Genomic DNA, 113787 nt, shown 5'->3' with positions numbered 1-113787 from the left:
ACCGTTTCGGCGAGTGCAACGGCAACATCATTGGCCGAGCCGACAAGAACGGCATGAAGCGCGTCCCACAAGGTCATTGCCTGACCGGCCTTCAGCCCGGAATTCGCAAAACTCTGGCTTGTTGCCCGTCGTGACAGGATCACCGGCGTATCGAGATCGACCTCGCCGGCCTGCAAGGCCTTGTAGGTCACGAGCGCCGTCATCAGCTTGGTCGTGGAGGCGGGAAACCAGGGGCGTCCGGCTTCCTCTAGGTAGAGAACGTCCTGACTGTCGAGATCAACGACAAGTGCCGGCGTTGCGTTGGCGGGTGACAGGCCGTTGCCGAAAAGCGGAATAGCGAAAACCGCGGTCACCAAGGTGAGCGCACGCACAAGGCGGGGCAGGGACAGATGAATGCAGGGCATCATGGCTCAAACCTTCCGGCAGTCGCTGGGACAGCCTCGTCCGCGTGGCTTGTTCGGACCTTGCGGCTAATTGGCCGAGGCTTGCCTTCAGACTTTGGCCATCCTGTGACAGAACCGTTAGTTCCAAGTTTACAAGCGGGGAAGCCGGGCAAGGGGCAGTCGCAGGAAGGCAGCAACAATGGTCAGACCAGGAAAGGGTAACCGCCTTCCAGTTTCAGGAGGGCGATCTTGGTTTCCGTGCCGCCATCTCCGGAATATCCGCCCAGGCCGTTGGCGGACAGGATCCGGTGGCAGGGGATGACAATCGGGATCGGATTGGCACCGCAGGCCTGGCCGATCGGCTGCCCATAGGTGTTGAGTTCCTTCGCAAGATCACCGTAGGTGCGGGTGCCGCCATAGGGAATTGCCAGCATGGCCTTGAACACGGCCTGGTGAAGCTCTCCGCCCTTTGGGGCAAGGGGAAGATCAAACTGCTTCAGGTCACCTGCCAGATATGCCGTCACCTGTTTTGCCGCTTCTTACAGCAAAGGTGTTTTGTCTTGGCTTGCCGGACCGTTCCATTGTATCTGGGTGATCGCGCCTTCCTGTTCCGTGATGGACAGGCGCCCCAGCCAGGTATCAATTTCCGCAACTGGCATGTCGGTCCCCGCGTGCCTTTTTCTCTGGTGCGGACTGGCCGGTTGCGACTCAACCGGACATTCCCGTGGAATGATCCCTTTTTCGTATTTCATCTGAGGATGATCAACCGGTAAAGGCCGACCGCCATGACGTCCGACACTCAGCACCGCCCCAGCGCAGGGGGCTCCGGCGGCGCTGCGCCGATCGCGGGCATCGGACTTATCGTTCTGGCCTGTCTGAGCTTTTCCGTCCTGGATGCCACCGCAAAATACCTTTCAGCAAGTCTTCCGACCTTGCAGATCGTTTGGGTGCGATTTGTCAGCCACGTGTTTCTGGCGCTTGTGCTGTTCCAGGTCTGGAAAAAGCCGGCTCTGCTGACGACAAAACGGCCCTTGCTGCAGATTGTGCGGGCCTTCTGCCTGCTCGGCACGACGGTGTTCAACTTCCTGGCCGTTCGCTACCTGCAACTGGCAGAGACGATGGCGATCATGTTTGCGGCCCCTTTCGTGATTACCGCGCTTGCCGGTCCGATGCTGGGCGAATGGGCCGGTGCGCGGCGCTGGGCAGCCATTGTGGTCGGATTTGTCGGTGTTCTGGTGGTGACGCAGCCAGGTCTCGGCGGCATGCACTGGGCCGCGATCTATTCCGTGGCGGCGATGACCTTCTATGCCATCTATGCACTGTTGACCCGTCAGTTGACGGCGACGGACAGTTCCGCCGGCATGCTGATCCTTTCCGGAATCGTTGCGGCCGTGGCGATGGCGCCCGTCGGCTTGTCCGTCTGGGTCATGCCCCAGGATATCTGGACCTGGGCGCTGCTTCTTGCCACCGGAGCCTTTGGCGCCGGCGGGCATTTTCTGTTCATCATTGCCCACCGCATTGCGCCGGCTCCGGTACTGGCGCCGTTCATCTATATCCAGATTGTCTGGATGATCGCGCTCGGCTTTCTGGTTTTTGGCGACGTGCCGACCGGCACCACAATGGCCGGTGCCGCGATCGTGGTCGCGTCGGGCCTTTACATTCTTTACCGCGAGCGGGTGAAGGGCATCTGAAAGGGACGGCCAGGGATCTCGCCCAAAAGTACCAGACTATTGCCACCCGGCTGACTGTTGACGTGCCTGACGAGTTCCCGTCTTAATACCGTTCGGCGATTTGTCCGCCGCGCAATTGGGAAAGTCACCAGCCTGTTAAGGAGGAATGGGATGGAACTGAACCGTCGACTATTCTTGGGAGGTCTTGCCGCTACCGCCGGAACCCTCGCCATGCCGCATGTGGCGCGAGCGAATGCCGCCGCCAATGCCTATTTCAACGGCTATCAGCCGGACAATGGGTTCCAGTACCGCCGGACCAATTTCAAACGCATTGATCCGGTCTGGCATCGCCAGATGGTAAAGTATTTCAGCGACGAACCGCCCGGCACAGTGGTCGTGGATACCAACAACCACTTCCTTTACTGGGTCTGGGAAAACAACACCGCGCTTCGTTATGGCGTGGGTGTCGGCCGCGAAGGCTTCCAGTGGTTCGGACGCGCACGCATTGACAGGAAGGCCCTGTGGCCGCGCTGGGTGCCGCCGCCCGAAATGCTGAAACGCCAGCCGGAACTGCCGCGCAAGGTCGAAGGCGGGGCGCCGAACAATCCGCTCGGGCCGCGCGCGCTCTATCTCTACAGGGACGGCCGCGATCTCGGCTACAGGCTGCATTCCACACTGGAGCCCTGGAGCATCGGGCATGATGTGTCGAGCGGCTGTATCCGCATGTTCCCGGAAGACGTCATCGATTTGTATCAGCGCTGTCCGAAAGGGACTGGTGTGCTCGTTCTGGAGCATCTCGGGGCAAATGCCGGCTAAGGCTGGCGCCGCCGGCCGGCGGCGCCTAACAACGTAAAAAGAATGGGGGCATTCTTGGGTAACAGGTTCGGCCGGTTCGGCCAGGGCGCGGCAATCGCGCTGATTTGCGGATTTGCGCTTGCCGGCTGCAACAGCGCCGGCGGTTTGTCGTCGCCGGATGTGACCAACGCGCCGGCAGCCGGGTTCGGCAACATTTCGCCCGGATCCGAGGAGGAATTCATCATCAATGTCGGCCGTCGGGTCTATTTCGAGAAGGGGTCGGCCGTTGTCACCGATGAAGCCCGTATCACGATCGAGAACCAGGCGCGCTGGCTGAAAAACAACAAGAAGTGGCTGGTCAAGGTGCAGGGCCACGCCGATGACCCGGGCAGCGAGGCGGCCCAGAAGACGCTGTCGACGCAGCGGGCGAATGCGGTCATGGCCGAACTTGTCAAACTGGGCGTCGATCAGAAACGCATGTGGGTCAAGGGCTATGGTGTCGAACGTCCGGTTACGGATTGCGATGCGGTCACCTGCCAGTCCCAGAACCGGCGTGTGGTGGTCAACCTGAGGGAAGAATTCGACGAATCCGCTCCGCAGGCACGCCGCTAGGGCGTTCACGGCAGAAAATCAGAAAAACCTGTTTACCGCGGCGGCCGGGAGCTATAACGGTCTCTCCCATCGCCGCTGCGGTCACCGAGAAACATGAATGTCTGAAGACAACGGATCCAAGTCCCCCTCACCGGACCTGCCACCCAAGCCCGGAAAAAGGCTCACGCTTGGACATATTGCCGACCAGCTCGGCATTTCGACGGCCACCGTGTCGCTCGCGCTCCGGGACAGTCCGCTTGTGGCTGAGGAAACGCGGGAAAAGGTCAAGCAGACAGCCCAGGAAATCGGCTATATCTACAACCGCTCGGCCGCCTCGCTGCGCACGGCGCGCAGCCAGATCGTCGGTGTTGCGGTTCATGACATCCTGAACCCGTTCTTTGCCGAAGTGTTCACAGCGCTGGAAGACGTGCTGGAAGAACAGGGGCAGATGATCTTCATCAGCAACCACCGGGATGACGTCAAGCGCCAGCGGGCCTTCGTCAACACGCTGCTGCAGCACCGGGCGGATGGCCTGATCCTGTGTCCGTCGGTCGGTACGACGGCAGAGGAGATCAATCGTCTCGTGGATCAGGGCATCCCAGTGACACTGGTCGGGCGCGAGGTGCCCGGTGTCTGGGCGCCGTGTGTCCGCGGTGATGACCTGAACGGCATCTACGAAGTCACCAGACACCTGATCAAACAGGGCCACACGGATATTGCGATGGCCGGTGGCCGGCGGGAGAGCTCGACGGGGCGTTACCGCAACGAAGGCTGGCGCAAGGCGCTGGCGGAAGCCAGGATCGACCCCGATACGCAGCTGGATCTGCCGGAGCTGATGACCCAGGCCGACGGCCGGGCGGCAGTGCCGACAATCCTCGAAGCTGAAAACCGGCCGACAGCCATCGTTGCCTTCAACGACCTGGTCGCGCTCGGTTTGATGACCACGCTGCGCCGCGCCGGTGTCGAGCCGGGGCCCGATATTGCCATTACCGGCTATGACGATATTGATGGCGCCGACGCGCGTACACCGGCGCTCACCACGGTCTCTGCCCAGCCGGACAAGATCGGCCGTCTGGCTGCGCTGACCCTGCTGCGCCAGATTGCCGGCGACCGGGTGCCCAACACACCGATTGTCATCGAACCGGAATTACGGATTCGGGAGAGCTCTCCGCCGCCGGGCGTGCGGCTTGCGCCGAAGCTGGCAGAATAGCAAAACGGGCGGCCAGAAGCCGCCCGTTTCGTCTTTGCAGGATGTCTCGGTTATCTGGGTTCGTCCATAAGCCCTTTTATGATGGCGTAGCAGGACAGAAGCAAGACGATGGTGAACGGGAAGCCCGTTGAAACGGCCATCGCCTGCAACGCGCCCAATCCGCCGCCGAGCAGCAGCGCAATCGCGACAAGTCCCTCGAAGGTGCACCAGAAAACGCGTTGTGACACCGGCGCATTGACCTTGCCGCCCGCGGTGATCGTGTCGATCACCAGGGAACCGGAGTCCGACGACGTCACGAAGAACACGATCACGAGGATGATGGCGATGAACGACGTGATGGAGGCCAGCGGCAGGTCGGCCAGCATGCCGAACAGCGACAGTTCCGGGCTGTAGGAGGCAATCACGTAGGCATGAACCTGGCTGTCCGCGGTTTTGGTCAGGACCTGTTCGATTGCAGTGCCGCCAAAGGCCGTCATCCAGAGCACCGAGACGATGGTCGGAATGATCAGCACGCAGATGACGAATTCACGTACGGTCCGGCCGCGGCTGACCCGGGCGATGAACATGCCGACAAACGGTGACCAGGAAATCCACCAGGCCCAGTAGAAGGAGGTCCAGCCCTGGCGGAAACCGTCATCCTCCCGCCCGAAAGGCATCGAAAGCGGGATGATTTCCTGAGCATAGGCACTGAGGTTGGAGACAAAGTCGGAAGCCAGCTGTGCGGTCGGGCCGGCGAAGATCACGAAGACCAGCAGCAGCGCCGCGATCAGCATGTTGATCTCCGACAGCACCTTGACGCCGCCATCGAGGCCGCGCAGCACCGAAACAAGCGCGACGATCGTGATGCCGATGATCAAAACAATCTGGGCGGTGTTGCTGACGGGAATACCGAAGACGAAATCCAGGCCGGCATTGGCCTGCTGCGCGCCGAAGCCGAGCGATGTCGCCAGTCCGAACAGCGTCGCGAACACAGCCAGGATATCAACGATATGGCCTGGCCAGCCCCAGGTGCGTTCGCCGAAGATCGGATAGAACACGGACCGCATGGTCAGCGGCAGCCCCTTGTTGAAGGAGAACAGTGCCAGCGCAAGGGCAACAACAGCATAGATCGCCCAGGGATGCAGGCCCCAGTGGAAGATCGTTGCAGCCATGCCCATGGCCTTTGCCGCCGCGACATTTTCCGGGATCAGGTTGCCGTCGGCATCAAATGGCTTTGGAACGCCGATCGGTTCGGAAAAGGCCATGTGATAGACCGGTTCCAGAACGCCGAAGAACATCAGTCCGATGCCCATGCCGGCGGCGAACAGCATCGCGAACCAGCCGAAATAGCTGTAGTCTGGGTCGGCATCCTTGCCGCCAATGCGCACGCTGCCAAGCGGGGTGACGATCAGGAGCAGGCAGACCAGCACGAAGATGTTGCCGGAAATGATGAAGAACCAGTCGAGGTTGGATGTCAGCCATTTGCGCATGGCGTCGAAGATGGGGCCGACTTCCGTCTGGAAGGCGAGGGTGAGGAAAACGAAGGCAACAATGGTCAGGCCGGAGACCAGAAAGACCGGATTGTGAATGTCGAGATCAAAGGGGCCGACGCTGGTTTCGATATTGTCCTGACCGATCTCGTAGTCGGTGTCGATGACGTTGGCATCCCCTTCGGGACCCGGGATGCCCTGGTTGCTATTGCTGTCGCTCATGGGAGCGTTCCTTGTATTCGGGGAGCCGGACTATCGGACGAGGAAAACGGACACATCCGCATGGCTGGCCACCCGGCCACCATTGGACGGCCAGAAATGATCCGCTAGATTCGGGATATGCGTGGCCATCACCACAAGGTCCGCGCCGGTTTCGTGAACGGCTTTCAGGATGCCGCTTTCCAGGTCGACTGCGGGGTCATGGGTGAAGACAGCGTGACCGCTGGCATGAATGCCGTGTCTGTTGCCGCTGTCGGCGGCAAAGGCATCGAGCTTTTCCCTGAATTCTTCCGGATTATGCGCAATGGGTCCCGGTGCGGTGGTGGTTATGGCGGCAAAGACAACGGGAATGTTGTCCTGTCTGGCCAGATAGGCGCCCGTCGAAACGGCCTTTTCGAGTTTGTCCGCATGACTTAAGTCTATGGGAATGAGTATTTTTTTGAACAAGTGTCCCTCCCAGGTCTGTTCCGGCAAGAAGTGACAAGTCAAGCCGAGAAGGTGATCCTGCGGAGGGTTCGCAGTATTGTTTGGGTTTTGTGCTGTTATCTAAATCCACTCCGCCCGACTAACGCTACTGTTGCATGGCGGGCGGGTTGCGTCAAAGAACGGCACTCCCGCGCTGACAGGCGACACGCCGCCGGCCGGCAGGCAGAAGTGATCACGCTATTGGAGACAAGCGCGGCCCTAGAGAACCGCGGCTTTTTCAGGCTCCCCCACATAGGCGACGCATTTGTTGCGGCCGGTGGACTTGGCCTCATAAAGGGCCGTGTCCGCCTTTTGCATCAGCGTTGAGAACTCGACGTCCTCGCGTGCGGCAGCTGCCAGGCCCATGCTGCAGGTCACGGTCTGATCGACAGATTCCAGCTGGCATTCTTCGATGATCTTCTGGCGCAGGCGCTCGCAGACCAGCATGGCGTCGTCCATGTTCGTGTTGTGCAGGATCATGCAGAATTCTTCGCCGCCGACCCGTCCGAAGACATCGACCGCGCGCAAGGCTCCGCCGATCACGTCGGAAAACAGCTTCAGGACTTCGTCCCCTGTCGCGTGCCCATGCACGTCGTTGATCTGCTTGAACTTGTCGATGTCGATCATGACGGCCGTGAAGGGGCGCTTGGTCCGGCGGAAACGCTGGACTTCCGTGTTGGCGCGTTCCAGGAAGGCGCGACGGTTGAGCACCTGGGTCAGATCGTCGACGCTGGCAATGCGTTCCAGGTTGACCTTGGCATCCATGAGCGCCTGATGGTCGCGCTGGCGGGCGATCTCGTGTCCCACCCAGTCCGCGAACTGGCGTACGATCTGGATATCTGCCGGTGTGAACGGTCGTTTGCGAACCTCGGCTGAGGTGAAGTTGATCGTGCCGTGGATCTCGCCGTCAACCAGCAACGGTGCGCCGATATAGGTTTCCAGTGCAAAGAGCTCGTGGCACGGATGCTTGGCAAACTCAGAGTTTGCCGCATTCGCTGTTGCGAGCGGGCCGTTGGCGTCCAGCGTCAGCGTGCAGTAGGTGTTTTCCAGGGGAAAGGACGTGCCGGGCACAAGCTCGCCCCCCGGGCTGTGCGCGTGGGTGATGGTGTAGTGGTCGTCGATCACATGGCTGATGATGCCGAAGGGGAGATCGAAGTGTTCCGTGCCAAGTCGCAGGATTTCGGCGATCTTGTCTTCATGGCTCAACTCGCGCGTGGAGGTGATGGCATAGAGTTCGGCCAGGGTCCGCTCGGTTTTTTTCCGATCGGTATTGTCGGAAATCAGCACGACGATGCCCTCCACCGTGCCGTCTTCGGCAAGACGCGGGTTACAGCTCATCAGGCATTCGCGGTGAATGCCGTCCGGAAAATGGAAGCTGACCTCCGTGGAGACCTTCTCACCCTTTTGTGCCTGCTCGAAAAGGGAGCGAACGGTCTCGCGTTCCTTCCAGGGCAAGGTGTCGCGCAACCGCGTGCCTATGAGGTTCTGAGGCTCATCGTTGAACCACTCACAGCCGGTCTTGTTGATGAAGACGCAACGGCCGTCCGTGTCGACTTCCGTGACACTTGCCGTGATGTTGTCCGCCATCAGCGACAGGTTGCGATAGGCTGCTTCCGCCTGGGCGCGGGCGTGTTTCAGTTCGGTGATATCGGCCCGGATCCCGGCAACGCCACCACTGCTGGTTCTTGTCTCCGATACGCGCAGCCAGCGGCCATCTCCAAGATTTTGCTCCAGGACCTTGCCATCTGCGGCCTGGTGCCAGTCCAGCCGTTCCTGGAGCCACTCATCATCGCTCAGGCCGCCGGTGTCATACTGTTTCCTGTTGAGACCGAAACGCAGAATGTCCTCGAAGCGATTGCCCGGGAAAATGGCCTGGGCCGAATGAGCATAGATTTCGCGGTACTGATCGTTGCAGATGATCAGGCGATCTTCCGCATCGAAAATGGCAAAGCCCTCGGTGATTGCGTCAAGAGCTTCTTCCAAGGTCAAGGCAATGTCGCTCAGCTTGGATTCAAGTGCCTTGCGCTCGGCGGTGTCGCGGGCAATGAACAGCAGCCCCGATAGGGTCTGGTCAACGTCAAAGAGCGGTGCGCTGACGACCTCGGCAGAAATCGAGCTGCCGTCGTCGGCCTTGAGCTCGAGGGCATGGGCACGGCGGTGCCGCTGGTCGGCAGGGGACTGATAGAGTTCCGCCATCGTCTCGAATTGTGCGGGATCGGCAAAGAACCGTTCCGTCGTCGCGCCGACCAGCGCATCGGCATCGGTCTTGAGAAGCGTTTCCATGGCCTTGTTGACGAACACGATCTTGCGATCGGCATCCGTGACAAGCACGCATTCGTTCAAATCGCCAAACGACTGTTTCAGATCCAGTGTGATGCTTTCAGCCATATCCGTCCCCGCAGTCTCGCTTTGTTCGAGCTTCACTCACATTCAAGACAATAAAAGTTTAATAAAAGGGATACGTAGAGGAAGAGAATAACAAGAAAGCATGGTTACTTTGATGGTAAGTTGCAGGAGGATTGGTAATATTGCCTAGATCTATTCGGTCTTGAGTGCTTCACAGGAACTTTCTCATCCGGTCCAGTGCTCTTTCGATGTTTTCTGTTGAATTGGCATAAGACAGCCTGATGTAACCTTCTCCCAGCGTGCCGAAGTCCGGTCCGCCGATCAGGGCAACACCTGTTTCCTCCAGAAGTGCGGACGCGAGGTCCTTGGACTTCCAACCGGTGTTGCTGATGTTGGGGAAGGCATAAAACGCCCCCAGGGGTGTGCGGCATGTCACGCCGTCAAGAGCGTTCAGCCCATTGACAGTAACACGCCGCCGGGCATCGAATTCGCGCAGCATTTCATGCACGGCATCTTGCGGTCCTGTCAGGGCCGCCAGCGCTCCGAACTGGGCAGGCGCGTTGACGCAGGACCAGGCATTGACGCCGAGTTTCCGGGCCTTGTCGATCAAACTGTCCGGCCAGAGCGCAAAACCCATGCGCCAGCCGGTCATGGCATAGGTCTTCGACCAGCCGTCCAGAAGGATCAGTCGATCCCGGATGGCCTCGAAGGACAGCAGGGAGACATGCTCCATGCCGTCATAGGTCATCTGGGAGTAGATCTCGTCAGACAGAATGGCGACATTCGGGTGATGCTGCAGACCGGCGACCAGTTTTTCGATTTCAGCGCGCGGGGTCACACCGCCCGTCGGGTTGGCCGGAGAATTCAGGATCAGCAAGCGCGTCTTGTCCGTGATCAGTTCAAGGGTTTCTTCCGCGGAAAAGGCGAAGTCGTTTTCCTCGCGGATCGGCACCGGAACCGGACGCGCTCCGGTGAATTCGATCATGGACCGGTAGATCGGAAAACCCGGATCCGGATATAGAATGTCCACGCCGGGTTCGCCGAACATCAGGATGGCTATGAACATGGTGACCTTGCCCCCCGGGACAATCAGCACGTTCGCCGGATCGGTTTCGACGCCATGCCGTTTCAAGAGATCCGCACTGACGGCTTCCCGCAACGGAGCGATGCCGGTTGCCGGAGTGTATCCGTGATGGCCGTCGCGGAGCGCCTTGATCGCCGCCTCGACAATATGGTCAGGGGTTTTGAAGTCCGGTTGGCCAATGCCGAGATTGATAATGTCGCGGCCCTCTTCGGCGAGCGCTGTTGCGCGCGCCAGAACGGCAAATGCGTTTTCCTCACCGATCCGGTCAAAACCGGCAATTGTCTGCAGCATTCCTGCCTCCCGACTACGACGTTTCAAAGTTTGACGTTAAAGCTTGTGCGAAACAGTTGGAAAGTCTGTCGGAGGCACAAAAGGTACGCTCCTCTCCGAAGCCGGGAAATTTTCTCACGCCTCTCCCATTGGCCGGGAGTTGTGCTTATATTCGCGCCCAAGGCGCCCGCCCTGTTGCGGGCCGAAGACCACCCTCATGCCAGGATGCTGCGCAATGACTGCGACCCAGGACGCTCCGGCCCAGATCCCCGTCACCGTGCTGACGGGATATCTCGGCGCCGGCAAAACCACTCTTCTCAACCGGATTCTCACCGAAAACCATGGTCAGAAATATGCCGTCATCGTCAATGAATTCGGCGAGGTCGGCATCGACAACGATCTGCTTGTGGAATCCGACGAAGAAATCTTTGAAATGAACAACGGCTGCATCTGCTGCACCGTACGCGGTGACCTGATCCGCACCGTTCAGAACCTGATGAAACGCCGAGGCGCCTTCGACGCCATCATCGTCGAAACCACGGGCGTTGCCGACCCGGCGCCGGTCGCGCAGACCTTCTTCATGGATGACGATGTGCGGGCCAAGGCGAAACTGGATGCCGTGGTCGCCGTCGTTGACGCGCGCCACGTGTTGCAGCGACTGGAAGACACCGAAGAGGCCGAAGATCAGGTGGCGTTTGCGGATGTCATCCTGATCAACAAGACCGATCTGGTCTCCGCCGAGGAGCTTGCCGCCGTCGAAGCGCGGATCCGGGCGATCAATCCCTATGCCGTGTTGCATCACAGCGAGCGTTGCGGCGTCGACATTGCCAAGGTGCTCGATCGTGGCGCGTTTGACCTGGACCGGATCCTGTCGCTCGATCCGCATTTCCTGGAGCATGGCCATCATGCTCACGAGTGCGGTCCGGACTGCGATCATGACCACCATCACCACGATCATGATCACGACCATCACCACGGGCATGTTCATGGGCATCACCATCATCACCATGACGAGGACCCGCATTCGGTGAAGAGCATTTCGCTGACCGCCGGCGATCTCAATCCGGACATGTTCTTTCCCTGGATCAACCAGGTCACCCAGGTCCAAGGGCCCAACATTCTGCGCATGAAGGGCATTCTGGCTTTCAAGGACGATCCGCAGCGCTACGTCATTCAAGGCGTGCACATGATCGTGGAGGGGGATCACCAGCGCGACTGGAAGGCGGATGAACCGCGCGAGAGCCGTCTCGTCTTCATCGGCCGTGATCTCAACTGGGATGTGCTCAAAGAGAGTTTCCAGGCCTGTGCCGCACAATAGGGATCGTCAGCCTTGCCAACAGTAGCCCCCCTTGATGTGGACGGCTTTGTCGTCCGCGCGGGTTTTCTCAATGATCTTGCCTATTTCGCAACCGGAGAAGGGGACATCCTGTTTTCCGGAAGTGGTGAAACAAAGGCGAGGCCACACAAGGCAGGTCTCCTGGCGGCAGAACCGCTGCGTGATGGCAGCGGCCTTGTCACCTCCGGCGACGATGGCTGTATCTACCTGACGGCCGCAGACGGAACCAGCTCCCTGGTTGCCGAGCGTCCACGCAAGTGGATCGACCTGATTGCCACCGGGCCGTCTGGTGCCATTGCCTTTGCCAGCGGGCGGACGGCCTGGGTCCGGCTTGGCGACGGCCGCGAAAAGGAATTTGCCCATGACCGGGCGGTTGGTGGTCTTGCCTTCGCGCCCAAGGGCGTTCGTCTTGCCGTTTCCCGCTATGACGGGGCAACGCTGTGGTGGGCCGGGACGGACGGGGCTCCGGTCGAGTTCAGCTGGAGCGGGGCTCATCTGGGCATCAGTTTTTCCCCCGACGGCAAGTATCTTGTCACGGCCATGCAGGAAAACGCCCTGCATGGATGGCGGCTCTCCGACAGCCAGGACATGCGCATGACGGGCTATCCGGCCAAGGTCAAATCCTTCAGCTGGTCGCTCAAGGGCAAGTACCTTGCGACATCGGGTGCAAATGCTGCGATCCTCTGGCCGTTCTTTGGCAAGACCGGGCCGATGGGGCAGAACCCGCTGCAACTGGGCACGAGGAGCGACACTCTGGTGTCAGCCGTCGCCTGTCACCCGAAAGAAGAGGTCGTTGCGGTTGGCTATCAGGACGGCATGATCCTGATGTGCCGGTTTGCCGACAACGCGGAAGTGCTGCTCAGGCGGCCCGGCAACGGTCCGGTGACGACGCTGGAGTGGGATGCAGCCGGCGACCGTCTAGTGTTCGGAACCGAGGCCGCCGAAGCAGGCCTTGTCAGCATCAAGGACTGATTGACGCGACACGGAGGAGGGGCAGATGGCGCGGGTGCTGATGTTGATCGTCTTGTTGATGGGGGGAACTGCTACCTCTCAGCTTCCCGAGTTCTCGCAGCAATACCGGCAGCGGCTCGGAGGTGCGATCGACGCCCTGGAAGAGATCCTCGCGGATTTCAATCGGGACGCCGCGCAGCACGGGATGTCTTCCGCCGAAGCGATCGCGCGTCAGAAGGCTTCTGAAGACCCCTTCATCCGGGCGCGGGGCGACAGCATGCTCAATGCGGAGATCCGTTTGAGCCGACTGAAGCAGCAGCAGAGCGAATACGAAAGCGCTGGACCGTTCGAACGGCTGATGATTTTTGCGCGCGGGTTCGATTCTCAGCTGGCACAGGCGACCGCCGAAGATTATGAGCCGGCCGTGCCGGTGACCGTGGCAGGGTTTGCCAGTGCCGGCATCGGCGCGCTGGCCGGTCTCATTGTGATGCGGGTTCTGGTCGGCATAGCCAGGTTGGGCCGCCGCCGCCAGCGGCAAAACGGCTGACAGGCCGGCGCCAGCGCGTCTTCCGCCGCGCCGAACATCTTTTGGCGTTTGCGCGGAAAATACTGTAATCAACTTTCACGAGATGCGCCCAGGGAAGGATGCCGGATGGATGCGATCACGCGGATGCGATGCTTCATTCAAGTTGTCGATTCAAACGGATTTTCCGCAGCAGCCCGGGAAATGGGCCGCTCCAAGGCCCTGGTTTCCAAATATGTCGGTGAACTGGAGGATGAACTCGGTGTCAGGCTTCTGAACCGGACCACACGGCAGGTCTCGATGACCGAGGTCGGTGAGGCCTACTACAAGGAAGCGGTAGAGATCCTGCAGCGGATCGACGATCTGCAGGCCTCGGTCCAGTCCTCGCATCAGGAAGTGCGCGGTCGCTTGCGCGTGTCGGCTCCCCGCTCGATGGGCGACGACATGCTCAACAGGGCGATGATGCAGTTTCTCGTGCAATATCCGGAGATCAATCTGGATCTGCGGCTGGAAGACCGTTTCGTCGATCTTGTCGAGGAAGGTTTTGACCTGGCGGTCCGGGTCACGCAACTGGAGGATTCAAGCCTGATTGCCCGCAAGATCGCGCCCTTCCGGACGGTGGTCTGCGCCAGTCAGAAAACCATCGAAACCTTTGGTGCGCCGCGCGTTCCCGCCGACCTGGCAAGTCGTCCCTGCATCATCGACACCAATTACCGCTACAAGCAGAACTGGGCGTTTCAGGACAGTGGCGAGCGGCTGTCTGTGGCGGTCAAGGGGCCGCTTGAGGTCAACAGCGCTGCGGCAGCCCGGGAAGCGGCACTTTGCAGTCTGGGTTTCCTGAGGACGCCCTTGTTTTTCGTGAAAGAGGACATCGACAGCGGTCGGCTTGTCACGCTTCTGGAAGATTACGAAGAACCCATGCGGGGCATACATGCCGTTTATCCGCACAGACGGCATCTGAGCGCGAAGGTGCGGGCTTTTGTCGATTTCCTGGTCGAGTGGTATTCGGACAAGAAAGCCTGCGCCTGACACCTGCCGCATCTTTGTAGAAGTGCGCCCGGCGCTGCGCTGCGGACAGCTGGTTCTTTGGCCTGACTGTCCGTTAACGCCTTTCCGATCGCAATCGTTCGCTGGAGTTCCAGGCGCAGATATCGAATTTCGGTCGTTATCGGCGCGGTGTTCCATTCCTCAATGACCGTGAGCTGGTGACCGCTGCGCAGCACCTTTTGCGACATCAGTCCCTTTCGGCTCTTTCGTGCGGCGATTGTCCGGATGGAGGACGGGCTTGCAGCGTGACACCAAGGCGATTGCGCATGGCCGGCCGATAACCCCGGGTTGATACGGACTTAGCGGATGTACTTAGGTGGCTTGGAATATTTGTTGCAGGTGAAGGTAAAGCTTGAAAAATTGTTCCACAAGACCCACAGTCTTTCCATGAATGACGCTCAGGAACATATCGCCGCCCGTCTGGAGCAGGTGTTCTGGAACCGGGGGTTTGCGGAGCCAAGCGTACCGGAACTCAGGGCCGGCGTGGGCGTCAGCATGCGAACGCTTTACCGCCATTTCCCGTCCCGTGAGGCTATGGTGCTGGGTGCACTGGAGTACCGGCATCAGCGCTATCTCAAATACGTGCGCGAGGGTGTGAACGAACCGGGGCTGGCTGCCGCCGAACAATTGTTCGACAAGCTTGGCGGCTGGATGCGCATGACCGAAGGCAAGGAATGCATGTTCCGCCAGGCGCTTGCGGCCAATCCGGACAGCAGCGACATCGAAGCCATGGTCAAGCGTCACAAGGGCGAGCTGCTTCAGTTCTTCGGGGAATTGTCCGGTCAGGACCGCTTCGCGTCCAAACTCTACCTGCTGCACGAAGGCGTCACGTCCTGCTATGCCGAAATGGGCGAAACAGCGGTCGAAGATGCCAAGGAGATGGTGCGGCAGATGTTCAAGGCCGCGAACGAACGGCAGTTTTCATAACAGGACCGGACAGGTGAAAAACGGCGGTCAGACCGCCGTTTCTTTTGCCATGTTCGCAGCGTGTCGGGATCAGGAGGCGTTTGCCAGCCGTTCCTCGGCCATGGTGTCGGCGATCTGCTCGGGTGTGGTCTCTTCCCTCGCGGCCCGCTCGAAGATGGTGGTGAGCGTATCGCCGATGGCGAAGGTCTTTTCACGCACGAGGTTGTCACCGCTATTTGGCGTTGCCAATGCGATGGAGATCACGCCGCCGGCGTTGATTGCATAGTCGGGTGCATAGAGAATTCCGCGTTCACGAAGGGCCACGCCGTCCGCCGGGGTCTCGAGCTGATTGTTCGCGGCTCCGGCGACGATCTGCGCCTGGATATGCGGAATGGTTCTGGCGTTGAGGCCGGCACCGAGCGCGCAGGGCACAAAGATGTCGGCGGCGACCATATGGGCTTCGCCGGGGTCTACTGCCGTGGCGCCGAAAGCCTCGATGGCCCGAATGACGGCCGGGGCGTGAATGTCCGAAACGATCAGCTTGGCGCCTGCGGCGTGCAGCTGGCGGGCAACGTCATAACCGACATGACCGAGGCCCTGGACCGAAACGGTCCGGCCGCTGAGGTCGTTGCTGCCAAAGACATGTTTTGCCGAAGCCTTGATGCCTTCAAAAACGCCAAGGGCGGTATAGGGCGAGGGGTCGCCAAGCCCGGTTGCGCTGGTGCCGCGCACATGATCGGTGTGGCGGGCCACCGCCTCCATGTCGTCCGGTGAAACACCGACATCTTCCGCCGTGATATACGTGCCTGACAGGCGCTCGACATGTTTGCCGAAGGCTTCCATCAGCGCAGGCGTCTTGTCCTTGCGCGGATCAGCTATGATCACTGCCTTGCCGCCACCGAGGTCGAGCCCGGCCAGGGCGTTCTTGTAGGTCATGCCGCGGGACAGGCGCAGCGCGTCGGTGAGGGCATCCGCCGGCTTTTCATACGGCCAGACCCTGCAGCCGCCGAGGGCCGGGCCGAGCGTTGTGTCGTGCACCGCGATGATGGCACGCAGTCCCGTGTCGTTGTCCTGGACAAAAACCACATTCTCGTGGCCACCCGTTTCCGGATGATCGAAAACGGCGCTGTGATAAACAGATGTGTGCAAGGCGTTCATAGCTGGCTCGGTAAGCTGGTTATTGTTGTGAATATTTTACGCCGAATGAGGGAAATAATGTCTCTTTTCTCCTCGCATCCGGCCGGTGATGGGTTCAAATGTTTCCGAACTGGCTATTTTGCACGAAAATCGTTCCATTGAGGTTTTGCGCTGCAAAGCCGTCGACGCCATCTTGCTGCCGTCTTCTCTGGTCAAGGCTGCGCGGACATGCCATGTAAACATATTACATCCTGGATCTGGTGAGAAATGAACGTACGGTTTCCGATTGCCTCTTCGTGCAGACATACGCTGAAGCTTGGGTACCGGTTGCTTCTCGGGCTGGCTCTTTTGCTTGCCGGCCTGACCGGCCTTGCTGCGCATCCTCATGTCTTTGTGGAAGCGCGATCCAAGCTGGTTTTCGACGACGAGGGCAATGCTGTCGCCGTACAGCATATCTTCCGCTTTGATGACGCCTTTACGGCCTTCGCCATTCAGGGGTTCGACACGAACGGCGATGGGATCTACTCCCGTGAGGAATTGAGCGAGCTTGCTCAGGTCAATATCGAGAGCATGGCCGATTTCGGTTATTTCACCTTCGGCGACAATACCCGCATCGAACTCGATTTCGAAACACCGACAGACTACTGGCTCGAAGTGGCCACTGTGCCGATCCAGGACTACTGGGTGATGAAGCCTGAAGACTTCGAGGCCATGCGGGAAGACGTGCAGATGAACGGCGGCTCCATGATCGAGGATGTCGATCTGCTGGAACTGCATTTCACGCTGCCGATGAAGGACGCAAGCGACGCCGAGAACGCCATCACGCTCGATGTCTACGATCCGACCTATTACGTCGATTTCCGCTTCGGCCAGGAGGACGGTGCCCTCGGAACGGTAAATGCACCGGCAGCCTGCCAGATTTCGCGGCGCGAACCACCGCCGCTCGACGATGCCACGGCCTATGCACTTGCCCAGATCGGACCGGATCAGCGCGACTTGCCGCCGGAACTGCAGTCGGCCGCAGCGTCGCAGATCAACCAGATGATTGTCACATGCGCAGGCGCGGCCACAGCTGCCACTGCAGGCGATGGCGCTGCTGAGACAGAGGCTTCCACCGGCGTTGCCGCCATTGAAAACGCCCTTCAGTCTCCTGCGGACACTGGGACGGGAACATCAGACACCCGGGCGGAGGACGTTGTCGCAGGTGCACAGCAAGATGTCCTGGTGATTGACGGTCAGGGCCAGCCAGGGATCCAGGTCGGGGTTCTGGACAGTATCTTTGGAACGATTGCCGTCAAGCAGAAGGAATTCTATCAGTCGCTGGTAGGCAGTCTGCGGTCCTTCCGGAATGATCCGAATGCGTTCTGGCTGTTGGTCGGGCTGTCTTTTGCCTATGGCATCTTTCACGCGGCAGGGCCCGGGCACGGCAAGGCCATCATCACGTCCTATGTCGTGGCCAACAACGAGACCTTGAAAAAGGGGATCGTGCTGTCATTTGCCTCGGCCTTTGCACAGGCGCTGACCGCGATCGTTCTGGTTGGCGGCCTGGCGATCGTGCTCAAGCAGACCAGCATTGTCGTGAAAAATTCGGCGCAGTGGCTTGAAGTCGGTTCCTATGTCCTGATCACAGCGTTGGGAGCCTGGTTGCTGTGGCTGAAAGCGTTCAAACCGCTTACCATGGCTTCGATTGCAAGGTTTTCTTCAGACAAACTGGCTCTTGCCGGCGCCGGCCACGGCCATGCCCACCACGATCATGATCATGGGCATCACCATCACCATCACGGGCACGGGCACGGGCATCATCATCACGAGATCGGTCCGGATGGGGTTTGCTCCACCTGCGGTCATGCGCATGCGCCGACGCCGGATATGTTGCAAGGCAAGATCACCGCTGGTCGGGCAGTCGCCATCGTCCTGGCTGTTGGCTTGCGTCCCTGTACCGGTGCCTTGGTGGTGCTGGTGTTTGCCCTGTCGCAGGGCATGGTTGTCGCCGGCATAGCTTCGACGCTTGTCATGGCGGTCGGGACGGGGATTACGGTGTCGTTGCTCGCCGGACTGGCAGTGGGCGCCAAGGACCTGGCTGTCCGCTTGTTCGGTGAAGGCAGTCCGATGGCAAACCGTGTCCACCGGACCATCGAGATCGTCGCCGCGCTGGTGGTTTTCCTGCTTGGCCTGATCCTGCTGATCGCCGCGGTCGGGTGGCGCTAGAGACCTACAGCCCCAACCGTTTCTGCCGGTAATCGCGCACGGCGTCGCCGAAGGCGGAAAAGAGCTTCTTCGACGGGCCGTCGGTGGTCACCCAGTATTCCGGATGCCACTGTGTGGCGAGCACATAGCCCGGGCTGTCCTTGACCGAAACGGCCTCGATCGTGCCGTCTTCGGCCTGGGCTTCGATGACAAGGCCGTTGCCAAGCGCGCCGACGGCCTGCCGATGCAGGGAATTGACCTCGAACGGCTCTGCGCCCAGCACCTGTTCCAGGCAACCGCCGGGGGCGATTTCGACCGGATGGGCAATGCGGAACCGTTCGTCCTGATGATCGGATTGCGGTGCGCGGTGATCCTGGCGTCCGGTCATGGCCTGGATCTCTGTGTGAAGCGTGCCGCCAAGGGCGACATTCAGCTCCTGCATGCCCCGGCAGATGGCAAAGATCGGAATGCCGCGTTCCAGCGCCCGCTTCAGAAGCGGCAGCGTGGTGGCATCGCGGTCCGGGTCGTAAGGCCCGTTTTCTTCCGTGGGAACATCGCCATAAAGCTGCGGGTTGACATTGGACCGGGCGCCGGTCGCGAGCACACCGTCGACCTGGTCGAGGGCCGCATCGAGGTCGAGATCCGGGCCGAGCGAGGGCAGGATCATCGGAATGGCATCCGACCCCTTCAGGACGGCCTGGAGATAGGTGGAGATCACGGCGTGCCAGTTGAAGCCGTCAATAGCTTTCACGTCGGCGGTCACCAGGACGAGCGGTTTGGTCATGTCTGAGCCTGTGGAATCGCGAGGCGATTGCCTCTCACCAAAAATGTGATCACAAAATAGACGTGAAAGTCTAATCCAGCAATCCCAGATCCTGGGCGACCTTGTAGAGCTGGGCAGCGTTCTTGGTGCCGACTTTTTCGCGCAGGTTCAGCCGGTGGGATTCAACGGTGCGCACGCTGATGCCGAGTTCCTTGGCAACTGCCTTGTTTGGCTGGCCCTTTGCAATCGCCGTCAGGACCTGCCGTTCCCTGTCCGTGAGGCCATAGGGATCCTCGACCGGGGCGGAGGTGTTGGCGCCAACCAGTGTCGGACCGACGGCGGAGGAAAAATAATAGCCGCCATTGGCAACGCTTGTGATGGCCGTGATCATCTCGGCAGCCGAGATATCCTTCAGGATGTAGCCGCGCGCACCGGCCTGGACGACCCCGCGCACATATTCCGGATTGTCGTAGACCGACAGGATCAGCACCGCGATTCGCGGCAAGGTCTGCCGGATCTGGGTTGCGGCCTCCAGCCCGTTCATCACCGGCATGGACACATCCATGAGCAGGACATCCGGCTGCAGCTCGCGGGCAAGGCTGAGGGCGTCCCGGCCATTGGTTGCCTCGCCCACCACTTCCAGTTCCGGCACTTTCTGCAGTCTGGCGCGAATGCCGTCGCGAACCAGTTCATGGTCGTCTGCAAGCAGCACGCGGATGGGTCTGGACAGGGTTTTTGGCGTGGCGGAAGTCATTGTCATCGCTGCATCATGCCGCTTTTGCGGCTGCGTTGTCGAGCGGCATCTGAACCTTGATCCTGGTGCCGCCCGATGAGCGGCGGCTGAGGGTCAGTTTGCCGCCATAGGTCTCGATACGTTCGCGCATGTTGCGGAAACCGAGGCCGCCGGATTTCGGCAGCGGGCGTGGCAGGCCGACACCATTGTCCTCCACGAACAGAATGAGGGTCTGCAGGCCGACTTTCAGGCTGATATTGACTTCGTTGGCCTGGGCATGACGGGCGACATTGGTCATGCATTCCTGCACCACGCGGTAGAGCGCCGTCTTGGCGCCTTCCGACAGGCGGCTGTGGCACTGCTCGGCGGTGACATTGACGGTGATGCCGGACTGGTTCTGGAACTCCTTCCCGAGACTGCCAAGGGCTGCAGCCAGGCCCATGTCATCCAGCACACTGGGTCTGAGATCGCGCGAAATCCGCCTGACCTCCGCAATGGTGCCGTCGAGCGTTTTCAGACACTTGGCCGCCTGGGCCTGCAGGTCCGGCTCGCGATTGGCCTCGCTGTGGATCAGTTCGACACCGTACCGGACCGAAACCAGCAGCTGCGAGATGCTGTCATGCAGTTCGGTCGACACGCGCTTGCGTTCCTGTTCCTGGACCTGGAAGATCCGGTTGGTCAGCTCTTTCAGCTTGCTGTCGGCAAACCGCTGTTCGGAAAAACGCACTCCGGCAATCAGCGAGCCGGCGATGATGATCGCCGCCAGCGTGATCATGAAGATCACGAACAGGGTCTGGCGGATGGACCGGGCGAAATCCACGCGGATGGCACTGACTTCCCGTGTGATGTCGTCCGTATAGAGACCGGTGCCGAGCATCCAGTCCCATTTGTCGAGCAGGATCGCATAGCCGAGCTTTTCTTCCACCGAACCGGTTGACGGCTTGTGCCAGACATACTGGTGGAAGCCGCCGCCATCCTTGGCCGCGGCGATCAGGTTGCGGATGACGTAGTCGCCCTTGTCGTCCTGCAGGTCCCACCAGTTGCCGCCAACCAGATGCGGCAGTTTCGGATGCACCACATTGGTGCCGTCCAGCTGGTAGACGAAGAAATAGCCGTCATAGTCGAAGGTCAGGTTCTGGAGGATCTCCTTGACCTCCTGCTGGGCGGCCGCACGGCCGTTCGGTTCCTCCCGGTAGATCTGCTCGATCGAAGTCAGGGCAAGGCTGACATAGTTCCGGATCTCCTGGCGCTTGGAGGCCAGGATGCGCTCCTCCACGGACCTGGTTTCGGCGGCGATCAGTTCCCGGGACTGATAGTATGTGACGCCACCGATCAGCATCGATACCGCGATCAGCGGCAGAATGGTGATGAGCAGCAATTTGGTCTTGAACGTCACCTATTTCGCCCTCTTGTTGCGCAAATGCCCGTTTCGCCGGTGTTCTGTTGCTTCAATCTCAGTAGTACTACCGAGAAGATGCGCAGAACCACGAATAGCATCCGCACCGGTCCGTCAACTAGACATACGCGGAGATCGGTGCAAGTGTGTACCCGGTCCGAAATCGGGTCCGATTAGGGAGGAAACTAATGGATCGTCGTTCGTTTATCAAAAAGGCCGGCCTTGGCGCTGGTGGTATTGCTGCAGGCTCCGCTCTGGCCGCTCCGGCTATTGCACAGGGCACCACCGACATGGTGATCGTGTCCACCTGGCCGCGGGACTTCCCGGGTCTGGGTATTCCGGCACAGCGTCTTGCCGCCCGTATCGCCGAGCTGACCGAAGGCCGTATCAACGTTCAGTATTTCGCCGCCGGCGAGCGCGTTGGTGCCTTTGACTCCTTCGACGAAGTTGCTTCTGGTAACGCGCAGGCCTACATCGCCGCCGACTACTACTGGAAGGGCAAGCACCCGGGCTGGGCAGCATTCACCGCCGTGCCGTTCGGTCTGACCGTCACGGAAATGGATGCCTGGATCAAGTTCGGTGGCGGCCAGGAGCTGTGGGACGAACTCGCAGGCGGCTTTGGCCTTAAGAACTTTGCCTGTGGCAACACCGGCGTCCAGATGGGCGGCTGGTTCAACAAGGAAATCGAAACCGCCGATGACCTCAAAGGTCTGAAGATGCGTATTCCGGGTCAGGGCGGCGACGTTCTGGCGAAACTGGGCGCGTCTCCGGTCTCCCTGCCGGGTGGCCAGATCTATGAAAACCTCGTCTCCGGCGCGATCGACGCAACCGAGTGGGTTGGTCCGTTCAACGACTACTTCATGAAGTTCTACGAAGCGGCCAAGTACTACTACTACCCGGGCATGCACGAGCCGGGCGCCATGCTGGCCATGGGCTGCAACAAGGCATGGTTCGACGGTCTGTCCAAGACCGACCAGGCCATCATCGCAGCGGCCTGTGCGGAAGAAAACGCCAACACCATGGCGGAAACCAACGCCAACAACGGTGTCTACCTGAAGCGTCTGATCGACGAGCACGGCGTTGAGCTGAAAGAGTTCAACGACGAAATCTACGACGCTTTCGGTGAAGCAGCTCAGGAAGTTCTCGAAGAGGCCATGGACCATTCTCCGGAAGCCAAGAAGATCTTCGAAAGCTTCGTCAATGCGCGCCAGGAAATCGGCAGCTGGATGGCAATCTCCGACGTTGCCTATTCCAACAAGCGGAACCGCGTTCTGGGCATTCCGTCCTAAGCACGGCTTGGGGGATAAAGGGACGGGAGCAATCCCGTCCCTCTTTGCATTGACAAGATAAAAGGCATAGCCACGATGACGGCCTTGGACCCTGTTCAAGACGGCTCGCCTGCCATGAATTCCGGTGACGCTCATGCTCCCGGTAGCGCCCGCATCTTCCGCCTCTTCGGCTGGACCGTGCTCGCGATCATGACGGCGTTTCTGATCAACAACTACCTGACATATTGGCAGAACCTGCCCGGCGTGCAGCCCATCTACGGCGGCGTGGCGAACGGGTCGATGTCAATCATCTGGTCCTGGTTTCAGCTGGCCATCTATGCAGGCCTGATCCTGTGGGGCTTCGCTTATGTGATGCGGTCCGACAGAACCCTCCGCGAGGACAGCGCCCGCATCAGCAACATCAATGCCTTTCTGATACGCGCTGCCTTCTTCGCGGTCCTGATCGTCGGACTGGTGGATGCCGCGATCTCCTTTCTGCGGGTCGAGGGCTTCCTGGCGAATGTCGTCGGCGAGCAACTGGCCGAGGATCTCGGCAAGTCCAGGTTCCGCGGGGCCTACGTGCACATGCCGCTGATCGGCCTGTCTGTCGTTATCGCCGCCTTCACGCGCACGCTCGGCTTTACCTGGCTGGCGCTGCTGGTCGTGATCGCCGAGCTGATGATCGTGATCGGCCGTTTCGTCTTTTCCTATGAACAGGCCTTCCTGGCGGATCTCGTCCGCTTCTGGTACGCGGCCCTGTTCCTGTTCGCCAGTGCCTACACCTTGCTGGAAGAAGGCCATGTGCGCGTCGACGTCTTTTACGCCGGCATGTCGACCAAGACCAAGGGCTACGTGAATGCCTTCGGCTCGGTCGTGCTCGGCATGACGCTCTGCACGGTCATTCTCTTCATCGGTATGGGCGGCAAGCAGAACATCATCAACAGCCCGATCCTGACCTATGAGGTCACGCAGGCCGGCTTCGGTCTTTACGTGAAGTATCTCATGGCCGGGTTCCTGGGCGTGTTCGCCGTGACCATGCTGATCCAGTTCGTGTCCTATTTCATGGATGCCATCGCCGACATTCGCGGCGAACCGGGCGGCCGGGACCATAGCAGCAGCGCAGCACACTAGAGCCGGGCGAGACCAACAGACATGGAACTTTTCTTCCTTCTTCTACTTGTGGTGCTGATGGCCTTTGCGCTTGGCTCCGGTTTTCCGGTCGCCTTTGCTCTGCCGGGCTCTGCAATCCTCACCATCGGCATCGCCGCGGGCACCGGCTATCTCTTCGCCGGAGACACGGATGCCTTCTTCTCCCACGGCGGGCCCGGGCAGTGGCTGAGCGCCGGCGTTACCAACTTCCGAGGGATCTACTGGGAGGCGGAGCGAGATACGCTGATCGCCATTCCGCTCTTCGTCTTCATGGGCATCATGCTGCAGCGGTCCAAGATCGCCGAGGATCTGCTGGTGACCATGGCACGCCTGTTCGGTCCGGTGCCGGGTGGTCTGGGTATCTCTGTCGTGTTCGTGGGCGCGCTTCTGGCAGCGACCACCGGCATTGTCGGCGCGACCGTTGTGGCCATGGGCCTGATCTCGCTGCCGGCCATGCTGCGCAACAATTACTCCGTGCCGCTGGCAACGGGAACGATCGCAGCGTCGGGCACGCTCGGCCAGATCATCCCGCCGTCCATCGTCCTGATCATTCTGGCTGACCAGCTGGCCAGCGCGGTCGACCAGGCCGGTTCTCTCAGGACAACGCTCTACAAGGCCAATACCGGCGAATTGTCGATGCCGTCCGATTTTGCCGTCGTCTCGACAAGCGCCGGCGAAATGTTCCTGGGCGCCTTCCTGCCGGGTCTTGTCCTGGTTGGCCTCTACATGCTGTTCATTCTCGGCTTTGCGCTCTTGAACCCGAAAGCGGCCCCGGCCGTTCATGAAGAAGGCACATTCACCCGCCAGTTTGCCGTCAAGGTGTTCATCACCCTGGTGCCGCCGCTGGCGCTGATCTTCCTGGTGCTCGGCTCGATCATCGCCGGTGTTGCCACCGTCAACCAGGCCGGCGCCATCGGTGCCGTTGGTGCCATGGTGATGGCCGGTTACCGTTTGAGGGAAGGCAAGCGGGGCGCCTATTCCCCCGCGATCATCGCCATTCTGGCATTGCTGGGTCTTGCCGTCGTCATCAGTTTCTTTGGCGCGGTCAACATCAAGCTGATCCAGACAAGCGATGACCTGGTCGCGCTGATCCTGGCGCTGATTGCCGTATCGCTCCTGCTGATCGCAATCTTCTGGTCCGGGTGGCGCACACTGCAACTGGAAAACACCCTGCGCGGGGTCATGGTGGAAACCGCCAAGACAACCGCCCTGGTGTTCATCATCCTGCTTGGCGCGGCCATGCTGACATCGGCCTTCCGTGCGTTTGGCGGCGAAGAGCTGGTCAAGAACTTCCTTCAGGGCCTGCCGGGCGGGTTCTGGGCCCAGTTCCTGATCGTCATGCTGGTGATCTTCATTCTCGGCTTCTTCCTCGACTTCATCGAGATCGCGGTGGTTGTCGTGCCGATCGTGGCGCCGATCCTGCTGGCCGACCCGTCGGCCAACGTCACGGCCGTCTGGCTCGGCGTGATGATCGGCCTGAACATCCAGACCTCGTTCCTGACACCGCCCTTCGGTTTCGCGCTGTTCTATCTGCGCGGGGTTGCGCCGGCCGTGGTCAAGACGCTGGACATGTACAAGGGTGTGATTGCGTTCATCTGCCTGCAGCTTGTGGCACTCGGCATTGTGGGGCTTTATCCGCAATTGGTGAACTACCTGCCGAACCGCTCGTCGCTTCTGTCGGAAACGGCACCGCCGCCGAAGAACCCGCGCCTGCAATACTGCATGGAACGCCTCATCTACGAGGACTTCCAGGCCAATGGCGACAGCATTCTGGCCGCGATCCAGAAGGCCGAGGCCATCGACATGAGCTATCTGCCGGAAGACCTGCAGAAGGACATGGCCGAAGGCTTTGAAAAGGCGCGCGATGCCATCCCGCAGATGCAGGCGATTGCCGAAGCGGAAGCAGCCGTGGAAGCCGCCTCCGGGGACTACCGTCCTGAACACGTGACGGTCCGTGCGCTGGAACGCGATGCGCGCCGCGTGGATGAGCGCATCGCCGAGTATCAGGTCATCGTGGATCGCTCCGGTCCGAATGCCGTCTACACGCCGGAACAGGGTGAGCGAGCCAAGGAGCGGATTGCTGCGCTTGAGGCAGACCGCGACGCAATCCTGGGCGAAATCCCGGCGACCTGGGAAGACACCTACAACGCCTTCTCGAAGATCCAGAAGGCGGAGACCAAGGCGCGTCAAACCTACCGCCGGACAGTCGATCAGGCCTACGAGCCGGTCCTCGAACTGAAGGCGATCCTTGGGGATGCGGACACGGTTGCCGCCTTCAAGCCGGAGCTCGAAGCCTTGAAGGCGGAAGTGGCCCAGCTTGAACCGGAAGCCGCTGTCGAAGCCATTGCCGCGATGCGCTCGAAAGTGGGCGCGGCGGAAGGAACGAGCGACATTCGCAAGGGTCTGACGGAAGCGCGCAAGATCATGCGCAGCCGTGAGCCCAATGCGGAGGCCGCCATTGCCGAGATCGACAAGTCGATCGCCGCACTGGATGCCGATCTCGCCTGGCGTCAGAAGGGCGCCAAAGAGATCCTGCCGCAACTGGCTGCCTATGACGCCGCGGTGATCAACAATATCGGCATCCGCGCTCAGGAGCGTCTGCCGAACGACATGGCTCTGGACGTTGCTGCCTGTCTGTCGGATCACCGGGATATTTCCCTGAGCTTCTAAGGCAAACCAAACAAGTCAAAGAGAGGCGGGAGGCATGTTCCTCCCGCCTTTTTGTTTGGGCTGTTGTCTTTCAGGGCGATGGTGTCCGGTAGGGGGCGGGAAACACTTGCGCGGTGCTTCCCGCGCCTCGTTGGTATCGTGGTCGGGACCTGAAGCACCCTCCACAGCATATCGGAGACGATCTGCCGGAACTGGCAGCCAGGCTGTTTCCGGGGATGGCGAGGGGGCGGCAAATCCGGTATGACGCCCGCAAACCGGACGCAGGCGCCCGTCAGGTGCTGTCTCGGTCGTGGGAGGAAACATGCGCATTCTACTGGTTCATACCGGCGGCACCATCGGCATGGCGCAAACCGGGGCCGGCTTTGCGCCGCGCCGCGGCGTTGTCGAAGACGCTGTCGTGGCATTGCAAGCCGAGGGCAAGCTGCCCGAGGAGATCGCACTTGAGGTTCTGGAACCGCTGATCGACAGCGCGAATGCCACGCCGGAGGACTGGAACCGTATCGCCCGTGTTATTCATGCGCACCAGCACGCCTTCGAGGGTGTCGTGGTGACCCACGGTACGGACACGCTTGCCTATACGTCCGCGGCGCTCTGCTTTGCATTGGAGGGTCTTCGCATTCCGGTGGTCCTGACCGGGGCCATGCTGCCGCTGACCGTGGATGGCAACGACGGGGTGCGCAATCTCATCGAGGCCTTCCAGCTGGTGCAGGCGACGGCAGCGGGTGTCTGGGTGCAGTTTGCCGGCAAGAAGCTGCATGGTGGCCGTGTCCGCAAATCCCATTCGCGCGCATTTGACGGGTTCAGCGCCGATCCCAGCGACATTCCACCTCTTCAGCGCGCCGGGGAACCGAACCTTCATTGTGTCGGCACGCCTGCCATCGGCATCATCGCGATGGCGCCCGGCATGCCGGCGTCGCTGCTCCAGCATGCGGCCGAAACCTGCGACGGCCTGGTGCTGCGCTGCTTCGGCTCGGGCACAGCACCGGACACGCAGGGACTGAGGGTTGCTCTTGAAATTGCCCAATCGCGTCGGATTCCGGTTGTCGGCGTCAGCCAGTGTCCCGAGGGCGGCATGGCGCTCGGGACCTATGCGGCGGCGCAAATATTGCTGGACCATGATGTTGTCGACGGCCGCGACATGACGGTCGAAGCGGCCTATGCCAAGCTTGCCTATACGCTTGCCTTCGCATCTGATCCGGCGGGTCGCAGGCAACGGCTGGAAGCCTGCCTCTGCGGCGAATTCACACCCTGAAACGGCGCTGATCCAGCCCTCTTGTGTTGGCGACCGAGGGGTCCCGGAAATGTTCGGTTAGAAGCTTAGGCGGGGCAGCATCAAGACGACCAGTCGACGTCCGTGGCAAACATGTAACCGGATCCGTAAATGGTGCGGATGACTTCTGCCTCGCCCTTGCGGGTCAGTTTCTTGCGCAGGCGTGACACGCGCACATCGATGGATCGGTCGAGGCTTTCGTCCCGGCCGCCATGTTCGAGCAGATAGTCGCGCGTGAGCACGCGTTTCGGAGCGCGGAGCAACGCCTCCAGCAGGGTAGCTTCGCCGGTCGAAAGAAAGGTCTCTTCACCCTCGGGCGATGTCAGACCGTGAGAGGTCGGCTGATAGGTCCACCCCTCGAAACGGGCCACTTCCAGTTTCGCTGTGGCCGGTGCCTGTTCCGCGGAACGGCGCAGAATGGACCGGATCCGGGCAACGACCTCTCTCGGGTCGAAGGGCTTGACCACATAGTCGTCGGCGCCAAGTTCGAGACCCATGACCCGGTCGGTCGCGTGGCCACGTGCGGAAAGCACGATGATCGGCACCGACGAGCGCCGGCGGATCTCGTTGATCAATGCCATGCCTTCCATGTCCGGCAGACCCAGGTCGATGATACAGGCATCGGGCGTCTCGAGGTCGAGGGCAGACAGGACCTCCCGCGCCGTTGAGAAATTCCGGCCATCCATCTCGAATTGCTGCATGGCCTCGGTCAGCAGGTTGCCGATTTCCGGCTCGTCGTCGACGATGAAAACCTGGCGCCTGCCGGCCGATGCGGAGCGTGTCTGCAAGGCTGTTTCCTATCCCTTGGAATTCAATGAGAGAATCTGCTGAACGGCGTCTGCGAGTTGAGCATCTGCGAAGGGTTTCGCCAAGACCGGAAATTCACACGTCTGGCCCTGCCCGGCAAGGCTTGACCAGTCGGCATATCCGGACATCAGCGCGATGCCGAGATCCGAACGCTCGCGCCGGATCTCCCTGGCAAGAGCGAGGCCGTTGACCTGGCCCGGCATGATGATGTCGCTCAACACGCCCTTCAGTTCCGGAAGGTCCAGGGCCAGTGTCCGGGCATCATCCGCGCTCTCCGCAAGCAGCACACTGTAGCCGAGGTTTTGAAGTTGATCGGTCACGGCCGCGGCAACATCCGGATCATCCTCCACCAGGAGCAGAAGCTCTCCCTGGCCGCGCTTGAGCGATCGGGCCTTGCTCTTGTCGCGGGCCTGGTCCTCTGGGTCCTGCAGGCGAACGAGCGGCAGATAGAGCGTCATGAAGGTTCCGACACCGAGCGCGCTGCTGATCTGAATGGCGCCGCCCGACTGGCGGATGAAACCATAGACCATGGACAGGCCAAGGCCGCTCCCTGTGCCAAAGCTCTTGGTCGTGAAAAACGGTTCAAAGACCTTGAGCTGGGTATCTGCATCCATGCCGCCGCCCGTATCTTCAACGGCAATCCGCGCATAGGGGCCGGCTGCGATGCCGAGATCTTTTGCTTCTTGCGTCTCCAGCACGGTCTCGTCCAGCGAGATCGTGAGCTGGCCGCCGTCGGGCATGGCATCGCGCGCATTGAACGCAAGGTTGATCAGGGCCGTTTCCATCTGGGTCGGATCGATGCAGGCTGCGACCTGCCGGTCGTCCGCATGGATGTTCAAGGTGATCGAGGAGGGCAGCGACCCTTCAAGAAGGCGGCTGGTGCCGGCAATGACATCCGCGAGCGGGACGGTTTGCGGATCAATCGCCTTGCCCCGGCTGAACGCCAGAAGGCGCTGGATCAGTTCCGAACCGCGCTTGGTGGCATCCAGCATCGGCGACAGTTTCTTGTCGAGGGCCTCCTTGTCGACAGGTTCCTCCAGTCGCCCAAGGCTGAGCAGGTTGCCCATCAGGATCGCCAGGAGATTGTTGAAATCGTGGGCGAGACCACCGGTCAGTTTGCCGACCGCGTCCATGCGCTGCGACTGCACCAGGGCCGCTTCAGCCTGTTTCTGGTCGGTGGCGTCGAGCGACAGCACGAAAATGCCGAGGGTGCGACCGTCCTGGGTCATGTCGGGGATCAGCGTGGAGCGCATGTAGGCGAGGGTGCCGTCAGGACGACTGCGCTGGTATTCATAACTGACCGCGTTGCCCTCAAAGGCCTTTTCGATATGCGGCGCAATCTCCGCAAACAGATCGTCGCCAACAACATCGGGCGCCCGCTTGCCGGCGATGGAGGCAACGGACTGGCCGAACCAGTCTGCATATCGCCGGTTGGCGAAGCGGAAGACCGGGCCGGGTGACAGATAGGCGATCAGGGCGGGAATGTTGTCGGTGACCAGGCGCAGCCAGTCTTCCGACTGCTGAAGCGCACGCGTGCGTTCCTCGACGGTCTGCTCCAGCTTTTCCTGCCGCCGACGTTCCTCGGTGACGTCCGAATAGATGGTCACGAATCCGCCCTGCGGCAGCGGGGTGCCCGAGACGGCAATGATCTGGCCGTTCGGACGCACGCGTTCGAAATAGTGCGGTTCGAAGAGCCTGGCGCGCTCGATCCGGCGGGCGATCTTGCCTTCGATGTCGCCTTCGCCGTATTCGCCACGCTCCGCGTTGACGCGAATAAAGGCTTCCAGATGGGAGCCGCGCCTGACGATCTCCTCCGGCATGTCGAGCATGTCGTAAAGGCCACGGTTCCAGGCGACCAGACGCAGATCGCTGTCAAACACGGTGAAGCCCTGATTGATGTGATCGAGCGCTGCCTGAAGCAGGTCGATCTGTGCCTTGAGCTGGTCTGTTTCCTCCATGCGCGGGAGAGTAAATCAAATTGCCCGGAGACTGAACTGCTCTCGTTTAGTCCGAATGGAGGAGGCGTGTGGGCGTAAGGGCTTGCTGCGATCAACCCAGCGATGCGGCAATCTCCCTCCAGATGTCTTGCGGATCTTGTGTGGCCGGGGTCCGGCCGGCCCGACGGAACCAGTAGGCTGCGTTGCCGTGGTCTGCCTCGATGAGATGGCAGAGGCCGTGGATCCAGTCGTATGCCGGTTCGCCTTCAGCGGTCTGGCAGATCTCATGCGCTTCATGCCACTCGGGACCAAGTCGAAATCCGCCTTTCTTCAGCCACCAGAGTGCCTTCATGGGTGGCGGCAAATCTTCCCGGGGGGCGCTGGCTGACAGGTCGAGGTCAAAAGTCCCGGCCATGGGTCTCTCCGTTTCCGTCGTCGTGCCGATTGTGGCTGCTTCTGCCAAATGTGCTAAAGAACGTGGCTAAGACATTAGACCGTATTCTCAGACTTTTGCGGCAAACCTGACCAGAATGAGCAATTCGAGCCCAAAAAAAACAAATCCAACGGTCCAGGATGTCGCTCGTGCAGCCAAGGTCTCCACTGCGACGGTCAGCCGGGCCCTGTCCATGCCCGATCGTGTGTCGGAAGAAACCCGCAACAAGGTTGCCCGTGCGGTCGAGGAAACCGGCTATGTGCTCAATCACGCGGCCCGCAATCTGCGCCGCCGGGACACAGGCGCGATCGTTGCCCTCGTCCCCGATATCGGCAATTCGCACTTCTCCAATATCCTGCAAGGGATCGAGACCGTCTGCGCCGACCGCAATCTCAAGGTTCTGATCGCAGATACGCGCAAGCCGTCAATGGCACGCTCAAATCTCAACGAGTTCTTTAGCCAGAACAATTGCGACGGCATTGTCATCATGGACGGGCATTTTTCGATTGCCGGCATTCGGGCCGCCAATCCAAAACTGCCACCAATCGTTACGGCGGGCGAATGGAGTGATGACCCGACTGTGCCCATTGCCGTCGTCAACAATCTGCTTGGAGCGGATCTTGCCGTGTCGCATCTGCTGGCACTTGGCCACAAGACCATCGGACATGTCACCGGGCTGTTGTCGCACAAGCCCGGACGCGACCGACTGGAAGGTTTCAGGGCAACGCTCTCAGGTGCCGGACTGGAGGCTGAAAAGGCCTGGGTCTTTGAAGGTGACTACACTCTGGAATCGGGCAGCCAGGCGGCGGAAGGCTGGCTTGCCCTGAAGGACAGGCCAACGGCTGTTTTCTGTGCCAGTGATCGCGCCGCCTTCGGTTTCATTTCGACGTTGAGTGAAGCCGGTTTCAGCGTGCCGGAAGACGTGTCGGTGGTCGGTTTCGACGATATCGATATTGCAGGCCACTTCGTGCCGCCTCTGACGACGATCCACCAGCCGCGCCGCGCGGTCGGGGAACAGGCGGCACAGCTGCTGTTGAACCTTTTGCAGGGTGGGCAGCCAAAAACGGCGAGTGTTCAACTGGAGCCCTGGCTTGTGGTGCGCAGGAGCACGGCAGCGCCGGGAAACCTTGCGAGTGAAGGCACCTGCTAAGGTCCTGGCTCTGGAAAATCGGCTGAAGAGCTGCAGCGCGACACAAGATTCGCTCATCGTTTGTCCGGTTGTACATCCTTCAGCTGGCTGGCGAATTCCTCGATGTTTTCGCGGGTGTAGGGCGTGTGATAGCGCTTTTCACCGGCAGGATTGTTGCAAAGGCCCAGCTTGCGGTCGGGCCGCCAGGCGGATTGGGGCCGTATTGGCCTCGGTACGAAGTTGCCACCGCATTTCGGGCAGACATCCTTGAGAACCGTGTCGACGCAATCCGCACAATAGGTGCATTCGTAGCTGCAGATTCGGGCTTCTGAGGAATGCGGCGGCAGATCGCAGTCGCATAATTCGCAGTTGGGGCGCAGCTCGAGCATGGCTCTCTCCTTCAAGTCAGGTCCTGGGCCATTGTTGTCTCGCAAGCGCTCTGTCATAAATGCCATCATGCCCACCTTTTCTGCCAATATTGGTCAACACAGACGCCGGGTCGCCTTTGTCCTGTTCGATCGGACGAAGCTGATTGATGTGATCGGACCGTTGCAGGTGTTCAACGATGCCCGCTTTCCGGATGAAAACGGGCTGCCTGGCTGCAAGGCCTACGAGATTGACCTGCTGTCGGAGCGTGGCGGTCCCGTTGTCACCGATGCCGGGATCTCGCTTGATACGGGAACGTTCAAGACCTGCGCAAGCGATCCCCCGGACACGCTTCTGGTTTCCGGCGGCAACAGTGCGCTGGAGGCTGCAAAGTCGGACGGTTTGCAGATCTTTCTGTCCGAGATGTCTGGCCGCGTCCGGCGCATCGGGTCTATTTGTCTTGGTGCCTTTATTCTTGCGACAGGCGGGCACCTGAATGGCAAACGGGCGACCACCCATTGGATGGCGTGTTCCGATCTGCAGCGCCGGTATCCGGACATAAAGCTCAACGAAAACTCCATCTTTGAAAAAGACGGCAAGGTCTGGACATCAGCCGGCGTGACCGCTGGCATCGATATGGCGCTTGCCATGGTCGAGGAGGATCTGGGCCGGGCCGAAGCCTTGCGGCTGGCGCAGTCTCTGGTGCTCTATGTGCGCCGGACGGGTGGCCAGCAGCAGTTCAGTTCCGCGCTTGCAAGGCAAATGGAATGCAGCGGCGATGTTTTTGATGCCCTGGTCACGGACATCATGGCGGATCTGGCGGCCGATCTGTCCGTTCCGCGGCTGGCCGAGAAGGTGCATATGAGTGAACGGAATTTCGCCCGCAAGTTTTCAAAAGTCATGGGCATGAGCCCGGCCCGATTTGTTGAAGATTTGCGCGTGGAGGCGGCCTGCGAAGCCATGCAACGTGGTGAAGCCCGGTTGGCGGAGTTGCCGCACCTGTTCGGGTTCGGAAACGCGGAACGGATGCGGCGGGCCTTTCAGCGGAAGAAGGGAGTTGCGCCGCAGGACTACCTGCAGCGCTTTGGCTGTTAGAGAAATCAGCCTGGGACTAGTGCGGCGCCCGTTCCGCCCAGCCCGCGAAGATCTTCTCCAGTCCGACAACGATGTAATAGAGAACGATGCCGAGCAGGGCGAGCGCGATCAGGACCGCGAACATGAGCGGGTAATCCGAATTGGTTTTGCCGCTGTCGAAGAGGGCGCCGAGGCCGCGACCATGCGGGCTGACGATCTCCATCAGGTTGGTGCCGATAAAGGCAAGTGTTACCGAGACCTTCAGGGCTCCGAAGAATTCCGGCAGGGTCTTGGGCAGCGCAATTTTCCAGAAGATCGTTGTCTGTGACGCCCCCAGCGATCTGAGGATATCCCGGTATTCCGGTTCAAGGGTCGACAGGCCGATCGAGACCGAGACGGCGATCGGGAAAAACGAGATCATGAAGGCGATCAGGATGGTGTTGAAGTCATGGGCGCCGACAAACATCAGTGCCACGATTGGCACCACCGTTGCCTTGGGGATGGCGTTGAAGCCGACCAGGAGCGGGTAAAGCGCATCGCGCATGGTGCGTGAAAAGCCCATGAGCATGCCAAAGGCCGTGCCGACGATCACGGCCAGAAGCAGGCCAACCACCGTGCGCCAGAGCGTTTGCCAGCCCATCACCAGGAACAGCTCCCAGTAGCGGGTGTAGGCAGGCCAGAGATCGCTGGGCGAGGCCATCTTGTAGTTGGGCCAGCCGTTCAGCCAGACGAGAGCTTCCCAGAGCATCAAGAAGACAAGCATGGCCACAAGCGGCACGATCACATTGCGGAAGCGTCCGGTCATGCTGCTGGCTCCTCTTCCGGCGCGCGGCCCTGCGCAATCTCGATCTGGTGCCTCAGGATCGCCAGCCGTTCCGCTGCCTCCGCCGTATAAAGTTCTTCCAGAGTGGCGCGCTCGGAACGGGGAATGGTCATGACATATTGCGTGTGCGCCGGCCGGCCGGACAACACGACCACCTGGTCACCCAGAAAAATGGATTCGCGCAGGTCGTGGGTGATCAGCACGCCGGTGAAGGGTTCTTTTTCCTTCAGGTCATGCATGGTCTGCCAGAGGTCTTCTCGTGTGAAGGCATCGAGAGCTCCGAAAGGTTCGTCGAGGATCAGCACTTCGGGCTGATGAACCAGCGCCCGGCAGAGCGACGCTCGCTGGCGCATGCCGCCGGAGAGTTCCGATGGCCGCTTGTCTTCAAAGCCTTCAAGGCCGACGAGAGACAGGAGATGCCGTGCCCGGTCGACGGCCGCCTTTCCCTTCAGGCCGTTCGGCACAATCTCCAGGGGCAGCATCACGTTTTTCAGGATCGTGCGCCATTCCAGAAGCACGGGGTTCTGAAAGGCCATGCCGACGGTGGACCGCGGACCGCGTACCCGTTCACCGTGAAGCCAGACTTCGCCTTCGTCGGGTTTCATCAGTCCGGCGATCAGCCGGGTCAAGGTCGATTTTCCGCAGCCGGACGGGCCGACCACGGCGCAGAAACCGCCTTCCTCTACGGAAACATTCAGCCCGTCCAGAACGGGCAAGGGTCCGGCCGCTGTCGCATAGGCGTGGCGGACGTCCTTGATTTCAATCAGTGCTGTCATTGGATCCTTGGATCGACCGGGAGGGAAGCGGGGGCGCTCAGGCCTCCGCCCCGAACTTGTTTCAAACTCACTTCAGAGAGAAACCGCCTTCAGGCAGGTAGGCGTCGGTGAAATAGAGGCTGGCATCCGGCGCGTTCTGGAAGTCGTAGACCGTGCCGATCTGCTTGATGGCGTTGGCCATGCGGTCCGCATCAATGCCGCCCATGCCGTTGGCGCTGGTGTAGTCGGTGACGACATTGGCGTCGATTGCCAGCTGAAGCCGGCGTTGCTCGAGCGCCGCGTCGGCGGCGGGGTTGCGCTTCACAAGCGACGGGATGACGGCTTCCGGATCGGCGATCGCGTCTTTCCAGCCCATGGCAACCGCTTCCAGGAAGCCCTTGACCACATCCGGGTTTGCTTCGGCAAACTCGGTGTTCACGATCACCGCATTGCCATAAAGGTCCAGGCCGTGGTCGGCCATCAGGATGGTGGAGATATCTTCTTCCGGAACACCAAGGCGCACCAGGTTCAGATAGGAACTGAAGGAGAAACCGGTGATCGACGACACGTTGCCTTCGGCCAGCATCGGTTCACGGGTCGGAAAGCCGACCGGCTCGACCTTGATGTCGTCCATGTTGATGCCGTTCTCGGCGGCAAAGATCGGAAACTGCGCCCAGGCTCCGTCCGGTGGCGGGGCACCCAGAACCTTGCCGGCCAGATCGCCCGGACCTTCGACACCCAGGGACTTGCGGCCGATCACGGCAAAGGGTGGCTTGTCATAGACCATCATGGCGGCAATGACGGGCGCGCCCGGATTCTGGTCGATGAACTTGATCAGGCTGTTGATGTCCGCGAAACCGATCGGAAACGCACCGGTTGCGACCTTCGGGATCGCATCGAGCGATCCGGAGCCTGCCGTGATTTCGACATTCAGGCCCTTGTCTGCGAAGTGACCATTGTCGATGGCGGCAAAATAGGGGGCAGACGGTCCTTCGAATTTCCAATCGAGGGCAAAGGGAACATCTGTCGTGTCGCTTGCCACCGCCGCGGTCGTTCCAAGCGCCACGAGCGCGGCTGCGACGATCTTGCTGTAGAGCATCAACCTCTCCTGTATTTTCGTCAGCGCAGCCTCAACGCTGCGCCCGTCCTGCAATGCACAAGCATGACACGTTAGTGAGGGAAGATTTGTTTTGCAAACTTTTTCGGCAAGTGCATTTTTTGAGCAAAATGCACGATGTCGTGTCTCTCCCTGATCCAAATCCGGCATTGCCGAACAGCACAAAATTACCGGTGATTTTATCCATCTGATCCGGGTAAGGATTGGCTAAGTTTAATTTACGTTAAGTAAGATAGTCCCATATTGCCAAGAATTATCGGGGGATTCGTCTTTTTCGAATGCCGCTCAGAGTGGCCGGCGGTCAGAGGGGTGGAGGGCCAAAGGGGCCTCCATGTGTCAGGCGCATTTGTGGTGAGGCAGCGGGCAATGCCAGGTTTGAGAGGATGTTCGACGACATTGTGCCGGCTGCGCCATGCCGCTGCTCTCCTGCTTTTTCTGTTTGCTGTCGGGCTCGGGAAGGGATTTGCGTCCGAGGAGCAAGAAGGGGCCGCTTTGACGTCCCTCAGGACGCTGCTCGACCCGCAGCCAATTGCCAGGCACTGGAATGTCATGGTTTTTGGTGGCCGACTCAGTTCCGAGCCGATGGATCAGGTTCTTCTTTTCAGCGGTGACTATGAAGACACCGGTTTCATCGGTGCTGCGGCCGGTTATGAGTTCTACCGCAATTCCCTGTTTTCCTTCGAGGCGGAAGCCGGTGCCGGTGCAATGTTCGGCGACAGCAACGGTCCGCAGGTCTGGGGCGCGCTCTATGCCCGCTGGCACAACTTTCCCTGGAACGAGACGATCAGGACCAGCGTCGCCGTCAGCACCGGCCTGAACTACACCATCAAACGCATGGACTATGAAGCCCGCAGCGCCGCGCCCGATCCCAACCGGAAGCTGCTCCACTACTTCTCGCCGGAAGTTACCTTCGCCTTGCCCAGTCATCCGGATACCGAACTGGTCTTCCGCATGCATCACCGGTCCAGCGTCTACGGCCTGTTCGACTGCCGTCGCTGTGGATCAGATACGCCGACCCTGGGCGTCCGGCACCGCTTCTAGCCCGAATGCGCAAGTGATAGACACCGTATGTCCATCCAAGACTGACGAGCCGGCTGCCGGTTATTCTCCTGGCTTGGTCTGATCCAGTCTCCAGGGTGGAAACCTGCGATCGGGTCCTGCGTGAAACAGGCAGAGCCTGTTGCCTGACGGGTCGCTGAAACGGGCCTCCTTCCAGCGCCACCTTTCTTCCGTTGGCGGGATCTCAAACGCGATGCCCTGTTCAACCAGCTGCCGGTAGTGCAGATCGACATCGTCGACCTCGAAGTACAAGACGGCGCCCGGCGTAACCGGGTTTTCGGCCTTGTGAAGGGAAAGCGTCGTGGAGCCGGAGGGAAGTTCAAACCGGGCATATCGGCCTTCGCTCAGAACAATCAGATGCAGTCCGAGCCGCTGGTAGAAATCCACCGACGCTTCAAAGTCGGCAGCTTCCAACGTGACCTGGTTCAAATCCATTTCCATCTCCAAATTTCGACAAATCCTGAACGGGCCGGGATCATGCCTTCTCAAGTTAACTTGAGGTCAAGAGGCTTTTCTGGCCCAAATACCAGGCGCCAGAGACCTGTTCTCATTCAGGTTTTCCGTCGCGGGCGCGCGCATGCCGAGAAAGCCATTTCGCACTCGCAGCGCGATTGAAACATTTCGACATGATTGAAACATATTGCTGCAAACGCCCGGTCCTAGCGTGAAGATAACGGGTTGGGACACGCTGCCGGTCTGCCTTTCACAATTTACCGGTTGAAGGTTGGCGCGGCAGAGAGTTTCATACCCATCAGGGAACGATCCCGGACAACCGGGGCGCCTTCTAAAGGGAAGAAACAGTTCATGGTAGGGTCGGCCAGCGCGTCATCGCGCGGGGAGGACACCTTTCCGAAAATCCTTCTGCAAAACGCGAAGGTTTTCGGTGACCGGACCGCGTTCCGGGAAAAGGATTTCGGGATCTGGCAAAGCTGGACCTGGTCCGAGGTGTTGGAAGAGCTCCGCGCATTTTCCATCGGATTGAAGTCTCTGGGGCTGAAGCCTGGAGACAAGATTGCCATTGTCGGCTCGAACCGGCCACGGCTCTACTGGTCGATGGTCGCCGCCCAGGCGATCGGGGCCGTACCCGTGCCGGTCTACGCGGACAGCGTGGCGGAGGAAATGGCCTATGTCCTGGGGCATGCCGAAGTCACCTTTGCGGTCGTTGAAGACCAGGAGCAGGTCGACAAGCTGCTGTCCATGTCCGAGGACGTGCCGTCGCTGCGGCATGTGATCTATGACGAGGCGCGCGGCCTCAGGGATTACGACCACACCCAGCTGCATGATTACGCCTCCGTTCAGGAAATCGGCCGTGACTTGTTGAAAAAGACAGCGTCGGCAGCCGATGACTGGGCCTCGGGCTTTTCCGGTGGCAAGGGCTCCGACATTGCCGTCATGCTTTATACGTCCGGCACGACGGGCCGACCGAAAGGCGTGATGCTGTCCTTCGACAACCTGGTCATTTCGGCCCGGAATGCCAACGTCTTCGACAATCTGAACGAGACCGAGGAAGTGCTCGCCTACCTGCCGATGGCCTGGATCGGCGACCACGTCTTCTCGCTCGCGCAGTCCTTCACCGCAGGCTATTGCGTCAATTGTCCGGAAAGCATGGATACGATCGATGTGGACCGGCGCGAGATCGCGCCGACCTACTTCTTTGCACCGCCCCGGGTCTTTGAAAACATGCTGACCATGATCATGGTGCGCATGGAAGATGCCGGCAAAACCAAACGCAAGATGTTCGACTTCTTCATGGGCGTTGCGCGCAAGGTCGGTGAGAAGATCCTGAATGGCGAGGAGGTCGCCTTCAAGGACCGCATGCTCTACGGGCTTGGCGAGGTCTTTGTCTATGGACCGCTGAAAAACCGGATGGGCCTGACCCGCATGAAGGTCGGCTACACGGCCGGTGAGGCCATCGGTCCGGAAATCTTCCAGTTCTACCGCTCACTCGGGCTGAACCTGAAGCAGCTCTACGGTCAGACCGAAGCCAGCGTGTACATCACCCTGCAGCCGGACGGCGAGATCTTCGGTGACACGGTCGGAAAGCCCGCTCCGGATGTCGAGCTGAAAATCGCCGACAGCGGCGAGGTGATGTATCGCTCTCCCGGCGTCTTCGTCGGCTATTTCAAGAATGACGAGGCGACCGCCAGTACAAAGACGCAGGATGGCTGGGTGCATACCGGGGATGCGGGCATCATTGCCGAAAACGGCCACCTGAAGATCATCGACCGCGCCAAGGATGTCGGCAAGCTGAACGATGGGGCGCTGTTTGCGCCTAAATACATCGAGAACAAGCTCAAGTTCTTCCCGAACATCAAGGAGGCCGTCGCCTTCGGTCACGAGAAGGACATGGTGGCGGTGTTCATCAACATCGATCTGACCGCCGTCGGATCCTGGGCGGAGCGCAACAACGTCAACTACGCGTCCTACCAGGAACTGGCTGCCAATCCGGATGTCTACGGCATGATCGAAAGCCATGTGGACCAGGTCAACCGGGACCTGTCGCAGGAGCCGATGATGGCAGGCGCACAGATCAAGCGCTTCCTGATCCTGCACAAGGAACTGGACGCCGATGACGGGGAGCTGACCCGGACACAGAAAGTCCGCCGCAGTTTCATCGCCGAGCGCTATGCGCCGCTGATCGAGGCGCTTTACGACGGCTCGACGTCCAAACATGTGCGCACGGAGGTCACGTTCGAGGACGGCCGCAAGGGCGCGATCGAGGCCACTGTCGAGATCCGCGACATGACCGCTCATGACGCTGCCAAGGGCATGCAGGAGGCCGCCGAATGAACGCCATCGTACAGGAAAACGCGATGTCCCCGGAGCCGGCCACCAAACCTGCCAAGCGTGAGGTTCTGCTCCAGGTCGACAATGTCTCGCTGTCCTTTGGCGGCGTGAAGGCGATCACAGACATTTCCTTCGATATCCAGAAGGGCGAGATCCGGGCGATCATCGGTCCGAACGGGGCCGGCAAGACCTCGATGCTGAATGTCATCAACGGCTTTTATCATCCGCAGGAAGGCACGATCACCTGGCAGGGCAAGGTCCGCCGCAAGATGAAACCCTACGAGGCGGCCAGCAACGGCATTGCCCGGACCTTCCAGAACGTGGCGCTGTTCAAGGGCATGACGACGCTCGACAACATCATGTCGGGCCGGTCGCTGAAGATGCACAGGAACTTCTTCTGGCAGCTTCTGTGGCGCGGTCCGGCCGAACAGGAAGAGATCGAACATCGGCGCAAGGTCGAGGACATCATCGATTTCCTGGAAATCCAGGCCATCCGCAAGACGCCGGTCGGCCGTCTTCCCTACGGCCTGCAGAAGCGGGTCGAGCTTGGCCGCGCGCTTGCGATGGAGCCTGATCTGCTTCTGCTCGACGAGCCGATGGCCGGCATGAACCTGGAAGAAAAGGAAGACATGAGCCGGTTCATCCTGGACGTGAACCAGGAGTTCGGCACGACGATCGCCCTCATTGAACATGACATGGGTGTCGTCATGGATCTTTCCGACCGCGTGGTCGTGCTCGACTACGGCAAGAAGATCGCGGATGGCCCGCCGGAAGAGGTGCAGGCCAATCAGAACGTGATCGACGCATATCTCGGCGTGAGCCACTAGGGGGACGAACGGACCATGCTCTACGACATTTTCATCGACCCCTTCGTGCAGATGTATTCCATGCCGGATTTCTTCCTGCAGGTTCTGTGGGAAGGCTTTGTCGCCGGAATTCTCTATGCCCTGATCGCGCTCGGCTTCGTGCTGATTTTCAAGGCATCGGGTGTCTTCAACTTCGCCCAGGGCATCATGGTGGTGTTTGCCGGCCTGACCCTGGTCGGGCTCCATGAAAACGGGGTGCCCGCCTATATCGCATTGGCCCTGACCATCGGCGCCATGGGCATTCTCGCCTATGGCGTGGAACGGGTCGTGATGCGGCCGCTGGTCAACCAGCCTGACATCATCCTCCTGATGGCCACCATCGGCCTGACCTACTTCCTGATCGGCTTCGGCGAATTCGTCTTTGGCGGCGAGCCGAAACAGATGATCACGGAAGAACTCGGCCTGCCGACAGGTTCGACCGCTTTCGAATTCGGTGACCGCGGTCTGGTGATCCTGCAGCATATCGACATTGCGGCGGCCGTGATTGCGGTGATCATGGTGGCGGCGCTTGGCATCTTCTTCAACAAGACACGGATCGGCCGGGCCCTGCGGGCGGTGGCGGATGACCACCAGGCGGCCCTGTCCGTCGGTATCTCCCTCAACCAGATCTGGGCGATTGTCTGGTTCGCGGCCGGTCTGGTGGCGCTGGCAACCGGCATCATGTGGGGCGCGCGCTCCGACGTCTCCTTCGCGCTGGAAATCGTAGCCTTCAAGGCCTTGCCGGTGCTGATCCTCGGTGGCTTCACCTCCATTCCAGGGGCGATTGTCGGCGGGCTGATCATCGGCTTTGGCGAAAAAATCGGCGAGCTCTACTGGGGCGGTCTTGTCGGCGGCGGCATTGAATCGTGGCTGGCCTACATCATTGCCCTGATTTTCCTACTGTTCCGGCCGCAAGGTCTCTTCGGCGAACGCATCATCGAGCGGATTTAAGGGAGAGGCTCAAGCACATGTTCTATCGCGAAGCTGGCCAATTCAAGACAAGCTACAAGGCGGATCAGGCGCTTATGCCGATCCTCCAGGACCGGCTCGGTCTGGCCGTCATCCTTGCTGTCGCATTCGTCGTCATTCCGCTCCTTGCCAATGACTTCTTCCTGACCTCGATCATGATCCCGTTCCTGGTGTTCGCGCTGGCCGCGATCGGCCTGAACATCCTGACCGGTTTCTGCGGACAGCTCTCTCTCGGGACCGGGGCGTTCATGGGGGTGGGAGCCTATGCGGCCTACAAGCTCACCACCATCTTTCCGGATGCCAACGTCATCCTGATGGTGCTGCTGTCGGGCGTGTTCTCTGCTGCCATCGGTGCGGTGTTCGGCCTGCCGAGCCTGCGCATCAAGGGGCTCTACCTGGCAGTGACCACACTGGCGGCCCAGTTCTTCCTGGAATGGTGTTTCATCCGTATTCCGTGGCTCTACAACAACAACGCGTCGGGCGCGATCGAAGTACCGCATCGTGAAGCGTTTGGTGTTGTCGTCTCGGGCGCGGAAGCCACACCGATCGTGCGCTACTTCATCGTCCTGTGCATCACGGTCGGCATCGCCTTCCTGATCGCCAACGTGCTGCGCGGACGGATCGGCCGGTCGTGGATGATGATCCGCGACATGGACATTGCCGCGGAGCTGATGGGCATTCGCCCGCTGCAGACCAAGCTGATGGCCTTTGCCGTATCGTCCTATATCTGCGGTGTTGCCGGTGCGATGATGGTGTTCTTCTGGCTGAACGCGGCGGAGCCGTCGTCCTATTCGATCGCGCTGTCGTTCCAGATCCTGTTCATGGTGATCCTGGGCGGTCTCGGCAGTCTTGCCGGAGCCTTCATGGGCGCGGCCTTCATCTGGATCCTGCCGGTGTTCCTGAAGTTCATTCCGGGCATGCTCGGCTTCGATATCGCGGCAGAAACCGTCGAGCATGTCACGTTCATGATTGTCGGTGCGCTCATCATCTTCTTCCTGATCGTGGAGCCGCACGGCTTTGCCCGGCTCTGGCAGATCGGGAAACAGAAGCTCAGGGTCTGGCCGTTCCCCTACTAGGGGGCTGCCAGCCTTTTCGCCGCCATCCGGATTTGGACCTGTCCGGTGAGGAATGGCGTAACTGGTCCGGCGGTTTCGGGTGGTCCGTGGCCGCATGGGAGGAGAAACATGAAAAGCATCAAGCAACTTGCGCTGGGAACCGCCGTTGCCGTCGGTGTCGGCCTGTCCGGCGCCATGACAACGCCGGTCCAGGCAGAAGACAGCAACTACGTGCCGCTGCTGACCTACCGCACCGGACCGTTCGCAGCCTCCGGCATCCACATTGCCAACGGCATGCATGATTACCTGAAAATGCTCAACGAGCGCGACGGCGGCATCGGTGGCGTCAAGCTGGAACTGGAAGAGTGTGAAACCGGCTACAACGCCCAGAAAGGCGTCGAGTGCTACGAAGCCACCAAGGGCAAGGGCGCGCTGGTCTATAACCCGTATTCCACCGGCATCACGCTGCAGCTGATCCCGAAAGCCGGCGTTGACAAGATCCCGGTCCTGTCGATGGGCTACGGCCTGTCCGCCGCGGCCGATGGCTCGGTCTTTCCGTGGGTCTTCAACGTGCCGGACACCTACTGGGACGGTGCATCCGTGGTCATCAAGTATATTGGTGAGCAGGAAGGCGGCCTCGACAAGCTGAGCGGCAAGAAAATCGGCTACATCTTCCTGGATGCCGGCTATGGCCGCGAGCCGATCCCGCTGCTGGAGCAGCTGGCCGAGAAATACGGCTTTGAACTGCTGCAGTACCCGGTTGGCGTCAAGGAAATGCAGAACCAGTCCTCACAGTGGCTGAACGTGCGCCGTGACCGCCCGGATTACATGGTCATGTGGGGCTGGGGCGCGATGAACCCGACCGCCATCAAGGAAGCCGTCAAGATCCGCTTCCCGATGGACAAGTTCATCGGCGTCTGGTGGTCCGCAGGCGATGATGATGCAGCCGCCGGCGGCGAAGGTGCCAAGGGCTACAAGGCCATGAACTTCTCCGGTGTCGGTTCCGACTTCCCGGCGCTCGACGACATCAAGAAACATGTCGTTGACGCAGGCCTCAGCTCGACCGATGCGGAGACCATTGGCGGCACGCTCTACAATCGCGGCGTTTTGAACTCCGTGATCATCGCAGAAGGCATCCGCACTGCTCAGGAGCTGACCGGCAAGAAGGTCATCACCGGTGAGGACATGCGCATGGGCCTGGAAGCCCTCGATCTGGATGAGGCCCGTCTGGCCGAACTCGGTCTGAAAGGCTTTGCCCACCCGATGAAGGTCACCTGTGAAGACCATGCCGGCAGCCATCCGGTGTTCATCCAGGAGTGGGACGGCAAACAGTGGCGTCAGGCGTCCGGCTGGATCGAGCCGATGACCGACCTGGTCCGCCCGATGCTGGAAAAGGCCGCAGCTGAATACGCTGAAAAGAACGCGCCGTGGCCGGCACGCACCGAACCCTGCCCGAACTAAGAAGGCAGTCCGCTCCGCCGTGCCTCATGCACGGCGGAGCTTCCAAGGAGAGTAGGGAATGGCACTTTTGGATGTAGAACAGCCCGGATCGGACAACGCCGCGGATACGGCGGAGACGATCCTGTCGGTCAACAATATCGAGGTCATCTACGACCACGTGATCCTGGTGCTGAAGGGCGTGTCCTTGACGGTGCCCAAGGGCGGTATCGTCGCCCTGCTTGGTGCCAATGGCGCCGGCAAGACGACCACGCTGAAGGCAGTGTCCAACCTTCTCGGCGCCGAGCGCGGGGAAGTGACCAAGGGCAAGATCCTGTTTGACGATGAAGAGGTCCAGGCCCTGTCGCCGAACGATCTGGTGCGCCGCGGCTGCATCCAGGTGATGGAAGGCCGGCACTGTTTCGGGCACCTGTCGATCGAGGAGAACCTGCTGACCGGGGCCTATACCCGCAAGGACGGGCATGCCGCGATCAAGGCGGACCTGGAGATGGTCTATACCTATTTTCCGCGCCTGCGCGAGCGGCGTAACAGCCAGGCGGGCTATACGTCGGGTGGTGAACAGCAGATGTGCGCGATCGGACGCGCCCTGATGAGCCGGCCCAAGATGATCCTTCTGGACGAACCCAGCATGGGTCTTGCACCGCAGCTGGTGGAAGAGATTTTCGAAATCGTGCGCAAGCTCAACCAGAATGAGGGCGTGTCCTTCCTCCTGGCGGAGCAGAACACCAACGTGGCGCTGAAATACGCCACCTATGGCTACATCCTGGAATCCGGGCGCATCGTGCTCGATGGCGACGCCAAGGCGCTGCGTGAAAACGAGGATGTGAAGGAATTCTACCTGGGCGTAGGTGGCGAAGGCCGCCGGTCGTTCCGGAACGTCAAACACTACAAACGAAGGAAGCGCTGGCTGGCCTGACGGGATCGGAACCCGAGGCTGAAACAAGCGGAGACGACCATGAGCGATACTCAGTTTGACGCGCGCGAGCGGCAGGATCCCGCTCAGCGCGAACAGGATCTCTTTGCCAAGTTGCCCGAGCTGCTTGCGCATGCCACCTCCAAGGCACCGGGCTGGGCGGACCATCTCGACGGCCAGGACCTGACCGCGGTGACCAGCCGCGAAACGCTGGCCGCTTTGCCGGTCTTGCGGAAAGCCGACCTTCTGGACAAACAAAAGGCAAACCCGCCCTTTGGCGGCTTTCTCGCCGGCGAGCTGTCCGGAGCGGCAAGGGTGTTCATGTCGCCGGGACCGATCTGGGAACCGCAGGCGCCGGGCCTTGACCCCTGGAACGGAGCGCGCAGTCTCTTTGCGGCCGGTTTCCGCAAGGGCGATGTGGTGCTGAACGCGTTCTCGTACCATCTGACGCCCGGTGGTTTCATTCTCGACCAGGGTGCGATCGCACTCGGCTGCACCGTCTTCCCGGCTGGGGTCGGCAATACCGACACGCAGGTTGAGGCGATTGAAGTGCTCAAGCCGACCGGTTTTGTCGGCACGCCGGACTACCTGAAGGTCCTCCTGGACCGCGGCCGGGAACAGGGGAAGGATGTTTCCTCCATCAAGACAGCCCTTGTTTCCGGCGGCGCTCTTTTTCCGTCGCTGCGGCAGGAATACGAAGACCAGGGCATCACGGTTGGCCAATGTTACGCGACGGCGGATCTGGGTGTCATTGCCTATGAAACCGAGGCGCGGGAGGGCATGGTCGTCAACGAGGACTACATTGTCGAGATCGTCCGGCCGGGAACCGGTGAACCGGTGGCCGAGGGCGAGGTCGGGGAGCTGGTGGTCACCAATTTCAACAGCCTTTATCCGCTGATCCGCTTTGCCACGGGAGACCTGTCCAAGATCGTGCCCGGGCAGTCGCCCTGCGGACGCACCAACATGCGGCTTGCCGGCTGGATGGGCCGGGCGGACCAGCGCACCAAGGTCAAGGGCATGTTTGTCGACCCCGCCCAGATCGCCCAGATTGTCGCGGCGCATCCAGAGGTCAACAAGGCGCGCCTCGCCGTTGTCCGGGACGGGGAGGCGGATGCGATGACGCTTACCGTTGAGACCGAGGCCATGGGCAATGGCCTGTCGGACCGGGTCGCGGAAACGCTGCGCGAAGTCACGCGCCTGAAGGGCGACGTTCTGCTTGTGGCTCCGGGCAATCTGCCGAATGACGGCAAGGTGATCGCCGACGAGCGGGACTACGGCTGAGCTACATCCCGGTCTTTGGTCTTTTCTCTCCGGGGTGAGACGCTGCCATTGTTCAACCTCTCCCTGAGGCGCGTGCGGACCCGCGCCTCGAGGAGAGGTTTTTTGTTTGGCATCGATGGCTTTCGTCATGATCCGGCGCCGTTGGGGTGCGTATGACAAATGCCGCATTGGCCTGTGAGAGCCTATGGCCTATGTAAGACGGCAGACCGTAATTCGTGGGAATGATCCAGCAAATGACCGTGCAACCGTCCGCCCCCCTGACAGCCGACCAGGAAACCGAGTTCAGAAAGATCGAACTGCCCTCCGATCACCCGTCCGTAAAGACCGGAAAGGTGGGCGTTCTCCTGGTCAATCTGGGAACGCCGGATGCGACGGACTACTGGCCGATGCGCCGCTATCTGCGCGAGTTCCTGTCCGACAAGCGGGTGATCGAGTGGCCGCGGGCGATCTGGTACCCGATCCTTTACGGCATTGTGCTGATGACCCGCCCGGGCAAATCCGGCAAGGCCTATGACGAGATCTGGAATCACGACAAGAACGAGTCGCCGCTCCGGACGATTACGCGCAGCCAGTCAGACAAACTCGCTGACATGCTTGGCGACAGTGACGGCCGGCTGACCGTTGACTGGGCGATGCGCTACGGCCAGCCGTCCATCCCGGACAAGCTTCAGGCCCTGAAGGACGAGGGCTGCGACCGGATCCTGGTCTTCCCGCTCTACCCGCAATATTCGGCAACAACCACGGCGACCGTGAACGACGTTGTCTGCAAGACCCTTCTGAAGATGCGCTGGCAGCCGGCGATCCGCACCGTGCCGCCCTATCATGACGACCCGGTCTATGTGACTGCCCTGGCGAAATCCGTCGAGCAGCATCTGGAGACGCTGGATTTCGAACCGGATGTGGTGCTGACTTCCTATCACGGCATTCCGCAGTCCTATTTCAAGCGCGGCGACCCCTATCACTGCCACTGCATGAAAACGACGCGCCTGATGCGCGACGTGCTCGGTTGGAGCAAGGACAAGCTGCGGGTCACGTTCCAGTCACGGTTCGGTCCGGAAGAATGGCTGCAGCCCTACACCGACAAGACCGTGGAGCAGCTGGCAAAGGATGGCGTCAGGAATGTCGCCGTGATGAACCCGGGTTTCGTGTCGGACTGCCTGGAAACGCTGGAAGAGATTGCCGGCGAAGTCGGCGAGATCTTCGAGGAAAACGGTGGTGAGAACTTCAGCCACATTCCCTGTCTGAATGACAGCGACCTCGGCATGGATGTCATCGCCCATGTTGTGCGTCGGGAACTTGGCGGCTGGATCTGACAGCCGCCCTTTCGGCAAAGCTCGTAAATTCTGACAGTAATCCCCATATAGTTGGTGTTGTGTTTGAAACGTGTCTGCATCTGGTCACAGATGCCGGCTAGCTATTTGCGCGGTCATTTACACTGCGGTCCAATTGCGCTGGAAGAAGGTCGCAATTCGGAGCATAGTGGCCGCACTATTCTATAGATTTAGGGGAGACGTTCATGCCTATCGCGGGATTGGATATTGTCCTGATCGGCCTTGTTGTGCTGGTCATTCTGATTTTTTTCGCCGGGGTGAAGACGGTTCCCCAAGGCTTCAACTACACAATCGAGCGCTTTGGCCGGTACCGCAAGACCCTGACACCGGGCCTGAATTTCATCATCCCGTTCATCGACCGCGTCGGCCACAAGCTGAACATGATGGAACAGGTGCTTGACGTGCCGACCCAGGAAGTCATCACGCGGGACAATGCCACCGTCAGTGCCGATGGTGTCACCTTCTATCAGGTGCTGGAAGCATCCCGGGCGGCCTATGAGGTGCTGGGTCTGCAAAACGCGATCCTAAACCTGACCATGACCAACATCCGCTCCGTCATGGGGTCCATGGATCTGGATGCGCTTTTGTCCAACCGTGACGAGATCAACGCCAAGATCCTGCGGGTTGTTGATGCCGCGGCAGAGCCCTGGGGCGTGAAGATCACCCGTATCGAGATCAAGGACATCAATCCTCCGCGGGATCTGGTCGATGCCATGGCGCGCCAGATGAAGGCAGAACGCGATAAGCGTGCCTCCATCCTGGAAGCGGAAGGCAAGCGGCAGTCGGAAATCCTGAAGGCCGAAGGCGAGAAACAGTCTTTGATCCTGGAAGCCGAAGGCCGGCGCGAATCGGCGTTCCGTGACGCCGAGGCCCGCGAGCGTGAAGCAGAGGCAGAAGCCAAGGCGACCCAGATGGTGAGTTCCGCAATTGCATCGGGCGACGTCCAGGCGATCAACTACTTCGTTGCCAACAAATATGTCGAGGCCTTCAAGGAACTGGCCACCTCGCGCAACCAGAAGACCCTTATCCTTCCCATGGAAGCCACGTCGCTCCTGGGGGCTCTGAGTGGTATCGGCGAGATCGCCAAGGAAGCCTTCAGCGACGACAAGGGCGGCAGCCGGACGTCGTCCCGCATCCCCAATACCGGGGCAAATGAGGGAGGTCCCGAGCGGTGAGCCTGATTGAAAGCACCATCGAAGCGCTTGGCCCCTGGAGCTGGTTTGTCCTTGGACTGATCCTGCTGGGCCTGGAGATCCTGGCGCCGGGCACGATTTTCCTGTGGTTCGGTCTGTCGGCCCTGGTGGTCGGTGTCGTGTCGCTGGTCTTCGATTTTGCCTGGCAGATTGATGTTGCGCTGTTTCTCGTGCTCTCGCTTGCAAGCTTGCTTGTCGGCCGGAGAATGATGCAGCGTCTCGCTTCTGAAAAGGGTGATCCGGGGCTCAATCAGCGCGGCAGCCGCTATATCGGTCGCGAGTTCACTCTGGCTGCCCCCTTGAACGAAGGCGCCGGGAACCTTTCCATCGACGACACGATCTGGCGGATCACCGGCCCGGACCTGCCGGCAGGCACGAAGGTGAAAGTGGACGCGATCGACGGCGCCCGGCTGGTCGTTTCGCGGGCCGAGTGAGGGCGGCCTAACGCCTTCCTGACAGATTAGGGTTTGTGGCCGAGCGGCAGCGGTGGTTCTTCCGCCTTCAGCAGAATGCCGACGCGCCGGTTGGCCGCAAGATACGGGTCGTTCGGGAAGAGCGGTTCCGTGTCCGCCTTGCCGACCACGGCATAGAACTGGTCGCCCGGCACGCCATATTCAGCCAGAATCTGCCGGGCGATGTTTGCCCTTTCGCTGGACAGGTCCCAGCCGGTGTAGTCCGGATTGGCGGACAGCTGACCAGCCGTCGTGTGGCCGGTGATTTCAACACGGTTCGGCATTTGCGCCAGCACCGGAGCCATCTTGGCTATCAGACGGCGCGTGGTCTCATAAGGATATTTTGACCCTTCCCGGAACATCGAGCGGCCATCCTGGTCGACCAGCATGATGTTGAGACCGTCTTCTGTCTCCTCCAGAATGATGTTGCTTGAAATCTCGGTGATTTCGGGCATTTCCTGCCAGGCTTGGCGGAGGGATGCTGCGGCGGTTGCGAACTGGCGCGGCTTTTCGATATCGGCCTCAAGCGTGTCGTGGGTATTGGCCTCCGGTCCCTGCTTGCGCCGCTTTTCGTGGCGCTCCTGGGAAAAGTCGGAATCCATCTCCTGTTCGACCTGGCTGATGTCCTTCATGTAGTCGCGAATCGGAATGCCCTCGACCTCGATGATGCCGGTCTTGCGGGAGGTGTCCTTGACGCCGAAGGCTTCGCGCATGGAGCCTGCAACGACCTGGAGCTTTTCCTTGTCCTGGATGGAAAAGGAAATGATCAGAACGAAGAAACACACCAGCAGCGACATCAGGTCGGCAAACGTCACCAGCCAGTCGGGTGCGCCTCCACCGCCTTGTTGTTTCTTTTTAGCCATACTCTGGTCCAGTTCGTTGGCTGTTACGCCGCTTCTTCCAGTTCAGCACGTGCCTTCTCAGGCAGGTAGGCAACCAGCATTTCCTTGATGAGAGCCGGGCTCTTGGATTCGCGAATCTGGCAGATGCCGTCGATAATCAGCGTCTGGTTGAGTTCGTCGACATCGAATTTTGCATCAAGCTTGTCCACCAGCGGCAGACACAGGATGTTGGATACAAGTGCGCCATAGAGGGTCGTCAGCAGGGCAACCGCCATGGAGGGGCCGATAGCGGCGGGATCATCCATGTTGGCCAGCATCTGCACCAGGCCGACCAGCGTCCCGATCATGCCGAAGGCCGGAGCCGAATCGCCGAGCGCCTTGAAGACGCGTCGCCCTTCAGACAGGCGCGACAATTGCAAGTCGCGCTCGCGTTCCATCGATTCCTTGATGAATTCAAGCTCGTAGCCGTCCGCGATATACTGAACACCCTTGGCCAGGATCGGGTCGGAGACGTCGACATTTTCCAGGCCCAGCGGGCCGGACTTGCGCACGATCTCACCCAGATTGGTGATCTCGTTGATCAGGTCGCGCGGGCTGGCGTTCTTGCCGGCCAGGGCCACCTTGAAGCCCGTAACGAAAGCGGCGGCGATGTCGGACAGTTGAAAACGGATCAGCGTGGCGGCCAGGCCGCCGCCGAACACGATCAGAATCGAGGGAATGTCAACGAACTGCGTGAAGCTGCCGCCGAGAAACACGGCGGTAACGACCACGCCAAATGCGCCGACAATTCCGATTAATGTCGCCAGATCCATTCTGTACACACACCAAGGTCTGTGGCTGTCGAGCCAAGTAAACTTTGGGGCAGTGTAAGAGGCTTATGGCTAATCAAATCCTAATGCCGAAGGATTTCAGCACCGGATCGTAACGAATTTCCGCCGGCGTGACGTGATTGTGATCGTGTTGTCCGCGTTTTCAGGCGGCGCCGATCCGCAGCAGGTCGTGCAGATGCACGATGCCAACGGGGCGTCCGTCTTCAACGACAAACACCGAGGTGATCGACAGGCTGTTGACCAGTTCCAGGATCGAAGCGGACAAGGTGTCGGTGGAAACGGTCTTGGGCGATTGGGTCATGATCTCGCCAGCCGTCTTCTCCAGGAGATTGGAAGAAACGTGCCGCCGCAAGTCACCATCCGTGATGATGCCTGTCAGTTGGCGCAATTCGTCCGTGACGCCAAGAACGCCGAAGCCTCGCTGGGTCATCAGCACGATGCCCTCGCTCATCGGCGTGCTGGCCGAGACAAGCGGCATGCGGTCACCGGAATGCATGATGTCCTTGGCAACCTTCAGGCTGGCACCCAACCGGCCGCCCGGATGGAAAATACGGAAGTCCTGTGCGGTAAAGCTGCGGCTTTCCAGGAGGGCGACGGCCAGAGCGTCGCCGATCGCGAGCTGAATCAATGCCGATGTTGTCGGCGCCAGTCCATGCGGACAGGCTTCCGTGACGCTCGGCAGTTTCATGACGATGTCCGACGCACGGCCGAGGGTGCTGTCCTCGCGTGACGTGATGGCGACGAGCGGGACCTTGAAGCGACGCGTGTAGCTGACAATTCCGGCCAGTTCCTGGGTTTCACCGGACCAGGAGAGGGCCAGGACCACGTCGTCTTCCGTGATCATGCCAAGATCGCCATGGCTGGCTTCGCTGGCGTGAACAAAGAAGGAGGGCGTGCCCGTGGACGCTAGGCTCGCGGCAATCTTGGTGCCGATGTGTCCGCTTTTGCCGATGCCGGTCACAATCACGCGGCCCGTGCTGTTCTGGATCAGCTCACAGGTCTGTTGAAATGGCGTTGCAAGGCCGTTTTTCAACGCTGTGCGCACTGCACTCAGGCCAGCAATCTCCGTTTCAAGGGTGCGTTCGGCAGACACGAGCGATTGGGAAGTCATGTCGAACTCTTCTTCGGAAGCGAGGTCGGACTGGAAGATTGCCATGATCTTAAAACTTTTTTGTTTTTGATGGATCAGCTCTAGGCCAGACGCTCAACGGGATCAAGAACCCGTGATCGATTAAATCGATTAGAATGCCTGACTTTATGTAACACCATGTAACTGCCAATTTGCAAAAAAGAAACGAAGCATTAACCAAGCTTGTTCAGTTTGGTGGGACTACGACGTCGACTGGTTCCGGAAGTCCATGCACCGCCTTTTGCCATTGCTGCTGTGTTTTGCCGCGTTGCAAACCACGCCCTCTGCTGCTCAGACAGCCTTGGGAGACTTGCGTGGCAGTTCCGACGCGGACAGCCCTCTTAATGCTGAAGACACGTCCGATCAGGCTGCTGACGCAGCTGATCCGAATCCGACACAGGCCAACGTCTTTTCCCTGCGTTCAACGCTCAATTCCGCCGCGGCGGAGACAGGCTCGAGCGGGCTCGGCACCAATGGCAGGGTCACGCCGGTGCGGCCCTTCTCCGACCGGATCGCGGCCGTCGGCAGAGCCGTTCCTTTGAATGGTTCCGGGATTGATGACAGTGTTTTCGGCGGAGACACCACATTTGATGCTGCTGACGGCATCCGTCTCGGGTCGTTCACCTTCACGCCACAGGTCACGGTCACCGGGGGCTATACGGACAACACGGCCCGTTCGTCCTCAGGCTCATCGGGAAGCCTCTACAGGATCTCTCCGGACCTTTCCTTGACGTCCGACTGGTCGCGGCACCAGTTCGACGTCTCCCTGCGTGGCACCTATACAGGGTATCCGGGCAATTCCGACGATGACGACGCTTCGGTTTTCGCGGCGGCAAACCTGCGGCTGGACATCAGCGAGGCCACCCGGGTGACCACCAGTCTTGCCTATTCTTATACGCGCGAGGAAGATGGCAGCGCGGAATCGACCTCATCGGGCACGGATCACAACCAGGAGATCTCGGGCGATCTGAGTGCCACGCGGGCCGTCGGCATTGTTGCGGCGACAGCGTCGCTGGGTGTGGATCGAAACATCTACACGACCGATGGCGGTTCCTCGCAAAGTGGCCGGGACAATACGCTCTATTCCGCCAGTCTGCGTCTGGATGGAAACACCGACAGCGTGATTTCGCCCTTTGTCGAAGGCTCGCTGCTGCTGAGGCGCTATGACCAGACCTGCAGCGACAGCCTGTGCGAAAAACGTGACGCCAACGGTTATCAGCTGCGCGGTGGTGTGACCATTGCGTCCGGACCGAAGATTACCGGCGAACTTGGGGTGGGCTGGCGCATCGAGGACATCGAGGACAGCCGCCTGGATGCCTTGACGGGCCTGGTGCTCGACGGGTCTCTTGTCTGGTCCCCCAGCCGCTTGACCACCGTGACGGCTGGCCTTGGCACAAGTTTTTCCTCAACAGATATTGACGGAGCGAGCGGGTCGATCATCTATTCGGGGGATCTGAGGCTTGCCCATGGCTTCAGTGATCGCCTGGTCGCGGAAACCGGGCTCGGCTACAGCTATCGGACCTATGAAGGTGCCGACATTGAAGAAAACACGTTGACCGGCTTCGGCGGGGTCACCTTCGCCCTGACACAGAATGTGGCATTGACGGCGGATTACACCCATCGCCGCTTCGACAGTTCGCAGGACGGCAGCGATTATACGGAAAACGCTATTGAAGCCGGGCTTCGGTTCCGTCATTAACTATACAGTAACCAAAGCTAGACCATTCATGGGCGGGGGCAGAACAGACACGAAATTGGGCGTCAAGGAGGCCCTAATGCGTAATGTTGTGCAACGGACTGCTGACAGAATGATGTCTTTGCCCTTTTCTGGACCCTCTGTGAAATCGCCGTTCCGCTTGGTGCGGACCGTGGGACTGTGCGCCATCCTCTGGATGATGGCGCTCATCGGCCTGACCGCGCCGTCCCAGGCCGATCCGGGTTTCGACAAGTTTGTCCGGGGCTTTTGGCCAAAAGCCCAGGCTGCGGGCATTTCGGCGCAGACCTACAATGCTGTCTTTACCGGCATGAAGCCGGATGACGACACGATCCGGCTGATGAACAAGCAGTCCGAGTTCGTCAAGCCGATCTGGGAATATCTGGACAGCGCCGTCTCCGATACGCGGGTCGAAAAGGGCCGCGAGATGCTGCGCGAATATGGTCCGGTCTTGAAGCAGATTGAAGCCAGATACGGCGTGGACCGTGAGGCGGTGCTAGCGATCTGGGGCATGGAGACCAACTATGGCGGCTTCATGGGCCGGCACAATGTCATCCAGGCTCTGGCAACGCTTGCCTACGCGGCCCCGCGCCGCAAGAGCTTCTGGCAGAAGGAACTCCTCACCGCGCTGGCCATCGTGCAGGCGGGCCATGTCCGTTTCAACGACATGGAAGGATCCTGGGCAGGCGCCATGGGGCACACCCAGTTCATGCCTTCCAGCTGGAAAGCCTATGCCGCCGACTATAATGGCGACGGCCGCCGCGACATCTGGACTTCTATCCCCGATGCTCTGGCCTCGACGGCCAATTATCTGAAAAAGCATGGTTGGCAGACCGGCAAGACCTGGGGATACGAAGTCAAGCTGCCGGCCGGGTTCGACTATCATCTGGCCGATGGCGACAAGACGCTGACGCTTGGCGAGTGGAGCCGTTATGGCGTGCGCCGCTCCAATGGCAGGGGTTTCCCGCGCCCGTCTGACAAGGGCATCCTGGTGCTGCCGGCCGGTGCCAGCGGCCCGGCTTTCCTGATGCTGCGCAATTTCTATGTCATCAAGCGTTACAACAACGCCACGGCTTACGCGTTGGCGGTCGGGCATCTTGCAGATCGGATCATCGGCGGTGGACCGCTCGCGGGAGACTGGTCGCGGGAACATCTGCCGCTGACCCGGTCGGAGACCGCAGAACTGCAGTCGCTCCTGAACCGGCACGGATTCTCGGTTGGCGCCGCGGATGGCAAGATCGGTCCGGCAACGCGGCGCGGTATTCGTGCCTATCAGAAGTCGCGCGGCATGATACCGGACGGGTATGCCTCCGTGGTTTTGCTGGCGCGGTTGAAACTCGGCAGCTAAACTCGGGCTGAAGAGAGCTTCATTGAGGACCCGCGAGTGCGCATTCCAAAGCGGCAGGCAAGCAGCTTGAAGAGCAGGGCAAAAACGGCGCGATGTGCTGCTGCCGTGCTTGCCTTTGCCTTGCTGGCCGAGCCGATGGATCTTGCCCTGGCGCAAACGATCCCCGATCAGGAAATCGTCGTTGCACAGAACGGCCCGTTCCGGGGCTTCAATCCGTTTGCGCCTCTGCAACGCCTGTTCGGTGGTGAGCGACGCAACAAGAAACAGCCCAAAACCCAGCAACGTCCGAAGGTGAGCCGTCCTGCCGGTGCGCCGCCCAAGTTTGAAAGCGTGCCGAAGGACCCGGACGCCGGCCTGATCGTCGTGGTTGGCGACCGGATGGCGCGCGGTGTCGCGGACGGGCTGAAATTCATGCTCGCCGACAAGCCCCATATCCGGGTTGAGCCCGTCACGCAGGACAAGGCCGGCTTTACAGGAGAGACACCGCCGGACTGGGCAACTGATGTCCTCTCCAAAATTCGCGGCGGGGACGTGAAGGCCGTTGTCGTCATGATCGGGCAACGCGACCTGAGCAAGACTTTCCCGGGCGACCCGCCGGTCGAGTTCATGACCGAGGAGTGGCTGGAAACCTATCGCAGCAAGGTGAACGCCCTGGTGCGCGTTGTTCGCCAGGAGAAGAAGCCGCTTGTCTGGGCCGGTCTGCCGCCCACCAACAACAAGCTCATCAACGCGGACTTCACGCAGCTGAATTCGATTTACGAAACAGCAGCGGCAGACCGGCGGGTGCGCTACGTTGACATCTGGGACATCTTTCTGGCCCAGGACGGCAGCTATTCTTCCTTCGGCCCGAATGTCGACGGCAAAAATGCGCGGCTTCGAACCGGTGACCGTATCGGTTTTACCTGGGACGGATACCGGAAAGTCGCCTTTTTCGTCGAACGCGAGCTGTTACGCCTTCTCGGCAGCTATGGCGGACTTGCCTTTGAAGGGGTCGAGGATGATCCGAATTTCATCGTTCTGACGGGCCGGACCACATCGCCGGAGGCGCTCCTCATGGGGGGCGAGGACGAGCGGTCCATGGACCCGAAGAGCCGCGCCTACCGTTTCTTCGTTCAGGGCGAGCCGCTACAGCCCATGCGAGGCCGGGTGGACAACCCGCAAATGCCGGAGGCGGTGGCCGTCGAAACGGACGATGTGCCGGTCCTGGACGTTCCGGGGTTGCGTGGCCCGCTTTCGGAGGCTCCGGTGGCTCCGAAGGGTGTGGGGACACGGATCTCGGTCACGATTCGCCCGCCCGGGCAGTGACGTTGCTCAATCCTTAGAAAAAGAAAAAGCCGCCAGCGTGAGCCGGCGGCTTCCTTGTAATGTCTGGCAAATGTCTTATCGCGGCAGGTCTGTTTCGCCGGTCAGGTAAAGATCGACGGCACGGGCGGCCTGGCGGCCTTCGCGGATGGCCCAGACAACCAGAGACTGGCCCTTGCGGACGTCACCGGCGGCAAAGACCTTGTCGATCGAGGTCTTGTAGTCGTCGGTGTTGGCCTTGACGTTGGTGCGGCCGTCCAGTTCCAGACTGTCACCGGCTTCGGCAACGTAAGTATCGAGCAGCGGGCCGGAGAAGCCGATGGCGGCCAGCACGAGATCGGCGCGCAGGATGAACTCGGTGCCTTCGATCGGGCGGCGTTTTTCGTCAACGCGGGCGCATTTGACGCCTTCCACCTTGCCGTCTTCGCCGACGAGACCAAGGGTGGCTGCGGAGAATTCGCGCTCAGCGCCCTCCGCCTGGCTGGAAGAGGTGCGGAATTTCGTCGGCCAGTATGGCCAGACGGTCATCTTGTCTTCCTTCAGCGGCGGGATCGGCCGGATATCGAGCTGGGTCACGGACAGCGCGCCCTGGCGGAACGCGGTGCCGACGCAGTCGGAGGCCGTGTCGCCGCCACCGATGACGACGACATGTTTGCCACCTGCCCAGATCGGCGCTTCGTCGCCTTCCGGCTCGCCGCCGACGCGGCGGTTCTGCTGTACGAGATACGGCATGGCCCAGTGGCAGCCTTCCATCTCCATGCCCTCGACGCCCGGATCACGCGGGCGCTCGGCGCCGGCGCACAGGATCACGGCGTCGTGGCGTTCGGTCAGTTCTTCCATGCTGACGGTGACACCGACATTGACGCCATAATGGAAAGTCACACCCTCGGCTTCCATTTGGCTCACGCGCTTGTCGATGTAGTGCTTTTCCATCTTGAAATCGGGAATGCCGTAGCGCAGCAGGCCACCGGCCTTCGGCTCGCGCTCGTAGACATGCACCGTGTGGCCGGCGCGGGCGAGCTGCTGGGCAGCGGCCATGCCGGCCGGGCCGGAGCCGATGATGGCCACGGCCTTGCCGGTCTTGGTCGCGGACGGCTCGGGCACGATCCAGCCCTGCTCCCAGCCCTTGTCGGCAATCGCCTGTTCCACGCTCTTGATGTTGACCGGAATGTCTTCCAGGTTCAGCGTGCAGGCTTCCTCGCAGGGGGCCGGGCAAATGCGGCCGGTGAACTCCGGGAAGTTGTTGGTGGAGTGCAGGTTCCGCAGCGCCAGGTCCCAGTCGCCCTGGAAGACCAGGTCGTTCCAGTCCGGGATCTGGTTGTTGACCGGGCAGCCGGTCGGGCCGTGACAGAACGGAATGCCGCAATCCATGCAGCGGGCCGCCTGGTTGGCGACTTCCTGATCGTTCAGCGGAATGGTGAACTCGCGGAAATGGCGAATACGGTCGGATGCAGGCTGATACTTCTGTTCCTGCCGATCGATTTCCAGAAAACCGGTTACCTTGCCCAAGGTGACCTCCTCATAACTAATCTCGTTCACAAGGTGGCTCGATCGGCCGGCCAGTCCGGCCGAGAGCCCTGTTGTTCAAGTGCCGGGGTTATTCGGCGGCAACCATCCCCAGACGTTGCTCTTCCATTTCGCGCAGCGCCCGGCGGTATTCGACCGGCATGACCTTGACGAATTTCGGACGGTAGGTGGTCCAGTCGTCCAGGATTGCCTGTGCCTTGGTCGAGCCCGTGTACTCCACGTGCTTGGTCAGCATCTGGCGCAGGCGCTCGTCATCGTGACGGGTCATGTCGCACGAAAGGTCCACGCGGCCCTTGTGCTCGATGTCGCCGCCATGGTGATGCAGCTTTTCCAGAAGGTCGTCTTCTTCCGTTACCGGCTCCAGGTCGACCATGGCCAGGTTGCAGCGTGAGCCGAAAGAGCCGTCCTCGTCGAGCACATAGGCGATGCCGCCGGACATGCCGGCCGCGAAATTGCGGCCGGTCTGGCCGATGACAACGACAACACCGCCGGTCATGTATTCACAGCCGTGGTCGCCGACACCTTCGACAACGGCGACGGCACCTGAGTTGCGCACGGCAAAACGTTCACCGGCGACGCCACGGAAGTAACATTCGCCTTCCGTCGCCCCGTAAAGCACCGTGTTGCCGACAATGATCGAGTTTTCGGCGACGATCCGCGTGTTTTCCGGCGGGCGTACGATCAGCTTGCCCCCGGCAAGACCCTTGCCGACATAGTCATTGGCATCGCCGACCAGGTTCATGGTCACGCCGCGGGCGACGAAGGCACCGAAGGCCTGTCCGGCCGTGCCCGTCAGGTTGACGGTCAGCGTGTCGGGTTTCTTCAGCGCCTTGCTGCCGTAGCGCTTGGCGATTTCACCCGACAGCATCGCACCGACGGAGCGGTCGACGGAGCAGATGGTCTCGTTGACAATTGTCGGCTCGCGGCTATCCAGCGCCGGCTGGGCAGCTGCGATCAGGCGGCGGTCCAAGATGTCGACGATCGGGTGCTCCTGGCGCGCCGTCCAGCGGGTCTCCTCAGGAGCTGCTTCCGGCTGGAAGAAGATCCGCGAGAAGTCGAGGCCCTTGGCTTTCCAGTGCTCGAGAGCGGCGTTCTTGTCGAGATAGTCGGACCGGCCGATCAGATCGTCCAGTTTCGCGATACCGAGGCCTGCCATCAGTTCCCGAACTTCCTCGGCAACATAGAAGAAGTAGTTGATGACATGTTCCGGCGTGCCCTTGAAGCGCTTGCGCAGGACCGGGTCCTGGGTCGCAATGCCCACAGGGCAGGTGTTGAGGTGACACTTGCGCATCATCAGACAGCCGGCTGCGATCAGCGGAGCGGTCGAGAAGCCGAACTCGTCTGCACCGAGCAGCGCGCCGACGAGAACATCACGCCCGGTGCGCAGGCCGCCATCGACCTGAAGCGCAATGCGCGAGCGCAGGCCGTTGAGCACCAGGGTCTGCTGGGTCTCGGCCAGGCCGATTTCCCAGGGGCTGCCGGCATGCTTGATCGAGGTCAGCGGCGACGCGCCGGTGCCACCGTCATAGCCGGAAATGGTGATGTGGTCGGCACGGGCCTTGGCGACGCCGGCGGCAACGGTGCCGACACCGACCTCGGAGACCAGCTTGACGGAAATGTCGGCTTCCGGATTGACGTTCTTCAGATCGTAGATCAGCTGTGCCAGATCCTCGATCGAATAGATGTCGTGGTGCGGCGGCGGCGAAATCAGGCCGACGCCCGGAGTGGAGTGGCGGACTTTCGCGATCACCGCATCCACCTTGTGGCCCGGCAGCTGGCCGCCTTCGCCCGGCTTGGCGCCCTGGGCGACCTTGATCTGGATCATGTCGGAGTTGACCAGATACTCGGTGGTCACGCCGAAGCGGCCGGAGGCCACCTGCTTGATGGCGGAGCGCTGCGGGTTCTGGGATCCGTCCGGCAGCGGGTTGAACCGCTCCGGTTCCTCGCCGCCTTCACCGGTGTTCGACTTGCCGCCGATCTTGTTCATGGCGATCGCCAGCGTCGAATGGGCTTCGCGCGAGATCGAACCGAAGGACATGGCGCCGGTGACGAAGCGCTTGACGATGTCCTCAGCCGGCTCGACGGCGTCAAGGTCGATCGGCGTGGTGCCGATTTCCTCGGCGGATTTCACCCGGAACAGTCCACGGATCGCATAACGGCCGCTTTCCTCGTTCACTTCCTTGGCGAAGGCCCGGTACATGTCCGGCAGCTTGGAGCGTACCGCATGCTGCAAGGTGGCGATGCTGTCCGGCGTCCACATGTGGCTTTCGCCGCGGGTCCGGTAGGCATATTCACCGCCGACTTCCAGCGAGCGACGCAGGATGGCGACATCACCGAAGGCTTCCTCGTGGCGCTGCACGGTTTCCTCGGCGACTTCGGCAAGGCCGATGCCCTCGATCATGGTGGCGGTGCCGAAGAAGTATTTCTTGACGAAGTCGGTGCCGAGACCGACGGCATCGAAGATCTGCGCGCCGCAATAGGACTGGTAGGTCGAGATGCCCATCTTGGACATGACCTTCAGGATGCCCTTGTCGATCGACTTGATGTAGCGCTCGACGACCTCGTACTGATCGACCTCTTCCGGGAAGTCCATCTCCATATGCATGGAGAGCAGGGTCTCGAAGGCGAGATACGGGTTGATCGCTTCCGCACCATAGCCGGCCAGAACGCAGAAGTGATGGACTTCGCGGGCTTCACCGGTTTCAACCACGAGACCGACGGAGGTGCGCAGTCCCTTGCGGATCAGGTGATGGTGCACGGCCGCGGTCGCCAGCAGGGCCGGGATCGCGATCCGGGACCGGTTGATCAGGCGGTCGGACAGGATGATGATGTTGTAACCGTCGCGGACGGCCTTTTCGGCGCGCTGGCAAAGCTCGTCGAGCGCGCTTTCCATGCCGCCGGCGCCTTTTTCGGCATTATAGGTAATGTCCAGCGTCTTGGCGGAGAACTGATTGTCCGCCACATCGCCGATGGCGCGGATCTTTTCCAGGTCCTCGTTGGTCAGGATCGGCTGGCGGACTTCCAGGCGCTTCGAGGTCGAGGCGCCTTTCAGGTCGAAGATGTTCGGGCGCGGGCCGATGAACGACACCAGGCTCATCACCAGCTCTTCACGGATCGGGTCGATCGGCGGGTTGGTGACCTGCGCGAAATTCTGCTTGAAATAGGTGTAAAGCAGCTTGGACTTGTCGGACAGCGCCGAGATCGGCGTGTCGGTGCCCATGGAGCCGATGGCTTCCTGGCCGACAGTGGCCATTGGCGTCATCAGCAGCTTGATGTCTTCCTGGGTATAGCCGAAGGCCTGCTGACGGTCGAGCAGGCTCTCACCGGCCACAGGTGCGCGCTGACGCACGCCCGGCTGGTCTTCCAGAACGATCTGCGAGCGGTGCAGCCAGTCCTTGTAGGGGTTGGCCGTTGACAGCTGGCGCTTGATCTCGTCGTCGGAGACGATGCGGCCTTCTTCCAGGTCGATCAGCAGCATCTTGCCCGGCTGCAGGCGCCATTTCTGGACGACGCGCTCCTCGTCCACTGGCAGCACGCCGACTTCGGAGGACATGATGACGAAGTCTTCGTCCGTCACGATGTAGCGGGCCGGACGCAGGCCGTTGCGGTCAAGGGTTGCGCCGATCTGGCGGCCATCGGTGAAGGCAACGGCGGCCGGGCCGTCCCACGGTTCCATCAGGGCCGCATGATATTCGTAGAAGGCGCGGCGGTTGTCGTCCATCAGCGGATTGCCGGCCCAGGCTTCCGGGATCAGCATCATCGCTGCATGGGCGAGCGAGTAACCGCCCATGGTCAGGAATTCGAGCGCGTTGTCGAAACAGGCCGTGTCCGACTGTCCTTCATAGGAAATCGGCCAGAGCTTGGAAATGTCGTCACCCAGCAGCGCGGAGGAGACAGAGGCCTGGCGCGCGGCCATCCAGTTGACATTGCCGCGCAGCGTGTTGATCTCGCCGTTATGAGCCACCATCCGGTAAGGGTGGGACAGGTCCCAGGACGGGAAGGTGTTTGTCGAGAAACGCTGGTGCACCAGGGCCAGGGCGGATGTAAAGCGCTCGTCCTTCAGGTCGGCATAATAAGCGCCGAGCTGGTAGGCGAGGAACATGCCCTTGTAGACGATGGTGCGGCTCGACAGGGAAACAATGTAGAAGCCCTTTTCGACCGCATCGGTCTCGGCGCGCACGGTGTTGGAAATGACCTTGCGCAGCACGTAGAGGCGGCGCTCGAACGCATTGTCGTCGTCGCCATTGGATTTTCTGATGAACACCTGGCGCGACACCGGCTCGGTCGCGGCAATGTCAGGTGCCTTGGAGAGCGAGGAATTGTCGACGGGAACATCGCGCCAGCCGATCAGATCCTGGCCTTCGGCCTTGATGACACGCTCGACGATTTCCGTGCACTTGGCGCGCAGGGCGTCGTCCTGCGGCATGAAGATGAAACCGACGCCATATTCACCGGCTTCCGGAAGCGGTGTGCCGGCGGCGGCCAGCTCTTCGGCAAAAAAGGTGTGCGGCATCTGGATCAGCATGCCGGCGCCATCGCCCATCAGCGGATCTGCGCCAACGGCGCCGCGGTGAGTCAGGTTCTCAAGGACCTGCAGACCGTCGGAGATGATCTTGTGGGACTTCTCGCCCTTCAAGTGGGCAACAAAGCCCACGCCACAGGCATCGTGTTCGCGCGACGGATCGTAGAGCCCTTTGTCGGCGGCCGTGCCCAGTCGTTCGGCAAGAGTTCGGGTGGCGGTGGTCTTTTCGACGTCTCCCCCGGCTTGCATGGCTGTGCTGGTCGTCAGCTCTCGTCTCGTCATGTGCGCCCTCACTGTTAACCCCAGTGCCACCGTGGCATAAAGCGTCCGGTTCCGTTCGGGTCGCATTCCATCAAGAATGCGGCTCGGCGAACCCTGGCTCGTCTGCCCCGGCTCTGTTGTGTATTAACCGCGCCGGTTCATCAAAACAAACCGCCGCATTGACGCAGCGGCCCTGCCGCTGCCGGGACATCTTGTCCCGCCTCTATGCGAATCCTCCCCGGATCCGCCTGATGGTCTGCCTGTTCACCACGTCCGCCGCGGCCCTTGGACCCGTCCGGCGCCCTTCAGTAATTGGGACAGTATCCCTGTCCTATTCCAGGCGGCGCGAACATGACAGATTTCACCGCCAGGAGCAAGAGTGTTTCTGCGTGGGCGCATTATAATTGTTTCGCGCAAAAAGTTCCATTCGTCCGGAATGGTCATTTGGGCGCGGTTTTGGGTAAGATTCTTGCGTTTGTTAAGACATTGAACAAACTGCTCTCAAAATGGTCACAGCCGTTTGATTTCCTATTTATCGGCAATATGCTCCATTACGAACTGCGCCGCGCAGTCGAAATTGGGTGGCGGCCGATATTGAATCTATTGTTCGACCAGAGGAGTTCGAAATGACGCAGAAGGCTATGACCGCAGCGATTGTCGCAGGTGCCGTTGCTACCGCCGTTGCAGGCCTGTCCACGACCGCCCCGGCCAATGCCCAGGCCAAGGAAAAGTGCTATGGTGTTTCCCTGGCCGGCAAGAACGACTGTGCCGCGGGCCCGGGCACCACATGTGCCGGTACGTCCACCGTCGATTATCAGGGCAATGCCTGGACCCTCGTTCCGAAGGGCACCTGTGTGACCATGGACTTGCCGGACGGCCGCAAGGGCTCTCTGACCGCGCTTGACCGCGACCTGCCGAAAGCCTGATAGGGGCCTGTCGCCCGGCCGCAGATGCGGCCACACCATTCGGGCAGGCGGGAAAACAACCGCCTGCCGGATGTCTGTGTCATCGACCCGGAGTACAGAATGACCGCCCAATTCCCGACCGCGACCCGCATCCCCGCCGATGTGCCTGCGCGGGCAGGCGCGGGACTGAAGGGCGAGCACATTCCCGAAATTCTGGAAAGCCGGGCGGATCTCGGGTTTTTCGAAGTTCATGCGGAAAACTACATGGGGGCGGGCGGTGCGCCGCACCGGCTGCTGGAAGCCATTCGCGAGATCTATCCCCTGTCCCTGCACGGTGTCGGGCTTTCCATCGGCGGTGAAGGCCCGCTGGACAAGGCACATCTCGCCCGTCTTGCCGAATTGAACAGGCGTTACCAACCGGGCCTCTTTTCAGAGCATCTCGCCTGGTCGACCCATGACACCACCTATTACAACGACCTCCTGCCGGTGCCCTATGACGGGACAACGCTCCAGCGGGTCTGCGATCATATCGACGAGGTCCAGGAGACCGTCGGCCGGCGCATGCTCCTTGAAAATCCGTCGACCTATGTCGCCTTCGCGCAGAGCACGATGAGCGAGATCGATTTTCTGACGGAAATCACGCGTCGGACCGGCTGCGGGCTGCTGCTCGACGTCAACAATGTCCATGTCTCGTCCATTAATCACGAGCGCTCCGCCGAAGACTATCTGGCCGAATTCCCGATGGATGCCGTCGGTGAACTTCATCTGGGCGGACATGCGCCCGACACCGACGATGCCGGCCGGCCGCTGCTGATCGATGCCCACGACCGGGAAGTCGACGAGGCTGTCTGGGCGCTCTACGAATTGGTGCTCCGGAAAACCGGGCCGCTGCCAACCTTGATCGAATGGGACAACGATGTGCCGGCCTGGCCGGTGCTGCTTGCCGAAGCACAGGCCGCCGATCGCATCCTGGCCGAAGCCGCCGACCGGCCGCTCAAGCAAGCCGGCTGAGATGAAGAGCGCAATGACATCCTTGAAGCCTGACAGCAGCGTCCATTTCAGCGCGGCCCTGCTCGATCCGGACAGTCCCCTTCCCGAGGGGATCGTTGGACCGGACGGAAAACCCGCGCCGAAACGGTTCAACGTCTACCGGAACAACGTGGTTGTCAGCCTGTGCGAGGCGCTCGGGAAAACCTACCCGTCGATCAAGGCCCTGCTGGGCGAGGACTACTTCAACGCCCTGGTGCGGGCCTTTGTCTCCCGGACCCCGCCGCAATCGCCGGTTCTGATCTGGTATGGCGCGGAGTTTCCGGATTTTGTCGAAACTTTTCCGCCGCTGGAAGCCTATCCCTATCTTGCGGATGTGGCGCGGGTGGAGTGGGCGTGGCTGCAGGCCTATCATGCTGAGGATGCCGCACCGATGGACCCTACGGAACTGGGGGCACTGCCGCCGGGCGAGGTTGGCGATGCCCGGTTTCGGCGTCACCCGGCTGCCTGGGTAATCTCCACGGCCTGGCCGGTCCTGGACTTGCTCCGGGCCAACCGGTTTGACGAAGAGGTCGAGATCGATCTGGGCACAGCCCAGCCGGTCCTGATCACGCGGCCGGAGCTCGACGTCGAGCTGATGTCGTTGCGCCCGGGCGCTGACCTGTTCCTGCAGGGTCTTTTCAACGGGCAATCGCTTGGGGAAGCCGCACTGGCGGCCCAGGAGAACTGCCCGACGTTTTCACTGTCCGACAGCCTGTCGGATTGTCTTTCAAATGGTGCTTTTCAAGGCCTTGCAACGGCCGAGACTGACTGAACCCGGACGCTGACAGAACCGGGAAGGGGGTAACTATGGGTGCATTGATCGGATTATTCGTACGTTTGTACACGTTCGTTTTCGGGACGCTGGAACGCTTGACCAATGGCTGGTTTCTCGGACTTGCCTCGCGGCTCATCTTTGCGGCAGTTCTGCTGGATTTCTTCTGGAAATCGGCTGAGACCAAGATCGGTGGCAGTGTGATGAACATCTTCACGCCGACGGCGGGCGCCTACGCACAAATGTTGCCCAAGCTGATGGAGCAGGTCAGCTATGACACCAGCCAGGTAGCGTTTTTCCCCTACGGCTTGATCGTCCTGCTCGGGACCTGGGGCGAATTCATTCTGCCAGCGCTTGTCGTGGTTGGGCTTTTTACCCGCTTTGCCAGCCTCGGCATGATCGTCTTCATCTGCGTGATGACCTATGTTGACATCTATGGGCATGGCGTCGATGCCAAGACCATCGGTTCGCTGTTCGACAATGATCCCTATTCGACAATTGCCGATGATCGCCTGCTCTGGATCTTCCTGCTTCTGGTGCCGACCCTGAAGGGCCCGGGCGTGGTCTCGCTCGACTGGCTGCTCGGCCGATCCTATCGCAAGCGGGAAATGTATTACGATTAAAATCATGTTGCCGGTTTCTCGACGAGCTGATTAAACCGGCACATGAATTTTGCCAGTGACAATTGGGCGGGTGCGGCTCCGGCGGTGATGTCGGCGCTCTCCCGCCATAATTCCGGCTTTGCGCCGGCTTATGGCACGGACCCGCTGACCGCGTCCGTTGCCGAGACCTTCACCAGGATTTTCGAGCGGGAGGTGGCCGTCTATTTCGTCGCCACCGGTACCGCGGCCAACTCCTTGGCGCTCGCCGCCTACGCCAAACCGGGCGGCGCGATCTTCTGCCACCGGGAGTCCCATATCCAGGTCGATGAGTGCAATTGCCCGGAATTCATGACGTCCGGCGGCAAGCTGGTCAGTGTCGGCGGGCCGAATGGCAAGATGACGCCGGAAGGTTTGAGAGAGGCTATGGCAGCCTTTCCGGACGGCGTGGTGCATCACGGCCAGGTGGCCTCTGTCTCTCTCAGCCAGGCAACGGAAAGCGGAACGGTCTATACGCTTGACGAGATTGCCGCTCTCAAGGCGGTTTGCGCTGAGCGGTCGGTGCCGCTGCACATGGATGGTGCACGCTTTGCGAACGCCCTGACGACGCTCGGCTGCACACCGGCCGACATGACCTGGAAAGCCGGGGTCGACGTGCTCTCCTTCGGCGCCACCAAGAATGGCTGCTGGTGCGCGGAAGCGGTGGTGTTTTTCGATCTGGAAGCCGCCAAAGGTTTTGAGTATTTCCGCAAGCGTGGCGGGCACCTTTTTTCCAAGAGCCGGTTTGTGGCGGCCCAGTTCGATGGCTATTTCGAGGATGACAACTGGCTGACGACGGCGAGCCACGCCAATGCCATGGCGAGCCGGCTGGCGGACGGCATCCGCAGCCGGGGCGGTCGGACGGCCTGGCCGGTTGAAGCCAATGAACTGTTCCCGATCCTGAAACGCAGCCAGTTCGATGCGCTCCAGGCGGCGGGCGCCTTGATCTATGAATGGCCGGCCAAGGAGCTCGCGCACGATCACGCTCCGGCAGATGACGAGGTCTGTTTCCGCATGGTCTGCAGCTTCGCAACCTCCGACGAAGACGTGGATGCGTTCCTGAAGGTTCTGGCGGCGGTGGGATGATCAATCTTTGACGGTGGGTCTGTGACACATTGCTGTGTCACCCCGGACGACAGAAGGGAGATCCGGAGCCTGCTCGCTTCCAGAGATCTGCTGCCTGGACAAGCGGTGCGGCGAGTGGGGCCCGGATCTGCGCTTCGCTTGTCCGGGATGACACTCACGTGCCACGCAGATTTCCTGGGCTCATCAAATGGTGTCCATGACTTAAAAAAGGCGCCCGGTTTCCCAGGCGCCCTGCATTCTTATGCCGCGAAGGCGATGATTAGTGCGCGGTTGATTCGATCTGCTTGGCGGAGCCGGAGCTGATCTCGATCTTGCGCGGCTTCATGGCTTCCGGGATCTCGCGCACGAGATCGACATGGAGCAGGCCGTTTTCCAGGCTGGCGCCTTCCACGCGGACATGTTCAGCAATCTGGAAGCGGCGCTCGAAGGTGCGCGAGGCGATGCCGCGGTAAAGAACTTCGCGGTCGCTGTCTTCCTCGGATTTTTCGCCCTTGATGGTGAGCACGTGTTCCTTGGCTTCCACGCTCAATTCCGCATCGGTGAAGCCGGCGACGGCCATGGTGATGCGATAGGCGTTCTCGCCAGTGCGCTCGATGTTGTAGGGCGGATAGCTCGGCGCTTCATTGCCGGCGCTGTCGAGCATGGAGAAGAGACGGTCGAACCCGACGGTGGACCGGTAAAGCGGAGAAAAGTCTAAGTGACGCATGTATTTGTCCTCTCTTTGAGCAACTGATACTTCGTTTGGTTTGCGCATCCTTCTGTCCCCCGATTGGCGGGACCGGACCGCTGTGCAGACCCGTCATTGGCGCCTGCACTACAGGATTTGGGCATTCGGATTTTTCATTTCAAGAGGGAGATAGTCTCGCGCAGGTGCAAAACCTGAACCGCACATGAACGCCGCCTTCCGGCTGTGTTCAAGTGCCCTGGCGCATTGTCTTTCCAACGTCAGCACGGTGCTGACCGAGCCGTCAGGAGAGACCAGATGTTCATGACCGTTTCCAAATTGTCCGCCCCGATCGCCGGCGCCCTTCTGCTGGCAACCATCGGTTATGCCGGTGCAGCCCCCGCGATGCCGCAAGCCGCCAATCTCAAGTTTCAACCGGCTCCGTCCGAGCTGGTTGTCGAGGTCGATCACCGGGGGAAGAACGGCCGCAACGGTCATCGCCGTCATGGCTGGGACAATGGCTGGGGGTACCATGAAATGGGACCGCGCCAGATTCGCCGCAGTCTGCGCCATCGGGGCTTCCACAAGATCCGCATTCTCGACCGCCGCGGCCCGATGTACATCGTGAAGGCCCGTGCCTGGGGCGGGCAGAAATTCCGGCTGGTCGTCGATAGCCGTACCGCGCAGATCGTGCGCAGCCGCCCGCTCGGCCGCGGTCACCGTCACGGGCCCTACTGGCAGGGTCGTTGGTACTAGGTTGCATTTTCAGGGACTTTTCAGGGCCGGTTCCATGTCGGAGCCGGCCTGAAGCTGTTGTTCGGTGGTAGCGGGGCGGTTATCAGTGTGAGACAATAACGACTGCAAGAATTCGCGGTATCAGCTGATTCGAGATATCCGCCGGTCCTCTTGCCTGGAGCGAGACAGGTACCCGATTGAAAAAGAAAAAATCTGCAGACCCCGGCAAAGAAAAACGCGCCTCGCTGATTGGACAGGCCGACAACCCGGTGCCCGATGGGGCCCAGTGCGGCTTTGTGACCACACCCGATCGCATCCGGATCCGCTATGCCCATTGGCCGGCGGGCGGGACGCGGCGCAAGGGCACCGTCACCTTGCTTCAGGGGCGCGCGGAATTCATCGAGAAGTATTTCGAGGTGATCCAGGACCTGCGTGATCGGGGATTTGCCGTGGTTGCCTTCGACTGGCGGGGGCAGGGTGGATCCCAGCGGGTTACCCGCAACCCCAGGCGGGGGCACGTCTCGAATTTCAGGAAGTTCCGCATCGATCTCAGAACGGTTCTGAAGGAAGTGTCCCTGGCCACCTATCCGGGACCGCATTTCGCATTGGCCCATTCGACCGGTGCTCTTGTCCTGCTGTCCGATACGGAACGGCTCAGAACCATGCTGGACCGTGCGGTCCTGACGGCGCCGTTGCTCGGCCTGCCCTCCGGGGCCTGGCTGCCGGGGGCTAGCGGTCTCCGCCGGCGGCTCCTGCGCATTGTCAGCCTTGGCCTTCTTGGCCGCGAACCCCTCAAAGCCAAGGCGCCGAAGACCTCCTGGTTCCTGGAAAAGATCGGCTTCCGGCTGGCCCGGTTCATGTCATTGATCGGACTTGGCCGGTTGTTCATCCCCGGCGGCAATGGCAAGCTGTTTGTACCGTTTGAGAGCAACCGGCAGACGTCTGACCGGGTCCGGTTCGACCGCTTCAACAAGGTGCTTGAAAAAGCCCCGGAACTGGGTGTCGGTTCGCCGACCTTCGGCTGGCTGTCGGCCATGGGCAGAACGGCGATGGCGCTTCGAAAACGTCAGGCGGGACCGAACATCAAACTTCCCTGCCTGGTGCTGGCGGCCGGAGGTGACCGGATCGTCTCAACGCCGATGATCGAGGATTTTGTCTCCAGAACCAAGTCGGCCGCTTATGTGGAAATTGCCGGGGCGGAGCACGAACTGATGACCGAGCGCGATGTTTTTCGCGATCAGTTCTGGGCGGCTTTTGATGCCTTTGTCCCGGGATATGAAGCGGAGCAGGACCTGGACCGCGCGCAGCAGGTCATGCCACGGGCGGCCACACCGCAATGATCAGGTGAGGGCCAGTTCTCGAAGCAGGATCTCGTGCAGGCGGGGGGTGCCGGATGCAACGATCTGCCCGCCCTCTGCCGGCGATCCGCCGGTCCAGGTGGTGACAACGCCGCCGGCCCCCTCAATAATCGGTACCAGAGCAACAATGTCGTAGGCCTGAAGGCCGGATTCGATCACGGCATCGCCATGACCGGCGGCAACCATGCAATAGGCGTAGCAATCCGTGCCGTAGCGGGACAGCTGGGCCTGGGTTTCGACACGGTCGAAGGCTGCGCGCTCGCTGTCGTTGAAGAGCGCAGGTGTGGTGGTGAAGATGGTGGCGTCCTTCAGGTCTTCACAGGCCCGGGTCGAGATCCGGTTGGTGCCGAGCGGGCCCCGGTACCAGGCCATGGCGCCGTCGCCACCGAAGCGTTCACCGATATAGGGCTGCACCATCATGCCCAGGCTGGGCCGGCCCTCGGTCTTCAGCCCGATCAGCGTGCCCCAGGTCGGCAGTCCGGTGATAAAGGCTCTCGTGCCGTCGATCGGATCCAGCACCCAGACATGTTCTGCGCCCAGATTTTCCGGGCCGTGTTCCTCGCCCAGGATGCCATGGTCCGGATAGGCCTTGTTGATCAGGTCGCGCATGGCGGTTTCGCCGTTCCTGTCGGCGACCGTTACCGGGTCGAAGCCGGTGTCCCATTTGTTGTCGACCGCAAAGCCCTGCCGGAAATGCGGCATGATCGCGTGGCTGGCCGCATCCGCAAGCCTGTCCAAAAAAGAGGCATAAGCATGGGAGCTGGAAACAGGCTGCGACATCAATATCCTCCGCCGGGCAACACGCCGTCATTATCAGGTCAGTCTGAAGTGCCGCCTGTATAACCTGTTCTGCAAAAAAATGAATCTGCAAAACCTGATCAGAGCATTTCCCGGTCAGATTGGCTCATTCTGTTTGAGGTCTGGCGAGGTGATCTGCGCGGAGGGGCGGGCAGCCCATAGCGGGGCTATGGACAAGCGGTCCGACAAAGCAGGCAGCCGCCAGACACAAATCCGAAGGGCCGGGCCAGTTTGGTTCAATGCCCGCGGAAGCTGTCTCGACCGTGCCGCCAGCACGCTCTTCGTCAGCTTCCTTGACCTTGAACCAAACTGGCTTCGGCAGAAGGCGCCAATCTGAACGGGAAATGCTCTAACTGCTCATACTTTGTTCAGTTTGAGAGGGTGTGGAGGCTTGACGTTTGTGCGGTGCAATGCGATTTTATTGCGGTGCGATACGTTGTATTGCACGCGCCCTCCTTGGGCGTTTCCTCCCTAGACTCGGGCCGCCTCATTTCTTGAGTGCGGCCTTTTTTTTATTCGGCAGCGATGGAGTCGGCGGGCAGGGCAGCATCCGGCATGGATGTGAGTTCGCGGGCAAAATCACGCAGATTGTGAAACAGGTCGCCGAAGCCTGCGGAGGGTTCCTGCGTGGCCTCATTCAGATATAGGCCACGGTTGATCTCGATCTGAAGGGCATGCAGGCCGCTTGACGGACGGCCGTAATGTTCCGTGATGAAGCCGCCGGCATAAGGTTTGTTGCGGGAAACGCTGTATCCCATGTCTTTCAGGATGGTGCAGGCAAATTCGGTCAGGTCGCTGCTGCAGCTGGTGCCATACCGGTCGCCCAGGATGAAATCCGGGCGTGTATCCGTGGTCTGGCATTTGACGCTGGAGGGCATCGAATGACAATCGATCAGCACCGCATGGCCGAATGTGACGTGGGTCTGGGCAAGAAGACGCCGCAACGTGGAATGATACGGCTTGTAGATTTCCTCGACCCGGCTGAGCGCTTCTTGAACCGGGAGCTTGTGCCGGTAGATCTCGTGATTTTCACTGACGATGCGGGCGACGGTGCCGAGACCGCCTGCGACCCGGATCGAGCGCACATTTGCGTAAGTCGGCAGCCGGCCTTCGAACATCTTCGGGTCGAGCTCATAGGGCTCGCGGTTCACATCCAGATAGGCGCGGGGGAAATGCGCGCGCAGCAATGGCGCACCGAGCGGCACCACATGGGCGAAGAGATCGTCCACATAGGCATCTTCCGAACGGCGAATGGACTTTTCATCGAGTCGCGAGGATTCCAGGAAGCTCTTTGAATACTGCCGGCCGGAATGGGGCGAATTGAAAACGAAGGGGATCCGCTGATCTGCGGGGCACAGGACATCGAACGCTGGCAGGCCGTTGAAGTCGGCTTCAAAGGGAGCTTTTGATGAGGGCTTCTGATTGTCCGTCAAATTGTTTTTCCCGTTGCCCGCCCGATTTGGCGATCACCCATGGTGCCAAGGAATCAACACACAGTCCACAGTGATGACCTCAAAACCCAAGGAGAACCAATTCTTCCTATCATTCTGTGGAATTCGAGCTATAACCGGCTGAAACACAACCGCCATAGAATAAGGGACCTGGTCGATCAAGATGCCGCGTATCCTGCTTGCCGAAGATGACAATGACATGCGCCGCTTTCTGGCCAAGGCGCTGGAAAATGCCGGTTATGATGTCGTCTCGTTCGATAACGGCAAAAGTGCCTATGAACGTTTGCGCGAAGAGCCGTTCTCGCTGCTCCTGACCGACATCGTGATGCCGGAAATGGACGGGATCGAACTGGCACGGCGGGCGACCGAACTCGATCCGGACCTGAAGGTGATGTTCATCACCGGTTTTGCCGCGGTGGCGCTCAATCCGGAATCGGACGCCCCAAAGGACGCCAAGGTCCTGTCGAAGCCGTTTCATCTCAAGGACCTGGTTCAGGAAGTGGAGCGGATGCTGGCGGCCTGATGGCCACCTGACGCAAGGGCCGATTGGTGTGCCGGCCCTTGCTGGGGAAATTTTGACGGTTCGGTGAAAAAGGGGGGTTGCACTCCCTGCTGATCCCCGTTATATCGCACTCCACCACGGCGTTGGGGCGCCGGACTACCGAGAAATTCGGGCGTGTAGCTCAGCGGGAGAGCACTTCGTTGACATCGAAGGGGTCACAGGTTCAATCCCTGTCACGCCCACCATTATTGCGCTGATTGAGGGTTCATGAAGCGCGGATTGATCTGAAGACAGGCGCATCAGCTGCTGCTGCTTCCAGGCCGATCCAATCGAAACTGAGCGCCTTTGGCGCTCATTTGGTTTAAAGAAGCAGGGCCCTTAAGGGGGACAGTGACATGAAGATCAAGAATTCGCTTAAAGCGCTCATGACCCGCCACCGCGACAACCGCATGGTTCGCCGGAAAGGCCGTGTCTACATCATCAACAAGAAAAACCCGCGTTTCAAGGCACGCCAGGGCTAAGCTTGTTGTCGTGCCGATTGCGGTGCGTGGGTTGAAAAGTCTTTTGGAAAGAAGCGTCTAGACGCTTTTCGAACCGAAGAACCGAGCCCTTGCACCTTCCGTGCACGAACATGTGTCAAATTCCCGGATTGACCGCCGCATGCAGCGACCCATAATCGTTGTATGCGGATTTTTGTGTTTGCCCTTCTGTTTTGTTTCAGCACCTCGCTCGCCGGTGCCCAGCCCGTGCCGGATCTCGGCCCGGAGGCTGCGCCGCCGTCTGCAGAGGATTTCAACCCGCTCACCGAAGACCTTCCCGAAGAGGGGGGCAAGGTTGCTGTCGGGGAAGGAGACCCGGACGAGGAGCAGGACAAGCTGGACGAGCTCTTTGCCGATCTGGCAGAAGCCGAAGACCCGAAAGCAGCCGCACGTATTGCCAGGAACATCCAGATCATGTGGATGGAGTCCGGCAGTGCAACGGTTGACGTCCTGATGTCCCGGGCCGGCAAGGCCATCCAGGCGGAAGATCACGCACTGGCGCTGGACCTCCTGGACGTGGTGGTGATCCTGAAACCATCCTTTGCCGAGGGCTGGAACCGCCGCGCGACGGTGCATTACATGCGCGAGGAGTTCGGCAAGTCCCTTGTCGATATCGAACGCACCCTGGCTCTGGAGCCGCGTCACTGGGGAGCCTTGTCCGGCCTGGCGATCATTCAGCGCCGTCTCGGCTTCGAGGGAGACGCCCTTGAGACGTTCCGCCGGGCTCTTGAGGTCAATCCGGGTCTGGAGAACGCCGTGAAGGCGATCGAGGACCTTGAAAAGGACGCCGAGGGTGAGCCCACCTGACGCTTGCCATCTCTTCAAGCCATCGAAGCGCTCTTGATCAGGCGCGCAATGGTGCTATGTCCGCCCTATGACCTTCCTGCTCTTTCTGTGTTTTCTGTTCGTGGTGCTGGCTGCCGTCTATACGGTCTTGCGCGTGCGCCGCATCCGGGCGCAGTTTGCGCCGGACGGCACCTTTGCAACCATTGACGGTGTTCGCCTTCACTATCATCACTGTCCGGCAGAACCCGCTAGTGGCGGGCGGCCCGTTCTGGTGTTCCTGCACGGTGCCAGCGGCAATGCCTACGATATGAAACTCGCGTTTCAAAACGCCTTTCGGGGCCGGGCCGAGACGCTCTTTGTCGACCGGCCGGGACTGGGGTTCTCGGAGCGCGGATCTGGTGCGCATATCACGCCGGCGGGGCAGGCCGCACTGATCGCGGGGCTCCTGAAGCATCTTGAGATCGAGAACGCATTGGTCGTCGGGCATTCGCTTGCCAGTTCGGTTACCGCAGCACTCGGGCTTCACGCACCGGAACGGGTCAGGGGCCTCGCTTTCCTGGCGCCGGTCAGCCATGTCTGGCCGGGCGGTGTCAACTGGTACTACACGCTTGCGGCACTGCCCGTTCTGGGCTGGCTGTTTACCTGGACACTGACACTTCCGGTGGGCGAGCGCCTGGCACCCTCGGCGATGAAAAACGTGTTTCATCCCGACCCTGCGCCGGCAACCTATGCTCGGGATATCCGTTTGCCGCTGTTGTTCCGGCCGGAAAGCTTCCGGGCAAATGCGGCACAGATCTGCAGCATCAAGGAAGCGGTGCGCGTCATGTCACGAGACTACCGGCGCCTGAACCAGCCAGCGTTGATCGTGACCGGGACCGAAGACACGGTTGTCTGGCCGTCGATCCATTGTGAAGGTCTCCTGTCGGACCTGCCGGCAGCCGAAGTCCTGATGCTCGACAGGGCCGGTCACATGCCGCAACACACCCACACGGCCGACATTGTGGTCGGTCTTGAGCGATTGCTCAGCCGCATGGAACTGCATAACGGGGCCGCGGACCCGACCACTGAACCAGAGCTGCAATTTGGTCAGGCATGAAAAAGGCGGCTGAAGCCGCCTTGATCGTCTCATGGATTATGGTGTTTTGCGCCATTTCGATCAAAACAATGAGTTCTGACCCCGGTTCAACCGATTGAATTCCTAAATGCCGCCCTGGCCATCATTGCCGACAAAGGCAATCCGCAACATGTTGGTGGATCCAGGCGTGCCGAACGGAACACCGGCGGTCACGATGATGCGCTGGCCCGGTTTTGCAAAACCTTCGGAGAAGGAAATGCGGCAGGCGCGGTCGATCATGTCTTCCTCGTTGGCCGCATCTTCACTGACGACACAGTGAAGGCCCCAGCCGAGCGACAGGCGGCGTGCAGTGGCAAGTACCGGTGACAGCACGATGACCGGGCTGGACGGCCGTTCGCGGGACGCCCGGAGGCCTGTGGCACCGGATGTCGTGTAGCAGACCACGGCCGCCAGATTGAGCGTTTCGGCAATCTGACGGGCTGCCGCGGAAATCGCATCCGCGCCGGTCGCTTCCGGTTCGGTCCGCTGCGCATAGATGATGGTGCGGTAGTTGTTGTCCTGCTCCACCTGTTGCGCGATCTTGTCCATCGTGGAGACGGCTTCCACCGGGAAGTCGCCGGCAGCCGATTCGGCAGACAGCATGACGGCATCGGCGCCCTCGAAGACGGCCGTTGCAACGTCGGAGACCTCGGCGCGGGTCGGGACCGGCGCGGAAATCATGGATTCCAGCATCTGTGTGGCAATCACCACCGGCTTGCCGGCCCGGCGGCAGGCGCGTGTGATGCGTTTCTGCAGACCCGGAACCTGTTCCAGCGGCAGTTCGACGCCCAGATCGCCACGGGCGACCATGATGGCATCGGAAAGCTCGATGATTTCGTCCAGCCGGCCAATGGCCTGGGGCTTTTCGATCTTGGCCAGCACGCCGGCTCGGCCGCGGGTGATCTTGCGAACTTCGGCAATGTCGTCCGGGCGCTGCACGAAGGAGAGCGCCACCCAGTCGACATTCTGTTCCAGAGCCGCGATCAGGTCCTTGTGGTCCTTTTCGGTCATGGCGCTGGTCTTGATTTCCGAATCGGGAACGCTGACGCCCTTGCGGTCGGAAAGCTTGCCACCGACGACCACTTCCGTGACGGCCTTGGTCTGGTTGGCTTCCTTCACCTTCAGCTGGATCTTGCCGTCATCGAGCAGCAGCCGGTGACCGGGCTCGAGCGCCTGCAGGATTTCCGGATGCGGCAGGTGCACGCGATTGACATCGCCGCCGGAAGTGTCGGCGTCCAGTGTGAAGGTTGCGCCGTTTTCCAGCATGACCGGGCCGTCGGCGAAGGTGCCCACACGCAGTTTCGGCCCCTGCAGATCTGCCAGAATGCCGATCGGCCGTCCCAGATTCTCTTCAACAGAACGGATGCGTTGCACAAGCATCTTCAGACGATCATGATCCGTATGGCTCATGTTGATGCGGAACACGTCCGCACCCGAGCGATACAGTTTTTCGATGATGTCTTGTTCTGAGGAAGAGGGTCCGAGAGTTGCCAGTATCTTGACTCGTCGGTTACGCCTCATCGCCCACCTGTCCCCTGTTGCACGGGCTCGGTCAGCTGGACCGTCCAGCTGCTCTGTTCGCCCGTGTCGATTTCAAAGAAGCCTGTCCGCTCAAACCCGCGAGCTACACAGTCCTCAATTCCGCGAATGGTGAACTCTTTTTCCCGGGTGCACATGAAGGCCCGGCCACCCCATTCGCCGAATTGGTCGTAATCAACTGCGTAGATGTAATAGTATCGTGACACCAATGCGCCCGGCACCAGTGTCTCGCAGGAATTGGAAGCGAGGTTCCACCAGCCTTCAGTGACCCAATCGGTCTTGTCCTTGTAGCCGATTGCAACGCCGACCTGGCTGTCAGTCTTGTTGCACAGGCGCAGATCGGCCCTGGCGTCGTCGCTGAAGGCGGAAAGAAGCAGCACGGAGAGGACACCGGCAAAGGCAGCTTTTGTAGGCGCGCTCATGCGTGCCCGAAACCAGCCCTGGTACCGTTCCCCAACCTTTAACATATGCAGTCGTTCACTTTGCTGCTTCACAGACATTCGCTTTTTGCGTGGACAAGGGGGACTTGTCAACGTCGTTAACAGGATCCGGAAGCTTTCGCCCAAACTTGTTTCCCAAACCGCCCGTTCATTTAGCCCAAATGGACGGCCCCATCTCCTATGTTGCCAGAAATGGGGCGGGAACATGGCCGAACCGCCTCAGAATGAATTTCGCTGTCAATAAAGCGTATACAATGGAGTGACCTCCTTGGCAAAACTACCTGTGTTTAAATGGCAGACTTCTTTGCCAATTTGGAAAACTCTCCGCGTCGCGGCCAATGTGAACGAATTGGGTCTTGGTTCACAACTCGGTTTGACGTAAACCTGACCGCCTGCATATCGCAGGCCGCATAAATTTCCACGAAGAAAGAAATGATAGAAACTGCAGCCGCCTCTGGCGTGGCGTTTGAGCCAACCGAATATATTAACGGCAACGCGGATAGCGGCCTCTTGCTACTGTGTGATCACGCCCGCAACACGGTGCCGCCCGGATATGGCGACCTGGGCGTGCCGGCGGAGCAGTTCGAACGTCATATCGGTTATGACATCGGCGCCAGGGCGGTGACAGTCGAACTGGCGCAGCGGCTCAAGGCCCCGGCCTGCCTGACCACTTTTTCCCGCCTTCTGATCGACCCCAACCGCGGCGACGATGACCCGACCCTGATCATGCGCCTGTCGGATGGCGCGGTCGTTCCGGGCAATGCATGGGTGGATGCTGCCGAGCGCGCCCACCGGATTGCGACCTTTCACAAGCCTTACCACGACCTGATCGACCAGACGCTGGATGTGATGGTCGCCAAGGCGCCGCCGCCGGTTATTGTGTCCATTCACAGTTTCACACCGGTCTGGCGCGGCGTGCCGCGGCCGTGGCACGTCACAGTGCTGTGGGACAGCGATCCGCGCGCCGTGCGGCCGATGCTGGACGGGTTGAGGGCTCAGGAAGACCTTGTTGTGGGCGACAATGAGCCATATGACGGCGCTCTCAAAAACGACACAATGTACCGGCACGCATCGCGCCGAGGGCTCGCGCATGTGCTTCTGGAACTGCGCCAGGATCTTATTGCAGATCAGCCGGGCGCCCTGGAGTGGGCGGACCGTCTGGAGCCGATCCTGAAAACCATTGCCAGCAACCTGGAGTGCCGGCGTATTCAGCATTTCAAGTCGCGCAGCGACACGGAGTGAGCGTCCTTCGGGAGCGCTGACCGGAGATCAAGGAGATCTGGGCATGGATGAACAAACCAAACTGGAACTGGAAGCCGCTGTATTCCGCCGTCTTGTGGATCATCTGCGCAGCCGCACGGACGTGCAGAATATCGACATGATGAATCTGGCGGGCTTTTGCCGCAACTGCCTGTCCAACTGGTATCAGGACGCTGCAGCTGAAAAGGGCCTTGAGCTCGACAAGGCGGGCGCCCGGGAGATCGTTTACGGCATGCCCTATGACGACTGGAAAAACAAATACCAGACCGAGGCCAGTGCCGAACAGAAGGCGGCGTTTGAACAGAACAAGCCGCAGCACTGAGGCCTCTTCCGGCGCTGTTGCGTCTGGAATGAAAAGCAATCCCAACCTCTGCGGCCCTTTGACGGGCTGCGCAATCCGACAGCAAAGAAGCAAGAACAAGGAGATCTTGAAAACATGTCCGATCCGGGTGGAGTGGCAGCCGATCAGCTGCGGGCATTCGTGGAGCGCATCGAGCGCCTGGAAGAAGAAAAGAAGGTCATTGCCGACGACATCAAGGATGTCTACGCGGAAGCCAAGGGCAACGGCTATGACGTGAAGATCCTGCGCAAGGTGGTCAGCCTGCGCAAGAAACAGCCGCATGAGCGCGAAGAGGAAGAGGCCGTTCTGGACCTTTACATGCACGCGCTCGGCATGGCCGGCCCGGCAATGCCGGAAGGCTAGGTCGTCGCGCAACAGCGAACAGCAAAAGAGCGGCTCTCGGGCCGCTCTTTTTTGTTGGTCTGAGGGTCCCGACTGCGTTAGCGGGCGAACCGGACCGGAAGCACGATCACGGCCGGACCACCGTCGAACCGGTCGGTGCGCAGGCCTCCATTCGGACTGGAGTCGAAGCTTGCTGCGACGAAGCGGTTGCCCGGTTTCATGACGTTTTTCAGGGCGCGCTGGTTGGGATGGCTCAGCCAGGCGAATGTCTTGTGTCGTGTGGTGCCGACCCCGGACAGGAGCGTCGGCTCTGACTTGTCCGGCAGGCTCGCAAATCCGGCGAGCGGATCGACGATCTGATCACGCGGGATACGGCCGGAGACGGTCGGGCGCGCCGACGTACCTGCTGCGGTGCCGGCACTTGCCGTCGTCGCGGGCCGCTGCTGCGGACTTACGGACGGACGCAGGGAGCGGCTCAGGCTGGGCGGCGTCGCTGTTGCCGATGCATAAGCCAGCGTTGTGCCGGCGCGTGGTGCGGGAACAGGCGAGGGCACGGCAGTGCCGGTCGCAGCTGCAATGGCTGCCACCGGATCGTCCGCCGGGGCCGCTTGAGGAACCGGAACGCCTCCGGTCTGCCCAAGAGTTGCGGCGGCAATCTGCGCGGCCTCGCTCAGGCCCGTATTGGGCTTCTGGGCCGGGGCCCGGGCGACCTGAAAGCGGCTGTCGAGCGTCTGGTTCGGCAGGGCCGGCTGTCCGGATTCCAGCGCAACGCGCTGTGCGTCAAGCGTGTTGGGCGCAGGTGCAGGCGCCGGAGTGACGGCGGGAGCTGCACTCGCAACAATGGTCGGGGTCTCGTCCACAGGCTTGAGGGTGGGAGCCGCGCTGGCCACAAGGGTCGGTTCCGCAGCGGGAGTTTCCGGTTCCGCGGCCAGCACCTTGCGGCCTGGAACGGGCGGGTTCTCGATGACCGGGGACACTCTTGCCGTCAGGTTTGCCGGCGGCTGATTGCCGACGGCACCGGGGCGCTGTGTGTCGCGTTCATTGCTCTGGCCACCGCCGAACAGGCTTGCGAAAAGATTGCCGCCACCTGAGGAATTCGACTCGCGCGTGGCGGTTGCGTTTGCCGGGGCGGGCAAGGGTTTGCCAGGGTTGGTCAGGTTCTGGTTGCGCGTGCTGGGCGTGGAGCGATTGTTCGAAGCGACAATTGTCGGCCGGGAGCTGCGCGATTTCTTGGATTTGCTTTCGGCAAGAGCAACCTTGTAGCCGCTCATAGGCTTGCCGTCCCGCGGAATGTGCAGGGTCTTGCCGTTCGGAAAGACCTTGGCCAGCTGCGACCGGCTCATCTTCGGCCAGTGGCGGACGCTGCCTGTGTCCATATGCACAAATGGTGAGCCTGAACGCGGATAATAACCGACACCGCCAACCTGCTTGCGCAGGCCCGTAGCCCTGAGCTTGGCCAGATTGACGCCTGGAATGTAGAAGTCCATTGCCTTGCCGAGCGTGTGCTGGCTGTTCTTGGCAACACCGCGCGAGCGCTTGCGCAACATGTTGTTGGTGGCCGGCGAACGGTAGCTCGAGACGACGTGAATGTAGTCCCGCGCGCCGACTTTCCGGTAGACTTCCCAGACGAGATCCAGGAGTTCCGGATCCATTTTGATGATTTCGTTCCGGCGCCAGTCGCGCAGGAAGCGGTTCGCTTCGCGCAGACCTTCGGGAATATAGCGGCCGTTTCTCTTGAAGGTGATCGAGACACGCTCTTTGGTATGCGTGTTGTACAGCTTGAGCGTACGGGTCTCGGCCTGGGCCGCTACCGTCAGGCAGAATGACGCAACCGCAAACGCGCCCAGTGTTGCCAGGCCACGCTTCAGCCATCCGACGGCGTCGAAATCAACTAACCGTTTACGCAATCTCTATCTCGCCGTTTTCGAGGGCTTTCACCCATCCCGTGCTCCCCAGCAGGAGATATATCCTAGCCGGCGCAAGTTAAGAAGTTTTTACCCTAAATTCGCTTGCGTGATAATCGTGGCAGTAATGCAACGACGCAAGTCAAAGAGGGTTTTTTCAACCAACGCGCTGGATATCCGCAGATTGCGTCAAAAAATGGTCCAAATCCAGCGGGGCGGCCATGATTTGCCTCAATTGCCCGGTTGGCGCGCAGGAACGCCCGATGGCGCCGTCCGGAAGCGGGAGGTCGACGCACCGGTGGTTGTGTCTCAGGGGCAAAATTCTGCAGGGCGGATCAGGCGGCGTCTTCCTTGCCGCCCTCCTCAAGCCCGTATTCCTTGAGCTTGCGATAAAGTGTGGACCGGCCGATGCCAAGCCGCTTGGCGACTTCGGTCATTCGCCCTGAATAGTGATTGATGGCTGCACGAATCAGTTCTTCCTCGATGTCGGTCAGTTTGCGGACATGTCCTTCCTGATCGAGATTGCGCATGAAGCCGAAGGGGGCCGCTCCTTCAAATCCGGTTTGTGAGGGCGGCGGCGGGGGCGTCGGTGCCGGTGCAGTCGCGACCGGAACACCTGGGGACATGGCTGGTGCCGCCGCCGGCGTCTCGGAGATCGCCGGTGCCGGGATGGGGGACACTGACACAGGCTGCTCGGTAGCGGCCGCGATCTGCGGGAAGTCATTGATGGTCAGCTGTGCCCCATCGCACAGAACCACGGCGCGGAAGACGGCGTTTTCAAGCTGCCGGATGTTTCCGGGCCAGTGATAGGCCTGCAGCATGGCCAGCGTATCCGGTGTGACGCCGGCCACTTGCGGCTTGCCTTCTTCCGCGGCAAAGCGGGCCAGGAAATGACGGGTCAGGGCCGGAATGTCCTCGCGCCGGTCGCGCAGTGGCGGGATCCAGATCGGGAACACGTTAAGCCGGTAATAGAGGTCTTCCCGGAAGACGCCTTCCTTGACCTGATCGATCAGGCGGCGGTTGGTGGCGGAGATCAGCCGGAAATCCACCTTGACGGGGCGACGTGCCCCGATCGGGTCGATTTCATTTTCCTGGATCGCGCGCAGCAGCTTGACCTGAACTTCCTGCGGCAGTTCGCCGACCTCGTCGAGAAACAGCGTGCCGCCATGGGCTTCCTGGAATTTGCCGACATGTTTGTCGACCGCACCGGTAAAGGCGCCCTTCTCGTGGCCGAACAGGATCGATTCGACCAGATTGTCGGGAATGGCGCCGCAATTGACGGTCACGAGCGGCTTGGACTTGCGGTCGCTCGAGCCCTGAATGGCGCTTGCGATCATTTCCTTGCCGACGCCGCTCTCGCCCTCGATCAGGATCGGAATGTTGGAGGCGGCGGCCCGCTTGCCCAGGTCAATGACCCGTTCCATGGCGGCCGAATGGGTTATGATGTCGCTGAAGGTCAGCGTGCCCGAGGCCTTGCTGCGGATGCGCGTGATCTCGCCTTCCAGAGCCGAGGTCTTGAGGAGATTGCGAATCGATACGTTGAGCCGTTCCGGGGCAACCGGTTTGACGGCAAAATCCTGTGCCCCGGCGTTCATGACACTGACCACGGTATCGATGCCGCCATGGGCTGTCTGCACGATCACCGGTGTGGCTATCTTGTCGCCGCGCAGCCGCTCCAGAACACCAAGACCGTCGAGCTCCGGCATGACCATGTCGAGAATGATCAGATCGATCTCGCTGGCCTCGGGACCTGTCATGATGCGCACGGCTTCTGCGCCGTTCTCGGCGGTTTTCGACCGGTAGCCGAATTTCTTCACCGCCTCCTGCAACAGTCTGCGCTGGATCGGATCATCGTCAACGATGAGAATCTTGCCGCTCAGTGCCTGCATTTTTGGTTCACTGTCCCGAATTGTCTCGTTTCGAGCCATTCTGGTCGCAGTTGAGTAAACAAATCGTCCAAGCGGGGCCAAAAAAAAAGTTTATAGAGATTGATTGCAGCAGCGGCTTTCTCCGGCCTACTAATTCCAAAACCGCTACACGCCGGCCAAGGGGCCGGTCTCCGGCTATCAGAGAAGAACAGCTTCATGACGAAACCCGTTTTTGCCCCCCAGTCTTCAGCCGCCACAGACCTTGGCAACCTGCCGGAATGGGATCTGACGGATCTCTACCCTGCCGTCGATTCTCCCGAAGTCACGGCCGATCTGAAGGAAATCCTGGAGCGGGCCAAGACGTTCGAAGCATCCTACAAGGGGCGCCTTACCCAACTTGCCACCGAAAACGTCTCCGCTCTGGTCACGGCAATCCGAGCCTACGAAGAGCTGGAAGACGTCATGGGCCGGCTGATTTCCTTTGCCGGGCTGATCTATGCGGAAAACACTGTGCGGCCGGAATCGCAGAAATTCTACGGTGATGTGCAGGAGCAGATCACGACGGCCAGCACGCATCTCCTGTTTTTCACGCTGGAGATGAACACGGTGGAGGACGACGTCATCGAAGCGGCGCTGACGGACCCTCACTTCGGCCACTACCGGCCGTGGGTCGAGGATCTGAGAAAGGGCAAGCCCTACCAGCTGGAAGACCGGGTCGAGCAGCTGTTTCACGAAAAATCCGTGACCGGATCAAGTGCCTGGAACCGGCTTTTCGACGAGACCATGGCCTCGCTCACCTATGACGTGGACGGGGAGCTGCTGGCCATCGAGCCGACGCTCAATCTGCTGGTCGACCCGGATCCTGAAAAACGCCGCAAGGCCGCTGGTGCGCTGACAAAGACCTTTTCGGATAATCTCAGCACCTTCACGCTGATCACCAACACACTGGCCAAGGACAAGGAAATCTCCGACCGCTGGCGGAACTTTTCCGACATTGCCGACAGCCGGCATCTGTCCAATCGGGTCGAGCGGGAAGTGGTTGACGCCCTGGTGGCCGCCGTGCGCGACGCCTATCCGCGTCTGTCGCACCGGTACTACAAGCTCAAGGCCAAGTGGCTGGGCATGGACCAGCTCAACACCTGGGACCGGAACGCACCGCTGCCGGATGCCGATACGCGCGTCATTCCCTGGTCAGAGGCCAAGGAAACGGTGCTCAACGCCTATTCCACGTTTTCGCCGGACATGGCCGAGATCGCGGCGCGGTTTTTCGACAAGGGCTGGATCGATGCGCCCGCCCGTTCCGGCAAGGCGCCGGGCGCATTTGCGCATCCGACCGTCCCGAGCGCACATCCTTACGTGCTCCTGAATTATCAGGGCAAGATCCGCGATGTAATGACGCTGGCGCATGAACTGGGCCATGGAGTGCACCAGGTCCTGGCTGCGCCCAACGGACCGCTGATGGCGCCGACGCCCTTGACGCTTGCGGAAACTGCCAGCGTCTTCGGCGAAATGCTGACCTTCAAGTCGCTGCTTGCCACGGCGGACAATCCGCAGACCCGCAAGATCATGCTGGCGTCCAAGGCGGAGGACATGATCAACACGGTGGTGCGACAGATCGCCTTCTACACGTTTGAACGCAAGGTCCACACGGAACGGCGCAATGGCGAACTGACGGCGGACAAGATCGGTGAGCTTTGGCTGTCGGTCCAAGGAGAGAGCCTGGGACCGGCCATCAAGCTGAACGAAGGCTACGAAACCTTCTGGACCTACATTCCGCATTTCATCCATTCGCCGTTCTATGTCTATGCCTATGCCTTTGGTGACTGCCTGGTGAACTCGCTTTACGCGGTCTACGAGGACGCGGACGCCGGCTTCCAGCAGAAGTATTTCGATCTTCTGAAAGCCGGTGGTACCAAACACCACTCGGAGCTGCTCGCACCGTTCGGCCTCAGCGCTTCCGACCCGGACTTCTGGAAGAAGGGTCTGTCGGTGATTGAAGGGCTGATCGACGAACTGGAAGCCCTGGAACAGGCATAAGACGCGGATTGGCGAGTTGAAGCCCGAGGATACCGTGTTTCGTCACACACCTTACGACGGCACGAGCCAGCCCTTCACGGTCGGCCTGAAGCCGGTCGCCGAAGAGGACTGGCTGGACGTTGATTCCGGCCTGGCGCGGCAGCTTGCCGAGAAGGAACGTCTTTTCAAAGAGGCGCGCGACGCGGTCTTTCGGGCAGAACCGCAAACCGAAGCGGCTCAAAGGGAAGTGCTTGATCTGGTGGTTGGCCATCTTCAAAGGCACTGCGGAGCAAGTCACCAGGTTGGCACGGATGTTGTCATGCTCGCCGACACCGGACGGCAGGTCTCTCTCAATGAGGGGCCCGATCTGCTGACCGCCGCGCGACTTGTTCAGGAAGACCTGGTTCTGATGCGTCCTGGTCCGGACGGATACAGGCTGGTGGCCGCAGCCCTGTGTTTTCCTTCCTCCTGGTCTCTGGCGGAAAAATTCGGTCTGTCGATGACCGGTATCCATGACAGCGTGCCGGGCTTCAACGGCAGCCGGATGGGGCAGATGGTGGCGCGGATCTTCGACAATCTGAAAACGGGTCAGGTGCTTTGCAGGTTCAACTGGTCGGTCTATCCCGACGGAGAGCTGCACCATCCCGAACCGCGCCAGATCCAGTTGGCAACCGAAGAAGATGCCCTGGCGCGCCTGTTCCTGCGCGTCGAAAGGCAGACCCTGATACGCTTGCCGGGATCGGGAGACATCCTGTTCACGATCAGGATCCATCATGATCCGTTGGCCGTTCTGGAGCGCCAGCCCGACAGGCGGGAGATCGCAGCCGGTCTGCGAGGACAATTGCTAGCGCTGGATCCGGCCCAGCTGGCCTATAAGGGGCTGGTGACTACGCGGGACGGGTTGGCAGATGCCTTGGCGGCGGTCGCAGACTAGGTGCGGCACCATGGCGGCTGGTCCGGTTGGACGTCCGCGCCGTAATGCTTATCTAGAGTGATGACACCGACATCGGTCCGACGGGAGCAGGTTCATTCATGGCAGACAGCAAAGACCGCGAAAGCAACCGCTTCAGCGCCCGTATGGGGCGCTATGCCAGGGTCGGTACCAACATGGGCGGGATCGCGGCCAAGGTTGCCGGAGCGCGGCTGTTCGGCATGGAACTGGACAATGCCAAGAATGCTGCTGAACTGGCCGAAGCGCTTGGTGGTCTGAAAGGACCGCTGATGAAAGTGGCCCAGCTTCTGTCGACCATCCCTGATGCCTTGCCGCCGGAATACACGACGGAACTGGCAAAGCTCCAGGCAAGTGCCCCGCCCATGGGCTGGGCATTTGTCAAACGGCGCATGCGCGCCGAACTCGGCGCGGACTGGCAGAAAAGGTTCGAGGAGTTCGGCCGGGAACCGGCTGCCGCGGCATCGCTCGGCCAGGTGCACCGCGCCACGGCCCATGACGGCCGGGTGCTGGCCTGCAAGCTGCAATATCCGGACATGGCATCAGCGGTGGAAGCCGATCTGAAACAGCTTCAGATGCTGTTCTCGCTGCACCGGCGCATGAGCCCTGCCATCGACACACGCGAGATCGCCAAGGAGATCAGCGCGCGGGTGCGTGAGGAGCTGGACTATGGCCGCGAGGCAGCGCATATCGCGCTTTATCAGCAGATCCTGAAAGATGCCGAGCAGATCCGCGTGCCAGAGGTGGTGCATGACCTGTCGACCAAGCGGCTTCTGACCATGGGCTGGCTGACGGGCAAGCCGTTGCTCGACTTCAAGGAGCACAGCCAGGAGGACCGCAATCTTCTGGCACGGACCATGTTTCATGCCTGGTGGCACCCGTTCAGCCATTTTGGCGTGATCCACGGCGACCCGCATCTCGGCAACTACACGGTGTTTGAAACCGGCGGAGCGCCGGCGGGCATCAACCTGCTCGATTATGGCTGTATCCGGATATTCCCCGAAGTCTTCGTGGAAGGTGTGGTCGAGCTTTACCGGGGACTTCTGGAAGAGGACAACGACCGGGTTGTCGCGGCCTATGAACGCTGGGGCTTCAAAAACCTGAAGAAGGAGATCATCGAGGTCCTGAACATCTGGGCACGGTTCATCTACGGGCCGCTGCTGAGCGACCGGGTGCGCTCGATCGCGGACGGCGTCTCGGCCGCCGAATATGGCCGCAAGGAAGCCTTCCGGGTGCATTCGGCCCTGAAGGAGCTCGGGCCGGTCACGGTGCCGCAGGAATTTGTCTTCATGGACCGGGCCGCCATCGGCCTTGGCGGGGTGTTCCTGCATTTGCGGGCCGAACTGAATTTCTTTCAGCTGTTCAACGAACAGATTGACGGATTTGACGCACAGGTGGTGCGCAACCGGCAGGACAACGCCATGCAGGCCGCCGGGCTCGCCACTGCCTCCAACGCCGCCTGACCCGGTGTCTGCGAAGCAGTCCTGCCAACAAATCCGCCCTTCCGAGGCGACAATCTTTGCCGGCTGCCAAAAAGTCGCGTTTTTTGAAGCTGAAACTTCCTTTCAGATGATTGCCCAATGGGCGCGCTTTATTGTAAGAAGGCTGCCGACTTACGAATTTTTCTGGGGGACTTCATGTCTGACGAAAACGCGCCTGCAATGGACTATGCCGCTCACGAAGCCACCTATGAGGGGTTCATCAACTTCTCCAAGGTTGGCACAGTTGCCGTTCTGACCATTGTCGTGTGCCTGATCATGTTCGGTTTCGGCGGCACCGCGGCCGTTGTGTTCGGCTGGCTGATGCTGTTCGCAATGCTGGTTTCTTCCGCCATTGGCCTGGCACTCGGCGCTTCCGGCTGGATCCCGCCCACGGTTGTTTTCGGTCTGACCTGCGTTCTCGCGGTCCTGACCGTCTGACATCCCCGTTTCTTCGGCGTCTCCGAAGGTCAAGGCGCGGCGCAAGCCGCGCCTTTTGTTTTGTCTGAACGCAAAGTGCTTTAAGAGCATCGTCCATGTCACAGCCAGTGCCCGTGCAATTTGTCTATGATCCTCCGATGGAGCCGTATCTCACGGTTCTGCACGCGGATGACGATCTGCTGGTAATCGACAAGCCGAGCGGGCTCTTGAGCGTTCCGGGCAAGGCGCCGGAGCATGCCGATTGCACCGAGCGGCGGGCCCGGGAGACCTATCCGGAGGCGCGCATCGTCCACCGGCTGGACATGGATACCTCCGGTGTGATGGTCCTGGCGATGAATGCCGCGGCGCACCGGCATCTCGGCTTGCAGTTTGAACGGCGCAAGACGTCCAAAACCTATCTGGCCGAGATCTGGGGGCAGCCGGACGCGGAGGAGGGGGAAATCGACCTTCCGCTTATTTGCGACTGGCCGAATCGACCCAAACAGATGGTGAGCCACGAGTTCGGAAAACCGGCCCTGACCCGCTGGCAGGTGATCTCACGCAGGGAACGGACGGCACGTGTGCGGCTGTTTCCGCATACCGGCCGGTCACATCAGCTCAGGGTGCACATGCTGGCGCTGGGGCATCCGATCATCGGCGACCGGTTCTACGCGGACGGGGAGGCGCTTGCGGCCTGCGAGCGCCTGGCATTGCATGCGGAAAGTCTGGAGCTGCATCATCCGACCGGTGGCGACCGGATCCTCTTTCAGGCCGCTTGCCCGTTTTGAGCGGAAGCTGATCAGCCGCGGTTGAGGCGGCTGAGACCGTCGCGGGCGACCTGGTTGGAATTGTCCAGTGTCATGGCGCGGGTGAAGTTGCGGCGCGCGTCGGTGGTCTTGCCGAGCTGTTCCAGCGCCAGGCCCCGGTTGGCCCAGGCAACAGACGACTCCCGGTCCAGATTGACGGCCATCGAAAGATCGGAGAACGCGGCATTCGGGTCGTTTACGGCGAGATAGGAAATGCCGCGGGCAATATAGGGCGCGCTGGCTTTCGGATTGAGACCGATCGCGGTGGCGAAATCCTCGATAGCCTGCTGGTTCTGGTTCTGTGCCTGATAGATCAGGCCGCGATTGTAGAAGGCACGGGCATCTGAACTGTCGCGGGCGATGACGGAATTGAAATCGGCCAGCGCGGCGCTGTAATTACCCTGCTGCCGGTAGATGTTGCCGCGGCCGACATAGGCCACGTCATAGTCCGGCTTGATGTTGATGGCGCGGGTATAATCCGACACCGCCTCCTGGGTCCGTCCCATGCGGCGGTAGACCAGGGCCCGGTTGGCGTAGGTCTGGTAGGACTGCGGGTTCAGCTGCAGGGCGCGGTTGAAGTCTTCAACGGCATTGTCCAGCTTCCCGGCCTGGCCATAGGCAATGCCGCGGGTGCTGTAGGCAGTCGCATCGGACGGATTGGCCTCGATCACCGCGCTCAAGGAGGCAATGTTGGTCGCCGAGCCGGCAGAGGTATTGACCGGAACGTCGTTATAGACACCTGACGTGTTGCAGGCCGCCAGAAGGGTTGCCAGGCTGAGCAATGCGGCGTGAGGCAGGAACTTGCGCATGCGGCACATGTGATCTCTTATCGTCAAGTGAATAAACATGCCGTTCATGTGCCTCCAATTGGGCGGTAATGTGACTGTTACCGCGGCACGCCGCTCAGTTTAAAGCCTTCGTTGCAAAACGCCAAAAAGCCGACCGGGACGCGGTCGGCCTTACGGCAATCTTGTCGAAAGTGGCGTTTGTTGCCGCCAGGCGCACTCAAGCCGACTTAACGGCGAGCGGATTTGCCCGGCAGAAGGCCTTCGCGCTGTGCCCGCTTGCGAGCCAGCTTGCGCGCGCGGCGAATGGCTTCAGCCTTTTCACGCGCCTTCTTTTCAGACGGTTTTTCAAAGTGACCGCGAAGTTTCATTTCACGGAAGATGCCTTCGCGCTGCATCTTTTTCTTCAGCGCCTTCAGCGCTTGATCGACATTGTTGTCGCGAACCAGAACCTGCACGCGTTTTTTCCCATTTTCGATGCGCCGCGGCCAATCCGCAGCCAGTATGGACTTTGAGTTTAGCGAGGTCTGGCCAGCTTTGGTGCGACTGCTCCGAGGCACGCAGTCAACACTCACCGATACGATCGATGTACCGAGCATTCACATGTGTACAGGAACCTGATCGCCGCTGACGCGTCGCTCACTATTGGCGGGCTACATACCAGAGCAATCTGGCCGTGTCCACAGTCATTCGCAAAGAAACGTGCTCAAACGGCCCGAGAAACCGGGGTGCTTTCGGGCGCCACGGCGTGAGAAGGGGTGTGGACTTCGGTGCTTAGGGGGATTAGAGGTGGAAGCCTCACCCGCCAGACCAATCATGATTATAAAGTTGCGGGTTTGCCCACATTTTGGAGGAAACGATGGCGCAGAACGCGTCAAGGGTGCCCGATTCGGAGCAGAACACTTCGCTTTGGCGCAGTGATATTCTGCCCACTCTCTCGCTTGGCCTGCCGCTTGCCGGAGCGCAGTTGGCGCAGATGGCAATCAACACGACCGACGTTCTGATGATCGGTCGGTTGGGTGCAGAGGAATTGGCTGCTAGCGTGCTGGCATTCAATTTCTACATGCTGTTGTGGTTTTTCGGCATGGGCGTGCTGCAGGCGGTGATCCCGCTGGCAGCTCGGGCGCGCGGTCAGCGCAAGCCGCGTGACTTGCGCCGCGCCGTGCGCATGGGCTTCTGGATCTCCGTGCTGTTTTGTCTTCCTGTCTGGGTCGTTCTTTTCTTTGTAGAGCCGATCCTGATCGAGCTTGGCCAGGAACCGGAACTGGCCGAACTGGCCAGGATCTACATGCGCTACCTGCAGTGGACGATGTTGCCGGCGCTCCTGATCATGGCCATTCGCGGTTTTCTCACCGTCATGGAAAAAACGCAGGTCGTGCTCTGGGCGACGATCGCAGGCGCCGTGGTCAACGCGATCCTGGACTACCTCCTGATATTCGGGCATTTCGGCTTTCCCAGGCTGGAACTGGTTGGCGCGGGCGTTGCCTCCGTTTTCAGCGCGACAACGACCTGCCTGTTCCTGTTCGCCTATACGCTGCTGCATCCAAGACTGCGCCGGTACAATATTCTGGGCCGCATCTGGCGCTCCGACTGGCCGGTCTTTTTCCAGATCGTCCGGATGGGGACACCAATTGCGTTTACGATCATTGCCGAGGGCTCTCTGTTTGCCGCCTCTGCCATCATGATCGGCTGGCTTGGAACGCTGCCGCTCGCCGGGCACGGTATCGCGCTGCAAATCGCTTCGATCACATTCATGGTTCCGGTTGGTCTCTCGGTCGCCGCCATGACGCGCGTCAGTCTTGCGGCCGGTCGGGGAGATCATGCCGGCGTCGGCCGCGCCGGTTGGACCTCGCTGGCCGTGACGGTGTTGTTCATGGGCTGTTTTGCAATCCTGTTCTGGACGTTTCCGGAAACCCTGGTCGGTTTTTATCTCGACCTGGACGACCCGGAGGCGCAGGACGTCCTGGCCTATGGCGTGTCGTTCCTGCTGGTGGCCGCGATTTTCCAGCTGGCAGATGGTGGCCAGATCATTGGTGTGAGCAACCTGCGCGGACTGGGCGATACCACCATCCCGCTCTTCTACGCCTTGTTCGGCTACTGGGTGGTCGGCATCAGCCTGTCGCTCGGTCTGGGCTTTCTGGCCGGCTGGGGCGGTGTTGGCGTCTGGGTGGGGCTGGCCGGCGGGCTGGCATCGGTCGCGGTTCTTGCCAACCTTCGTTTTTCGCGCAGGGAAAAGCTCGGTCTTGTGCGAGGCTGAGTGATCAGCCGGTCAAGGCCGTTCACTCAAGTCAGGTCGACCTTCCGGACCAGCACGCAGCGTCGCGGCATGTGTCCGGAAGGACTGATCAGGCTGGCCTGTGCGATCGGTGACCGCCGATATCTCAGACTGACTGTTTCGAGATCCGGTTGACATGGCCCATCTTGCGGCCTTCGCGGGTTTCCGCCTTGCCGTAGAGATGCAGACGGGAAGCCGGCTCGCGCAGAACCTCCTGCCAGCTGTCGGCATCGAAGCCGATCAGGTTCTCCATGACCGCGTCCGAGTGCCGGTCCGCGGAGCCGAGCGGCCAGCCGGCGACCGCACGGATATGCTGGTCGAACTGCGAGCAGAGGCAGGCATCCTGGGTCCAGTGACCGGAATTGTGCACCCGGGGGGCGATCTCGTTGACCAGCAGCCGTTCGCCTTTTTCGTCGCGAACCAGGAACATCTCGACGCCCATGACCCCGACATAATCAAGACCCGTAACGATCTTCTCCGCCATGGCGCGTGCCGTCGAGGCCGTTGCCTCCGTGACGCCGGCCGGCACCGTCGATGTCTTCAGGATGTGGTTTTCGTGGTGGTTGCGGGCAATGTCGTAACAGGCGGTGTGGCCGTCGACGTCGCGAGCCACAATCACGGAGACTTCGCAATCAAAGCCGATCAGCTGCTCCAGAACCATAGGCACGGCGCCAAGCGCGTCGAAGGCGCCGTCGGCATCGTTGGTGCTGCGGATCATCTTCTGCCCCTTGCCGTCATAACCAAAGCGGCGGGTCTTCAGGACGCCTGCGCCACCGAACCGCGCAACGGCCGCGTCGAGATCGGCCTGGGACTGGATGTCGGCGTAATCTGCAATGGCAACGCCGGCGCCGGACAGGAACTGTTTTTCCGACAGACGATCCTGGGCAACTTCCAGGGCGCGCACGCCGGGGCGGACCGGGACCCGCGCATCGAGATGGGCGGCCGTCGCACCGGGAACGTTTTCAAACTCGTAGGTGACGGCTGCAACGGAACTGGCAAACAGGTCGAGCGCGTCGGCGTCTTCATAGGGTGCGACGGTAAAGGTCTCGCTGACATCGAAAGCGGGGCTGGCCGGATCGGGGCAGTAGATATGGGCCTTCAGGCCGAGGCTGGCCGCCGACTGCGCCAGCATGCGGCCGAGCTGGCCGCCGCCGAGAATGCCTATCGTGTCGCCTGGGGCCAGCCGGGGTGTGTCGCTCATGTCGGACGGTCCTGTTATTGCCGGTCTTACGGGGTCAGTCGTCGGTCGGGGCCTCGGCCACCGCAGCCGTGCGGTTCGATCGGTACGTGTCGAGTGCGTCGGCGACGGCCTGATCCGTCAGGCCGAGCACGGCGGCGGCCAGAAGGGCTGCATTTGTGGCACCAGCCTTGCCGATTGCCAGCGTGCCGACGGGAATGCCTGCCGGCATCTGGACAATGGACAGAAGACTGTCTTCGCCGGACAGCGCCCGGCTCTCGACCGGAACACCGAAAACGGGCAGCGGTGTCAGCGAGGCGGTCATGCCAGGAAGGTGGGCAGCGCCGCCGGCGCCTGCGATGATGATCTTGAACCCTTCCGCCTTGGCGCCTTTGGCAAACTCATACATGCGGTCGGGTGTGCGGTGGGCCGAGACGATCCGCGCTTCGTAGCTGACCCCCAGCTGATCAAGCGTATCCGCCGCGTGTTTCATTGTCGGCCAGTCCGACTGACTGCCCATGATGATTGCGACATCCGCTTGTGCCATTTCACGCTCCAGGTTCCGGCGGGCTCAGAAGAGCCGCGGAGTATAGGCAGCAACGGCCACATCGCAAGCGCGAATCGCCGGAAACGGGGAATTTTTGAAATAGAGGACCAGGCCGCTCAGAGCGTGGCAATCAGGCGATGATGTCCGGGAACAGCTGGTCTTCCAGAACGGAGATCCGATCCTTGATCATCAGCTTCTTCTTCTTCAACCGTTGCAGCTGCAGAACGTCGTGGTTGGACGTTGCCGCGAGTGCTTCGACGGCCACGTCAAGGTCCCGATGCTCCTGCCGCAGCTGCGCCAGTTCCATACGCAAGGTTTCACTGTCCTGTTGCGCCATTCATGTCCCCCAAAACAGGACGATAGTCCTAATCCATTTCACCGAACTCGGGCAAGATAGCATCTTTGGCAGATGCGCGTCCGGAATTTGCAGCCAGATCTCCTCAGGGCATTGGGGACGATCCGGAAATACGGCTGGGCAAGGCTTTGGCAAGACGCATCAGCACCGGATTTGTCGTGCAAATTGCTGCAGTTGAAAATGGTCCGGCCGGAAAGGAACTGCGAAAAAAGCGCGCGGGGAAAAGTTGTGAACTGGCAAATCTTTCAAGGGGAATTTTCGTGAGTTTTGAACTGGTTAATTCCACGCCGCTTTTTAGGGTTTCGTAAGGATAGTCGCCAGAATGCATTATTTGACGGCGAAACGCTTCAGGTATGCGGAATCTGCAATCGACAAGGCCGGAATTTCTGTGGCACGATGAAGATGTTGAGCCAACAGACAGGAGGTTTTTTCCATGTCAATGCAGTCGCATCTCGCAGAACTCGAGCGCCGTCACGCGGAAATGGAACGCAGGATTGAAGACGCTCTGTTGCATCCGAGTACTGACTCCCTGGAATTGGCTGACATGAAACGACAAAAGCTCAAGATCAAGGACGAGATCGAGCGAATACGGCAAGATGTAACGCTCCACTAGGCGGACATGCCATAAAATCAAAACGCCGCGCTTTGCGCGGCGTTTTTGTTTTATTTGTATAGTGCGTATAAGGGGAAAGCATCGAGTTGCTTCGAAAATGCAGCATGCGCCCAGCCACTATACTTATCCTGAGGAGGGCTGCAGGATGACGATTTTTTCCGGGTGAGGGTCTGCTCGTTCTCGAAAAATCTAGAGAGCCTTTGCCTGTTCCCGGAGCGCGAATTTCTGGATCTTGCCGGTGGATGTCTTGGGCAGGTCGCAGAAGACGATGGTCCTGGGGGCCTTGAAGCCGGCCAGATGGTGGCGGCAGAAGGCGATCAGATCCGCTTCGCTGGCCGACGATCCGGGTTTCATCTCGACAAAGGCGCAAGGGGTCTCACCCCATTTCTCGTCCGGACGGGCAACCACTGCGGCGGCCGTGACATCGGCATGTTTGTAGAGAACCTCCTCCACCTCGATCGAGGAGATGTTTTCCCCGCCAGAGATGATGATGTCCTTGGACCGGTCCTTCAGCTGGATATATCCGTCCGGGTAAAGCACCCCGAGGTCGCCTGAATGGAACCAGCCGCCCTTGAAGGCCTTGTCGGTTGCTTCCGGGTTTTTCAGATAGCCTTTCATGACAACATTGCCGCGGAACATGACTTCGCCAAGGGTCTCGCCATCTGCCGGTACCGGCTCCAGCGTTTCCGGGTCGAGCACCGTCAGGTCCTCCAGGGCAACGTACCGCACGCCCTGGCGTGCCTTTTTCTGGGCCTGTTGATCGGAGGCAAGCGCGTCCCATTCCCGTTTCCAGTCATTGACGACTGCCGGACCGTAGACCTCCGTCAGGCCATAGAGGTGGGTGACGTTGAAACCGGCCGTCTTCATGGCCGCCAGGACGCTTTCCGGCGGCGGTGCTGCCGCAGTGAAGAATTCCACCTCGCGGTCCAGGTCCCGTTTGTCTTCCGGGGCCGCGTTCAGGAGTGTGGACATGATGATCGGAGCGCCGCAGAGATGGGTGACATCCTCGTCGGCAATCAGGTCCCACATGGTTTTCGGCCGCACCCATCTGAGGCAGACATGCGTGCCGGCGACGAGTGACAGCGACCAGGGAAAACACCAGCCATTGCAGTGGAACATCGGCAGCGTCCACAGATAGACGGGGTGTTTTGCCATTGAAGCGGTGATGACATTGGCCTGGGCCAGCAGATAGGCACCGCGATGATGGTAGACCACGCCTTTCGGGTTGCCGGTGGTTCCGGATGTATAGTTGAGCGTGATGGCGTCCCATTCGTCTTGCGGCAGGGCCCAGGCAAATTCCGGATCGCCCGATTGCACAAAGGCCTCGTAGTCGATTTCTCCGAGACGCTCGCCGTCCTGGGGAAATTCCGGATCGGAATAGTCGATCACCGTGGGCGAAACGGATGCCAGAGACAGGGCTTCCTTGACCACTGTTGCGTATTCCCGGTCGGTGATCAGCACCTTGCAATCGGAGTGATCCAGCTGGAAGGCAATGATGGCCGCGTCCAGGCGTGTGTTCATCGAATGCAGCACGGCACCGGCCATCGGCACGCCGTAATGCGCCTCCAGCATCGGCGGCACGTTGGACAGCATGACGCTGACCGTATCGTTCTTGCTGACGCCAAGCCCGGTCAACGCCGAGGCAAGCCGGCGGGCACGATCATAGAAGGTGCGATAGTCGGTCCGCTGGTTGCCATGGACGATCGCGATGGTTTCGGGAAAAACATCTGCCGCTCGGGCAAGGAAGCTGAGCGGGCTCAGCGCAGCGTAGTTGGCCGTGTTTTTCTCAAGCCCCTGCGTGAACGGGTTGGCAGCAGCGTCCATGGTCATCCTCCCGGCGTTTTTCTCATGAAAACCGGAAACCATTTCCTGTGCAATTCGCCTTGCGGTTAGCCTCGTCGAATTTGCGTCACACCAACTTTTTCATCCCGCCAGCAGGCCCATCAGGCCGTCATAGGCAAGCTTTGCGCCGATCAGCCCCATGAAAATGTAGATGATGGCATAAAACGTATCCGCCTTGACGATCTTGACCAGCTGGACCCCGACCAGGGTGGCAATCAACGCGACCGGGAACAGCGTCACCGAAGTCGACAGGTTGGTCGTGTCGAACTGCCCGAGCAGGAAATAGGGCACGAGTTTGATCGCATTCACGGTTGCGAAAAAGATGACGGCGGTGCCGGCAAACAGCAGGGGTGCCAGGCGAAGCGGCAGCATGTACATCTGGAAGGGAGGGCCGCCCGTGTGGCTGATGAAGCTGGTGAACCCGGCGACGGTTCCCCAGAACGTGCCCTTGGGCAGATTGTGGTTGGCAGCCCCGGTTGCCTTGCGTTGCTTGAAGACATAATCGGCGACAAAGGCGAGTGACATCACGCCGATCAGAAACAGCACGAAGTCATCGTTGACATAGGCCGCCGTTGCCCAGCCGATGCCGATCCCCAGGACGGCGGCCGGCAGCAGGATGACGAGGCATTTCCAGTCCGCGCGGCCCTTGTAGGCGAGCAGGGCCACCACATCCATGACGATCAGGATCGGCAGCATGATACCGGCGGCCTGGAGCGGTGAAATCACCAGAGACATGATGGGCACGCCGAGCATGGCGAAGGTGCCGCCGAAGCCGCCCTTGGACAAGCCGACAAAAAACACCGCCGGAATGGCGGCAGCATAGAACCAGGGATCGGCAATCGGGGTCATGGGCAGCAGTATCGCGATGAAAATTCAGAAGGGGCGGGCAGACAATCACGCCAGAAGGTTTACGTAAAGTCCCGACCGTCTAATTGCCTAAAGGGTTAGGCTTGCCTTTTTGGGTGCCCTTACAGCACTCTAGGCCCAAAGAGCAGGGGATCGCGATCCCCCGCAGGCGGCCGTTTGGGAGGACACATCATGGCAAGCCGGTATCACGAGGTCTATCAGGGCTGGAAGGACGATCCGCTCGGGTTCTGGAAGTCGGCGGCGGACGAGATCGACTGGGTGTCGACGGGCGACAAGGTGTTCGATCCCGATGAGGGGCAATACGGCCGCTGGTTCCCCGACTGGGAATGCAACACGTGTTACAACTGCCTTGACCGTCATGTGGAGCGTGGCCGTCCGGGTCAGCCTGCCCTGATCTATGACAGCCCGATCACCGGCAAGACAGCCACCTACACCTATTCGGAGCTTCTGGAAGAGGTCGAGGCCATGGCCTGCGTCCTGGCCGACCAGGGCCTCGAAAAGGGGGACCGGGCGATCATCTACATGCCGATGATCCCGCAAGCGGTGATGGCGATGCTGGCCTGCGCCCGCCTTGGCGTCATCCACTCCGTGGTATTCGGCGGCTTTGCCGCCAACGAACTGGCAACACGGATCGACGACGCGGCCCCGAAGGCGATCATCGCAGCCTCCTGTGGTCTCGAGCCGGGCCGGGTGATTGCCTACAAGCCGCTGCTCGACCAGGCAATCGAACTGGCCGCCCACAAGCCCTCAAGCTGCCTTGTCTTCCAGCGGGAAGAACAGGTCGCAGAGCTTCTGGATGGCCGCGACCACGATCTTGGCAAGCTGGTGGAAGATGCCGTTGCCGCGGGGCGCCGGATTGCGCCGGTGCCGGTCAAGGCGAGCGACCCGCTCTACATTCTTTATACGTCCGGAACGACCGGTCAGCCGAAAGGCGTGGTGCGCGACAATGGCGGCCACATGGTCGCGCTCAAATGGACCATGAAGAACCTCTATGACGTCGAGCCGGGCGAGGTCTTCTGGGCCGCCTCCGATGTCGGCTGGGTCGTTGGACATTCCTATATCTGCTATGCACCGCTGCTGCATGGCTGCACCACGATCGTGTTCGAGGGCAAGCCCGTCGGCACGCCGGATGCCGGAACGTTCTGGCGGGTGATTTCGGACCATAACGTGGTTTCCCTGTTCACCGCCCCGACGGCCTTCCGCGCGATTCGCAAGGAAGATCCGAATGGAGAACTCATCAAGAAATACGATCTGTCCCAGTACCGGTCGCTGTTCCTCGCCGGTGAGCGTGCCGATCCGGAAACCGTCAACTGGGCCATCGACCAGCTTCAGGTGCCGGTGATCGACCACTGGTGGCAGACGGAAACCGGCTGGTGCATCGTGGGCAATCCGCTCGGGCTTGGATCGCTGCCGGTGAAGCCCGGTTCGCCGACCGTGCCGATGCCGGGCTACGACGTTCAGGTGCTGGACGATGCGGGCCATCCGCTTGGTGCCAACACGCTCGGCAACATCGTGGTCAAGCTGCCGATGCCGCCTGGCTGTCTGCCGACGCTCTGGAATGCGGACAAGCGTTTCTTCGATTCCTACCTCGCCGAGTTCCCCGGCTACTACAAGACAGCCGATGCGGGTGTGATCGATGACGATGGTTACCTGTCGATCATGGCGCGCACCGACGACATCATCAATGTTGCCGGCCACCGTCTGTCGACCGGTGGCATGGAAGAGGTGCTGGCGACACACCAGGATGTGGCGGAATGTGCGGTGATCGGCATCGCCGACAAGCTGAAGGGGCAGCTGCCCTGCGGTTTTGTGGTTCTGAAGGCCGGTGTCGAGCGCTCCCATGACGACATCGAGAAGGAGCTGGTGAAGCTGGTGCGCGAAAAGATCGGACCGGTCGCCGCGTTCAAGATCGCCATAACGGTCGACCGGCTGCCGAAAACCCGCTCCGGCAAGATCCTGCGCGGCACGATGCGTCAGATAGCGGATGGCGAAAGCTACAAGATGCCGGCGACGATTGATGATCCGGCAATTTTGGATGAGATCAGCGACGCCTTGAAATCCCACGGGATTTCCGCCTGAAACAACCAGGTGACGTTGCTGGAGCCCGAGAAGGGCCATCGACAGAGCTGATTTTGCCACTTAAGGTCGGGCCGCCGCAGCGCGGCCCGCGTCTTTTCGCGGCTGGTCACAATACTAGCAACCGTGAGGTTTCCGTGTCTTTGGAGAATAAGGTCGCCATCATTACCGGCGCAGCCCGTGGAATCGGCTTTGCCATCGCCAAGCGTTTTGTCGCCGATGGCGCAAAGGTCGTGATTGCCGATGTGGATGATGATGCCGGCGAAGCTGCTGCGGAAGATCTGAAGACCCAGGGCGAGGCAATGTACATTCATTGCAACGTCGCCGAGCGTCTCGATGTGCGCAACCTGGTCGCCGAAACGCTCAACGCCTATGGCGACATCGACGTCCTGGTGAACAATGCCGGTATCGTCGTTGGCGCCGATTTCCTCGAACTTGAAGAAGATGATTTCGACCGGGTGCTGTCGATCAACCTGAAAGGCGCCTTCCTGTGTGCCCAGGCGGTTGCCCGGCACATGGTCGAGAAGGTGCAGGGCGGCGGTGAGCCCGGCTGCATCATCAACATGTCGTCGGTAAACTCGGTTCTGGCGATCCCGAACCAGGTGCCCTATTGCGTTTCCAAGGGTGGCATGAGCCAGCTGACCAAGACCGCGGCCCTGTCGCTGGCCCAATACGGCATTCGCGTCAACGCAATCGGCCCGGGCTCGATCATGACGGAGATGCTGGCTTCGGTGAATTCCGATCCGGCAGCCAAGAACCGGATCATGTCGCGCACCCCGATGCTGCGTATCGGCGAGCCGGCCGAAATCGCCGGGGTTGCCGCATTCCTCGCGTCCAGCGATGCCGGCTATGTCACGGGCCAGACAATCTTCGCAGATGGCGGACGCATGCCGCTCAACTACACCGTTGCGGTGCCGGACGACGTTTGATCGGAGCCAGAGCGTTCCACGGATGGATTGAATCAAAAAGGGCGGCCAGCAGGCCGCCCTTTTTTATTTTCGACGACAGAATCGTTTTCCGGGATCGGCAGTTCCAGGTGCGCCTGTCGCTCGCGGCGCTACCCCGCCAGAGCCTCCTGCTCGGCATCGAATTGCAGCCGGGCCAGCTTGGCGTAGAGCCCGCCGGCGGCCGTTAGCTCGGCATGTGTGCCGGTTTCGACGATGCGGCCGTCTTCCATCACCACAATCCGGTCGGCCTTCAGGACCGTTGCCAGACGGTGGGCAATCACCAGCGTCGTGCGGCCTTCCATCAGCTTGTCGAGCGCCTGCTGCACCAGCCGTTCGCTCTCCGCGTCAAGCGCGCTCGTCGCTTCATCCAGGAGCAGGACCGGAGCGTCTTTCAGGACGGCGCGGGCAATGGCAATGCGCTGGCGTTGTCCACCAGAGAGAGTGACACCGCGCTCGCCGACCATCGTGTCATAGCCATCCGCCATCGCCTCGATGAAGGGGGCGGCCAGGGCAGCCTGTGCCGCTGCAACCACGTCTTCCCGGCTGGCGTCAGGCCTGCCATAGGCAATGTTCTCGGCAATGCTGGCCCCGAAAATCGCTGTGTCCTGGGGCACCAGGGCGATGTGTCGGCGCAGATCTTCCGGATCAAGCTCGCTCAGGCCTACACCATTGAGCCGGATCGTCCCGGAAACCGGGTCGTAAAAGCGCATCAGCAGGCTGAACAAGGTGGACTTGCCGGCACCGGACGGACCGACGACAGCAACGGTTTCTCCCGGCGCGATGGTCAGCTCCAGATCCCGGACCACCGGCATGTGTTCCGCATTCTGATAGGCGAAGGAGACGTTTTCGAAGGCAATGTCTCCGCGCGGGCTCTCCGGCAGGCTGACCGGATTGGCGGGGGCGCGGATTTCCGACTGCACATCCAGAAGCTCCGACAGGCGCTCAGCGGCACCGGCGGCCTGGGAGAGTTCGCCCCAGACCTCGGAAAGCGTTGCCAGCGACCCGGCGGCGAGAATGGAGTAGAGCAGGAACTGGCTGAGTTCCCCCCCTGTGATGCGGCCGGAAAACACGTCGCTGGCCCCGATCCACAGGACCGCAACGATGCTGGCGCCGATCACCATGATGGCAAAGCCGGTCAATGCCGCGCGCGCCATGATGGCCTTGCGGGCAGCCTTGAAAGCCTCCTCGACGGCGCCGCCGTAGCGCCCGGCGCTTCTGTCTTCATGCGTGAACGCCTGCAGGGTTTTCACCGAACCCAGCATCTCGCCGGCATAGGCGGAGGCATCTGCCAGGGTATCCTGGGCAAAGCGCGAGCGTTTGCGAACCTGACGACCAAACCCGAGAATGGGAACGAGAATGACGGGAATGGCAGCCAGCACGATCACGGAGAGACGCGGGCTGGTGACCACCATCATCACCGAGGCGCCGGCGAACATGATCAGGTTACGCATCGCCTGGGAGGCGCTGGCGCCAAATGCTGACTTGATCTGGGTCGTATCGGCGGTCAGGCGCGACAGGATCTCGCCGGACTTGGCGCTGTCGTAAAAGGCGGGGCTGAGCCGGGTCAGGTGGGCAAAGACATCGGAGCGAAGTTCGGCAACAACCCGCTCACCGATCCACATGACCAGGAAGTAGCGGATCGAACTGGCCGTTGCCAGGGCGCAGACCACGCCGATCAGGACGGCGAAATAGGAATTCACCAGCGCCGGGTCGTCGGCGCCAAAGCCAAAGTCGATCATGCGGCGAACGGCGGCCGGCAGGATCAGCGTGATGATTGCGGCCGAGAACAGGGCGACCAGTGCACCGATGGCCATGCCCTTGTGTTTCTGAAGATAGGGGATCAGCCGCGTCAGCGGTTTTAACGAACGGCGATTGGTCTTTGTGTCCGTCTTGCGGTCTGAAACAGGGGCGTCTGCCACAGGAAGCTCCTCGATTTTTGTCCGTATTAGCACGTTCGCCCCGGTGCTCAATTGCTTTTGATCATTTTTGGGAGCGGTAAACCCGAAGCGTTCGGAAACGGCGCAAACCGCGCCGCTGGAATTCGTTGGATATTGCCGGAATTTGCCTCTTGTCTTGGGGGCAGGCTTCAGGTATATCCCCGCCTCATGTTTCTGAGGGCGGCGTCCGCATCCGGATCGGCGGCCCTTTACTTCGTTTTCGCTGACGTGGCGGTTCTTTTCGAAAGACAGCTGCGAGGCGTTTGAAAGGACCGGCCATGAAAGCGGATATTCATCCCGACTACCACACCATCAAGGTCGTCATGACCGATGGCACCGAATACACCACCCGTTCCACCTATGGTTCGGAAGGCGACACCCTGACGCTCGACATCGACCCGACGTCTCACCCGGCCTGGACCGGCGGCGACCGTCAGCTGATGGACCGCGGCGGCCGCGTGTCCCGCTTCAAGAACAAGTTCGCTGGTTTCCTGGGCTCCTAAGACCTCAGACCATCGACAGTTTCGAACGAAAACCCGGCCTTGCGGCCGGGTTTTTTGTGTTTTGGAGTAGATACGCCGCTCCATGCGAGTTTGCGAGGGCGCGCCAGGAATTGTTCATTCCGGCTTTCGAACCTTGCCAGGTGCCCCTCCGGTGCCGGATAAACAAGAGACCAGAGTCATTCCAGCCTCGATCGTCCGGTTTTGTGGCAGGACGCGACTGAGCGGCCAAAAGGACCAAGCGCATGAAAGTCAAAACGATCTCTGATCTCATCGACTGGACCCGTCTGATGCACCGTCAGCTTGGCGAACGCCTGACAACCGGGTCGGCGCTGCATGACCAGGAGATGGCAAGGATGCTGCTGTCTTACCTTGCCGATCACGAGGCGGCGCTGGAGAAGATCATTGAAGGTTTCGAGCAGCGCGCTGATCTGAGCGCGCTCAATACCTGGGTCTATGACTATCTGAGCCATGAGCAGATCGATCTCAAACGCAGCTGCGACGTGCCCTTTGAGAAGATGAACTTCAACGAGATTTGCCTGACCGTGTTCGACGTGCACAACCAGGCCATCGATCTCTATCGGGACCTGCTCCGGCGCGCCGACATTCCCGAGGCAAAGGAGCTTCTCCAGGCGCTGCTTGCCATGGAAGAGCATGAGACGATGCGGATCGCTCAACAGACCGGCCGGATGCAGGATTTGTAACAGTCTGGTTCGCGGCTCTGTGGGCGCTGTGTGACGTTGGCTGACATGGCGAGCCTGTCGGGTGTTCGCAGGCTTGTTTGCCGTGCAGCCAACAAAAAAGCCGCCTTGCGGCGGCTTTTCAGATGCGAAAGAGATTTGACCGGGATCAGCCGAGCTTGCCGAAGGCGGCATGCAGCTTGTTGAGCTGCGAGGCGACCGGATTGTCGTTGGTGGCCTCTTCGACCGGCTCTTCGGACTTGCGGTAGAGCATCGTGTCGAGATGCACGATCCGCTCCTGCAAACGGGTGGAACGCTCGATCAGAACGCGCAGGGTTGCCGGCAGGTCGTTCCAGGCAGGGCCGCCGGTGGAGCTGGAGAGCTTGTCGAGGCGCACCTTGTTCTTGTCGCTGCCGGCCTGTTCGCGCGACATTTCGCCTTCGTTGACGGCACGCTGCAGCAGCAGCCAGGACGCCAGCTGCATCAGGCGCGTGGTCAGGCGCATGGATTCGGTGGCATAGGCCAGGGAGGCGGGGCGTGGCAGTTCCTTGGCTTCCTCGCGGCCTTCACCGTCCAGATACATCGCGGTTTCCTCAACCAGCGACATGCCTTCCTGAAACAGCGTCTGGAAGCTGTCGGAGCTGGCGAGGTGATGCGCGATGTGAACTGCGCCCAAGGTGTCACCGGCTTTTTTAATGTCTTCCGTCATAGGATTGCTACGCCTCAGTTACTCTTCCGGTTGTCCCGCATCTTTTGTTGTCCCGTCTCGAAATGTGTCATCCCGGTCCGAGTGTTCCTTTTTGGAACGATGCAGGTCTTCATGCCGTATATCCAGCAAAGCACGTGCCAACTGAAACGGTAAACGGCCATTAACCAGAACTCTGACAAGATACTATGAGGTGGAGGCAAAAAAAAGAGCCGCACGGTTGCGGCTCTGAGTCTTTAACAGGGAGGCGTCAAACAGAGTGGACAGGAGCCACTCACATCCAGATGACTGGATGACTAAATTTATACTTTGGAAAGATTAATAAGAGGTAAACGAGTAAATTTTTACCTACAGTGTTTACTGTAAGTGCTCGATGTGAATGGCGCTTTCTTCAAAATATGTAATAATTTACAGGATCATTTCTGAAAGAAGGCGTCAGCCGCATTGCGAATAGTGCTGCGTTGCTCGAGCTCCTTCTGGGTACGGTTAATTTCCTCGGTTAAAGCCTCGATCCGCTCGGACAGTTCCTCCTCTGACAGGCGCGACAGATCCTGGCCGACCGAAATCTCCGCGGTCTCCGATTTTCTGGGGACATCGTCGTCAAAGAGGCCCATCATCTTGCTCCCAAGCATGTCTCGGGCAGGGTCCGGAAGGCTTACTTGTCCGGGGCGCCTGCCTGCAGATAGTGTAAGTATCAATTTACCATATGCCAGGCACAGATCGCCTAGCCAGTCCCAAAATGAACCAAAAGGAATGGTCTGACATGCAGAAACTGCCGGACAGCATGACGGTTGTTGCGATTTCCGAACCCGGCGGACCGGAGGTTCTCAAAATCGAAACCCGGCCGGTTCCCGAATTGGGACAGGGCGAAATCCTGATCCGTGTGGCCGCAGCCGGGGTTAACCGGCCCGACGTGCTGCAGCGCAAGGGCGCCTATCCGCCTCCCAAGGGCGCCTCCGATCTGCCGGGGCTGGAAGTGGCCGGTGAAGTGGTTGCCTGTGGCACGGGAGCGACGCTCCACCCAATTGGCGCAAAAGTGACAGCGCTGGCGCCCGGGGGCGGTTACGCGGAGTATTGCAAGGTGCCTGAAGGCCATGCCCTGCCGGTGCCGGAGGGGCTGAGCATGATCCAGGCGGCCGCGCTACCGGAGACCTTTTTCACGGTCTGGACGAATGTCTTCGACCGGAGCGGCCTGAAAAGCGGTGAGCGCTTTCTGGTTCACGGTGGCACGTCCGGGATCGGCACGACGGCCATTCAGCTCGCCAAGGCGTTCGGCGCAGAGGTGTTCACCACGGTCGGGTCTGCAGACAAGGCAGAGGCGGTAAAGGCGCTGGGGGCGGACCACGTCATCAATTACCGGGAACAGGCTTTTGAAAAAGCGGTGCTGGAAGCCACAGACGGTGAAGGCGTGAACGTGATCCTCGATATGGTCGGCGGAGACTACGTGGAACGGAACTGGAAAGCGGCTGCGATCGAAGGGCGGATCTGCCAGATCGCGACGCTGAACGGTATAGCGGAGAATGTGAACTTCTCCCGCCTGATGGTGAAGCGACTGACACACACCGGCTCGACCCTGAGACCGCGCAGCGATGCCTTCAAAACCGAGATTGCAAACAGCCTGCGCGAGAAGGTCTGGCCGCTGATCGAATCGGGTCGGATCGGCCCGGTGATGGATTCGACCTTTCCGTTGAGTGAAGCGGCTGACGCACACCGGCGCATGGAAAGCTCTGGCCATATTGGCAAAATCGTCTTGATGCTGGAAAGCTGAAGTCGCGCAATAAGCCAGGGGACCGCATCCTGTGTGTTCCCATTTGCGTTTCGGCCGGAATTCTCCTATATTCCGGCCACTTCCCAGGAAACTGACACGGAACACCGCTTTTTCGCCCTGCCGGGCGAGGGAGCAGACGAGAGGAATTTATCCGATGGCGAACACGCCGCTGATGCCGAAGGCAACCGCCGTCTGGCTCGTAGACAACACCGCGCTGAGCTTCACGCAGATCGCTTCCTTCTGCAAGCTGCATCCGCTTGAGGTGAAGGCCATTGCCGATGGCGAAGCCGCGCAGGGCATCAAGGGCCTGGACCCGATCCTGACCGGCCAGCTGACCCGTGAAGAAGTCGAAAAGGCGCAGAAGGACCCGAATTACCAGCTGAAGCTGCAGGGGTCCAAGGTCGTCGTTCCGGAAACCAAGCGCAAGGGCCCGCGCTACACGCCGGTGTCCCGCCGTCAGGACCGTCCGAATGCCATCCTGTGGCTGGTGCGCAACCATCCGGAGCTCAAAGACGCGCAGATCATGCGCCTTGTCGGCACCACCAAGCCGACCATTGCCGCCATTCGCGACCGGACCCACTGGAACTCGGCCAACCTGACGCCGTCCGATCCGGTGACGCTCGGCCTGTGCAGCCAGCTTGAACTGGACATGGAAGTCGAAAAGGCCGCGAAGAATGCTCCGCAGCCGATTCCGGGCGCAGAAGAAACCCTGATCCCGGTCGAAGAATCGACCAGCGAAGACGCGATTGCGGCCGCCTTCTCCTTCGACCCGAACCAGCCGGTCAAGCGGGACGAGGAAGAAGAAATCGATGCCGACGCCGTGTTTGCGAATCTGGGGTCTCTGAACACCAGCGACGCTGGTGACGCCGACAACGAAGAGGAAACGGCCTCCGTTGAGGACGTCTTCGGCGAGGCCGCTTCGGACGACGACACCAAATAAGACCGATATCTTGCCGACTGTTTGAAAGCCGCCGGTGGCAACACCGGCGGCTTTTTTGCTTCTTTGAAACAAGGCGTACCGGTTTGTCCCGAAATCGCGTTGCCACTCCCGAAAAGCCGACATAGTCTCTTGGGCTTTCTGGGAGATCATCATGAAAAACACATTGCTCAAGCTGGGCGCCGCCCTGGCGCTCGCCGTCGGTGTCACACAGGCACAGGCCGAAACCCGCATTACCTACAAGTCCGCCAAATCCACGTCCTCCTACTACCAGATGGCCGTGCAGATCGCCGAAGCGGTCAAGGCCGGCAGCAATGGCGACATGATCGTCACGGTCGAGGAGAGCCAAGGGTCCGTCCAGAACGTGATGGAAGCGCGGGCGCGCGGTGGCGACTATGTCTTTACCACGCCTCCGGTTCTGGTCTCGCTTGCCCAGGGCGGCAAGGCGATGTTCGAAGGCAAGGGCGATCCCAAGTTCGACGAGATCCGGGCCCTGTTCCCGATCCCCTCGCTGACCATGCATTTTGTCATGTCCGCCGACAGCGGTGTGACAGACTTTGCCGGCATGGAAGGCAAGACCATTCTCTTGGGCAAGGGCTCTTTCGGCGCGCGGGAAGGCGAGAAGTATCTCAAGCTCTTCGGCCTGGAAGGCAAGGTCGACCTGGCCGAAGTCGAGCTGTCCAACGCGGTCGCAGCGCTCAAAAACGGCCAGATCGACGGGTTCGTGACCGCCGGATCCTGGCCGGCGCCGAATGTGATCGAGGCTGCTGCTTCGACCGGCGTCAATGTCCTGTCGCTGGACGACGACCAGATTGCCAAAACCAAGCGCGCCCGGCTAGTCATCCCGGCCGGAACCTATGCAGGACAGGAGACTGACATCGTCACCACGTCCCTGCCGGTCGTTGCCTACACCACCACGGCGATGGACGATGACACGGCCTATGCGCTGACCAAGACCTTCTGGCAGGAAAAAGCCAAGATGGGCGAAGAAGCCCCCTGGTGGAATGGCGTGGATCAGGGGTTGATGGCGAACATCACCGGCAAGCTGCATCCAGGTGCCGTCCGCTACTACGAAGAAGCGGGCATGCCGCTCACGGACGCTCAGAAGTAAGCCGTTTCGTCTCTCTCTTCAGCGGCGCACAGCCTCGGGGTTTGTGCGCCGTTGGCACTTTCCGCCCGCGAGGTTGACGGTCAGTTGCCTGTGCCTGCCGTGCCCCCTTTTTCGTTCCACCCTCCCACCTTTCAAGTGATTTCATGATCCGCGGTGAACCTGCATCCAATCCGTTCTGGCGGACGGCAATGATCCTTCTGGCGCTGGCGCTGGTGGCGTTTCATCTCGGCCTGATTTTTTCAGGGCTGGTGCCCAATCTGGTCAGCCGTCCGCTCCATCTGGCGCTCGCCCTTCCGTGGATCTTTCTTTTTGCCGGTGGAAGCGGGCTTTCCCGGGTCAGCGGTGCGGTCTTCTGTTGTGCTGGTGTCGCGGCATGCCTGTGGGTGGCCGCCAACCAGTCGATGCTGTCCGACCAATACGGATTTCTGGAAGGTGATTTCCAGAAACTTGTCGCCATCGTGCTGCTCGTCACGGTGCTCGAAGCAGCGCGGCGCGCGATCGGATGGCCATTGCCCATTGTTGCAGCCCTTGCGCTCGCCTATGGCCTCTATGGTCAGCACATCCCCGGCGAATTCGGCCATTCGGGAACGCCGCTGGCGAGTTTTCTCGGCACGCTGACGATCGCCGAAGGCGGCATCTGGGGCAGTCTGACCGGTGTATCGGTCAACGTGGTTGCGATCTTCGTGATTTTCGGTGCCGTTCTGAACGCCGGAGAAGCGGGGCAGGGCTTCATGAATGTGGCGGCGGCGGCCGCCGGCCGCCTGAAAGGCGGCGCCGCCAAGGTGTCCGTTCTGTCTTCGGCGCTGTTTGGTTCCATTTCCGGTTCAGCTTCTGCCAATGTTGCGTCCACCGGGGCGATCACCCTGCCGGCCATGACGCGGCTCGGCTATCCGAAGCGCCTGGCGGGCGCGGTCGAGGCCGTTGCGTCGTCCGGCGGCCAGATCATGCCGCCGCTGATGGGGCAGGGGCCTTTGTCATGGTGGAACTGACCCGGGTTCCCTATACCGAGATCATGGCGGCCGCGCTGCTGCCGGCCATTCTCTATTTTCTGGCGGTCTGGATCGGCATCAACGCTTACGCAAAGCGCTTCGATCTGGCGGCGATCGATCAGGAGGATCAGCCACGGTTCCGTCAGGTGGCGATCACCTCCGGCTTCTTCCTGATCCCTTTTACGGTGCTGCTCGTGGGCATGTTCGTGGTGCGCTATACGCCGCAATATGCCGCCTGTCTGGCAATCCTGGCAGGCTTCATCCTGCTCTTTTTCAACGCACGTGGCACATTTGACCTGAGGCAGATCCTCGCCCGGATGGAAAACGCGGTTCTGACCGCAGCCCGGCAGGTCTCCGTCATCGCGTCAATCATCGTGTGTGCATCGATCATCATCGGTGTGCTCGCCGTCACCGGCCTCGGCGTGAAAATCACCTCGCTGATCCTGTCCGGCTCAGGAGGCTATCTGTGGCCGTCATTGCTGCTGACGGCGCTCGCCTGCCTGATCCTGGGCATGGAAGTGCCGACGACAGCTGCCTACGTCATCTGTGTCTCTGTGGCTGGTCCGGCGCTGATCCAGCAAGGGCTGGAGCCGCTTCAGGCGCATCTCTTCGTTTTCTGGTTTGCGCTGATTTCAACAATCACGCCACCGGTGTGCGGCGCGGTTTTCATCGCGGCCGGCATGATCGGCGAGAACTGGCTGAAGGTTGCGCTGACAGCGATGGCGCTTGGTGTCGGTCTCTACCTGATCCCGCTGGCCATGATTGCAAATCCCGCCCTGATAGACTTGGCAGACACGCCTGTCCCGGCGCTGTTGTCGGCCGTCAAGATCGGGCTTGGGCTTGGCCTGGTCTCATTCGGGCTCATCGGATATCGGAAACCGTGGCAAAAACTGATGGCGACAGGTGCCGGTCTGATCGTGATCTTTGCCGGTGGCGCCAACTTTTGAAAACCTGTTTTGTTGCGTCCCCCGGCGCAGCCCTCTGAAGCAGGATGAGGGCATGCGCTTCTCAGATACGGCGCAGGAAAACAAGCCTGTCTCCAGGTCTCTAGATATGGAGCGCGTGCCCCAGGGCGCGCAGACAGGCTTCCTGCAGTCCCTCGGACTGGGTGGGGTGGGCATGGATGGTTCCTGCAAGGTCTTCCAGGCAAGCGCCCATCTCGATCGCCAGGGAAAAGGCTGCGGACAATTCAGAGACGCCGGTTCCCACCGCCTGAAGGCCGACAATCGCATGATCGGCCTCGCGCCAGACAACACGGACAAAACCGTCTTCCCGTTCGGTTGTCATCGCCCGCCCGTTGGCCTGGAACGGAAACTCGCTCGACCTGGTTCCCTCGAGTTCGCCAGGCAAGGCACCGCACAGCACGAGTTCGGGGTCCGTGAAACAGACAGCCGGGATGGCACGCCTGTCCCATTCAACGGCCTGGCCGGCGATGTGTTCGGCAACCATTTCCCCTTGCGCCATTGCCCGATGCGCCAGCATCGGCTCACCGGTGACGTCGCCAATCGCATAGATGCCGCGCATGGAGGTCTGGCAGGTCTTGTCGATCTTGATGAAGGGCCCGTCCAGGGTGAGCGCAAGCTCGTCGATGCCGATGCCGATGGTGCGGGGTCTGCGGCCTACGGTCACCAGAACCTTTTCAGCGTCGACATCGCCCTTGTCGGTCTGAAGAGTGTCGCCTTGATGGCCCAGAGCCCTGGTGCCGGTCATAAGCGCAACACCCAGCTCGCCCAGACGTTTGACGACCGGTTTTGTCAGGCCTTTGTCGTATGCTGGCAGAATGCTGTCTTCTGCTTCGACAATCGTGACCTGGCTGCCGAGTTTGGCAAAAACGGTGCCCAGCTCCAGTCCGATATAACCGCCACCGACAACGGCGAGTGTCTTCGGGATCTCCGTGAGGCTCAAGGCCTCCGTGGAGGACATGATTGGCCCACCAAATGGCAGAAAGGGCAGTTCAACGGCAGCGGAGCCCGTGGCGACGACGATGTATTCCGCCCGAATATGGAAGGGGTCGCCGTCGCCCGTGACCTGCACCGTTTTGCCATCCAGAAAACGGGCGCGGCCCGAGACAAAACGGGCCTTGGCCTTCTTCATGAGGGCCGCGACACCTGAATTCAGCCTGTCCACCAGCCCGTCTTTCCAGGCAATGGTCTTCGACAGGTCGATTGTCGGGTTTTCCGCACGAATGCCGAGCGGGCCCTGGTCCGCATGGGTGATCTTGAAGAATTCATCGGCCGCATGGATAAGCGCCTTGGAGGGGATGCAGCCAACATTCAGGCAGGTGCCACCCGGTTTTGCCTCGTCCACAACCACCGTGTCGATGCCGAGCTGTCCGGCGCGAATGGCGCAGACATAGCCGCCAGGTCCGGCGCCGATGATCAGCAACTTGCATTTGATATCCGTCATCAGCCTTATCCTTCGACAAACAGCATGGCTGGTGTCTCCAGCAGCGTTTTCAGTTTCTGGACGAAAACGGCGGCATCCCAGCCGTCAATGACCCTGTGATCGAAGGAACAGGAGATGTTCATCATCTTTTTGGGTTGGAACTGCTGACCGTCCCAGACAGGACGGATCTGCATCTTGTTGATGCCGACAATGGCGACTTCCGGGTAGTTGATGATGGGGGTCGTGGCGATCGCGCCGAGAGCCCCCAGCGAGGTGATCGTGATGGTTCCGCCATTCAATTCGTCGCGCTTGATCGAGCCGTCCCGCGCGGCATCTGCGAGCCGGGCAACTTCGCCTGCATTGTCCCAGAGATTGCCGGCCTCGGCATGGTGCACGACTGGGACATTCAGTCCGGCCGGTGTCTGCGTGGCGATGCCGATATGGACGCCTCCGTGGCGATAAATGACCCCCGCATCGTCGTCATAACGGGCATTCAAATCGGGCTGCTCACGCACGGCTTCCACGATGGCTCGCATCAGAAACGGCAGGATCGTCAGCTTGGGTCGGTCGCCGGCATGTTTGGTGTTCAGGGCGGCCCGCAGATCTTCAAGAGCAGACATCTCGACTTCTTCGACAATCGTGATGTGCGGGATCTGTCGTTTTGACAGGGCCATTTTCTCCGCGATCTTGCGGCGCATGCCGATGACGCGGATTTCTTCGATGCCGGTGTTTTGCGCGCGTGTGACCGTCCCCTGTCGGATGCCTCCGGTGGCGATCCAGGCGTTCAGGTCGTCATGGCTGATCCGGCCGGCAGGGCCGCTTCCGGGGACCTGGCGCAGGTCGACACCCTCTTCCCGCGCACGGGCGCGCACGGAGGGCGAGGCAAGGGGCTTGGTGCCGCTTGCACGGGGGATGGCCGGTCTGCTGACGACCGGGTCAGCCGGTTTTGCCGCGGTCTCGGCGAGAGATGATCCCGGGATCTCTTCAACCGGTGCAGGCTTGGCCGGTGTTTCGGAGCCGGGCGTTTCAACGGGGGAGGGGGACGGCGCTGCGCTCTCCTGTGCGGCGGTTTCATTGCCTTCCCCGTCCACTTCAATGCGGACCAGAACCGCACCAACCGGGACAAGGTCACCTACTTGACCGCCGAGTTCCAGCACCTTGCCTTCAGCGGAGGAGGGAACTTCGACCGTGGCCTTGTCGGTCATGACGGATGCGAGGACGTCATCTTCGCGAACCAGATCGCCCGGCTTGACGTTCCACTCGATCAGTTCCGCCTCGGCGATGCCTTCTCCGACATCCGGCAAGTGAATTGCGAACACACCCATGGATCAGGCCTCCATGACTTTTTTCAGGGCCTCGCCGACGCGCCCCGGTCCAGGGAAATACTCCCACTCCTGGGCGTGAGGGTAAGGGGTGTCCCAGCCCGTGACGCGGATCATGGGGGCCTCCAGGTGATAGAAACAGGTTTCTTGAACAAGAGACATGAGTTCGGCACCAAAGCCGGACGTTCTGGTGGCTTCATGCACGATGACGCAGCGGCCCGTTTTCTCAACGGAGGACACGATTGCGTCCAGGTCGAGGGGCATCAAGGTGCGCAGATCGATAATCTCGGCATCAACGCCCGACTGTTCCACCGCCGCCTCGGCGACATAGACCATTGTGCCATAGGCCAGGACGGTCACGTCCTTGCCTTCCCGGTAGAGCGATGCCTTGCCCAGGGGCACTGCCTCATCACCGTCCGGGACGTCCCCCAAAGCATGCTTCTTCCAGGAAACGATGGGTTTGTCGTGATGCCCGTCAAACGGTCCGTTGTAGAGCCGCTTGGGCTCCAGAAAGATCACGGGATCGGGATCAGCGATCGAGGCGAGCAAAAGCCCCTTTGCGTCGCGGGGGTTGGACGGCATGACAACCTTCAGACCCGAGACGTGCGTGAAAAGCGCTTCCGGGCTCTGACTGTGGGTCTGGCCGCCGAAAATTCCGCCGCCGGTCGGCATGCGAATGACGATCGGGCAGGTGAAGTCCGCATTGGAGCGATGCCGGAGGCGTGCTGCCTCGGAGACGATCTGGTCATAGGCGGGATAGACATAGTCGGCGAACTGGATTTCGATCACCGGTTTCAGTCCGTAGGCGGCCATGCCGATGGCCGTTCCGACGATGCCGGCCTCGTTGATCGGAGCATCGAAACAGCGCGACTTGCCGTATTTTTCCTGCAATCCGGCGGTGCACCGGAAGACGCCCCCGAAATAGCCAACGTCTTCGCCGTAGACGACGACTTTTTCGTCAGCGGCCATGGCAACATCATGGGCCTCGCGGATCGCTTCGATCATGGTCATCTGTGCCATGTCAGAACCCCGCTTCCTGGCGCTGCCGGATCAGATGCGGCGGCATGGTTTCGTATACGCCTTCAAACATGTCGCGCGGGCTCGGTGCCTTGCCGTCACCGAGCGTGCCGAC

103 protein-coding genes, 1 tRNA gene and 1 pseudogene (2 of these 105 running past the window's edge) are annotated in these 113787 nt (G+C 60.6%); 61 read left to right on the top strand and 44 right to left on the bottom strand.

Annotation, left to right across the window (positions count from 1 at the left end):
- Positions 1-407, bottom strand: partial view of a D-alanyl-D-alanine carboxypeptidase family protein gene (locus CHH27_RS16655; RefSeq protein ID WP_247646120.1) — the beginning only. The gene continues 793 nt to the left of window position 1, outside the view; only the first 407 of its 1200 coding nucleotides appear in the window; the start codon lies at positions 405-407; its stop codon lies beyond the left edge, outside the window.
- Between the two features lie 179 nt (positions 408-586).
- Positions 587-907 (bottom strand): methylated-DNA--[protein]-cysteine S-methyltransferase, encoded by a 321-nt coding sequence (locus tag CHH27_RS16650; RefSeq protein ID WP_208988259.1) that lies wholly within the window; start codon positions 905-907, stop codon positions 587-589.
- A 261-nt stretch (positions 908-1168) separates the two neighbouring features.
- Between CHH27_RS16650 and CHH27_RS16645 the strand changes: the two genes are divergently transcribed.
- From CHH27_RS16645 to CHH27_RS16630, 4 genes are all read left to right on the top strand, one after another.
- On the top strand, positions 1169-2074 hold the full coding sequence (locus CHH27_RS16645) for a DMT family transporter (RefSeq protein ID WP_094072579.1): 906 nt from the start codon (positions 1169-1171) through the stop codon (positions 2072-2074).
- Between the two features lie 150 nt (positions 2075-2224).
- Positions 2225-2869 (top strand): L,D-transpeptidase, encoded by a 645-nt coding sequence (locus CHH27_RS16640; RefSeq protein WP_094072578.1) that lies wholly within the window; start codon positions 2225-2227, stop codon positions 2867-2869.
- Positions 2870-2923: 54 nt separating this feature from the next.
- Positions 2924-3460 carry an OmpA family protein gene (locus CHH27_RS16635; protein WP_247646119.1) on the top strand — a complete coding sequence of 179 codons (537 nt, stop codon included), beginning with the start codon at positions 2924-2926 and terminating at the stop codon, positions 3458-3460.
- Positions 3461-3557: 97 nt separating this feature from the next.
- The gene (locus CHH27_RS16630; RefSeq protein ID WP_094072577.1) at positions 3558-4649 is read left to right on the top strand and encodes a LacI family DNA-binding transcriptional regulator; all 1092 of its coding nucleotides are present in this window, start codon (positions 3558-3560) and stop codon (positions 4647-4649) included.
- A 50-nt stretch (positions 4650-4699) separates the two neighbouring features.
- Here CHH27_RS16630 and CHH27_RS16625 read toward each other — a convergent pair whose 3' ends face one another.
- The 4 genes from CHH27_RS16625 to CHH27_RS16610 form a co-directional block, all read right to left on the bottom strand.
- A complete protein-coding gene (locus tag CHH27_RS16625; protein ID WP_094072576.1) occupies positions 4700-6340 on the bottom strand; it encodes a BCCT family transporter in 1641 nt (546 codons plus the stop codon).
- Positions 6341-6370: 30 nt separating this feature from the next.
- Complete coding sequence (locus tag CHH27_RS16620) at positions 6371-6784, bottom strand: universal stress protein (RefSeq protein ID WP_094072575.1); 414 nt, start codon at positions 6782-6784, stop codon at positions 6371-6373.
- Between the two features lie 237 nt (positions 6785-7021).
- Positions 7022-9190 carry a diguanylate cyclase gene (locus CHH27_RS16615; protein WP_094072574.1) on the bottom strand — a complete coding sequence of 723 codons (2169 nt, stop codon included), beginning with the start codon at positions 9188-9190 and terminating at the stop codon, positions 7022-7024.
- Between the two features lie 169 nt (positions 9191-9359).
- Positions 9360-10523, bottom strand: a complete 1164-nt coding sequence (locus CHH27_RS16610; protein WP_094072573.1) for a pyridoxal phosphate-dependent aminotransferase — start codon at positions 10521-10523, stop codon at positions 9360-9362.
- Between the two features lie 214 nt (positions 10524-10737).
- Here CHH27_RS16610 and CHH27_RS16605 point away from each other — a divergent pair, with 214 nt between their 5' ends.
- The 5 genes from CHH27_RS16605 to CHH27_RS16585 all read left to right on the top strand — a co-directional run bounded on the left by CHH27_RS16605 (position 10738) and on the right by CHH27_RS16585 (position 15286).
- Entirely contained in the window at positions 10738-11820 is a 1083-nt protein-coding gene (locus CHH27_RS16605) for a GTP-binding protein (protein ID WP_094072572.1), read from the top strand.
- A gap of 12 nt (positions 11821-11832) precedes the next feature.
- Positions 11833-12810, top strand: coding sequence for a WD40 repeat domain-containing protein (locus CHH27_RS16600; protein WP_094072571.1), 978 nt, complete (start codon positions 11833-11835; stop codon positions 12808-12810).
- Between the two features lie 25 nt (positions 12811-12835).
- On the top strand, positions 12836-13336 hold the full coding sequence (locus tag CHH27_RS16595; protein ID WP_094072570.1) for a DUF2937 family protein: 501 nt from the start codon (positions 12836-12838) through the stop codon (positions 13334-13336).
- A 105-nt stretch (positions 13337-13441) separates the two neighbouring features.
- A complete protein-coding gene (locus tag CHH27_RS16590) occupies positions 13442-14341 on the top strand; it encodes a LysR family transcriptional regulator (RefSeq protein WP_094072569.1) in 900 nt (299 codons plus the stop codon).
- A 357-nt stretch (positions 14342-14698) separates the two neighbouring features.
- Positions 14699-15286 (top strand): TetR/AcrR family transcriptional regulator, encoded by a 588-nt coding sequence (locus CHH27_RS16585; RefSeq protein WP_247646301.1) that lies wholly within the window; start codon positions 14699-14701, stop codon positions 15284-15286.
- Positions 15287-15355: 69 nt separating this feature from the next.
- Here CHH27_RS16585 and CHH27_RS16580 read toward each other — a convergent pair whose 3' ends face one another.
- Positions 15356-16423 carry a Glu/Leu/Phe/Val dehydrogenase dimerization domain-containing protein gene (locus tag CHH27_RS16580; RefSeq protein WP_094072568.1) on the bottom strand — a complete coding sequence of 356 codons (1068 nt, stop codon included), beginning with the start codon at positions 16421-16423 and terminating at the stop codon, positions 15356-15358.
- 246 nt (positions 16424-16669) lie between these two features.
- On the opposite strand from CHH27_RS16580, the gene CHH27_RS16575 reads away from it, so the two are divergent.
- Complete coding sequence (locus tag CHH27_RS16575) at positions 16670-18610, top strand: DUF1007 family protein (RefSeq protein ID WP_094072567.1); 1941 nt, start codon at positions 16670-16672, stop codon at positions 18608-18610.
- 4 nt (positions 18611-18614) lie between these two features.
- On the opposite strand, the gene CHH27_RS16570 is transcribed toward CHH27_RS16575, so the two are convergent.
- From CHH27_RS16570 to CHH27_RS16560, 3 genes are all read right to left on the bottom strand, one after another.
- Positions 18615-19373, bottom strand: coding sequence for a gamma-glutamyl-gamma-aminobutyrate hydrolase family protein (locus tag CHH27_RS16570; RefSeq protein WP_094072566.1), 759 nt, complete (start codon positions 19371-19373; stop codon positions 18615-18617).
- Positions 19374-19443: 70 nt separating this feature from the next.
- A complete protein-coding gene (locus CHH27_RS16565; RefSeq protein WP_208988256.1) occupies positions 19444-20112 on the bottom strand; it encodes a response regulator transcription factor in 669 nt (222 codons plus the stop codon).
- Positions 20113-20119: 7 nt separating this feature from the next.
- Positions 20120-21481, bottom strand: coding sequence for a cache domain-containing protein (locus CHH27_RS16560; protein WP_094072565.1), 1362 nt, complete (start codon positions 21479-21481; stop codon positions 20120-20122).
- Positions 21482-21669: 188 nt separating this feature from the next.
- Between CHH27_RS16560 and CHH27_RS16555 the strand changes: the two genes are divergently transcribed.
- The 4 genes from CHH27_RS16555 to CHH27_RS16540 all read left to right on the top strand — a co-directional run bounded on the left by CHH27_RS16555 (position 21670) and on the right by CHH27_RS16540 (position 27820).
- A complete protein-coding gene (locus CHH27_RS16555) occupies positions 21670-22770 on the top strand; it encodes a TRAP transporter substrate-binding protein (RefSeq protein WP_094072564.1) in 1101 nt (366 codons plus the stop codon).
- 75 nt (positions 22771-22845) lie between these two features.
- On the top strand, positions 22846-23880 hold the full coding sequence (locus tag CHH27_RS16550) for a TRAP transporter small permease subunit (RefSeq protein ID WP_094072563.1): 1035 nt from the start codon (positions 22846-22848) through the stop codon (positions 23878-23880).
- Positions 23881-23901: 21 nt separating this feature from the next.
- Complete coding sequence (locus CHH27_RS16545) at positions 23902-26568, top strand: TRAP transporter large permease subunit (protein ID WP_094072562.1); 2667 nt, start codon at positions 23902-23904, stop codon at positions 26566-26568.
- A 301-nt stretch (positions 26569-26869) separates the two neighbouring features.
- Positions 26870-27820 carry an asparaginase gene (locus CHH27_RS16540; RefSeq protein ID WP_094072561.1) on the top strand — a complete coding sequence of 317 codons (951 nt, stop codon included), beginning with the start codon at positions 26870-26872 and terminating at the stop codon, positions 27818-27820.
- An 80-nt stretch (positions 27821-27900) separates the two neighbouring features.
- On the opposite strand, the gene CHH27_RS16535 is transcribed toward CHH27_RS16540, so the two are convergent.
- The 3 genes from CHH27_RS16535 to CHH27_RS16525 all read right to left on the bottom strand — a co-directional run bounded on the left by CHH27_RS16535 (position 27901) and on the right by CHH27_RS16525 (position 30997).
- On the bottom strand, positions 27901-28626 hold the full coding sequence (locus CHH27_RS16535) for a response regulator transcription factor (protein ID WP_094072560.1): 726 nt from the start codon (positions 28624-28626) through the stop codon (positions 27901-27903).
- A gap of 9 nt (positions 28627-28635) precedes the next feature.
- Positions 28636-30603, bottom strand: coding sequence for a PAS-domain containing protein (locus tag CHH27_RS16530; protein WP_094072559.1), 1968 nt, complete (start codon positions 30601-30603; stop codon positions 28636-28638).
- 91 nt (positions 30604-30694) lie between these two features.
- On the bottom strand, positions 30695-30997 hold the full coding sequence (locus tag CHH27_RS16525) for a hypothetical protein (protein ID WP_157738962.1): 303 nt from the start codon (positions 30995-30997) through the stop codon (positions 30695-30697).
- Between the two features lie 115 nt (positions 30998-31112).
- On the opposite strand from CHH27_RS16525, the gene CHH27_RS16520 reads away from it, so the two are divergent.
- A complete protein-coding gene (locus CHH27_RS16520; RefSeq protein ID WP_094072557.1) occupies positions 31113-32165 on the top strand; it encodes a LacI family DNA-binding transcriptional regulator in 1053 nt (350 codons plus the stop codon).
- A gap of 53 nt (positions 32166-32218) precedes the next feature.
- Here CHH27_RS16520 and CHH27_RS16515 read toward each other — a convergent pair whose 3' ends face one another.
- Entirely contained in the window at positions 32219-32533 is a 315-nt protein-coding gene (locus CHH27_RS16515; RefSeq protein ID WP_094072556.1) for a DUF1272 domain-containing protein, read from the bottom strand.
- Positions 32534-32600: 67 nt separating this feature from the next.
- On the opposite strand from CHH27_RS16515, the gene CHH27_RS16510 reads away from it, so the two are divergent.
- Positions 32601-33605 carry a GlxA family transcriptional regulator gene (locus tag CHH27_RS16510; RefSeq protein ID WP_198338237.1) on the top strand — a complete coding sequence of 335 codons (1005 nt, stop codon included), beginning with the start codon at positions 32601-32603 and terminating at the stop codon, positions 33603-33605.
- 16 nt (positions 33606-33621) lie between these two features.
- Here CHH27_RS16510 and CHH27_RS16505 read toward each other — a convergent pair whose 3' ends face one another.
- From CHH27_RS16505 to CHH27_RS16495, 3 genes are all read right to left on the bottom strand, one after another.
- On the bottom strand, positions 33622-34389 hold the full coding sequence (locus tag CHH27_RS16505; RefSeq protein WP_094072554.1) for an ABC transporter permease: 768 nt from the start codon (positions 34387-34389) through the stop codon (positions 33622-33624).
- A complete protein-coding gene (locus tag CHH27_RS16500; protein WP_094072553.1) occupies positions 34386-35183 on the bottom strand; it encodes an ABC transporter ATP-binding protein in 798 nt (265 codons plus the stop codon). The genes CHH27_RS16505 and CHH27_RS16500 overlap by 4 nt, the downstream gene beginning before the upstream one ends.
- A 67-nt stretch (positions 35184-35250) precedes the next feature.
- Positions 35251-36261 carry an ABC transporter substrate-binding protein gene (locus tag CHH27_RS16495; RefSeq protein ID WP_094074813.1) on the bottom strand — a complete coding sequence of 337 codons (1011 nt, stop codon included), beginning with the start codon at positions 36259-36261 and terminating at the stop codon, positions 35251-35253.
- A gap of 510 nt (positions 36262-36771) precedes the next feature.
- Here CHH27_RS16495 and CHH27_RS16490 point away from each other — a divergent pair.
- A complete protein-coding gene (locus CHH27_RS16490; RefSeq protein WP_157738961.1) occupies positions 36772-37320 on the top strand; it encodes a hypothetical protein in 549 nt (182 codons plus the stop codon).
- A gap of 60 nt (positions 37321-37380) precedes the next feature.
- On the opposite strand, the gene CHH27_RS16485 is transcribed toward CHH27_RS16490, so the two are convergent.
- A complete protein-coding gene (locus CHH27_RS16485; RefSeq protein WP_157738960.1) occupies positions 37381-37773 on the bottom strand; it encodes a VOC family protein in 393 nt (130 codons plus the stop codon).
- Between the two features lie 369 nt (positions 37774-38142).
- Between CHH27_RS16485 and CHH27_RS16480 the strand changes: the two genes are divergently transcribed.
- The 10 genes from CHH27_RS16480 to CHH27_RS16435 all read left to right on the top strand — a co-directional run bounded on the left by CHH27_RS16480 (position 38143) and on the right by CHH27_RS16435 (position 49604).
- Complete coding sequence (locus tag CHH27_RS16480) at positions 38143-40128, top strand: long-chain fatty acid--CoA ligase (protein WP_094072550.1); 1986 nt, start codon at positions 38143-38145, stop codon at positions 40126-40128.
- Entirely contained in the window at positions 40125-40952 is an 828-nt protein-coding gene (locus tag CHH27_RS16475; RefSeq protein WP_094072549.1) for an ABC transporter ATP-binding protein, read from the top strand. Before CHH27_RS16480 ends, CHH27_RS16475 begins: the two co-directional genes overlap by 4 nt.
- Positions 40953-40967: 15 nt before the next feature.
- Complete coding sequence (locus CHH27_RS16470; RefSeq protein ID WP_094072548.1) at positions 40968-41921, top strand: branched-chain amino acid ABC transporter permease; 954 nt, start codon at positions 40968-40970, stop codon at positions 41919-41921.
- Between the two features lie 17 nt (positions 41922-41938).
- Positions 41939-43015 (top strand): branched-chain amino acid ABC transporter permease, encoded by a 1077-nt coding sequence (locus CHH27_RS16465; protein WP_094072547.1) that lies wholly within the window; start codon positions 41939-41941, stop codon positions 43013-43015.
- Positions 43016-43123: 108 nt separating this feature from the next.
- Entirely contained in the window at positions 43124-44455 is a 1332-nt protein-coding gene (locus CHH27_RS16460; RefSeq protein WP_094072546.1) for an ABC transporter substrate-binding protein, read from the top strand.
- 58 nt (positions 44456-44513) lie between these two features.
- Positions 44514-45368: an ABC transporter ATP-binding protein gene (locus tag CHH27_RS16455; protein ID WP_094072545.1), complete on the top strand. Its 855-nt coding sequence runs from the start codon at positions 44514-44516 to the stop codon at positions 45366-45368.
- Positions 45369-45407: 39 nt separating this feature from the next.
- Positions 45408-46646, top strand: coding sequence for a phenylacetate--CoA ligase family protein (locus CHH27_RS16450; protein ID WP_094072544.1), 1239 nt, complete (start codon positions 45408-45410; stop codon positions 46644-46646).
- A 233-nt stretch (positions 46647-46879) separates the two neighbouring features.
- Positions 46880-47959, top strand: a complete 1080-nt coding sequence (hemH, locus tag CHH27_RS16445; protein ID WP_094074812.1) for a ferrochelatase — start codon at positions 46880-46882, stop codon at positions 47957-47959.
- Positions 47960-48162: 203 nt separating this feature from the next.
- Positions 48163-49152 carry an SPFH domain-containing protein gene (locus CHH27_RS16440; protein WP_094072543.1) on the top strand — a complete coding sequence of 330 codons (990 nt, stop codon included), beginning with the start codon at positions 48163-48165 and terminating at the stop codon, positions 49150-49152.
- Positions 49149-49604, top strand: coding sequence for an NfeD family protein (locus tag CHH27_RS16435; RefSeq protein WP_094072542.1), 456 nt, complete (start codon positions 49149-49151; stop codon positions 49602-49604). The genes CHH27_RS16440 and CHH27_RS16435 overlap by 4 nt, the downstream gene beginning before the upstream one ends.
- A 26-nt stretch (positions 49605-49630) precedes the next feature.
- Here the strand turns inward: CHH27_RS16435 and CHH27_RS16430 are convergent, their stop codons facing one another.
- The 3 genes from CHH27_RS16430 to CHH27_RS16420 all read right to left on the bottom strand — a co-directional run bounded on the left by CHH27_RS16430 (position 49631) and on the right by CHH27_RS16420 (position 52450).
- Positions 49631-50485: a flagellar motor protein MotB gene (locus CHH27_RS16430; RefSeq protein ID WP_094072541.1), complete on the bottom strand. Its 855-nt coding sequence runs from the start codon at positions 50483-50485 to the stop codon at positions 49631-49633.
- A gap of 23 nt (positions 50486-50508) precedes the next feature.
- Positions 50509-51276: a motility protein A gene (locus CHH27_RS16425; protein ID WP_094072540.1), complete on the bottom strand. Its 768-nt coding sequence runs from the start codon at positions 51274-51276 to the stop codon at positions 50509-50511.
- A 160-nt stretch (positions 51277-51436) separates the two neighbouring features.
- Positions 51437-52450, bottom strand: a complete 1014-nt coding sequence (locus CHH27_RS16420; RefSeq protein WP_094072539.1) for an SIS domain-containing protein — start codon at positions 52448-52450, stop codon at positions 51437-51439.
- Between the two features lie 283 nt (positions 52451-52733).
- On the opposite strand from CHH27_RS16420, the gene CHH27_RS16415 reads away from it, so the two are divergent.
- The 3 genes from CHH27_RS16415 to CHH27_RS16405 all read left to right on the top strand — a co-directional run bounded on the left by CHH27_RS16415 (position 52734) and on the right by CHH27_RS16405 (position 56790).
- On the top strand, positions 52734-54122 hold the full coding sequence (locus CHH27_RS16415; RefSeq protein WP_208988255.1) for an outer membrane beta-barrel protein: 1389 nt from the start codon (positions 52734-52736) through the stop codon (positions 54120-54122).
- A gap of 169 nt (positions 54123-54291) precedes the next feature.
- On the top strand, positions 54292-55485 hold the full coding sequence (locus CHH27_RS16410) for a lytic murein transglycosylase (RefSeq protein ID WP_371681731.1): 1194 nt from the start codon (positions 54292-54294) through the stop codon (positions 55483-55485).
- A gap of 36 nt (positions 55486-55521) precedes the next feature.
- Positions 55522-56790, top strand: a complete 1269-nt coding sequence (locus CHH27_RS16405; RefSeq protein WP_208988254.1) for a DUF459 domain-containing protein — start codon at positions 55522-55524, stop codon at positions 56788-56790.
- A 75-nt stretch (positions 56791-56865) separates the two neighbouring features.
- On the opposite strand, the gene CHH27_RS16400 is transcribed toward CHH27_RS16405, so the two are convergent.
- A complete protein-coding gene (locus CHH27_RS16400) occupies positions 56866-58296 on the bottom strand; it encodes a glutamate synthase subunit beta (RefSeq protein ID WP_094072536.1) in 1431 nt (476 codons plus the stop codon).
- A gap of 88 nt (positions 58297-58384) precedes the next feature.
- Positions 58385-63118: a glutamate synthase large subunit gene (gltB, locus tag CHH27_RS16395; RefSeq protein WP_094072535.1), complete on the bottom strand. Its 4734-nt coding sequence runs from the start codon at positions 63116-63118 to the stop codon at positions 58385-58387.
- A gap of 605 nt (positions 63119-63723) precedes the next feature.
- Here gltB and CHH27_RS16385 point away from each other — a divergent pair.
- The 5 genes from CHH27_RS16385 (at position 63724) to CHH27_RS16365 (ending at position 67527) form a co-directional block, all read left to right on the top strand.
- Positions 63724-64023: a DUF2282 domain-containing protein gene (locus CHH27_RS16385; protein WP_094072533.1), complete on the top strand. Its 300-nt coding sequence runs from the start codon at positions 63724-63726 to the stop codon at positions 64021-64023.
- Positions 64024-64122: 99 nt separating this feature from the next.
- On the top strand, positions 64123-65013 hold the full coding sequence (locus CHH27_RS16380; protein ID WP_094074810.1) for a DUF692 family multinuclear iron-containing protein: 891 nt from the start codon (positions 64123-64125) through the stop codon (positions 65011-65013).
- 13 nt (positions 65014-65026) lie between these two features.
- A complete protein-coding gene (locus CHH27_RS16375) occupies positions 65027-65803 on the top strand; it encodes a DUF2063 domain-containing protein (protein ID WP_208988253.1) in 777 nt (258 codons plus the stop codon).
- A gap of 35 nt (positions 65804-65838) precedes the next feature.
- Positions 65839-66426 carry a DoxX family protein gene (locus CHH27_RS16370; RefSeq protein ID WP_094072531.1) on the top strand — a complete coding sequence of 196 codons (588 nt, stop codon included), beginning with the start codon at positions 65839-65841 and terminating at the stop codon, positions 66424-66426.
- Between the two features lie 42 nt (positions 66427-66468).
- A complete protein-coding gene (locus tag CHH27_RS16365; RefSeq protein WP_094072530.1) occupies positions 66469-67527 on the top strand; it encodes a low specificity L-threonine aldolase in 1059 nt (352 codons plus the stop codon).
- Between the two features lie 259 nt (positions 67528-67786).
- Here the strand turns inward: CHH27_RS16365 and CHH27_RS16360 are convergent, their stop codons facing one another.
- Complete coding sequence (locus CHH27_RS16360) at positions 67787-68233, bottom strand: Hsp20 family protein (protein ID WP_094072529.1); 447 nt, start codon at positions 68231-68233, stop codon at positions 67787-67789.
- A 282-nt stretch (positions 68234-68515) separates the two neighbouring features.
- Between CHH27_RS16360 and CHH27_RS16355 the strand changes: the two genes are divergently transcribed.
- A complete protein-coding gene (locus CHH27_RS16355; protein ID WP_157738959.1) occupies positions 68516-68947 on the top strand; it encodes a hypothetical protein in 432 nt (143 codons plus the stop codon).
- A 176-nt stretch (positions 68948-69123) separates the two neighbouring features.
- Entirely contained in the window at positions 69124-70266 is a 1143-nt protein-coding gene (locus CHH27_RS16350; RefSeq protein WP_208988252.1) for an alpha/beta fold hydrolase, read from the top strand.
- Here CHH27_RS16350 and hisN read toward each other — a convergent pair whose 3' ends face one another.
- Entirely contained in the window at positions 70267-71064 is a 798-nt protein-coding gene (gene hisN, locus CHH27_RS16345) for a histidinol-phosphatase (RefSeq protein ID WP_094072527.1), read from the bottom strand. It lies immediately after the preceding gene.
- 530 nt (positions 71065-71594) lie between these two features.
- Positions 71595-72458, bottom strand: a complete 864-nt coding sequence (locus tag CHH27_RS16340) for an N-formylglutamate amidohydrolase (protein WP_247646299.1) — start codon at positions 72456-72458, stop codon at positions 71595-71597.
- A gap of 238 nt (positions 72459-72696) precedes the next feature.
- Between CHH27_RS16340 and cpdR the strand changes: the two genes are divergently transcribed.
- The 5 genes from cpdR (at position 72697) to CHH27_RS16315 (ending at position 75456) form a co-directional block, all read left to right on the top strand.
- On the top strand, positions 72697-73056 hold the full coding sequence (cpdR, locus tag CHH27_RS16335; RefSeq protein WP_068409675.1) for a cell cycle two-component system response regulator CpdR: 360 nt from the start codon (positions 72697-72699) through the stop codon (positions 73054-73056).
- A 149-nt stretch (positions 73057-73205) separates the two neighbouring features.
- A tRNA-Val gene (locus CHH27_RS16330) sits at positions 73206-73280 on the top strand.
- Between the two features lie 150 nt (positions 73281-73430).
- Positions 73431-73556, top strand: a complete 126-nt coding sequence (ykgO, locus tag CHH27_RS16325) for a type B 50S ribosomal protein L36 (protein WP_006932207.1) — start codon at positions 73431-73433, stop codon at positions 73554-73556.
- A gap of 162 nt (positions 73557-73718) precedes the next feature.
- The gene (locus tag CHH27_RS16320) at positions 73719-74381 is read left to right on the top strand and encodes a tetratricopeptide repeat protein (protein WP_094072525.1); all 663 of its coding nucleotides are present in this window, start codon (positions 73719-73721) and stop codon (positions 74379-74381) included.
- Positions 74382-74448: 67 nt separating this feature from the next.
- The gene (locus CHH27_RS16315) at positions 74449-75456 is read left to right on the top strand and encodes an alpha/beta fold hydrolase (RefSeq protein WP_094072524.1); all 1008 of its coding nucleotides are present in this window, start codon (positions 74449-74451) and stop codon (positions 75454-75456) included.
- Between the two features lie 102 nt (positions 75457-75558).
- On the opposite strand, the gene pyk is transcribed toward CHH27_RS16315, so the two are convergent.
- Positions 75559-76995, bottom strand: coding sequence for a pyruvate kinase (pyk, locus tag CHH27_RS16310; RefSeq protein ID WP_094072523.1), 1437 nt, complete (start codon positions 76993-76995; stop codon positions 75559-75561).
- Complete coding sequence (locus tag CHH27_RS16305) at positions 76992-77435, bottom strand: DUF1036 domain-containing protein (RefSeq protein WP_094072522.1); 444 nt, start codon at positions 77433-77435, stop codon at positions 76992-76994. The genes pyk and CHH27_RS16305 overlap by 4 nt, the downstream gene beginning before the upstream one ends.
- A 450-nt stretch (positions 77436-77885) precedes the next feature.
- Between CHH27_RS16305 and CHH27_RS16300 the strand changes: the two genes are divergently transcribed.
- The 3 genes from CHH27_RS16300 (at position 77886) to CHH27_RS16290 (ending at position 79416) form a co-directional block, all read left to right on the top strand.
- On the top strand, positions 77886-78695 hold the full coding sequence (locus tag CHH27_RS16300) for an N-formylglutamate amidohydrolase (RefSeq protein ID WP_094072521.1): 810 nt from the start codon (positions 77886-77888) through the stop codon (positions 78693-78695).
- A 43-nt stretch (positions 78696-78738) separates the two neighbouring features.
- Positions 78739-79035, top strand: coding sequence for a DUF1244 domain-containing protein (locus tag CHH27_RS16295; protein ID WP_094072520.1), 297 nt, complete (start codon positions 78739-78741; stop codon positions 79033-79035).
- Between the two features lie 114 nt (positions 79036-79149).
- Positions 79150-79416 (top strand): DUF2312 domain-containing protein, encoded by a 267-nt coding sequence (locus CHH27_RS16290; RefSeq protein WP_094072519.1) that lies wholly within the window; start codon positions 79150-79152, stop codon positions 79414-79416.
- Positions 79417-79493: 77 nt separating this feature from the next.
- On the opposite strand, the gene CHH27_RS16285 is transcribed toward CHH27_RS16290, so the two are convergent.
- Together CHH27_RS16285 and CHH27_RS16280 are read right to left on the bottom strand one after the other, a co-directional pair.
- Positions 79494-81302, bottom strand: a complete 1809-nt coding sequence (locus tag CHH27_RS16285; protein WP_094072518.1) for a DUF882 domain-containing protein — start codon at positions 81300-81302, stop codon at positions 79494-79496.
- Positions 81303-81634: 332 nt separating this feature from the next.
- On the bottom strand, positions 81635-83188 hold the full coding sequence (locus CHH27_RS16280; protein ID WP_198338236.1) for a sigma-54 dependent transcriptional regulator: 1554 nt from the start codon (positions 83186-83188) through the stop codon (positions 81635-81637).
- Positions 83189-83383: 195 nt separating this feature from the next.
- Between CHH27_RS16280 and CHH27_RS16275 the strand changes: the two genes are divergently transcribed.
- From CHH27_RS16275 to CHH27_RS16255, 5 genes are all read left to right on the top strand, one after another.
- On the top strand, positions 83384-85204 hold the full coding sequence (locus tag CHH27_RS16275) for a M3 family oligoendopeptidase (RefSeq protein WP_094072517.1): 1821 nt from the start codon (positions 83384-83386) through the stop codon (positions 85202-85204).
- Between the two features lie 34 nt (positions 85205-85238).
- Positions 85239-86117: a DUF3445 domain-containing protein gene (locus tag CHH27_RS16270; protein WP_094074807.1), complete on the top strand. Its 879-nt coding sequence runs from the start codon at positions 85239-85241 to the stop codon at positions 86115-86117.
- Positions 86118-86215: 98 nt separating this feature from the next.
- Entirely contained in the window at positions 86216-87595 is a 1380-nt protein-coding gene (locus CHH27_RS16265) for an AarF/ABC1/UbiB kinase family protein (protein WP_094072516.1), read from the top strand.
- A gap of 174 nt (positions 87596-87769) precedes the next feature.
- Positions 87770-88051, top strand: coding sequence for an aa3-type cytochrome c oxidase subunit IV (locus tag CHH27_RS16260; RefSeq protein ID WP_094072515.1), 282 nt, complete (start codon positions 87770-87772; stop codon positions 88049-88051).
- 95 nt (positions 88052-88146) lie between these two features.
- Positions 88147-88818 carry a pseudouridine synthase gene (locus tag CHH27_RS16255; protein ID WP_198338235.1) on the top strand — a complete coding sequence of 224 codons (672 nt, stop codon included), beginning with the start codon at positions 88147-88149 and terminating at the stop codon, positions 88816-88818.
- Positions 88819-88829: 11 nt separating this feature from the next.
- Here CHH27_RS16255 and CHH27_RS16250 read toward each other — a convergent pair whose 3' ends face one another.
- Together CHH27_RS16250 and rpsU are read right to left on the bottom strand one after the other, a co-directional pair.
- A complete protein-coding gene (locus CHH27_RS16250; protein WP_247646118.1) occupies positions 88830-89693 on the bottom strand; it encodes a tetratricopeptide repeat protein in 864 nt (287 codons plus the stop codon).
- A gap of 158 nt (positions 89694-89851) precedes the next feature.
- Positions 89852-90079 carry a 30S ribosomal protein S21 gene (gene rpsU / locus CHH27_RS16245; protein ID WP_008188883.1) on the bottom strand — a complete coding sequence of 76 codons (228 nt, stop codon included), beginning with the start codon at positions 90077-90079 and terminating at the stop codon, positions 89852-89854.
- Positions 90080-90480: 401 nt separating this feature from the next.
- Here rpsU and CHH27_RS16240 point away from each other — a divergent pair, with 401 nt between their 5' ends.
- Positions 90481-91878 (top strand): MATE family efflux transporter, encoded by a 1398-nt coding sequence (locus tag CHH27_RS16240; RefSeq protein ID WP_094072512.1) that lies wholly within the window; start codon positions 90481-90483, stop codon positions 91876-91878.
- 124 nt (positions 91879-92002) lie between these two features.
- On the opposite strand, the gene CHH27_RS16235 is transcribed toward CHH27_RS16240, so the two are convergent.
- The 3 genes from CHH27_RS16235 to CHH27_RS16225 all read right to left on the bottom strand — a co-directional run bounded on the left by CHH27_RS16235 (position 92003) and on the right by CHH27_RS16225 (position 93957).
- Positions 92003-93097: a 5-(carboxyamino)imidazole ribonucleotide synthase gene (locus CHH27_RS16235; protein WP_094072511.1), complete on the bottom strand. Its 1095-nt coding sequence runs from the start codon at positions 93095-93097 to the stop codon at positions 92003-92005.
- A 34-nt stretch (positions 93098-93131) separates the two neighbouring features.
- Positions 93132-93620, bottom strand: a complete 489-nt coding sequence (purE, locus tag CHH27_RS16230) for a 5-(carboxyamino)imidazole ribonucleotide mutase (RefSeq protein WP_094072510.1) — start codon at positions 93618-93620, stop codon at positions 93132-93134.
- A gap of 130 nt (positions 93621-93750) precedes the next feature.
- Positions 93751-93957 carry a YdcH family protein gene (locus tag CHH27_RS16225; protein ID WP_094072509.1) on the bottom strand — a complete coding sequence of 69 codons (207 nt, stop codon included), beginning with the start codon at positions 93955-93957 and terminating at the stop codon, positions 93751-93753.
- A 65-nt stretch (positions 93958-94022) separates the two neighbouring features.
- Here CHH27_RS16225 and CHH27_RS16220 point away from each other — a divergent pair, with 65 nt between their 5' ends.
- Together CHH27_RS16220 and CHH27_RS16215 are read left to right on the top strand one after the other, a co-directional pair.
- On the top strand, positions 94023-94283 hold the full coding sequence (locus CHH27_RS16220) for a hypothetical protein (protein WP_094072508.1): 261 nt from the start codon (positions 94023-94025) through the stop codon (positions 94281-94283).
- A gap of 125 nt (positions 94284-94408) precedes the next feature.
- A complete protein-coding gene (locus CHH27_RS16215) occupies positions 94409-94588 on the top strand; it encodes a YdcH family protein (RefSeq protein WP_094072507.1) in 180 nt (59 codons plus the stop codon).
- Positions 94589-94777: 189 nt separating this feature from the next.
- Here CHH27_RS16215 and CHH27_RS16210 read toward each other — a convergent pair whose 3' ends face one another.
- Together CHH27_RS16210 and CHH27_RS16205 are read right to left on the bottom strand one after the other, a co-directional pair.
- Positions 94778-96418 carry an acyl-CoA synthetase gene (locus tag CHH27_RS16210; RefSeq protein ID WP_094074806.1) on the bottom strand — a complete coding sequence of 547 codons (1641 nt, stop codon included), beginning with the start codon at positions 96416-96418 and terminating at the stop codon, positions 94778-94780.
- Between the two features lie 93 nt (positions 96419-96511).
- Positions 96512-97279, bottom strand: a complete 768-nt coding sequence (locus CHH27_RS16205) for a sulfite exporter TauE/SafE family protein (RefSeq protein ID WP_094072506.1) — start codon at positions 97277-97279, stop codon at positions 96512-96514.
- Between the two features lie 189 nt (positions 97280-97468).
- Here CHH27_RS16205 and CHH27_RS16200 point away from each other — a divergent pair, with 189 nt between their 5' ends.
- Positions 97469-99376 (top strand): propionyl-CoA synthetase, encoded by a 1908-nt coding sequence (locus CHH27_RS16200; protein ID WP_094072505.1) that lies wholly within the window; start codon positions 97469-97471, stop codon positions 99374-99376.
- Between the two features lie 134 nt (positions 99377-99510).
- Positions 99511-100302: an SDR family NAD(P)-dependent oxidoreductase gene (locus CHH27_RS16195; RefSeq protein WP_094072504.1), complete on the top strand. Its 792-nt coding sequence runs from the start codon at positions 99511-99513 to the stop codon at positions 100300-100302.
- A gap of 128 nt (positions 100303-100430) precedes the next feature.
- On the opposite strand, the gene CHH27_RS16190 is transcribed toward CHH27_RS16195, so the two are convergent.
- Positions 100431-102239 carry an ABC transporter transmembrane domain-containing protein gene (locus tag CHH27_RS16190; protein ID WP_094072503.1) on the bottom strand — a complete coding sequence of 603 codons (1809 nt, stop codon included), beginning with the start codon at positions 102237-102239 and terminating at the stop codon, positions 100431-100433.
- 296 nt (positions 102240-102535) lie between these two features.
- Here CHH27_RS16190 and rpmE point away from each other — a divergent pair, with 296 nt between their 5' ends.
- A complete protein-coding gene (gene rpmE / locus CHH27_RS16180; protein WP_094074805.1) occupies positions 102536-102760 on the top strand; it encodes a 50S ribosomal protein L31 in 225 nt (74 codons plus the stop codon).
- Between the two features lie 242 nt (positions 102761-103002).
- Positions 103003-103461, top strand: coding sequence for an ATPase (locus tag CHH27_RS16175; RefSeq protein WP_094072501.1), 459 nt, complete (start codon positions 103003-103005; stop codon positions 103459-103461).
- A 145-nt stretch (positions 103462-103606) separates the two neighbouring features.
- Here the strand turns inward: CHH27_RS16175 and CHH27_RS16170 are convergent, their stop codons facing one another.
- Positions 103607-104146, bottom strand: a complete 540-nt coding sequence (locus CHH27_RS16170) for a DUF1465 family protein (RefSeq protein ID WP_094072500.1) — start codon at positions 104144-104146, stop codon at positions 103607-103609.
- A gap of 413 nt (positions 104147-104559) precedes the next feature.
- Complete coding sequence (locus CHH27_RS16165) at positions 104560-104775, bottom strand: DUF1192 domain-containing protein (protein WP_247646117.1); 216 nt, start codon at positions 104773-104775, stop codon at positions 104560-104562.
- Between the two features lie 131 nt (positions 104776-104906).
- On the opposite strand from CHH27_RS16165, the gene CHH27_RS16160 reads away from it, so the two are divergent.
- The 4 genes and pseudogenes from CHH27_RS16160 to CHH27_RS16145 all read left to right on the top strand — a co-directional run bounded on the left by CHH27_RS16160 (position 104907) and on the right by CHH27_RS16145 (position 109895).
- A complete protein-coding gene (locus CHH27_RS16160) occupies positions 104907-105911 on the top strand; it encodes an NAD(P)H-quinone oxidoreductase (protein WP_094074803.1) in 1005 nt (334 codons plus the stop codon).
- Between the two features lie 154 nt (positions 105912-106065).
- Positions 106066-106851 (top strand): DUF1013 domain-containing protein, encoded by a 786-nt coding sequence (locus tag CHH27_RS16155; protein ID WP_094072499.1) that lies wholly within the window; start codon positions 106066-106068, stop codon positions 106849-106851.
- 151 nt (positions 106852-107002) lie between these two features.
- A complete protein-coding gene (locus CHH27_RS16150) occupies positions 107003-107959 on the top strand; it encodes a TAXI family TRAP transporter solute-binding subunit (RefSeq protein ID WP_094072498.1) in 957 nt (318 codons plus the stop codon).
- A 188-nt stretch (positions 107960-108147) separates the two neighbouring features.
- Positions 108148-109895, top strand: a pseudogene (locus tag CHH27_RS16145) (TRAP transporter permease).
- Positions 109896-109995: 100 nt separating this feature from the next.
- Here CHH27_RS16145 and lpdA read toward each other — a convergent pair.
- The 4 genes in view from lpdA to CHH27_RS16125 are tightly spaced (at most 5 nt apart) and all read right to left on the bottom strand, a layout consistent with a single transcriptional unit that may run on beyond the window.
- Positions 109996-111354: a dihydrolipoyl dehydrogenase gene (gene lpdA / locus CHH27_RS16140; protein ID WP_094072497.1), complete on the bottom strand. Its 1359-nt coding sequence runs from the start codon at positions 111352-111354 to the stop codon at positions 109996-109998.
- A 5-nt stretch (positions 111355-111359) separates the two neighbouring features.
- Entirely contained in the window at positions 111360-112658 is a 1299-nt protein-coding gene (locus tag CHH27_RS16135) for a dihydrolipoamide acetyltransferase family protein (RefSeq protein WP_094072496.1), read from the bottom strand.
- 3 nt (positions 112659-112661) lie between these two features.
- Entirely contained in the window at positions 112662-113675 is a 1014-nt protein-coding gene (locus tag CHH27_RS16130) for an alpha-ketoacid dehydrogenase subunit beta (RefSeq protein WP_094072495.1), read from the bottom strand.
- A gap of 1 nt (position 113676) precedes the next feature.
- Positions 113677-113787: the final stretch of a 3-methyl-2-oxobutanoate dehydrogenase (2-methylpropanoyl-transferring) subunit alpha gene (locus tag CHH27_RS16125; protein ID WP_094072494.1), read on the bottom strand. Its footprint extends 1125 nt past the window's final position; the window shows 111 of its 1236 coding nt (coding positions 1126-1236); its start codon lies beyond the right edge, outside the window — the gene reads right to left on this strand; the stop codon is at positions 113677-113679.

Origin of the sequence: Labrenzia sp. VG12 (genome assembly GCF_002237595.1) — a bacterium.
Classification (GTDB): Bacteria; Pseudomonadota; Alphaproteobacteria; order Rhizobiales; family Stappiaceae; genus Roseibium.
Note: the sequence above shows the minus strand (reverse complement) of the source record. Positions and strands in the feature narration are given on the sequence as shown.

What these genes read in the sequence shown, in the direction of transcription:
- CHH27_RS16645 (WP_094072579.1), top strand. Translation starts at nt 1,169, where the DNA reads ATGACGTCCGACACTCAGCACCGCCCCAGCGCAGGGGGCTCCGGCGGC.
- CHH27_RS16640 (WP_094072578.1), top strand. Translation starts at nt 2,225, where the DNA reads ATGGAACTGAACCGTCGACTATTCTTGGGAGGTCTTGCCGCTACCGCC.
- CHH27_RS16630 (WP_094072577.1), top strand. Translation starts at nt 3,558, where the DNA reads ATGTCTGAAGACAACGGATCCAAGTCCCCCTCACCGGACCTGCCACCC.
- CHH27_RS16625 (WP_094072576.1), bottom strand. Translation starts at nt 6,340, where the DNA reads ATGAGCGACAGCAATAGCAACCAGGGCATCCCGGGTCCCGAAGGGGAT.
- CHH27_RS16615 (WP_094072574.1), bottom strand. Translation starts at nt 9,190, where the DNA reads ATGGCTGAAAGCATCACACTGGATCTGAAACAGTCGTTTGGCGATTTG.
- CHH27_RS16610 (WP_094072573.1), bottom strand. Translation starts at nt 10,523, where the DNA reads ATGCTGCAGACAATTGCCGGTTTTGACCGGATCGGTGAGGAAAACGCA.
- CHH27_RS16605 (WP_094072572.1), top strand. Translation starts at nt 10,738, where the DNA reads ATGACTGCGACCCAGGACGCTCCGGCCCAGATCCCCGTCACCGTGCTG.
- CHH27_RS16595 (WP_094072570.1), top strand. Translation starts at nt 12,836, where the DNA reads ATGGCGCGGGTGCTGATGTTGATCGTCTTGTTGATGGGGGGAACTGCT.
- CHH27_RS16590 (WP_094072569.1), top strand. Translation starts at nt 13,442, where the DNA reads ATGGATGCGATCACGCGGATGCGATGCTTCATTCAAGTTGTCGATTCA.
- CHH27_RS16580 (WP_094072568.1), bottom strand. Translation starts at nt 16,423, where the DNA reads ATGAACGCCTTGCACACATCTGTTTATCACAGCGCCGTTTTCGATCAT.
- CHH27_RS16575 (WP_094072567.1), top strand. Translation starts at nt 16,670, where the DNA reads ATGAACGTACGGTTTCCGATTGCCTCTTCGTGCAGACATACGCTGAAG.
- CHH27_RS16570 (WP_094072566.1), bottom strand. Translation starts at nt 19,373, where the DNA reads ATGACCAAACCGCTCGTCCTGGTGACCGCCGACGTGAAAGCTATTGAC.
- CHH27_RS16565 (WP_208988256.1), bottom strand. Translation starts at nt 20,112, where the DNA reads ATGACAATGACTTCCGCCACGCCAAAAACCCTGTCCAGACCCATCCGC.
- CHH27_RS16555 (WP_094072564.1), top strand. Translation starts at nt 21,670, where the DNA reads ATGGATCGTCGTTCGTTTATCAAAAAGGCCGGCCTTGGCGCTGGTGGT.
- CHH27_RS16550 (WP_094072563.1), top strand. Translation starts at nt 22,846, where the DNA reads ATGACGGCCTTGGACCCTGTTCAAGACGGCTCGCCTGCCATGAATTCC.
- CHH27_RS16545 (WP_094072562.1), top strand. Translation starts at nt 23,902, where the DNA reads ATGGAACTTTTCTTCCTTCTTCTACTTGTGGTGCTGATGGCCTTTGCG.
- CHH27_RS16540 (WP_094072561.1), top strand. Translation starts at nt 26,870, where the DNA reads ATGCGCATTCTACTGGTTCATACCGGCGGCACCATCGGCATGGCGCAA.
- CHH27_RS16530 (WP_094072559.1), bottom strand. Translation starts at nt 30,603, where the DNA reads ATGGAGGAAACAGACCAGCTCAAGGCACAGATCGACCTGCTTCAGGCA.
- CHH27_RS16525 (WP_157738962.1), bottom strand. Translation starts at nt 30,997, where the DNA reads ATGGCCGGGACTTTTGACCTCGACCTGTCAGCCAGCGCCCCCCGGGAA.
- CHH27_RS16520 (WP_094072557.1), top strand. Translation starts at nt 31,113, where the DNA reads ATGAGCAATTCGAGCCCAAAAAAAACAAATCCAACGGTCCAGGATGTC.
- CHH27_RS16515 (WP_094072556.1), bottom strand. Translation starts at nt 32,533, where the DNA reads ATGCTCGAGCTGCGCCCCAACTGCGAATTATGCGACTGCGATCTGCCG.
- CHH27_RS16510 (WP_198338237.1), top strand. Translation starts at nt 32,601, where the DNA reads ATGCCCACCTTTTCTGCCAATATTGGTCAACACAGACGCCGGGTCGCC.
- CHH27_RS16505 (WP_094072554.1), bottom strand. Translation starts at nt 34,389, where the DNA reads ATGACCGGACGCTTCCGCAATGTGATCGTGCCGCTTGTGGCCATGCTT.
- CHH27_RS16500 (WP_094072553.1), bottom strand. Translation starts at nt 35,183, where the DNA reads ATGACAGCACTGATTGAAATCAAGGACGTCCGCCACGCCTATGCGACA.
- CHH27_RS16495 (WP_094074813.1), bottom strand. Translation starts at nt 36,261, where the DNA reads ATGCTCTACAGCAAGATCGTCGCAGCCGCGCTCGTGGCGCTTGGAACG.
- CHH27_RS16485 (WP_157738960.1), bottom strand. Translation starts at nt 37,773, where the DNA reads ATGGATTTGAACCAGGTCACGTTGGAAGCTGCCGACTTTGAAGCGTCG.
- CHH27_RS16480 (WP_094072550.1), top strand. Translation starts at nt 38,143, where the DNA reads ATGGTAGGGTCGGCCAGCGCGTCATCGCGCGGGGAGGACACCTTTCCG.
- CHH27_RS16475 (WP_094072549.1), top strand. Translation starts at nt 40,125, where the DNA reads ATGAACGCCATCGTACAGGAAAACGCGATGTCCCCGGAGCCGGCCACC.
- CHH27_RS16470 (WP_094072548.1), top strand. Translation starts at nt 40,968, where the DNA reads ATGCTCTACGACATTTTCATCGACCCCTTCGTGCAGATGTATTCCATG.
- CHH27_RS16465 (WP_094072547.1), top strand. Translation starts at nt 41,939, where the DNA reads ATGTTCTATCGCGAAGCTGGCCAATTCAAGACAAGCTACAAGGCGGAT.
- CHH27_RS16460 (WP_094072546.1), top strand. Translation starts at nt 43,124, where the DNA reads ATGAAAAGCATCAAGCAACTTGCGCTGGGAACCGCCGTTGCCGTCGGT.
- CHH27_RS16455 (WP_094072545.1), top strand. Translation starts at nt 44,514, where the DNA reads ATGGCACTTTTGGATGTAGAACAGCCCGGATCGGACAACGCCGCGGAT.
- CHH27_RS16450 (WP_094072544.1), top strand. Translation starts at nt 45,408, where the DNA reads ATGAGCGATACTCAGTTTGACGCGCGCGAGCGGCAGGATCCCGCTCAG.
- hemH (WP_094074812.1), top strand. Translation starts at nt 46,880, where the DNA reads ATGACCGTGCAACCGTCCGCCCCCCTGACAGCCGACCAGGAAACCGAG.
- CHH27_RS16440 (WP_094072543.1), top strand. Translation starts at nt 48,163, where the DNA reads ATGCCTATCGCGGGATTGGATATTGTCCTGATCGGCCTTGTTGTGCTG.
- CHH27_RS16430 (WP_094072541.1), bottom strand. Translation starts at nt 50,485, where the DNA reads ATGGCTAAAAAGAAACAACAAGGCGGTGGAGGCGCACCCGACTGGCTG.
- CHH27_RS16425 (WP_094072540.1), bottom strand. Translation starts at nt 51,276, where the DNA reads ATGGATCTGGCGACATTAATCGGAATTGTCGGCGCATTTGGCGTGGTC.
- CHH27_RS16420 (WP_094072539.1), bottom strand. Translation starts at nt 52,450, where the DNA reads ATGGCAATCTTCCAGTCCGACCTCGCTTCCGAAGAAGAGTTCGACATG.
- gltB (WP_094072535.1), bottom strand. Translation starts at nt 63,118, where the DNA reads ATGACGAGACGAGAGCTGACGACCAGCACAGCCATGCAAGCCGGGGGA.
- CHH27_RS16385 (WP_094072533.1), top strand. Translation starts at nt 63,724, where the DNA reads ATGACGCAGAAGGCTATGACCGCAGCGATTGTCGCAGGTGCCGTTGCT.
- CHH27_RS16380 (WP_094074810.1), top strand. Translation starts at nt 64,123, where the DNA reads ATGACCGCCCAATTCCCGACCGCGACCCGCATCCCCGCCGATGTGCCT.
- CHH27_RS16375 (WP_208988253.1), top strand. Translation starts at nt 65,027, where the DNA reads ATGACATCCTTGAAGCCTGACAGCAGCGTCCATTTCAGCGCGGCCCTG.
- CHH27_RS16370 (WP_094072531.1), top strand. Translation starts at nt 65,839, where the DNA reads ATGGGTGCATTGATCGGATTATTCGTACGTTTGTACACGTTCGTTTTC.
- CHH27_RS16365 (WP_094072530.1), top strand. Translation starts at nt 66,469, where the DNA reads ATGAATTTTGCCAGTGACAATTGGGCGGGTGCGGCTCCGGCGGTGATG.
- CHH27_RS16360 (WP_094072529.1), bottom strand. Translation starts at nt 68,233, where the DNA reads ATGCGTCACTTAGACTTTTCTCCGCTTTACCGGTCCACCGTCGGGTTC.
- CHH27_RS16355 (WP_157738959.1), top strand. Translation starts at nt 68,516, where the DNA reads ATGACCGTTTCCAAATTGTCCGCCCCGATCGCCGGCGCCCTTCTGCTG.
- hisN (WP_094072527.1), bottom strand. Translation starts at nt 71,064, where the DNA reads ATGTCGCAGCCTGTTTCCAGCTCCCATGCTTATGCCTCTTTTTTGGAC.
- cpdR (WP_068409675.1), top strand. Translation starts at nt 72,697, where the DNA reads ATGCCGCGTATCCTGCTTGCCGAAGATGACAATGACATGCGCCGCTTT.
- ykgO (WP_006932207.1), top strand. Translation starts at nt 73,431, where the DNA reads ATGAAGATCAAGAATTCGCTTAAAGCGCTCATGACCCGCCACCGCGAC.
- CHH27_RS16320 (WP_094072525.1), top strand. Translation starts at nt 73,719, where the DNA reads ATGCGGATTTTTGTGTTTGCCCTTCTGTTTTGTTTCAGCACCTCGCTC.
- CHH27_RS16315 (WP_094072524.1), top strand. Translation starts at nt 74,449, where the DNA reads ATGACCTTCCTGCTCTTTCTGTGTTTTCTGTTCGTGGTGCTGGCTGCC.
- pyk (WP_094072523.1), bottom strand. Translation starts at nt 76,995, where the DNA reads ATGAGGCGTAACCGACGAGTCAAGATACTGGCAACTCTCGGACCCTCT.
- CHH27_RS16305 (WP_094072522.1), bottom strand. Translation starts at nt 77,435, where the DNA reads ATGAGCGCGCCTACAAAAGCTGCCTTTGCCGGTGTCCTCTCCGTGCTG.
- CHH27_RS16300 (WP_094072521.1), top strand. Translation starts at nt 77,886, where the DNA reads ATGATAGAAACTGCAGCCGCCTCTGGCGTGGCGTTTGAGCCAACCGAA.
- CHH27_RS16295 (WP_094072520.1), top strand. Translation starts at nt 78,739, where the DNA reads ATGGATGAACAAACCAAACTGGAACTGGAAGCCGCTGTATTCCGCCGT.
- CHH27_RS16290 (WP_094072519.1), top strand. Translation starts at nt 79,150, where the DNA reads ATGTCCGATCCGGGTGGAGTGGCAGCCGATCAGCTGCGGGCATTCGTG.
- CHH27_RS16280 (WP_198338236.1), bottom strand. Translation starts at nt 83,188, where the DNA reads ATGCAGGCACTGAGCGGCAAGATTCTCATCGTTGACGATGATCCGATC.
- CHH27_RS16275 (WP_094072517.1), top strand. Translation starts at nt 83,384, where the DNA reads ATGACGAAACCCGTTTTTGCCCCCCAGTCTTCAGCCGCCACAGACCTT.
- CHH27_RS16265 (WP_094072516.1), top strand. Translation starts at nt 86,216, where the DNA reads ATGGCAGACAGCAAAGACCGCGAAAGCAACCGCTTCAGCGCCCGTATG.
- CHH27_RS16260 (WP_094072515.1), top strand. Translation starts at nt 87,770, where the DNA reads ATGTCTGACGAAAACGCGCCTGCAATGGACTATGCCGCTCACGAAGCC.
- CHH27_RS16255 (WP_198338235.1), top strand. Translation starts at nt 88,147, where the DNA reads ATGTCACAGCCAGTGCCCGTGCAATTTGTCTATGATCCTCCGATGGAG.
- CHH27_RS16250 (WP_247646118.1), bottom strand. Translation starts at nt 89,693, where the DNA reads ATGAACGGCATGTTTATTCACTTGACGATAAGAGATCACATGTGCCGC.
- CHH27_RS16240 (WP_094072512.1), top strand. Translation starts at nt 90,481, where the DNA reads ATGGCGCAGAACGCGTCAAGGGTGCCCGATTCGGAGCAGAACACTTCG.
- CHH27_RS16235 (WP_094072511.1), bottom strand. Translation starts at nt 93,097, where the DNA reads ATGAGCGACACACCCCGGCTGGCCCCAGGCGACACGATAGGCATTCTC.
- purE (WP_094072510.1), bottom strand. Translation starts at nt 93,620, where the DNA reads ATGGCACAAGCGGATGTCGCAATCATCATGGGCAGTCAGTCGGACTGG.
- CHH27_RS16225 (WP_094072509.1), bottom strand. Translation starts at nt 93,957, where the DNA reads ATGGCGCAACAGGACAGTGAAACCTTGCGTATGGAACTGGCGCAGCTG.
- CHH27_RS16215 (WP_094072507.1), top strand. Translation starts at nt 94,409, where the DNA reads ATGTCAATGCAGTCGCATCTCGCAGAACTCGAGCGCCGTCACGCGGAA.
- CHH27_RS16210 (WP_094074806.1), bottom strand. Translation starts at nt 96,418, where the DNA reads ATGACCATGGACGCTGCTGCCAACCCGTTCACGCAGGGGCTTGAGAAA.
- CHH27_RS16205 (WP_094072506.1), bottom strand. Translation starts at nt 97,279, where the DNA reads ATGACCCCGATTGCCGATCCCTGGTTCTATGCTGCCGCCATTCCGGCG.
- CHH27_RS16200 (WP_094072505.1), top strand. Translation starts at nt 97,469, where the DNA reads ATGGCAAGCCGGTATCACGAGGTCTATCAGGGCTGGAAGGACGATCCG.
- rpmE (WP_094074805.1), top strand. Translation starts at nt 102,536, where the DNA reads ATGAAAGCGGATATTCATCCCGACTACCACACCATCAAGGTCGTCATG.
- CHH27_RS16175 (WP_094072501.1), top strand. Translation starts at nt 103,003, where the DNA reads ATGAAAGTCAAAACGATCTCTGATCTCATCGACTGGACCCGTCTGATG.
- CHH27_RS16170 (WP_094072500.1), bottom strand. Translation starts at nt 104,146, where the DNA reads ATGACGGAAGACATTAAAAAAGCCGGTGACACCTTGGGCGCAGTTCAC.
- CHH27_RS16165 (WP_247646117.1), bottom strand. Translation starts at nt 104,775, where the DNA reads ATGCTTGGGAGCAAGATGATGGGCCTCTTTGACGACGATGTCCCCAGA.
- CHH27_RS16160 (WP_094074803.1), top strand. Translation starts at nt 104,907, where the DNA reads ATGCAGAAACTGCCGGACAGCATGACGGTTGTTGCGATTTCCGAACCC.
- CHH27_RS16155 (WP_094072499.1), top strand. Translation starts at nt 106,066, where the DNA reads ATGGCGAACACGCCGCTGATGCCGAAGGCAACCGCCGTCTGGCTCGTA.
- CHH27_RS16150 (WP_094072498.1), top strand. Translation starts at nt 107,003, where the DNA reads ATGAAAAACACATTGCTCAAGCTGGGCGCCGCCCTGGCGCTCGCCGTC.
- lpdA (WP_094072497.1), bottom strand. Translation starts at nt 111,354, where the DNA reads ATGACGGATATCAAATGCAAGTTGCTGATCATCGGCGCCGGACCTGGC.
- CHH27_RS16135 (WP_094072496.1), bottom strand. Translation starts at nt 112,658, where the DNA reads ATGGGTGTGTTCGCAATTCACTTGCCGGATGTCGGAGAAGGCATCGCC.
- CHH27_RS16130 (WP_094072495.1), bottom strand. Translation starts at nt 113,675, where the DNA reads ATGGCACAGATGACCATGATCGAAGCGATCCGCGAGGCCCATGATGTT.